Source organism: Cobetia sp. UIB-001 (assembly GCF_044789135.1).
In the GTDB taxonomy this organism is placed as follows: Bacteria; Pseudomonadota; Gammaproteobacteria; order Pseudomonadales; family Halomonadaceae; genus Cobetia; species Cobetia amphilecti.
On the sequence record NZ_CP058244.1, the window covers coordinates 1,552,583 to 1,667,925 of the forward strand.

Below are 115,343 nucleotides of genomic sequence, written 5' to 3' on the forward strand. Positions count from 1 at the left end.
GACCAGCGGTATGGTGACGGTGACGGAGGCGGCCATGATGGGGCCCCAGGGGAGCTCATGCTGGCTGCCGCCGGAGATCAGGGCGATGGCGACCGGCACGGTGCGTTCGCTGTCGGTCAGCGTGAAGGTCAAGGCGAACAGGAACTCGTTCCAGGCCGCGATGAAGGCGAGCAACCCGGTAGTGGCCATGGCCGGCCACATCAGGGGCAGGAAGACCTTGGTGATGGTCTCCCACGGCGTGGCGCCGTCCATGATCGCGGCCTCTTCCAGTTCCATGGGCAGCTGACGCATGAAGGTCGTCAGCACCCAGACAGTGAAGGGCAGCGTGAAGATGGTGTAACTGAGAATCAGGCCACCAGGGTTGTTGTAGAGATTCAGGCTGCGAATCACCTCGAACAGCCCTGACAGCACCGCGACCTGAGGGAACATCGAGACCCCGAGGATGATCAGCATCACGGTGGAGCGGCCGCGAAAGCGCACGCGTCCCAGTGCATAGGAGGCGGTGATACCCAGCAGCAGCGCGATCAACACGACGCTCAAGGCGATCAGGATCGAGTTGCCAATCGCCTGCAGGAAACTCTTCTGCGCAAAGATCTGGGCGTAGTTGCTGAAGTCCAGTGAGGTCAGCCAGTAGTTGACCTCGAACAGCTCACTGGACGGTTTCAGCGAGGTGATGACCGCGTAATAGAAGGGGAACACGGCGTAGACGATGATGATGGCGATCAAGGCCCATTTGCCGACCAGCTTGGCGAGTCGGGTCATCTGGTAGCGATTCATCGGAGGCTGATTCATTTATCCACTCCCAGTTGGCGGCGGCCAAGGTAGAGGTAGACCACGACGGCCAGCGCGATGATCAGGAACAGCATCGTGGAGGCGGCACTGCCGTAGCCCACGTCCTGAAACTCCACCAGTTGCTGGCGGGCGTAGATCGACATGGTCATGGTGCTGGACGAGTTGGAGGTCAGCACATAGATGACGTCGAAGACGCGCAGTGCATCGAGAAGGCGGAAGATCACGGCGACCAGCAGGGCCGGGGTGATCAATGGCAGGGTGACACGGAAGAACACCTTCACCGGGTGGATACCATCGACCTCGGCGGCTTCATAGCAATCCTTGGGCAGCATCTGCAGCGCGGCGAGTACCAGCAGTGCCACGAACGGGATGGTCTTCCACACATCGACCATGATCACGGCCCACATCGAAAGATCGGCATCCGCCGTCCAGGCCAGTGGCGCATCGATCAGCCCCAGCCCCATCAACAGGTGGTTGATGATCCCGAACTGGTCATTGAGCATCCAGGCCCACATCTTGGCGGAGACGATGGTCGGGATGGCCCAGGGGATGAGCACTGCGGCGCGGACCAGCATGCGCCCCTTGAATTCGGCGTTGAGCAGCAGGGCCACGATGATGCCGAAGACGACTTCCAGCGACACCGAGATGACGCTGAAATAGACGGTGTTCCAGACGGAATTCCACCACACCGGGTCAGCCAGCAGGCCGTACCAGACGCCGTCGTCCTTCACGAGATAGTTTTCAAAGCCGATGAAGGCGGCGCCGGTCGTGTCCGAGAGCGAGGCATCGGTCAGGCTGAGGTAGAAGGTTCTCAGCAGTGGCCAGCCGGCCACCAGGGCCAGCGCGACCAGCATCGGCGCGAGATAGGTCCAGGCCGCACGTACCCGCTGGCGTCTGACCTTGGTGCCGCGTTTGCGGGTCCGGGCCGAGGGCGTGTCCGTCGGCACTGACTCATTGAGCGTGGTTGTCATGCGAAACCTCCCGGGTTACCAGCGACGACGTTTGATGCGAGCCAGCTCGCCCTTCAGCTGAGCCACGGCCTGGGCGCCGCTCTGCTCGCCGCTCAGCACACTGTGGGTCGCATTGAAGAAGGCGTTGCTGACCTGGCCGTAGTTGTCACCGGTGACGGCAGACGGACGTGCCACGGCATTGGTGAAGGTGTCGTAGAGCGTGCCGAAGAAGGGCACGGCGGTGAGCACCTCTTCATCCTGATACAGCGCCGTGAGGGTCGGGTTGTAGGCGGCCTGGATGGCCCGGCGTTTCTGCTCGGACTCACCGGTGAGGAAAGCCACCAGCTGTGAGGCGAGCTCGGGGTTCTCGCTGTACTTCGAGACCGCCAGGTTCCAGCCGCCCAGCGCCGCTGCGCTTTCTCCCCCGGCGCCGTGAGGCAGCTTGACCACCCCGACCTTGCCAGCCACCTTGCTGTCATCGCTCTGGGTCAGCGACCAGGCGTAGGGCCAGTTGCGCATGAAGACGGCGTTGCCGGACTGGAAGATGCCGCGGGCTTCTTCCTCGGAATAATTGAGCGCCCCCTGCGGGGTGATCTCGCCGATCCAGCTGGCGGCCAGGTCGAGAGCGGAGGCCGTATTGGGGTTGTCGACGGTGATCTCGCCATCGGCATCGACAATGGCGCCACCGTCGTTGCTGGCGACCCATTCCAGCGCGTTGCAGGTCAGGCCCTCATAGGCACGCCCCTGGAAGACGTAACCCCACATCTTCTCGCTGCCGGCCTCGCGTTCCTTGGCCTGGATCTGCGTGGCAGTCTCTGTCAGCTCCTGCCATGTCTCGGGAGGTGCGAACCCGTACTTCTCCAGCAGGTCCTTGCGGTAGTAGAGCACCCCGGCATCCGTGAACCAGGGCATGGCCACCAGGCGGCCATCGACCGTGTTGTTGTCGATGATGGTCTTGAAGTGGCCCTGCGCTGCCTCTTCGCCGAGCGTCTGGTGCAGATCAAGCAGGTGATTGCCGAGCAGGCCCGGCCAGACCACATCGATCTGCAAGACGTCGATGTCACCGGACTGCGCTGACAGAATCTGCTGATAGAGCGAGAGGCGTTCCGTCGAGGAATTGGGCGTGGAGACGATATCGACCTCATGGCCGGTCTTGTCTTCCCAGGCAGCGACGCCCTGTTCACAGAGTTCCAGTTCGGCTCCGACCGCACCGCAGGAGATGGTCAGGTCCGCGCCCATGGCAGGGGCGGTGGTGGCTGCTCCCAGCAGGGCGAAGCTTGAGGCGATTAGCGTCTTGCGTTGCATGGTGGATCCTCGTCACTTGTTGTTGTTTGACCCGCATCGGACGTCTGGGTGGGGGAGAGTCACAACGTCGTTTGATGGTGGTTTCTTAATCGATTAAGGCGTAGTCACAGTCAAGCGATTGGCGTCGATATCCGCAACCTGAACTTTGGTCTTGCTGTCACCGATATGTCGCCAGAAATGGGAGTTTTACGCGGTTATCGCTCCCCTTTGGTCGAATTTCGACATAAGTCGTGTGTCTGGAGCGCCGGATTGCCACTAGGGTCTTAAACGATTAAGTGAATGTGGCCACCCCTCCAACGCCAACGCCAATGATTCGGGCGCCACTTCGCTGATCATCGCCAAGCGAGTGATTCGTCAACAACAACAAAGGCTCTCTTCAACATGACAACTCCCCCTCAGCACCCGCTCAAGACCCCACTCGTCATGGCCGTTGCCATAGCGGTCATGAGCACCAGCGGACTCGCCAATGCCGACGGGACAGGCGACATCGAGGCGCGGCTCGCAGAGCTGGAACAGCGTATCGATGACGCCGAACAACGGGCCAGAGCGGCTGAGCGTCGCGCCGCCGAGGCAGAGCGCGCGATGGCCGTTCAGCGCCAGTCGAATGAGGCTGATCAACCCGCGCGCGTGACCGCGCAGACCGAGGACCTCGAAGAGCGTCTGGCGGCCGTCGAGCGCCAGGCCAGTGGGGAAGAAGGTTTCTCCTTCAACGCCTATGCCCGATCCGGACTATTGATCGGCGAAGGAGGCAAGAGCATCGAAGGCGGCCCCTACCTCACGCCGGCGGGCTCGGTGGGCGGGGCGGTCGGGCGGCTGGGGAACGAGCCCGACACCTACGTCGAGTCGGTATTCAACTACAAGACCCGCTACGACAACGGGACGAAGGCGCTTTACCGCACCATGATTGCCGACGGAGTAGAGACCAGTAACGACTGGACCTCGGACGAGTCCAGTCTGAACGTACGACAGGTCTTCGTGGAGTTGAGCGATCTGCCGAGCTTTACCGGCGCCTTCGAGAATTCCTCCATCTGGGCGGGCAAGCGCTTCGATCGGGACAACTTCGATATCCACTGGCTAGACAGCGATTTCATCTTCCTCGCCGGGACTGGCGCAGGTATCTACGACGTCCAGCTTGCCGATGACTGGAAAGCCAACTTCTCGGTCTACGGGCGCAGTTACAGTGAATACCCGACAGAGGACTCCGATACTGGCGGTAATACCGACAACCTGACGTTCACCATGAACAACTATGTCGGCCACTGGCAGTGGATGGTCAGTGCCCTGTCGGCGGCAGACAATGAAGAGCGCGCCATGGACACGGGGGCCGAAGCGGCCGATTCCGGCTTCCACACCATGCTGGCCTACCATGGCGACAGCTTCTTTGGCCTTGCCGATGGCAGCTTCAAGGCCGCCGTGCTGCATGGCCGCGGGCTCGGTGCGGAGACCAAGGTCATCGGGGCTGACGGGAACCTGACGGATGATGCCACTTCTACTCGTCTGGGGCTTTACGGCACGACCTATCTCGCACCCAAGTGGCGCTTCGCGCCAGCCGTTCTGGCAGAGGTGAGCAAAGATCGCTACGACGACGGAGATGAATATGCCTGGGCGACCTTCAATGCGCGTCTGGCCAATGAGCTGACGACGAATTTCGAGATGCAGTACGAGCTGAGCTATCAATGGATGGACCTGGACCCCGGCTCGACAGGCACTGCCGTGGAAGGCGGGTATCGCAAGTTCACCATTGCACCGACCTTCAAGCCTGAGGTCGGTGGCTTCTGGAAGCGTCCGGAAATTCGCCTGTTCGCGTCCTGGAGTGACTGGGATGAGGAGCTCAATGATTACTCCGAAGATGATGCCCTCGGGAGTGCAGGCTTCACGGGAGGCGAATGGGCCTTCGGTGTCCAGAGCGAGGTATGGTTCTAGGAGCAGGATGCCAAGCTGATCATCGCCTGCCAGTGCTTCGATCTTGCCCGCGGTCAGCCGCGGGTTTTTTGTAACGCCATCGCTGGATGGTTGAGACGCTGACCGCAAACTGACGAGGAGATCTTTTTTCGTAATGCTGGGAGGAGCTGCTTAGGAAGTCGGCATGAATTTTCAGTATCGTTGTCTCTTGATTGTGCAGCTTGATAACTATGGTGCCTTTCCTGTAATAATTAATTGATGGGCATGCGAGAGGCTAATAAAGGATAGATTCGTTGTAAAAATTGATCATCCGTCACCTTATAGAGAGTTGTTGATGGGTTATGCTGAACATTTTGCCCTATACATTTAATGACAGTTGTCACATTGGTTGTTGAAGGCTGGGAAATGGTGGTATGCCACGGAAAGATGAAGGGAACTTTCTGTCGGTGATGTTGTATTGAGTCGGCTGGCTCGCGCTATATTTCATGTAAAGTCAGTGGTCGCGCCACCAATGAGATGAAGCGGTAGGGCTGTTGTTGAGCCCTAATATCTGTGCTAGCTTATATTCGTAGCCTGCCATGAGGCTCAATCACAGCATGTGACTGGTCATTGGTTAATTTTTATTTGTCGCATTATCTATTTGATTTAGGAGACTGCCATGAATAGTGATATCGCCGAAGGTAAGTGGAAGCAACTCAAAGGTAAGGTCCGCGAAGGTTGGGGAGAGCTTACAGATGAAGATGTCGACGAAATTGCGGGTCGCAAGGAGCACTTTGTCGGGAAGGTTCAAGAGCGTTATGGCATGAACAAAGAAGACGCTGAAAAGGAATGGAATAAACTGTCCGATTCGTGAAGCTTTTTTAATATATATTCCATGTTGCCGATGCTTGCGCTTTGCAGGCATCGGTTTTTTGTGTCTGAGCTCCAGCAACAAGAGCAGCACGCATGGCATACAGGGTTTTAGAATATTCTCTCGAGAATACTTGGGATGGCTATTCGATAGCTGCGCGCTGTCGGGAATGTTCATTCCGTTTCTCGACGCACCTTGCGTAGCTCAGTATTACTGACATTCTTGGAGGCTGCCCCTTGGAGAAGTACTGGCGTGTCAAGCCATTGATATTCTCCTTGGTCCCTAGCCAGGTGGGGCTATAGAGGGCATAGCAATACATTTACTGTCAAAGCCCTTTGCGACATCTTCGTGATTGGCGACCTCCGAGTCGTATCCAGGGGCATCGTCTGGGGGTACCGCGACGAGGCTCCAGCAACCGATGCATCGGCTGTTGCGTCAGTTCTACTGTGGTCCTGAGCCGTCGTGCTGCCAGAGATAGTCGCCAGGGTCGTGTTATCGAAAGGCGGCTATTGACTCCCTGGTGGCACACGTCAAAGCCAACGTGATATGGCTGTATTCTTCATCATGCGCCTGCTGCATGCTTGCGTGATCCGCGGTATGGTCGGCCAATGATTATCCAATGTGGGGTGGAATGCCTTGATGAGATGTTGAGCATTGAGCCCCGTTAGGGAGTGAGCATGAAGAAGTCCGAGGACATATCCTCATCCAAGCGTGTCACCATCACTGAAGTTGCCAAGGAGGCCAACGTCTCGATTGCGGCGGTCTCTCGGGCAATGAATCCTGAAGGCAGCAGCTCCCCCGAGATGCGTAGCCGGATCCTGGCGGTAGCCGAGCGAATGGGGTACAAGCCGAATCGTCTGGCACGAGGCATCAAGTCGCAATCCAGCCTGATCGGGATTCTCGTGACCAATTTCGAGAACCCTGTCTACCTGGCGATTCTCAGCGAATTTTCTGCTGCGATTCAGCGGCATAACTGCCACACCTTGTTGATCAACGTGAATACCGAGAAAAGCATCTCGGAGGCTGTCTCGTTGGTGATGGAATATCATGTCGATGCCTTGATCGTCACTTCTGCATCGGTGCCGCCGGAGTTGGTCGAGGCCTGTGCGAAGCAGAATACGCCTGTGGCCATATTCGGGCGTGATGGAGAAGATTCCGGCGCCTGTGTGGTGACCTGTGACGATGTCGAGATGGGGCGCATGGCAGCAGATCATCTCATTGATCTCGGTTATCGTCGGCTGGCTTATGTGGGGGCGTCGACCAAGGAGCAGGCCACGCTGGATAGAAAGCGTGGCTTCATCGAGCGGCTGGAGCAGCGTGGGCTGACCTTGCATGGCGTGGGGGAAGGGCATCGCCACAGCTACGATGCGGGTTATGAAGCCACCTGTGAGTTGTTCGCAGAGGCGGAGGTCATTCCTGATAGCATCTTCTACTTTGACGATATCATGGCATGTGGCGGCATGGACGCCATACGTCATGAGTTCTCGCACCGCATTCCACAGGATATCGGTATCGTCGGGGTGGATGACATTCGCTTTGCCTCAAGCAAATCCTATGATCTGACAACGATCTGCCAGCCATTCACGGAAATGGTCAACAAGACGGTGTCGTTGTTGTTCGCGCGCATCAAGCAAGGTGGCATGGCCCCCAGTCGGGTCATCATGCCGTGTCAGATCACGCAACGCGGGTCGACTCGTCACGTCAACTGACACGCGCGCTGCAGAACGCTTGACAGTTTTCTCGTGAAATCTTCTCTGGTGGCGGAGCAACACTCTCCTGGTAGTCCGCCTGGAATACTGGCGATTCGTTGGCACATCGGTGGATTTTCGTTCTTTCTCGTCCCTTGGTCTAAATGGCTTTGAAAACATTTTCAAAGCCGGTTTGGCTGCGCTAGGCTGCTTGATATGCAGCGTACCAAAGCCAAGGAAAAGCCCCTGTGGTACGCGATAGAACAATAACGCCATCCACGCCTGAAGCCGAGACGCCCAATGACTCAGCAGACACCGCCCTCATTCGATCACCGTTCAAGCTCACAGCAGACAGCGGAACACCAGTCGAGCACTTTGGCCCCCAAAGTGCTGCGCATGGGGATGATCGGGGGAGGCGTTCAGTCTTTCATCGGTCAGGTCCATCGTGCGGCAGCGCAGATGGATGGACGGTATCGTGTCGTCGCCGGTGCGCTGTCATCGAATCCCGAGCGTGCTCGCCAGCAGGCGGAACAACTCAACATCGCACGTGGTTATGGCGATGGTGAATCACTGCTACGCGAGGAAGCTGCCCGCGAAGATGGTGCTGAGGTGATCGCTATTCTCACGCCCAACGATAGTCACTTCGTCCTGGCCAAGCTGGCTCTGGAGCTGGGCTTTCATGTCGTCTGTGAAAAGCCGCTGGTCAATGATCCGGCTCAGGCACGCGAGCTTGAAGCGATTGCCGAGCGGGCAGGGCTGCGCTTCTGCATGGCCTATGGCTATACCGGTTATCCCATGGTGCGTCAGGCACGCGCCATGATCGAGAATGGCGAGCTCGGTGAAATCCGTCAGCTGCAGTGTGACTACGTTCAGGGGCACCTGGCCTGCCTGACAGATGTGGAAAAGGCAGGTCACGACTGGCATATGGACCCCGCCATCGCGGGGGAGTCGATGATACTCAATGATATCGCGACCCACGCCTTTCATATGCTCGAGTATGTTTCCGGGCTTGAGACCAGTGAATTGAGTGCCGATGTCACGGCCAGCGTGGCCGGACGCGAAGCGCACGATAATGCCAACGTAATGTTGCGCTATGACAATGGTGCCCGCGGCCTGATGTGGATTACCCAGGCGGCTGCCGGCGCCGAGCATGGCCTGAGCTTCCGGATCTTCGGCAGTCTCGGGGGGCTCGAATGGCATCAGGAAACCCCCAATCAGCTCCTGTTCCGCCGTCTTGATGGCGCTCCTGTGCTGCTCTCCAAAGGGGCAGCGGGACTTCATGAAGCCTCCACGCGCATCTCTCGTGTGGCCTTTGGACACCCCGAAGGTTATCGCGAAGCCTTTTCTTCCTTGTATAGCGACCTCCATGAGGACATCACTGCTTGCCAGCAGGGGACTGAACCGCACCCATTGGCCTGCTGGTATCCCGACCTGCGCAGTGGTGTGCGTGGTGTCGAGTTCGCCGCCACCGCGCTCGACTCCAGTCGGCGCAACGGCGATTGGGTGTCTCTGCCCTCTCGGCGGGACAGTCAATTGACGCGCTGATTCGGCTGTTCCATTGAGATAGCCAACACCACTTCATTCAGGAATGACGCAATGACGGGCCGCCCTCGAGGCAGCCGGTGCGGATTCTGCTACGCCATTGTTCGGTCAATTACGTTGTAAGGAGTACGGGATGAACAGGAAAGGGGTCGACGATCTGCGCAGTAATCGCTGGTTCAAGCAGGATGATCTGCGCTCTTTCGGGCATCGCTCTCGCGTCAAGCAGATGGGTTACTGGGGCGAGGAGTTCGTCGGCAAGCCGGTGATCGCCATCATCAATACCTGGAACGACCTCAATACCTGCCATTCTCACTTTCCTGAGCGGGTCAAGGATATCAAGCGTGGTATCACGGCAGCGGGGGGCTTTGCTGTCGAACTGCCTGCCATGTCACTGGGTGAGCAATTGATGAAACCCAGCGCCATGATGTATCGCAACATGCTGGCCATGGAAGTCGAGGAATTGCTTCGCAGCTACCCCGTGGATGGCGCCGTGGTCATGGGCGGGTGTGACAAGACCACGCCGGGCGTGCTCATGGGCGCGATCTCCATGAATCTGCCGACCATCTATGTCCCCGCTGGTGCCATGCTGCGCGGCAATTACCGTGGTCAGGTGTTGGGGAGCGGTACGGATGTCTGGAAGTACTGGGATGAGCGACGTATCGGCAACGTCAGTCAGAGTGACTGGAACGAGATCGAGAATGGGATTGCCCGCTCTCCGGGCACTTGCATGACCATGGGCACGGCGGCAACGCTGATGTCGATCGGTGAATCGCTGGGCATGAGCCTGCCGGGGGCCTCAAGCATCCCCGCGGTGGACGCCAATCACAACCGTATGTGCTACGCCAGCGGCAAGCGAGCGGTGGAAATGGTCTGGGAAGATCTCAAGCCGACCGATGTCATGAGCGAGGCCTCCTTTGATAACGCGATTGCCGTCGACATGGCGATCGGTGGCTCGACCAACGCCATCATTCACATCGTGGCCATGGCACGTCGTCTCGGAATCACGCTGCCGATGGAGCGCTTCAACGAGATATCGCGTCGTGTGCCGCTGGTGCTGAACCTCAAGCCTTCCGGCGAATATCTGATGGAAGATTTCTTCTATGCCGGAGGGCTTCCGGCACTGATGACGAACATCGGCAGTGAGCTGAAGCTCTCCGCCATGACCGTGACCGGCCGCACCCTGGGCGACAACATCGAGGGCGCCAAGGTCTGGCGCCCGGAAGTCATTCTCCCGCTGGACACGCCGGTCAATGCCTCGGGCGGGACTGCCGTACTGACCGGCAGCCTGGCGCCGAAGGGGGCCATCATCAAGCCGACCGCGGCGGACCCTCGTCTGCATGTCCATCAAGGGCCTGCCTATGTGTTCGAGAATATCGCCGACCTCAAGGCGCGTATCGATGATGAAGACCTCCCGGTCACGGCTGACAGCATCATCGTGCTCAAGAATGGCGGACCGGTGGGCGGCCCCGGCATGCCGGAGTGGGGCATGATGCCGATTCCGGCCAAGCTGCTGAAACAGGGCGTGCGCGACATGCTGCGTATCTCCGACTCGCGCATGAGTGGCACCAGCTACGGGAGCTGCATTCTGCATGTGGCGCCTGAAGCCGCCGTCGGCGGACCGTTGGCCATCGTCAAGACCGGCGACATCATCGCCGTGGATGTCCCCAATCGGCGGCTGGACCTGATGGTCGATGAGGAGGAGATCCAACGTCGACTGGCAGATTGGCAGCCGCCCAAGGACCGGCACCCTCATGGCTATGCCTCTCTCTACAAATCGCATGTCACCCAGGCAGATGAAGGCTGTGACTTCGACTTTGCCAATGGTGCACCTGGCAGTACCCCTGAGCCCGATATCTATTGAGCGCCGCTGCCTGAAGCAGGGAGATAAGGTCGAGGGTATCGGGGGCAGAGAGATAGAAGGTGTAAGCCCGCAGGGGTATCCACGCATGTGCCATAGCCATCGTCGACGGGAGTCCAGGAAATGGCGGAAATCGAACTGTTGATAGAGAGCCGGGCGGAATTGGGTGAATCCCCGGTCTGGGATGCCAGTCGCAACAGCCTGTTATGGGCGGACCTTTATGCCCCGGCGATCGAGCGCTACTGCCTGAGTGATGGCAAGCGAGAGCGTTGCGTGCTGCCAGAGACCTTGGGTGCTTTCGGGCGCTGTGCCGATGGGCGTTTGATCGTTGCCATGCGCTCGGGCATCCATCTGCTCGATTTCGAGTCGGGTGCACTGGAGTTCCTGGCCTGCCCGCCCGGTGAGCCGTTGGCTGGCACGCGCTTCAATGACGGCAAGGTCGCGCCGAATGGGCAATTCGTGATCGGCACCATGGATGAAGCGAGCCGCTCCCGGCCGTTGGGGCATTTCTACTCGGTCACGCCTGCGGGCGAGACGCATTGTCTGCAGTCAGGCCTCATTGTCGCCAATGGACTGGCCTGGAGTGCTGATGGACGGCGCATGCATTTTGCGGATACGCGGCGCGACACGATCCATGTCGCGGACTACTGCCCGGAAAATGGTGTCATGGGAACGCCTCGAGTGTTTGCCGAGACCCAGCCTGCACTGCACGGTCGCCCCGACGGTGGGGCGATGGATATGGCGGGAGGCTACTGGAGTGCAGGCGTCTTTGGCGGAGTCCTCAATTATTGGGATGCCCAGGGACGTCTGGCGCGCCAGGTCCGCCTGCCATGTCCCGGCCCGACCATGCCGTGCTTTGGCGGGGCCGATATGACAACGCTGTTCGTGACCACCTTGCGCAAGGGCATGAGCCCTGAGGCACTGGCCGCAGCCCCCTTGTCCGGCAGTGTCTTCGCGCTGGAGGTCGAGGTGCCGGGTGTCCCCATCGCCGCCTTTGCCTCTCGCTCTCCAGCATCACCCGACGTGCTGAATGGAGAACGCTCACCCTCCCTGGACACGACCCGTGAACCTCACGCGTGACTGTCCTTGTGACTGCTCTTGTGCCCCGTCCCTTGTGACCTCCACCGTTGATGAATTCCAGAGGGAGACCCCATGCGCCTCAATCGCCTCAAGCAACGCATTGCCCAAAAAGAGGGCGTCGTGAATGGCTGGCTCTCCATGCCGTGTGCCTTCTCGGCAGAGATCATGGCCCATCAGGGCTGGGACAGCCTGACCATCGACATGCAGCACGGGGTGATCGATTACAGCGATCTGCTGCCGATGCTGACGGCCATCTCCACCACTGACACCGTTCCGCTTGTCCGAGTGCCAAGCCTGGAGCCGGGGTTGATCATGAAGGTGCTGGATGCGGGGGCCTATGGCGTGATCGCGCCCCTGATCAATACAGCCGATGACGCCAGGGCACTGGTGGCCGCCTGTCGTTATCCCCCGCTGGGGATGCGCAGCTTCGGCCCTCATCGCGCCATGCTGTATGGCGGAGCGGATTATGCGAAGCACGCCAATGACGAGATGCTGGTGCTGGGCATGATCGAGACCCGCGAAGGCGTGGCGAACCTGGAAGAGATTCTGGCCGTCGAGGGGTTGGATGGCATCTATATCGGCCCTGCGGATCTGGCGTTGTCACATGGACACACACCGGGGTTTGATCACGGTGATGGCCCCATGGATACCTTGATCGGCGAGATTGTCGCACGGGCTCGGCAGTACGGCAGCGTCATCGGTATTCACAACGGCAGTGCCGCGCATGCGCGACGGATGTTGGCGCGTGGCTGTGATCTGGTCACGGTCGGCGCCGATACACGTCTGTTGATGACAGGGGCACAGGCAGTATTGAAGGACATGGAGCGCAGCGCGAATCATTGTGAAGGCTATTGAATGTACCTGGCCGTGGCAGTCGTTCGCTTGAGCCAGCGATACGCTATCAAAGGAGAGACGAAATGAATCAGTTCGCACGTTATCCCAGCCTGGAAGGCCGGCATGTCTTCATCAGTGGCGGTGCCAGCGGCATCGGCGCGACCTTGGTAGAGCATTTCTGTGAGCAGCAGGCGCGAGTGAGTTTCATCGATATCGATGATGCCTCTGGCGAGGCCCTGGCGGCGCGTTTGACCGATCAGGGAGGAGAGGTGCATTACCGACATTGCGATGTAACTGACATCCAGCAGCTGCGCACGGTCATCGAGGCTGCAGCAGATGAGTGGGGGCCGATAGGGGCCCTGGTCAACAATGCCGCGCGTGATACCCGGGTACCGCTCACGGAGCTGGATGTCGAGACATGGGATGACCTTCAGGCCACCAATCTTCGCCATGTGGTGTTTGCCTGTCAGGCAGTCTTTGCCGGGATGCAGGCGGCGGGCGGCGGGTCGATCATCAATTTCAGCTCGCCCAGCTTCCTGCGTCGCTCGCGGGACATCTCGGCCTATTCGAGCGCGAAGGCGGCCACCATCGGTCTGACGCGCACCTTGTCGCGTGACATGGGAGATGCGGGGATTCGCGTCAATACCGTGCTGCCGGGGTGGATCATTACCGAGCGTCAGAAGGCGCTGTGGTGGAATCCCGAGCTGGAGAAGCAGGTATTGGAAAATCAGAGCCTGCACCAGCGGGTACAGCCCGAGGATGTGGCTCGGATGGTGTTGTTCCTGGCGGCGGATGACAGTCGCATGATGACGGCCCAGACCTATATCGTGGATGGTGGCCTCGTCTAGCCATGCTGAAGTGGTCATGGCGTTTTCGCAGAGCGTTTTGGGAGGCTGCGTTTTGCATGCATCACTCCCCATGAAGCGCTTTTCGTGCCAGCGCCATTGGCAACGAGATGGCGGCTTTCGCCGGAGTGGTGTCGAGTGCTCCTTGGGATGATCAATAGGATAAGGGTGATCGAAGCGACAGTTTTATAGGCTGCTTCAATCATGCCAAGACATCCTTATTGAACTTTGATCCAAGGAAAGCACTTTTTTTGAAAATGAAGGTGAAAACGTTTTCAAGCGCTGCTAGTGTCTTTTCAAACGGCGAAGAATTCAGCGCTGACCATCATTTTCCTACGTCATCATCACTGAGCTTCAGGTGCGGATTTTTCGACTTGAATGCACACAATAAGACAACGCCATATGCTCGTCGGGAGAGAGGAATGAAAACGATAAAATTGACCGTCTCCGAAGCTATCGCCAGATACCTGGCGGCGCAGAAGATTGAACTCGATGGCAGTGTCGAGACCTTGTTCGGTTGCGGGTTCGCCATCTTTGGCCACGGTAACGTGACCTGTCTGGGGCAGCAGCTGCACAACATCCAGGACACGATCCCGATCTGGCGCGGCCAGAATGAGCAGTCCATGGCGGTTGCCGCAGTTGCCTACGCCAAGGCCAACAAGCGCCAGCGCATCGGGATCGCCAGCACCTCCATCGGGCCGGGTGCCACCAACATGATCACGGCTGCGGGTATTGCGCACACCAACCGTCTTCCGTTGCTGATGTTCGCCGGCGATGCCCATGTCTCGCGCCTGCCAGACCCGGTGCTGCAGCAGGTCGAGCATGCCCATCAACCAGGCCTGAGCGTCAATGATGCCTTCAAGCCCGTCACTCGCTATTGGGATCGCATCACTCATCCCGCACAGATCATGCAGTCCTTGCCGACAGCGATCGCGACGCTGACGGATCCCGCCAATTGCGGGCCGGTCATGATTTCATTGCCACAGGATATTCAGGGCGTTGCCTATGACTATCCAGAGGCACTCTTCGAAGAATGCATCCATCATATTCGTCGTCCGGAAGCCGATACGCGTGCTGTACAGGATGCCATTTCCCTGCTGGAAAAGGCGGAGAAGCCGCTGATCATCGCTGGCGGTGGCGTTCATTATTCCGAAGCCAATCAGTTGCTGGCCGACTTTGCACAACGTCGTAATATTCCGGTGGTCGAGACGATTGCGGGCCGTTCTTCGCTGCTGCAATCCCACCCCTGCAATATCGGCCCGATTGGTGTGACTGGCTCGAATTCCGCCAATGCCATGGCGGCACAATGTGATGTGCTGGTGGCCATTGGCACACGCCTGCAGGACTTCACCACTGGATCCTGGTCGGTGTTTCGTAATCCAGCGCTGAAGATCGTGTCAGTCAACGTGGCGCATATGGATGCCATCAAGCATCGCGCCATGGCGGTCATCGGCGATGCTCGCCACACGCTGGAGCGTCTTGATTCCGGGTTGGGTGAATGGCAAGCCGATCAGCGCTGGCTGGAAAAGGGCCAGGCTGAGGTCGCCGAGTGGAAATCCCTGTGCGCCAACCGTGGCGAGATCACGCCCGGCGAGATGGCGTCCTACGCCCAAGTCATTGCCAGCGTCAATGCGGTGCAGGAACCCGGCGATACCGTGCTGACTGCCGCCGGTGGCTTGCCGGCAGAGCTCAACATGAACTGGCAGAGCAAGCAGCTCGGCAAGTTCGATATCGAGTTCGGCTTCTCCTGCATGGGATATGAAGTGGCGGGCGGCTGGGGCGCCAAGATCGCCAATCCCGACAACGAGGTCGTGGTCCTGGTCGGCGATGGCTCCTACATGATGATGAATTCCGATATCTACAGCTCGGTGCTGACGGGCCACAAGATGATCGTGCTGGTGTGTGACAACGCCGGGTTTGCGGTCATCAACAAGCTGCAGAACAACAGTGGCAATCCGTCCTTCAACAACATGCTGGCCGATTGTCGCAGCCAGGCCGATGAGCTGGTACGCGTCGACTTCCTCAAGCATGCCCAGTCGCAAGGTGCCTATGGTGAGCACCTGAGTGACATCAGTGATTTCCGGGCCGCCTACCAGCGCGCCAAGGAGAGCCCGCGGACCTACGTCATCGTGGTGGATATCGATTCCAGCAAGTGGTCTTCCTGTGACTGCTGGTGGGATGTGGGGCTACCCGAAGTCGTCCGCGAGGACGTGGATGAAGCGCAGGTCACCGCCATGAATGCCGGCCGTGTCCATCAGCGTCGCGGGCTCTGATTCTGCGTGAGGCCTGGCGCACACCGCAACGGGCCTCATGAACACGCTTGGAATGACAACGCCAATTACCAGCACCCATGCATTTGCAGGAGAACCCTGATGTTCAATGAAGAACACAATATCGCACCGCTGCGCTGGGCCATGGTCGGTGGTGGCCGTGGCAGTGAAATCGGCCACGCCCATCGTGCTGCTGCCCATCGTGACAACTTGTTCCAGCTGGTCGCCGGTGCCTTCGATCTCGACGCTGAACGCGGGCGTGAATTCGGCACCAACCTGGGACTCGATCCAGAGCGTTGCTACCCGGATTACGCCAGCCTGTTCGAGGCCGAAGCTGCTCGCGAGGACGGCATTCAGGCGGTCAGCATCGCCACGCCCAACAGCACCCACCATGCCATCAGCCTGGCAGCGCTCAAGGCCGGTCTGCATGTGATCTGCGAAAAGCCGGTGACCTTCACGGTTGCCGAGGCCGAGGAGCTCAAGGCCGAAGCACAGGCGCGCGGTCTGGTCTTCGGTGTCATGTATGGCTATAGCGGCTATCAGATGCTGCACCAGGCACGTGCCATGGTGCAGTCGGGTGAGCTGGGGCAGATCCGCATGGTCAACATGCAATTCGCTCATGGCTTCCATAGCCAGCCGGTGGAGCAGGTCAGCAGCGGCGCCAAGTGGCGTACCAGTCCTGCCGTTTCCGGGCCGACTTATGTGCTGGGGGATCTCGGGACGCACATCTTCTATGCCGGCCAGTTCATCACCGGACTCAAGGTCGAACGCCTGATGTGCCACCGCCAGAGTTTCGTGGCCTCGCGTGCGCCGCTGGAAGACAACGCCCAGGTGTTGCTCCAGTACCAGAACGGCGCGGTGGGGTCGCTGTGGGCCAGCGCCGTGAACGCGGGTTCCATGCACCAACAGAAGATTCGCGTGGTGGGAGAGAAGGCCAGTATCGAGTGGTGGGATGAGTATCCCAACCAGTTGCGCCTGGAAGTGCAGGGCGAGCCGGCCCGCATTCTTGAGCGTGGCATGGGCTATCTCGCCGAAGGCGACAGCGCCGTGAACAGCAATCGCATCGGCGGCGGGCATGCCGAAGGCTTCTTCGAATCCTGGGCCAATGTCTATCACCGCTATGCACTCGCCATGCAGGGCGCCGAAGCGCGCCGTGATGGCAGAAGTACTCAGCATCTCGGTCTGTCAGAGCAGGAGTTGGAGTCGCTCTGGTTCCCCAATATCGACGCCGGTATCGAAGGTGTGCGGTTGCTGGAGTGCTGTGTGGAATCGTCTGACAACGAGAATCGCTGGGTCGCGTTCTGACCTGACTGCCGGCATCTGGAGCGCCTCTCTCTGACGCTATCACCGCCATGGATTGGCGGTTGCTGTGAGGTCGCTTCGCCAATGCGCTACTGATGATGGTTATTTCAAAAGACAACGACAACGCCAAAGAGAAGGACATCCTCATGCAAATCAAGCTTTCCAACGCGCCGTGTTCCTGGGGTATCGAGTTTGCCGACAATCCCGCCAACCCCAGCTGGCAGACCGTACTGGATGAGATCGCCGGCGCCGGCTTCAAGGCGACGGAGCTGGGTCCGCTCAACTATCTGCCGACCGAGCAGGCAGCACTGGCGTCCGCGTTGGACAGCCGAGGGCTCGAGCTGATCGCCGGTACCATCTTCAAGCATCTGCATGACGCGTCACGTCGTCAGGAAATCCTGGATTACACCCGCGCGACCTGTGAAGTGCTCAAGCCGCAGCAGGGCAACTATATGGTCATCATCGATCACGTCAGCTCGCCGCGCACCGATGAGGCTGGCCAGCAGGAAGCCGCGACACGTCTCAATGATGAGCAATGGAATGATATGATGGTCACTATCCGCCAAGTGGCTGAAATCTGTCAGGAATATGACGTGATGCCGGTGCTTCACCCGCATGCCGGCACCTATATCGAGTATCGTGATGAAGTCGATCGCGCCATGAAAGAGCTGGACTCTGACCTGGTCAAGCTGTGCATCGACACTGGCCATTGCACCTATGCCGGGATCGACCCCGCCGAGCTGATTCGCACCTACGGCGAGCGCGTCGCCTATATCCACTTCAAGGATATTCAGGCGCCGGTGCTGGAAAACGTGGTGAAGGATGGCATCGACTTCTACACCGCCATTGGTCAGGGCGTGTTCTGCCCGCTGGGCCAGGGCTGTGTCGACTTTGACGCGGTTCGCGAGAGTCTGGAATCCATCGGCTATCAAGGCTGGATCACCGTCGAGCAGGACGTGGACCCGACCAAGGACAACAGCGCGCTGGAAAATGCCCGCGAAAGCCGTGAATTCATTGAACGCAGCATTCTTGAAAAGGGCCTGGCGGAAGCCTGATCCGCATGAAGCCCTGTCGTCATCGCGCCAGAAGACGGCAGGGCACGGAAGATACCGCAATGACTTGTCTCGATAGCGTGGTGCGTCAGATGCCACGAGCACTCGAGCCACACCTGCCTCAGCAGTTCTCGTAATACTATAACAATCGATCACGAGAGGTCGTCATGCCCACTTCACACCCCGGTAGCGACACCGCTACCCCCTCAGCATCCACCGATTCCTCCTCACCCGACAATCAAGAAAAGCTGACGCCAGCGCAGCTTGTCTTCCTGATCAAGATCATTCTGGTGGCCGCCCTGGGTGGCCTGCTGTTCGGTTATGACACCGGCGTCATCTCCGGGGCCATCGGGCCCATCGCGCAGTATTTTGATCTGTCCGCCGCCGAGAAGGGCTGGGCAGTCTCATCTGTGGTCATCGGCTGTATTGGTGGCGCACTCATCGCCGGACGGCTGTCCATTGCCTATGGGCGCAAGGCCGTCTTCATGCTGTCAGCGTTGATGTTCACGGCGTCAGCACTGGGATCCGGCCTGGCGAGCACCTTTGATGCCTACATCTGGTGGCGCATTCTCGGCGGGATTGCCGTCGGCATGGCCAGTGTCATGGCACCGATGTATATCTCTGAGATGTCACCCGGTTATATGCGTGGGCGCACCGTCAGTCTGTTCCAGCAATCCGTGGTCTTTGGCCAGATGGTGGTGTTCTTCGTGAACTACTTCATTGCCAAGGGCATGGCGGAAACCTGGATCCTGAATCACGGCTGGCGCTGGATGCTGGGGTCTGAAGCGATCATTTCCATTCTGTTTGCGGTGCTGATTCCTTTCGTGCCGGAATCTCCACGTTGGTTGGTGCTGAAAGGGCGCCTGGACGATGCCCGCCGAGTCTTGGCGCGCTTCTATCATGGCGACGCCATTGAACGCACGCTGGGCGAGATCCAGAAATCCTTCCAGCACAATGAGAGCAAGCGTCACGCGTCGCTGCATACCAAGGGGATGCTGGGGCTGGTGGCCATCGGGATCTTCATCGCAGCTGCCCAGCAACTGACCGGCATCAATGTGGTGATGTACTACGCCCCGGATGTGTTGTCCGCCGTCACTTCCAGCAATGAAGATGCCCTGTTCCAGACCTCCATCATGGGGGTGACCTTCGTCGCCGGTAACCTGCTGGGCATGCTGCTGATCGACAAGGTTGGCCGTCGTCCGCTGCTGATTGCGGGGAGCCTGGGCAGCATCGTTGGCATGACTTTCCTGGGTGTCGTGATCGGCAATGGCGAACCGGGCATCAGCGCCTTGATCGCCCTGATCGTCTATGTCGTCTCGTTTGCCATCTCCTGGGGGTGTGTCTGCTGGACACTGGTCTCCGAGATATTCCCCAATGCCATCCGCGCACGAGCCATGTCACTGGCCGTCGCCGCGCAGTGGCTGCTGGGCTTCATCGTCACTCAGACCTTCCCGATGATGCGCCAGAGTGACTTCCTCAATGAACTCGTCGGTGGTGGATTCAGCTTCTGGCTCTACGCTGTCCTGACCTTCATCAGCTTGATGATCGTGCTGCGCTACGTGCCGGAAACCAAGGGCAAGACATTGGAGGAGCTCGAGAACATCACAGGCACTCGCTTGAGCAAGCGTCGCCGTCGTCTTGCTCGTCAGGGCTTGCCACTGACCGCTGAGTAAACCAGGAGCGCTCTGGACTGTTCATCAAGCCGTCGTTATCTACTCCCGCTGGCAATCTTCACGTGCTGGCGGGAGCATGTCTTGCACCGGGCACTATCGTTCTGCCCCGATACCGATGGCATGATCAAAGGACACCAAGCCACAGCCAGAGGACACATGGATGAAGCATAACGTCGCGCGGTATGGCCTGATATTGAATACAGAACGGTTCGAGGAGTGTGTCGCTTTCTATCAAGGTCTTTTCGAACTGCCGCTGATGTTCAGAAAGGAAGATGGCAGTTTCAGGCTGACCTGCCTGTCATATGGGGCGGGCTATCTGATGATCGAGCAGGGTGGAAAAGCCATTGAAGGCGGCAAGACCCCAGAACAAGGTAGCGCCAAGCTACGCTTCAATGTCAGGGATATTGATCAGGCATTGGCAGATGTCAAAGCCTGGGGAATCGACGCCGAAATTGAAGAGACACCATGGGGCAGGACCATACATCTGCATGATCCCGACGGTAACCGGGTGGGGATTCGGGATGAGGCGACATTTCTGACGCCCTGACGTTCTGCTTCCACGCCGTGAGACGCTCATCATGGAGGCCCCCCATCAGTAGATGAGCAGTCTGGCTTGTTGCCAATGGTCGTTGCCAGTTGAACAGGTTCTTGCTCCCACCGATTCAAAATTATCACCCTCAACGCCATGAAAGGATTCTGGATATGAAGATTGCTCTACTGGGTGCAGGTCGTATCGGCCGTGTGCATGCCCGCGCCATTACCGAGCATCCGACAGCGCAGCTTGCCTGCATCAGTGATGCCTACGCGCCGGCCGCCGAAGCCTTGGCCAGTGAATACTCGGTGCCGGTACTGTCTGCCGAGGAGGTCTTTGCCTCTGATGCGATTGAGGCAGTATTGATCGCGTCTTCGACACCGACTCACTCCGACTTTCTGGAGCGTGCCGTGCGTGCTGGCAAGGCAGTTCTCTGCGAGAAGCCGATCGACCTGGACCTCGCGCGCACCCGTGAGTGTCTTGCCGTGCTGGCAGAGCACCCAGTGACCTGCGCTCTCGGCTTCAATCGTCGTCATGACCCGCAATTCGCGGCGCTCAAGCAGGCGGTGACCGAGGGACGGGTCGGTGAGCTGGAAATGATCGCCATCACCAGTCGTGACCCTGAGCCACCGCCCGCTGAGTATATCGCGGCTTCCGGGGGCATCTTCCGCGACATGAGCATTCATGATCTCGACATGGCTGCCTGGTTGCTGGGAGAGCCGATCAGCGAGATATCGGTCACGGGGAGCTGCCTGATTGATCCGGCCATCGGGGAAGCGGGGGATCTGGACAGTGTTCTGATCAGCCTCAAGAGTGTCTCGGGCAAGCTTGCGAGCATCAGCAACTCGCGCCGTGCCTGTTACGGCTATGATCAGCGCATTGAGGTCTTCGGCAGCAAGGGCATGCTGGAAGCCCGCAACGAGACGGATACGCGACTGCGCTTCACGGGCGAGCAGGGGGTGATGGATGAACGACCCAAATGGTTCTTCCTCGAGCGCTATGCTCAGGCATTCGGGCGTGAGGTCGCCGATTTCGTCTCGGCCTGCCAAGACAAGCGAGCACCTCTGGCCGGGGCTCAGGACGGCCTGGCGGCACTTGAGCTGGCGGAAGCCGCGCTCATTTCCTGGCACGAGGGACGCCGCGTGCTGCTCAGCGAGATTCGGTGAGCTTTTGGCACCTTGATGACCGATCAGGTGAGGCCGTACCCACAGCATGCAAAAGCCCGCCTCTGGACATTCCAGAGGCGGGCTTTTGCGTTCATGGCGTCACATCACGCCAGGAGCTTCATACCAGCTCGCGCTTTTCTTCCCGTGCGATGCGGCGATCACGTGCGACCGCGCGGCAGATGACGATCAATACCGCCAGGGTGAGCACTGGCCATACCAGTACGTAGGTGGCAAATAGCAATGTCATGAGGTTGTCTCCCTGTTCTGTCTCGGACGTTATCCAGAGTCATGCGCCGGTGGAGGCGGCAGGCTGAGTCTGGATCGGTGTTGTCGTATCACGATCGCCTGAGTCGAGTGCTTCGTCATAGTTGCCGACACGTGCGGTGATGGTGTCGAAGTCGAAGCGTTCCTGGCGGCTGGCGAGGCTCATGACCACACACACTAGGGTGCTGGTGCCGTAAGCGGTCAGCGATGCGAGCAGGACGGTGTAGTCGCGCAGGAAGTCAGTCGCGAAGATCAGCATGGCGATCATGGCCGCGATTCCAGCAAGGATGCCGAGAATGCGCCCTAGGAAGCCGAATACCATCAGTCCGATGATCACGCCGCCGCCGATGCTGGCGAGCAGCTCGAAGAACAGGCCGCTCATGCCCGTCAGCGGCACCAGTTCAAAGCGTGCCAGGCAGAACATCACCATCGCGACGATGACCGACGTGGTGAAGGCGGTATTGGTCACCCGGTTCCAGAAGCAGCTGGCGATGACCGGGAAGACGATCGCGCCCCACAGAGCCCCGACGAAGACCAGCATCACCAGGATATCCAGTGAGAAGCTGGCGAAGACGATGCCCAGCACCGTGGCGATGATCATGGTCAAGCGGCCGATGAAGAGCATGCGCTTCGGGTCTGGCTTGCCGCGGGCGATATTCTTGCCATAGACATCGGCCATGATGATGGCGGACAGCGCGGAAAGGTCGGAATCCGCGGTGGAGGACAGCGAGCCGATCACCAGGATGAAGAACAGCGCGATGAAGAACGGCGGGAGATACTCGGACACCATCTGCGGGATGAGGTTGTTCATGTCGCCGTTGAGCGGCTCCACCCCGAGTGTCAGTGCCATCAGGCCAATCATGCCCAGGCCGATGACGATGGCGCCATAGCCCAGCGTCGCGGTGAGGAAGGTCGGCTTGATGTGGTCTTCGTTGACGGCGAACAGGCGCTGGGAAATGGTCTGGTTACCGATCGCATAGGCCAGTACCGCTACGAAGAAGGGCGCCCCCTGGTTCAGGATGGCATCCGTCGAGAAGAAGTCGGCCTGCTCGGGCGTCAGGTTATCCAGGCCTGCGACCAGCTCTGTCGGGCCACCCATCGCAAAGAACACCGCCGGAATGATCACGATGGCGATCGCCATCAGGGCAACCAGTTGCGCGAAGTCGGTCAGTACCGAGGCGCGGAAGCCCGACCACAGGGTATAGAACAGCACCCCCACGCCCGCCATGATCACGCCCGCCTGGAAGGACAGCGGCGAGAGCACGGAGACGAGCGCCCCGGCGGCGGTGAAGTTGACCATCAGGCTGATCACGCTACCCAGCAGGTTGGAGAGCGCCAGAATCAGCTGACTGGAGGAGCCGTGGCGCGCATGGATCAGCTCGCCCAGTGTATGCGCATTGGGCGCCAGCTTGCGGAAGCGGCGGCCGAAGGGGTAGATGAACAGAATCATCAGTGCGCCCCACAGGCCATAGTGGATCGGCCCTGAGACACCATAGGTATAGCCGGAGGTGGCGGCAGCATAGAAGGAGGCCGCCCAGATCCAGGTAGCCGTCATGCTCGCCGCGCCCATGCCGAAGCCAACGCGATGGTTGGAGACCATGAAGGCATCGGCATCTTCATTTTTCTTGCGGATCCCCAGCGTCATCAGATAGGTGCCGCCATAGAAGGCAAGCAGCAGCAGTACGACAGTCAGGGTAGAGAATTGATATAGCGATTCGTTGTTCAAGAACTGGCCCTCGGTAGGGAAACAGGGCGCTACGCAACGCAGTCGCCCGAGGGCAAACGGTTGTCGATAGCGACGAGTAAGGAGGGGAAGGTTCTTAGCCGTGGACGTAGTTCTGCGTCATTTGCTCAAGCAAATGGCATCCAGCGCAGCACATGAGCCGCGTCATCAATAATCGGCAATCTCGGTCAATGAAGACGGAGTTGGTGGCACTTCCCGGTCAGTCGGGAACTTGGGGGAGGGCGGCGTGGCATGCATCTGCCTTCATCGGAATAATGATATCGCATACGCGTCCTTGTGATCGGTTAAGCCTTGCAAGAGCGCTGATGCGAGTTGTTGGTCAGCCCCAAGCTTGGCGAAACGGTGTTTTTTATTTTCTCTCATTATCAAATTCGCTGGCAACGATAAATTATTCGCATGTCAATGTCCATACACTGGCGGGGGAAGCTTGCCTCTCATTCACGTCAACGATGGTTGAACGAGCGGGGGCGACGATGTTCAGTTGCGTGACACGTGTCAGAGCAGAATGGAAAACATGACTTGTTATATAAATAATATTACTCGGCATGACTTGTATTTAACGGCGTTGGCATCGCCATTCGAGGTGATGCCCTTGAACGATACTGACCCGGCGCCATTGCATGAGGCGAACCCCAGGCACGTGCAGCCGGAAGATGAGGTATTCAGTATCTTCTTCATCTTCAAGATCAAGGAAGAATATCGCGCTCGGTTGCTGCAACAATTCACCACGCATGTGACGAAGACGCGCAGTGAGGAGCCGGGCAATCTCGTGTTTGATCTGTATACCATCGACGGGCAGGACGACACGCTGGTGATATACGAGCACTGGCGCACGGAATCAGACCTGTGGGACATTCACTTCCAGCAGCCCTATGCCATCGAGACAGGCAAGCTGTTGGAGCAGGCCATGGTCGGGGATATGAAGCAGTACCTGAATATCGTCAGCGAGTTCTGAGTTCTCCCGCCGGTCATTCGTTTCCTGTTTGCCCATGCGATGCGCAGCCCTTAGAGGCTGCGCATTGTGCGTTCACCCCCCTTGAACATCCGCGTGCCATCCCACCGCCATCCACGCCTGTGAGCTCAACCAGGCAGCTGTCATCAAATCCTGCAGCGCCAGCGGCACATAAGCTGGCAGGCCAGTGCGAGTCACGCGAATGTGATAGTTTCTGGAGCACCCAGCCGTTTGGCGGCGCAGAGTCCCGGGCGTTTTCTTCGCCGGCAGGGCAAGCGGCGCCGTGCTATTACCCGGTAGTGGCAACCCTCTTCATCTTTTGTCAGGACTCCCCGTCATGAGTGATGCGTATTACCTCCACCTTACCGATCGCCTGCGCGAACAGCTGAAGGACCCTGATGCCTTTGAAGAGGGGCGATTGCCTTCTGAACGCGTGCTGGCCGAGCGCTTTGATACCACGCGCGTGACGTTGCGTCAGGCGTTGGGGCAGCTGGAGGGAGAAGGGCGCATTCATCGCAGCAATCGGCGTGGCTGGTTCGTGTCGCCGCCGCGGCTGGATTACGACCCCACGCGTGACTCCGGCTTCAATGACTATGTGACGGCGCAGGGGCGGCGGCCACGCACGGAAGTGCTGCTGACCGATGTTCAGGCCTACCCACCGGCTGCGCAAGCGCTGGGCCTGGCGGCCCAGACACCGCTCTATCATATTCGCCGCCGGCGTTTCGTGGATGAGCGCGCTGTGCTCAGCGAGTCGATGTGGGTGGTGCCCGAGCGCGCGCCGGGACTGCTCGAGGAGGGCCAGTTCGGGGTGTCACTGTGGGCGGAGCTGCGCGGGCGCTACGGCCTGACGCTGGCCCACCGTGAGCTGCGCTTCTACTCCGAGTCGCTGGGGGAGCAGGCCGCCCGGGAGCTGGGGGTCGCCATGGGCAGCCCCGGTCTGACCGTACGTCGCGCTACCTTCGATGAGCAGCATCGTCCCATCGGCTATGACGAAGAGCGCTGGCTGCACAATGCGCTGTGCATCACCGTCACGCTCAAGAACAAGCCCTGAACCCGCGCTGCAGGGACACTATATGAGGTAACACTGTTTCACTGGGCCTTCAACTGACTGTCATGGGGGTGTCATTCGGCACGCCCATACTCTTGGTATATACCAGATGGCGAGAGCCATTCATTCCAAGCGTTGGAGAGTCCCGATGTCCTTCTTGACCCGTTCCTTCCTCACCCGTTCCTTGCTGGCCAGTGCCGTTGGTCTGGTCGTTTCCCTCAATGCCCAGGCGGCCACCGAGCTCACCGTCTATACCGCGGTGGAGTCCGATGATCTGCAGAAATATGCCGAGCGCTTCCAGCAGGCGCATCCGGATATCGACATCAAATGGGTGCGCGACTCCACGGGCGTGATCACCGCACGATTGCTGGCCGAGAAGGACAACCCGCAGGCGGATGTGGTGTGGGGCCTGGCCGCGACCAGCCTGCTGGTGCTCGAGAAGGAAGGCATGCTGTCGCGTTATGCCCCCAAGGGAGTCGAGGCGCTGGATACCAAGTTCGTCGACCCCGCCTACCGTGATGGCCAGGACCCGTCCTGGGTCGGGATGGACGCCTGGGTCGCCTCGCTCTGCTACAACACCGTCGAAGGTGAGCGACTGGGAGTGCCCAAGCCGACGTCCTGGGAAGACCTCACGCGTCCAGAGTTCAAGGGCCACGTGATCATGCCCAACCCGAGTTCTTCCGGTACCGGCTATCTGGATGTCGCCAGCTGGTTGCAGCTGTGGGGTGACGACGGCGGCTGGGAGTACATGGACCGCCTGCACGACAATATTGCCCGCTACACCCACTCAGGCTCCGCGCCCTGCAACCTGGCCGGTTCCGGCGAGGCCGTGGTCGGTGTGTCCTTCGCCTTCCGAGGCGCGCGCCTCAAGGCACAGGGCGCACCGGTGGATCTGGTCTTCCCCGAGGAAGGGCTGGGCTGGGACATGGAAGCCGCGGCGATCATGAAGGGCACCGACAAGCGTGAGGCGGCGCAGACACTGATGGATTGGGCAGTGTCCAAACCGGCCAATGAACTCTACAACGAAGGCTATGCGGTCGTGGCCTATCCGGGGGTGGCCAAGACGATCGAGCATTATCCGGCCGATATCACCGAGATGATGATCGAGGCTGACTTTGCCAAGGCGGCCAACCAGCGGGATGCAGTGCTCGCCGAATGGCAGCGCCGTTACGACGGCAAGTCCGACAGTCAGTAAGTCACGCCCAGCCACCTTCGTCATTGCCCCGGCGCCTTGCGCCGGGGTCGGGAGTTTCTCGCATGTCTCTTGTGACCGCACCCCCGCGTCATCACGCCTCGCGTCAAGCGCCGCCAGCGACTGCCGGCGCCTCGCCTCGCGCGGTCTCCGCCCCTGCAGCCCGGGCGCCTGCGCGTAACGAAGCGCCTCAGGCACTCACCACGCGTTCTACGTCGTCAGACAGCATTCACCTCAAGATCAGCGGCCTCACCAAGCGCTATGGCCAGTTCACGGCCCTGAGCGAGATCGACCTCGCGATCCGCGAAGGCGAGTTCGTGTGCTTCCTCGGCCCCTCCGGCTGTGGCAAGACCACCTTGCTGCGCGCCATCGCCGGGCTTGCGCCGCAGAGCGAAGGCACCATCCACCAGCGCGGCCAGGACATCTCGCGTCTGCCGCCCCAGGCGCGCGACTTCGGCATCGTCTTCCAGTCCTATGCGCTGTTCCCCAATCTCACCGTGTTCGACAACGTGGCCTATGGGTTGCGCAATCGGCGCGATGCGCGTGACGCGATGCGCCGGCGCGTGACGGAGCTGCTCACCCTGGTGGACCTGGCCGGCAGTGAAGGCAAGTATCCGGCGGCCCTGTCCGGGGGCCAGCAGCAACGCGTGGCACTGGCGCGGGCGCTGGCGACCGAGCCGGGGCTGCTGTTGCTCGATGAGCCGCTTTCAGCGCTGGATGCGCGCGTGCGTCTGCATCTGCGCAGTCAGATCAAGGCGCTGCAGGCACGGCTGGGCGTCACCACCATCATGGTGACCCACGACCAGGAAGAGGCCCTGGCCATGGCGGACCGCATCGTGGTGATGAACCATGGTGTGATCGAGCAGATCGGCACCCCCGCCGAGATCTACCGTCAGCCGGCGAGCGCCTTCGTGGCCGAATTCATCGGCAGCATGAACTTCCTGCAATGCTGTCCCGAGAACGCCAATACCCTGCGTCTGGGCCAGCAGCGTCTGGAATGTGCGGCGCATGATCTTGAGGGTCTGGATCAGGCGCGTCTGGCCATTCGCCCGGAAGCCGTCTCATTGTGCGCAGTGGGTGAGGGGCTGTCGGCGCAGGTGGATCACGTCGAGTTTCTCGGCGCCTTCCTGCGTATCACTCTGACGCTTGAGGGCTGTGGGCAGACACTGTCGGCGGATGTGGCGCTCAAGGACAGTGAGTCACTGGGAGTGCGGGTCGGCGCCCGGGTGGGTGTGAGTCTGCCGTCCGAGGCGATCCGCCTGTATCCGTTGGTGGAGGCGCAGGCATGATGGCGCGCGCATTGCCCTTGTCGGGTCGGCTGTCAGGCGAGTCCGGCTTGCGTCTGTTGATGTTGCTGCTGGCCCTGGCGCTGCTGGTCATCGGGCTGCTGTTGCCGCTGGCCACCATGCTGATCAAGAGCGTGCAGGACCGCAGCGGTGACTTCGTCGGCCTGGCCAACTTCGCGCGCTATGTGCAGACGCCGGCGCTGGTCGGCTCGATCATCAATTCCGTCAGCATCGCGCTGATCAGTACCCTGACGGTGGTGAGTCTGGCGTTCCTGTGCGCGTACGGCATCACCCGCACCTGCATGCCGGGCAAGCGCGTCTTCCGCATGCTGTCCATCCTGCCGCTACTGGCTCCGTCACTGCTGCCAGCCATCAGTCTGGTGTATCTGTTCGGCAATCAGGGCTGGTTCAAGGATGTGCTGCTGGGGGAGAGCATCTACGGCCCCATCGGCATCGTGATGGGCATGACCTTCTGGATCTTCCCGCATGCGCTGATGATCATGATGACGGCGCTCAGCAACAGCGATGCCCGTCTCTATGAAGCCGCGGACGCACTGGGAACGCCCAAATGGCGCAGCTTTCTGACCATCACCTTGCCGGGCGCGCGCTACGGCATCATCTCCTGTGCCTTCGTGGCCTTCACGCTGGCGATCACCGATTTCGGCGTGCCGAAGATCATCGGCGGGCAGTTCAGTGTGCTGGCCACCGATGTCTATCGTCAGGTGGTGGGGCAGCAGAACTTCCAGATGGGCGCGGTGGTCAGCGTCATCCTGCTGTTGCCGGCCTTGCTGTCCTTCGCGGTGGACCGCTGGATCCAGCGCCGTCAGGTCGCGCAGCTCTCGGCGCGCGCCGTGCCCTGGCAGCCGACGCCAAGCCCGCTGCGTGACTGGGTCTTCGCGCTGCTCTGCTATGGCGTGGCCGCCGCGATTCTGGCCGTGATCGGCACCGCCATCTATGCCTCGCTCGTGCAGTTCTGGCCCTACAACCTGAGCCTGACCCTCGATCACTACGCCTTCAAGGCGCTGGCGGGTGGTGGCTGGGACGCGTGGCTCAACTCACTGACGCTGGCCTTCTGGGTCACCTTGATCGGCACGCTGGTCATCTTCTTCAATGCCTGGCTGACCGAGAAGAGTCAGGGCTATCGCCCGCTGCGCCAGGGGCTGCACTTCATGGCGATGATGCCGATGGCCGTGCCGGGCATGGTGCTGGGTCTGTCCTACATCTTCTACTTCAACCAGGCCGACAACCCGCTGAACTGGATCTACGGCACCTTCGCGATTCTGGTGCTCAACACCCTGGTGCATTTCTATACCGTCTGCCACCTGACCTCGGTGACCGCGCTCAAGCAGCTCGATGGAGAATTCGAGGCGGTCGGTGCCTCACTCAAGGTGCCGTTCTGGAAGACCTTCTGCCGCATCACCTTGCCGGTGTCCCTGCCGTCAGTGCTGGATATCTCGGCCTATCTGTTCATGAACGCGATGACGACCGTCTCGGCTGTGGTATTTCTCTACAACAGCGATACCCGACTGGCCTCCATCGCGGTGATGCATCTCGACGAAGCCGGGCACTTCGCCAGCGCGGCCGCCATGGCAGTACTGATCTTCTTCACCTGTCTGGGCGTCAAGCTGCTGCATGCGGTGGTCAGTCATCTGCTGTTGACCCGTGCCCAACGTTGGCGACAGGCGACCTGATACGCCGTTGGCCGCTTTTTTTTTGTGCAAATCAACTGGTATATACCAATGAGTATTCAACATCCGTACCTGCTGACTCCCGGTCCCTTGACCACCAGTGCGAGCGTCAAGGCCGCCATGATGAAGGACTGGGGCTCCTGGGATCAGGACTTCAACACCAAGACCGCCGAGATCTGCCAGCAGTTGCTCCGCTGTGCCAATGCCAGTGAGCACCATGAGTGCGTGCCGATGCAGGGCAGCGGTACCTTCGCGGTCGAGGCGGCGCTGGGCAGTCTGATCGAGCCGACGAGTACGACGCTGGTGCTGGTCAATGGCGCCTATGGCAAGCGGCTAGTCAGTCTGCTGACCCGCATGGGGCGCGACTGCGACGTGCTGGCGTGGGGCGATGCCGAGGCGCCGTGTGCCAAGGCCGTGGCCGACAGACTCGCGGCAAGGCCCGAGATCGGTCATGTCGCCATGATTCACTGCGAGACGAGCTCCGGGATGCTCAATCCAGTGGCGGACATCGCCGAGGTGGTGGCAGCACACGGTCGTGAGCTGATCCTCGATTCGATGAGTGGCTTCGGGGCGCTGGAGATCGATGCGCAACGTACTCCGTTTCTGGCGCTGATCTCCTCGGCCAACAAATGCTTCGAGGGGGTGCCGGGATTCGGCTTCGTGATCGCCCGGCGCGATGCGCTGCAGGCGGCACAGGGGCGTAGCCACTCATTGTCGCTGGACCTGCACGATCAATGGCAGTACCTCAAGCGCACTGGGCAATGGCGTTATACCCCGCCGACTCACGTGGTGGCGGCGTTTCACCAGGCGCTGAAGGAACACGCCGAGGAGGGCGGCGTCGCGGGCCGCCACGCTCGGTATCACGCCAACATGCAGCGACTGGTGGCAGGCATGCGTCAGCGCGGCTTCACGACTCTGCTCGACGATGCCTGGCTGTCGCCGATCATCACCACCTTCCTGAGCCCGGCACACTCCGACTTCGACTTTTCACGTTTCTACGCCGAGCTCAAGGCACGTGGCTTCATCATCTACCCGGGCAAGCTCACCGACGTGGAGAGCTTCCGCATCGGTAGCATCGGGCAGCTGGATGTCCGCGTGATGGATCAACTTCTGGCCGCCGTGGATGACGCGCTGGCCACCCTGGGTGTCGACGATGCCCGCCCGTGCGCTGACGCTGTCGCACTCAACTGACTGGAGAACTGTCATGCAATATCACACCCCGGATCGTCTGCAGGCTGCCATCTTCGATTGGGCCGGCACCCTGGTGGATTTCGGCTCCTTCGCGCCGACCCAGATCTTCGTCGAGGCCTTCGCGGAAATCGGCGTGGCCATCAGTCTGGAAGAGGCGCGCGGCCCGATGGGCATGGGCAAATGGGAACACATCCGCACCCTGTGTGATGACCCTGCGATCGCGGCCCGTTTCGAGGTGGCCTGTGGCCACGCCCCCAGTGATGCCGATGTCACGGCGCTTTATGAGCGCTTCATGCCGCTGCAGATCGACAAGATCGGGGCGCACTCCGCACTGATTCCCGGCGCGCTCGAGGTCATCAACGGGTTGCGCGACAAGGGCATCAAGATCGGCTCCTGCTCCGGCTACCCCCGCGAGGTGCTCGAGCAGGTGGTCGCACGGGGCAAGGGCAATGGGCTGGTGGTGGATCATGTCGTGGCCACCGATGAGGTGCCCAAGGGGCGACCCTCTCCGGCGCAGTCTCTGGCCAATGTCATCGCGCTGGGCATCACTGACGTGGCGGCCTGCGTGAAGGTGGATGACACGGCGCCGGGGCTGCTGGAAGGTCGCAGTGCCGGCATGTGGACGGTCGCGTTGACCTGCTCCGGCAACGCCATGGGGCTGGATCACGCAGCGTTCATGGCCCTGTCAGAGGCAGAGCTCAACGAAAGGCGCAGCGCCATCGAAGCCCAGTTCGCGCCGTCCGGTCCGCACTTCATGATCGACACCATCGCGCAGCTGCCCGAGGTGATCCGCGAGATCGAGGCGCGTCTGGCGCGCGGCGAGCGCCCCTGACAGCCTGGTGGCGGGACTGCGGCGCCATGTTTGACGCTGCACTGCCTGTCACCTCGCTCGCCCACTTTGGCTTACCCCTTCACCCCACCACTTCACTCCACCCCTTCAGGCGCCAGCCTCGGGTCCTTGCACAAGGCCTTGAGGCTGGCGTCTTCTCGCAAAAGGTAAGGACATATGCTCATTGGCGATTGCCGCCTGGTTGCCCTGAAAGCCCGTAATCTCCGCATGCCCGTCTCCATGCACGGGCAAGCTCACTCTCAAGCCCAATCTCATGTTCAAGCTCAAGCTCAAGCCCACGCGATTGCCGTGAGCGCCTCTTGAGCCCACTGGCGCTGGGACTCATCCTGATCTCGGTCTGTCTACATGCCGGCTGGAATCTGCTCGGCAAGGGGCGGGCGCCGTCACTGGCCTTCTTCATGCTGGCCATGGCCAGTGGTGCGCTGATCTTTGCGCCGCTGCTGGGGCTGGGGCCGTCGTTTGCCGTGCTGCCCGGTGAATTCTGGGGCTGGCTGGTGGCCACCGGACTCTGTCAGGTGCTCTACATGGGCGGACTTGCCTGGGCCTATGCGCGCGGCGAGGTCAGTGTGCTGTATCCCATCGCGCGGGCCTTGCCGGTGGTGCTGGTGCCGCTGGTGTCGCTGAGTCTGCTGGGCAGTCAGGCACTTACGGGGTTGGATCTGGTCGGCATGGGGCTGATCGTACTCGGCGCGTTGGTGCTGCCCTTGAGCAGTCCGCAGGGCCTGCGCCCCTCGACCTACCTGACGCCCGCGTTGGGGTTCGCGCTGCTGGCAGCAGTCGGCACCACCGGCTATTCGCTGATCGACAAGCAGGCACTGGATATCATGGTGAGTGTCGGTTACTCGCCCACCTCGGCGGGCGCTGTCTTTCTGGTGTTGCAGGCCATCATGACCGTCGCCTGGGGCGCGCTGCTGGTGATGTTGCTGCCGGCAGAGCGTCGCCGCCTGCCCGCGCTATGGCGGGGGGAGCGGGGCAGCATGGTGCTGACCGGCGTGATGGTGATGGCGACCTACGGGCTGGTGCTGGTTGCCATGACGCTGACGGCGGAGGTCAGCCTCGTCGTTGCGATGCGTCAGTTGTCGATTCCTCTGGGCGTGATGCTCGGTGTGCTCTGGTTGCGCGAGCGAGCGGCCATCGCCAAGTGGATCGGCATCGTCATCATGCTGGCGGGGTTGTGGACCGTTGCGCTGGTGTGAGGAAAGGCGTGGCATGAGGCACAAAAAAAGCGAGACAGGCGGCTGCCTGTCTCGCTTTTGTCTTTCTGCGGGCGCTGGCGGGGCATCACGTTGTCGTGAACCCCTTCACCGCCATGCTTACTTGGCGTCTGCCACTAGCATTTCCAGCGTGGCGCGCGCGCCGTTGTCGTGCAGGCTCTTCAGTGCTGCCAGGTAGGCGTCGCGGAAGCGCGGCTGATCGACCAGATCACCGAACAGTTCACGGTTGTCCAGGAAGGCAGTCGGCTCTTCGCGCTGACGGCTGGCACGCTCCATCAGCTCGTCCTTCAGCGGGTCGACCACGTCGATGGTCTCGCCTTGCTCATCCACGCCTTCTGCATAACGTGCCCAGCTGGCCACGACGGCTGCGGTACGACGCAGTTCGCCGTCGGTCTTGAGCTGTGCGTGTGCCACCGGGATCAGGAACTTCGGAATGCGGTCGGAGGTCTCGGCGCACAGACGCGCGAGGGTGTCCTTGACTTCCGGGTTGGCGAAACGCTCGATCAGCGTGCGGCAATGGGCGTCGAGATCGATACCCGGCAGCTGGGCCAGCGTCGGGCGTGCTTCCTCGTTCATGTAGCCGAGCAGGAAGTCGACGATCAGCGGGTCGTTGCAGGCTTCATGGGCGTAGCGATAGCCGGCCAGGTAGCCGAAGTAGCACAGCGCCTGGTGACCGGCGTTGAGCAGACGCAGCTTCATCAGCTCATAGGGCTCGACATCTTCCACCGGCTGCACGCCGGCATCTTCAAAGGCCGGGCGGCCATTGGCGAAGTGGTCTTCCAGCACCCACTGCGTGAAGGGCTCGCAGACCACCGGCCAGGCGTCTTCCACGCCGAAACGTGAGGACAGCTCTTCGATGTCAGCCGGCGTGGTCACCGGCGTGATGCGGTCGACCATGGAGTTGGGGAAGGGCACTTCGGCTTCGATCCATGCCGCCAGCTCTGCATCACGTGCACGCGCGTAGGCAGTGAACATCTTGTGAGCGACGTTGCCGTTGCCTTCGATGTTGTCACAGGACACCACGGTGAACGGGGCGACGCCGCGCTCGCGACGACGTGCCAGGGCTTCGGTGATCAGGCCGAAGCTGGTCTTGGCTTCCCCCGGGTTGGCCAGGTCGTGCTGGACGTCGGCGTTCTCGAGGTTGAATTCGCCGGTGACCGGGTGGAAGTTGTAGCCACCTTCGGTGACGGTCAGCGAGACGATGCGGATTGCCGGGTCAGCCATCAGCTCGATGACGGCATCCGGGGAGTCCGGGGCAAAGCGGTAATCGATGATGGAACCCACCACGCGCGGCTCATAGTTGCCGTCCGGGTGCTTGAGTACCACGGTGTAGAGGTGGTCCTGCGAGGCCAGGGCTTCCTGCATGCGGCGGTCGCCCGGCATAACGCCGACGCCGACGATGCCCCAGTCCAGCGCCTTGCCCTGATTCATCAGCTCGTCGAGGTACATGGCCTGGTGCGCACGATGGAAACCGCCCACGCCGAAGTGGACGATACCGGCGCTGACCGCAGTGCGGTCATAGTTCGGAGTGGCTACCTTGGCGTCCAGCTGAGTCAGACTGGCATTGGAGAGACGGGTCATGGGGAGGTCTCCTGCCGCGTGTCGCGGTCGAGTCGAGATGGGTAAAGAAAGGGTAGGTCGTAACGGCCAGCGGCGAAGGTTACCCGTGTGATTCAGGCTTCCTTCGCCGCTGGCGTGGCAGGGGGGCAAGCCCCTGCCGACTCAGCTAGCGGTGGCCGTTTGCTTGGGGGACTGCTTGTTGAACAGCGCCTTGCTGCGCTGCAGCTCCCAGTACGCGAAGATGAAGTAGATGATCGTCGACCAGATGGTCACGTCATAGAACAACTCACGATTCGCTTCGTAGCTGGCCAGGTCCGGGCTGCCGAACAGCACGCGCAGCGCGAGGACCATCGGCACCGCCAGGCCCAGCACCATCCAGACGGCCTTGATGGCCTTGGTCAGACCCGAAGTGTCCTTGACCGGTGCGTGGTTGGTGGTCTCGGCCTGCTTGGCGTGCAGGGCTTCGACACGCTCCTGGAATTCCCGCTCGGCCGCTTCGGCTTTCGGGTAGGAGTCGGCTGCACCGGCCGATCTGGCCATCAGGGTGTAGAGGATGATGGAGACGAACCAGGTCGGCAGGAACAGGTAGTAGAACGGAATCACGTCGACCATCTCGAGGCCAAAGCCGAAGATCAGTGACAGCGCCCAGGTCGCCAGTGCCGGCGTGTTGTGCTTCACGCCCTTGTAGCGCGCCCAGTAACGGCTGAAGCCGAGTTTCGGGAACAGGTGATGCTCAGCGAAGATGATCCCGCCGACCGGCACCAGCACCAGCCCCGCATAGGTCAGCAGCGGCAGCATGCTGCGATAGACGAACGGGAAGCAGCTGAGCACGGCAACGCAGATACCCACGGCCAGCGTCGCCTTGTTGCGCGACAGGTTCGGCATCGCCGACTGGGCGGCAAGGCCCGCGCGGTACAGGTTGGCGTTGGCGGTGGTCCAGCCTGCGACGACCACGATAACGAAGCCAGCGGCGCCAAGGGCGTGCAACGCCACTTCGCCCGGTTCCAGCACATCGATGCTGATACCGGCGACGGCTGCGGTGGCCGCGCCCATCAGGCCGGCGGAGATCCAGGCGACGTAGTGGCCGAACATCATGCCGGTGCTGGTCGCAAGGCCGGAGCGCATGCGCTTGGCATAGCGCAGCAGCGCCATGTCGATCAGACCGAAGTGGGAGAAGGTATTGGCCGCCCAGGAGAAGCCGATGACTTCCCAGATGCCGATGCCTGCTTCGCCCTGGGAGTTGATCCCGGTGAAGACGGTACTGCCGGCGACATCAATGAAACTCGAGAAACTGTTCAGGCTGGTTTCACCGGTGACGGACTCCGCCAGTTCCGGCAGCAGAACCATGCCACCGACGGTGAACATCAGCATCAGCCACGGGGCACAGATGCTGGCGAATTCGGTCAGGGCATTGAAGCCATAGACCGCGACCAGTACCACGATGGCTGCCACGGCCAGTGCCAGCAGGATGAATTCGAAGCTGGTGGGGTAGGCCTGGGTCTGGGCCGGAATGTCGAACAGCAGCCTGACCGCCGTGGCGGAAACAGTGATCATGGCCGCCGATATGGCGGTGAATATGACCACGTTGGCCCAGTTGTAGAGCCGTGACATCGAATCACCGGCAATACGGTGAAGATAGGTGAAGAGGCTCAGACGGGTCTCGATCGCGATTGGCGTCGTGATCAACCAGAAGCTGAGCACTGCGAGGCCATTACCGATCAGCAGGCCCAGCAGGATATCCCAGATACCGGCACCGAGCGCCACGAAGGTGGCACCGATGACGAACTCGGTCGCGGCAACGTGCTCGGCGGCATAGAGACCGGCAAAGTGCGGCCACCGGTGCAGTTTATGACGTGGCACCGGCAGTAGCTCATCGTCCATATGGGCGATCTGCCGATCCAAATCTGGCGCAGTACTGGCCATGATTGGCTCCTGTTTTTTTACGGCTTGTCTTGCTGCTCCTACCCGAGATGTCACGCAGCCGCCTTGGCGATCCTGTCGGCGATGACGAGGGTAGATCGTCTATTATCGATCAAATTACTCAGGTGTGGTGCAAATGATCGGTGAATGGTCATCAAAACGCAAAGCCCGCGTGCTTGAACTTTGGGCTATGACCTCGAGTGATCATGGCTATGGAAGTCAGGAAGGCGCTGAAGACCGCATGAAATCTAGGCTTGCACGAAGGTGTCTCGATTCAATGACACGATTCAGCAAAATGAATTTTTCCGTTCTCACACCCCGTTCGGCGCCTGAAGCATTGTGTCCTGGCTAAAACGGCCAACGATCCAGGGGCAGATATCTCACAACTCTGAGAGTGGTCTTGCACCGATGTGGTGCGATCGGCGTACCAGGCATCGTCGCTTTCTTGCCATGCCTCAGCAGTGTCTTGATCGAGGCCCGAGGCCCGGGAGTCGAAAGGGGAAATGGGGCAGCGGAAAGAGCAGCGGAAAGGGCAGCGGAAAGGGCAGCGGAAAGGGCAGCGGAAAGGGCAGCGAAAGTCGGGTCGCTGCGAGAGAGCACGATAGAGAGCGCTATAGAGGTGACGACATATAAAGGTGGGTGTTGGTCGGTGGCGACATCGGTTTCGGCACAATGCGACGGAAAGTGCATGAAATAACGACAAAGAACGAGAAAAATGAGACATCTTGCGGCTTTCCCCAGTTCTCGCTAAGGTTGCGCAACACTGTTTCCTAACCAGGAAGCCCCAACACGACTCCCGGCGCTTGATTGGCGACGGGGCAAGGCGAGGAGGCCAGGCATGCGAACGCGCACACTGACCATTCTGATGATGATATTCACGCTGCTGGGAGCCCCGCTGGCTCAGGCAGGACCGCACGATAGAGGCCACGGGCATCATGACCGTGGGCATGGCCACCACGACCGCGGCCATCATGGCAAACAGCACAAGAAGCACCACAAGCAGCAGCGTCATCATGAACGCCGCCGTCATGAGGCGCGACGCCATCACCAGTGGCGCCGTGGCGATCACCTGCCGCGTCATTACTACTCCGACAGCCGCTACTGGGTGAAGGACTGGCACCATCGTCACCTCTCCAAACCGCCGCGCGGGCATCGTTGGCTGAACATCGATGGGCGCTATGTGCTGGCGGCGGTGGCGGGTGGCGCGATCACGGCCATCATTCTCAATCGCTGATTCCAGCCGCGTGTTCATACGTCAGTAAGTCAGCAAGACCAAAGACAAGGGCCTCCAGTGAGGCCCTTTCTCGTGCTTGTCGTTCACGTTTTGACATGGCGAGGCTGCCAACGCACGTCAGGCCCGGGCAGCATTCTCAGGCGTAGGCGCTGCATACCCAGGTCATGGTCGCCGGGGTGTCACCGTTGTAGGTGATGGCGTGTCCGAGGGTGCTGTCGAAGGCCAGGCTGTCACCGACCTTGAGCTGGATGGGGTCGTAGAGTTCGGTCCAGACCGTCACCTCGCCGCTGGTCACGATGATCTGTTCCTGGCCGGAATGTTTTTGCAGGCCGCCGAACTCCTCGAGACTGCGATTGAGCACGGTGGTTTCCAATACCATGTATTCCTTGGATGCCACGTTGTTGCAAAGCGGTCGATAGCGGTAGTTGGGCGTCTCGATGACTTCTCCCTCCTGCGCTCGCGTCAAGGTGAGCCAACCCCGAAATGACGTGTCCTCCGTGTGATAGAACAGCTCGCTGACATCCACGTTCAGGCCCTTGGCGAGATTCACGATCGCCTCGAAGGTCGGTGAGATGCGTCCATTCTCGATTCTCGACACGCTGGCCGCCGAGATTCCCGACGCGCTGGCCACGGCCGCGATGGTCAGCCCCTTCTCCTTGCGTAGTGCCTTGAGATTGTCACCAATGGCGCCTGCCTTGCGTTCTCGGTGCTTCAGGGCGATCGGCGTTTCCTGGTGGGGTGTCATGTCAGCGTGCTCCATCGTGTTCGTCTGCTGGGGTGGCGTCTGTCGCTGCCTATGCCGGTGTAGCGCAAGGGCGTGAGCTTTCAGGTCATGCTGCGGCAGGGAGAGGCATGTACGCCATGATGGCGTCCATTTAGGGCTTCCATGAGCAAAATGTCGAGCCTGATATCCATATTTGACCCAATATTGCGTATATGCAATTGTGGAGGCGAATGCGCAATCGATAGTGGCCGCCCACTGGGCGTGTATCAGGCCGCAGCCTGTATCAGGCATTCGCCTGCAGGTACGCATAGCATTGCACTCTAATTAAAATAATCCTGGGAAAACAATAATGTACAACTTCAAGAAACAGCTCCTCGGCATGGGTATCGCTGCCAGCCTGTTGGCGACTGCCACGACTCAGGCGGCGGACATCGAGTGGAAGATGGCGACACCGTGGGGCGGTGGGCCCTGGCTTGAACGGGATGCCAAGACCTTCGCGGACTATGCAAACGAATTGACCAATGGTGACGTGAGCATCCAGGTGTTTCCCGGCGGCACCTTGGGTGGTGCGCTGCGTGTCACCAATACCGTGAAGTCCGGTGTCGCGCAGATCAGCCATAACTACATCAACTATGACTACGGAACTGACCCGACGGCAGCGCTGCTGGCCGGGCACTCCAGCGGCCTGACGCCGGAAGAATTCATGCTGTGGATGTACGAGGGCGGCGGCGTCGAGCTCTATGAAGCCTTCCGTCGCGAGGTGTTCGGCGTCGTGGCCTTCCCGTGCTCGACCCTGGGCACCGAGATATTCCTGCACTCGAGCAAGAAGGTGCAGACTCTTGAAGACTTCCAGGGACTGCGCCTGAGAACATCGGGTGCCTGGGCTGAAATCGCCTCACGCCTTGGGGCCTCCACCGTGGTGATGGCCGGCAGTGACATCTATACGGCGCTGGATCGCGGTGTTATTGATGCGGCGGAGTGGGGGAGTCCTGAGCTCAACAAGCCGACGGGTTTCCAGAATGTGGCGCAGTACGTCATCTTGCCCGGCATCCATCAGTCGGGCGGCATTCTTGAGTGTGAAGTGAATGTCGATGCGTGGGATGGCCTGAGCGAAGCCCAGCAGAGCCAGTTGCGTCTCGCGGGCAAGCTGAGCGTGTTCGAGTCCTGGCTGGATAGCTCCTTTGCCGATCTCAAGGCCTTCAAGGAGCTGGAGGAAGGCCCCAACGAAATCGTGCAGCTGGATCAATCCTTCATCGATGCCATCTACGAAGAGACCCGTGCCTGGGAAGATGAGAAGGCGGGCGAGAATGAGTGGTTCGCACGTGTGCTTGAGTCGCAACGTACCTTCAAACAGAGCATGACGACCTGGCAGGACTACCGTTTGCCGATCGGGGAAATGGGACGCTAAGTCCTCTTGAATGATGTCCCTGGCCCGGGCGATACCTGTATCGCCCGGGCTCTTTCCTTGTCGTCATCCTGGTGAGTTGCCATGAAAATCGTCGCTGTCATTGAGCGCCAGACCCGCTGGGCCGGGTATCTGGGGGCAGTCTTGATACTGCCGCTGGTGCTTGCGTTGGTCTATGAAGTCTTCAGTCGTTATGTGCTGGGAAAGCCCACTTTATGGGCGTTTGAAGTCAGCTACATGGTGATGGGCGCCATCTTCATGCTTGGCATGGCAAATGCCCTGCGTGTCGGCCAGCACGTCAGTGTGGATGTGTTGAGCCAGAATTTTGCACCGCGTCTCAGAGCTGGAGTTCATCTGGCCTGTTATGCGGTATTGCTGCCGGTATTGATGTGGCTTGTCTGGGAGCTGTCGCTCTATGCGCTCGAGGCGTTCTCCAGCAATGAGCGCTCCGGGCGTTCTGCCTGGAATCCGGTGATCTGGCCGGTCTTCGGCGTGTGGTGGCTGGGCTTCGTCTATCTGACGCTGCAGGTGATCGCGGAGATGTTGAAGCTCTGGAGCACACTGCTGGGCCATGATCATGGCGCGGAGGTGTCCTCATGAGCGACTTCATTGCCCTCATCATGTTCCCTGCGCTCATCGCTCTGATCGTGCTCGGTTTCCCGATCGCGTTCTCGATGATCGTTGTCGCTACCGTCTTTGGTGTTGCCCAGTTCGGGGATGCCGCGGCCTATCAACTGCTGACCAAGATCGAGGACACGGCGTCCAATTCCATTCTGGCTGCCGTGCCCTTGTTCATCTTCATGGGCGCGATGCTCGAGAATTCCGGCATTGCCGAGCGACTGTTCGGGGCCATCCATCTGTGGACACGTCGGATGCCCGGCGGGCTGGGCGTCGGTGCGGTCATCATGGGCACCATCTTCGCCGCCGCCAGTGGTGTCGTCGGGGCCACCGAGGCGGTGATCGGCATGCTGGCCGTGCCGGTCATGCTCAAGCATCACTACGACAAGTCGCTGATCTCCGGCACCATCTGTGCCAGTGGCTCATTGGGCACGGCGATTCCGCCTTCCATTACCGTGGTCATTCTCGGGCCTGTAGCCGGGGTCTCGGTCGGATCACTGTTCAGTGGTCTGCTGATCCCGGGCCTGTTGATGGCGCTGTTGTTCCTCCTCTATATCGTCGTGGTCTGTGCGCTGAAGCCAGCCCTTGCGCCGCGACTCAAGGAAGATGAGCAGCATCCGGGGTGGGGCAAGCTGCTCACCATTACCCTGAGTGCGCTGCTGCCGACCATGAGTCTGATCCTGGTGGTGCTGGGCACGATTCTGATGGGCATCGCCACGCCGACGGAAGCGGCGGCCTGTGGGGCGCTCGGCTCCGTATTGCTGGCGCTGGGGTATCGCAATCTCACGCTGTCCACCCTGTGGAACGCGGCGATACGCACACTCAACATCACCGCGATGATTCTGCTGATCGTGCTGGGCGGCAACATGTTCGCGGGCGTCTTCTTCGCCTCCGGCGGGATGGCCACCGTACAGTCGTTGCTGCTGGATACCGGCTTGAGCCCGTGGCTGATTCTCGGCGCCATCCTGCTGATCGCCTTCCTGGCCGGTTTCGTGCTCGACATGATCTCGGTGGTCCTGATCGTCATCCCCGTGGCGATGCCGGTCATCGGCCTGCTCGGGTTCGATGAGATCTGGTTCTGCGTGGCCTTCCTGATCGTGATGCAGACGAGTTATCTGACACCGCCGTTGGCGCCCTCCATCTTCTATCTGCGTGCCATCACACCTCCTGAAGTGACGCTGAAGCACATGTACAAGGGGGTGATGCCCTTCATCTTCCTGCAGCTGGTGGTGTTGGCGCTGATCCTGGCCTTCCCGGGACTGGCGCTGTGGTTGCCTGATGCCATCAGCGGACCGTCATGGAAATGATGGACACCTTATTGGAAAGGAATGAGTTCGTATGAGTGATGCAACACAGGAAGAGACAGGAATGGACGTCAATCTCGATCGGGCAGCGCTCAAGACGCTATGTCACGAGGTGCTGAGCCACCATGGGTTCAGTGAGCCACATGTCGATGCCATGAGTGACGCGCTGGTAGCGGCGGAAATGGACGGCTGTCGCTCCCATGGGCTCTATCGCCTGATGGGGTTCGTCGCGACACTGAACAATGGCGGTGTGGTGCCGGACGCCGTGCCGGTGGTCGAGGATACGGCGCCCTCCATCGTCAAGGTGGATGCCAAGGGGGGCTTCTCGTCGCTGGCCTTCCAGCAGGGTGTGCCTGAGCTGCTCGACAAGGCGCGAGCCAATGGCATTGCCATTCTGGCCATCAATCATTGCGTGCATGGCACGGCATTGTGGGTAGAGATCGAGCGACTGACGCGTGAAGGACTGGTCGCTATCGCCTGCAATCCGACTCAGTCGTACATGGCGCCGTATGGTGGCAGTCAGCCTCTGCTGGGGACCAATCCCCTCGCCTTTGGCTGGCCGCGCGAGGACGGTAACCCGTACGTATTCGATTTCGCCACCAGTGCCATCGCGCGCGGCGATATCGAGCTGCATCGTCGCCAGGGGGACAAGATTCCGCTCGGCTGGGGTGTCGATCGAGAGGGTGAGCCGTCGCAGGACCCGACGGAAGTGCTGGATCATGGCGCGATGCTGCCCTTCGGTGATCACAAGGGCTCTGCGCTGGCGATCATGATCGAGTTGATTGCAGGGCCGCTGATCGGCGACATGCTGAGTATCGAATCCAGCGAACATGATCAGGGCAAGGGGAGCCTGCCGTATCATGGGGAGTTGATCATCGCGATAGATCCCGCGCGCCTCACGGGTGGCAGCACCCAGCAGCACATGCTGCGCTCTGAAAGGCTGTTCGAACTCGTGAAGCAGCAGGGCGCAAGGCTCTCCTCCGAGCGTCGCTTCAAGGCTCGCCAGAAGCATCAAGAAGGGGGCGTCACGCTTTCGAGAGCCTTGTATGACGATATCCTCAAGCTGGCCTCCTGAACCTCCGTGTAGATCGAGCAGCAGAGTGATCGCTGAGAGCACACCGCGGAAAGTCACAACTGCATGAAGAAGAACGGCCGCCTCTTGGGCGGCCGTTCTTGTATGAGGGTCTCTATCGTCGGGCTTGTCATCGGCGTTGTCATCGGCGTTGTCTTCGGTGCTGCCAACCTCACGCCTGCCGATACTAAGCGCCCATCCAGTTCTGCCTGAATATGTGCACCACTGGTTGAGCCTGCTTTTCAGCAAATGCGCAGATGCTGATAGCGTAAGACGTATTGAGGGTGGCTGACGCCACCTGAAGGTCACGCAGGGGAGAGGCACATGACGCTTGAGATGACATCGCGGTTTCGTGGTTGCCTGTTGGGTGGTGCGGTGGGCGACGCCTTGGGGGCGGCGGTGGAATTCCTGTCGCACGAGGAGATCCAGGCGCGCTTCGGCAGTGATGGAATAGCCGACTATGCACCGGCCTATGGTGGGCTGGGGCGGATTACCGATGATACGCAGATGACGCTGTTTACTGCCGAGGGCCTGCTGCGCAGTCATGTGCGTGGCTGCTTGAGAGGCATCACGACGCAAAGTGGCCTGGTCAGCAGCGCCTACGAGCGCTGGCTTTACACCCAGGGCGAACGCTCGCGGAAGGAGGCCGAGCAGGAATGGTTGGACAGTGGCTGGCTGATCAAGCAGCGCGAGCTCCATTCGCGGCGTGCCCCGGGCATGACGTGTCTGTCCGCGCTCAAGCAGATGCGTGCCTACGGTGACAAGGCGCAGAACGACAGCAAGGGCTGTGGTGGGGTGATGCGTGTGGCACCTGTCGGCTTGTTCGCGCATGCGATGGGAGCCTCCCATGAGATGTGCTTCGAACTCGGAGAAGAGGTCTGTGCGCTGACCCATGGGCACGTCACCGGCCAGCTGACCGGCGGCGTGCTGGCGGTGATGATCCAGTGTCTGGTGGCGGGGGATTCGATGGCACAGGCACTCGCGCATGCTCTGCGTATACTCGCGCGCAAGCCGGGCTGTGGTGACACCTTGCAGGCCCTGGAGCAAGCCCGCGCGCTGGCCGAGTCCGAGACGTCGGCGCCGGCCGCAGTGGTATTGCTGGGGCTGGGGTGGATCGCGGAAGAGGCTTTGGCAATCGCTGTCTACTGCGCGCACACTGCCCGGGATTACCGCTCTGCGATTCAGCTCGCGGTCAATCACGACGGGGATTCGGATTCCACCGGGGCCATCACGGGCAATCTGCTCGGGGCGCAATGGGGCGAGGAGGCGATACCGAGTGACTGGCTGGCGCCCCTTGAACTGAGTGATGTGATCGGCGAGATCGCCAACGACCTGCACGACTGCCCCCGCTGGGAGCTCTACACCGAGGGTGGTGGCAAGGATGAAAAGTGGGCCTGGGAGAAATACCCGGGCTATTGAGTCGCGGTGCAGCAGCATGAAAAACGCGGAGCCATCTTCCAATGGCTCCGCGTTTTCGTGTCTGGACAACAATTTTTATCGCCCGTCGCGATGCAAGGGGAGCGCAGAGGCGCAGGGAGTGCTTGAAACAGGTGACTTGAGAGGGCGTCCACGGGCTTCGTAAGCGGTTGATAATACTATGCTTATTACCAAAGTCGTAGATCAGTGTCTGTCCAGCTGGTCAGGCGAGTGATGCATTGGTTCGTGATTGGAATCAATGCTGTTCCAGTGGAGGGATATCTCGCGTGGCGGGTTTCGTCCACAATGCGCTCATTCCACATTGCACGAAACGGCAGTCTGGATTCGGTCGATGGCTGGCACCTGTCAAGACGCCTTCCACTTTTTTGAAGATGGCATGCATCCAACCCGTTGGCGCAAGCGTAAGACTCTACAAGCACAACGGTGAGGGTTTCAGCAGGGTAGAAAGACATACTGCTGACGAATGCCTTCCTCATGATCGCGACCAAAGTTGAAGCGTCTGGCAGCGGTACCGGAGCAGACCTGAGTGACTGATCGATATTCGATCACTGGCGACATGCACCTTCATGGTTGTACAGAAGTGATGCAAAAAGCTTGCAAGGGTTTTGCATGGTGAGGGACTTCACCACTTACGGGTACCGAGGCAATGACAAGGCATCGCAATCTGGTTCTTTGATGGAAACAGTGAGCTGCCAGCGACACGGCTAGTGTGATAGCGAAATAATCATTAGTCTGTTAACAAGTTAGACGGGTGCAGCCGAGACTGCACACGACATCACAAGGGCAACATCGCCCAGGACAAGCAAAGGAAAATCATCATGAAAACTCTGAACCTCAAGACTCTGATCGCCGCCGCCGCTCTCGCTACCGTGAGCACTGCCTCCTTCGCAGCGGATGACAGCCCGGCCGCACAGCGTGTTCAGCAGTCCGTCAGCCAGGACGTCGTCGTCGGCACTGCCCAGCAGGCACCGACTGCCCAGGCCACCTTCGCCGATACCGGCATGAGCGTTGCCGCAGGTCGTGTCGAGACTGCCCTCAATCAGTCCGCCATCGAAGGCAAGGGTGTTGCCACCGTCAGCCGCGAGCAGGCCTTCGACAATGACGCCGGCAAGAGTGTCGCAGCGACTCGCGTTCAGCACGCTCTGAGCGACAGCAACGTCTGAGTCATTCAGCTTCTTGCCCGGGCACTCACGCCCACTGACCACTTTGTTCATCGAGGAGATTCATCATGAAAACCATCAAGACTCTGATCGCCGCCGCCGCTCTCGCTACCGTCAGCACCGCCACCTTCGCCGCGGATGACAGCCCGGCCGCCCAGCGTGTCCAGCAGTCCATCAGCCAGGACGTCGTCGTCGGCACCGCTCAGTCAGCCGCTACCCAGCAAGCCAGCTTCGCGGAAACCGGCATGAGCGTCGCGGCAGGTCGCATTCAGCAGTCCATCAGTGCTGATCGCATCCATGGTCAGTCGCACACCGTGGCCACTGCCAGCCAGGCATTCGATAACGATGCCGGCAAGAGTGTCGCAGCGACTCGCGTTCAGCACGCCCTGAACGACAGCAACGTCTGAACCATCGTCAAGCCTGACCTGGATTGCCGGGTCTGATCATCGCTTTGCTTTTTATCGAGGAGATACACCATGAACACTCTCAAGACTCTGATCGCTGCTGCCGCACTCGCCATCGTCAGCACTGCCTCCTTCGCCGCCGACGATAGCCCGGCTGCCAAGCGCGTCCAGCACAACGTCAGTGACAGCGTCATCCATGGCTCTGCCCAGCAAGCTCCGACCGCCCAGGCGACCTTCGCGGAAACCGGCATGAGCACCGCTGCTGGCCGTTTCCAGGTGGCATCCGGTGATGACGAGATCCGTGGCCATGATCGCTCCATCCATCTGCAGGAATTCGATGTCGCCAATGATTCCGGCGATAGCGTTGCCGGCACCCGTGTTCGTCACGCCGTGAGCGACGTCAACGTCTGAGACGCCCGACGTCTGCGTCAGGCGCTTGCAGGCCAGGTGTCTGCACTGACATGACCTTTTTCGACAGGATAACCCCCATGCAATCCCTCAAGTCTCTATTTGCCATTGCCGCATTGTCCGTTGCCGCCACTGGCGTGGCTTCTGCCAATGACAGCGAAGCCGATGCCCGCGTCCGTGCCACCCTCAGTGATCGCGTGATCATGGGCCAGGCACAGCCGGTGACTCAGCAAGCCGCGCTGCATCACGATGATGCCGTGGAAACCGGCATGAGTGTCGCTGCCAGCCGCGTCCAGAAGTCCATCAGCAACGCCGGCATCCAGGGCACCACCCGTGCACTGGCGAGCGATTCGGCTGATTACGTCAACGATGCTGGCAAGAGCGTCTCTGCTACACGCGTCGAGCATGCCTTGAACGAAAGCGCATGATCTCTCGTCGGCGGATGAACGTCCTCCGACTCTGCAAGACAGCCAAGGATGCCGATATGCCATCGACTTGCCCCTGTCAGTTGCTGAATGGACCCACTGACCATCGTGTCGCGTCATGATGGTCAGTGTCCCAGAGAAGAATACGTGAGAGAGAAGAACGCTTGAGCAAGTGTTTTGGCTGAGTGGAAGCCAGTGTGGAAGTGCGCACTCGTCGTCAACTGCAGAGTCCTTGCTCAAACGCTTTCCTGTCCTGAATGTCCTGTCCCGACATTCCCTGCCCGCCATTGGTGGGCTTTTTTCGTTGCATGAAGGTAATCAGCAGCGGCGATCCGAAGCTGGGACAGGCAGCCGAGACAGGCAGGCGGGACAGAAAGCCGGGTCATGCCGCGACCAGCTTGGCCTCCATCAGGGTTTGCACATAGGGCGGCAGGTCCCCTGTGGCGAGACTTGCGACATCTCCCAGATGCTCGGTGCGGCCATTGCGCAGCACCAGTACGCGGTCCGCGAAATGACTGACCAGCCCCAGGTCATGGGTGACGAAGACCAGGCTCAGGCCGCGCTCACGCTTGAGGCGTTGCAGCAGGCGAATGATGGCGGCCTGAACCGAGACATCCAGTGCTGAGGTGATCTCGTCACACAGCAGGATGTCGGGCTCGGCGGCCAGCGCGCGGGCGATGGCGACGCGCTGCTGCTCGCCCCCCGACAGCTGGCTGGGCAGACGGTCCAGATAGAGCGCGGGCAGGCGAACTTCTTCCAGCAGCGACTGGGCACGCTGGCGGGCGCCATCGCCCTTGAGATCGAACCAGCGAGACAGCACCGGTGCGAGAGATTCGAACACGGTCAGACGAGGATTCAGTGCCGTGCTGGCATGCTGGAAGATGTACTGGATCTTCTGACGCTGCACCGGACGCCGCTCGGCGACCAATCCCGCCAAGGACTCCTGACGCAGACTGAGCTGTCCGGAGACGGGGGAGAGCAGGCCGGCCAGCGCCTTGAGGATCGAGGTCTTGCCGCTGCCGGATTCGCCGATCAAGGCCAGCGTCTCGCCTTGCTGGAGCGAGAATGCCACATCGCTGACGGTGAGCGCCGGCGTTTCACCGCGCAGGCGCGCCAGCCAGCCGGGCGTGCGATAGCACAGGTTCAGCGACTCCACGGCCAGCAGCGGCGCGATGTCCAGTGACGTGGCTGGCTGCGAGTCGTTCTTTACGCGATCGGCCCGCTCATTGGTTGCTGCGTTACTTTTCGCACTTTCCGCACTTTCCGCACTTTTCGCACTTTCTCCGCTCTCCGCATGCGCTCTGCCCACTGATTCATGACCCTCCAGCGCACGATGGCAGGCGTATCGCCCTTGCCAGCTCGGCACGCTGTCACGGCACGTATCACTGGCGCGCGGACAGCGCGGTGCGAAGGCACAGCCCTTGATGGCGCTTCCCACCAGGGGCGGCGTGCCTTCCAGCGCGGCGTCAGGTCGATAGCACTGACTGCCCGGCGTCGCGGCCAGCAGCGCGTGACCATAGGGGTGGCGCGGGCCGTTGAGGAAGTCGCGAGTCGCGGCGACCTCCACCAGCTGACCGGCGTACATCACCGCGACGCGGTCACACAGGTGAGATACCGCGCCCAGATCATGACTGACGAAGACGATGCTCATGCCCAGCTCAGCGCGCAGCGAGGCCAACAGCGCCAGAATCTCATTCTGGGTGCTGGCATCCAGTCCGGTGGTCGGCTCATCCATCACCAGCACTCGTGGGCGTTGCGCCAGGGCCAGCGCCAGACTGGCGCGTTGCTGCTGTCCGCCGGAAAGCTGGTGCGGATAGCGCTGCATCAGCACTTCGGGGTGAGGGAGGTGGACGCGTCGCAGCCATGCCACGGCCTGCTGTTCGCGTTCCGCCTTGCCTTTCACGCCCTGTGACAACAGCGTCTCGCACAGCAGACTGCCGAGCGTGAGGTGGGGCGTCATGGCCTTTTCGGCATGCTGGGAGACCAGCCCGAGCCTGAGTTCGCCCAGCCAGCGCCCCGGGTGATGATGAAAGCTCAGCCGGCGGTGCTCGTCGTGAAGAGGGTCATGACTTGTAGAGATAGAAGTAGAGGCAGTGGCAGAAGTGGAGGCAGAGGCGGGCGCAGATGAGGCGACACTCACCTCGCCGGTGCGCACCAGGCTGCCCCGACGCAACAGGCCCAGCATGGCCGTGGCCAAGGTGCTCTTGCCGCTGCCGGACTCGCCCACCAGACCCAGAATCTCGCCCTGGCCCAGGCTCAGGTTGATACCGCGCAGCACGGGTCGCCAGGTCTGCTGGCGATCATGAAAGCCGATGTTGAGATCGCGAACGCGGATCACGGCGTTGTCCGTCATGGCGTCACCTTTGGAGTTCGGAATCATTCGGGGCGCCCCGCACGGTCGATGCCCAGTGTCTTGGCCAGGGTGTCGGCGACCAGATTGATGGCGATGATCAGGCTGGACAGCGCCACGATGGGCGGCAGCACGGCCCAGGGCGCAAACGACATGAAGCCGCGACCATCGGCGACCATCAGCCCCCAGTCCGGGGTCGGCGGGGAGACGCCGAAGCCGAGAAACGACAGCGAGCTGAAGGCCAGCAATGCCCAGGACCAGCGCATTGCCAGCTCGACGAGGATGGTGTCGAGCACGTTGGGTTTGATCTCGCGCCACAGCAGGCGCATCAGGCTGTCGCCGCGCAGTCGTGCGGCCTGTATATAGTCAAGGCACAGCACTTCGCGGCACGCCGTGACCATCACGCGCACCACCGCCACGCCATAGAAGATGCCCAGAGTCAGGATGAAGACCAGCGGGCCGGGGCCCATCACGCCGATGACCAGCAAGAGGAACAGTAGCCAGGGAATCGACAGCAGGGCGTCCACCAGACGCATGGCGATGTTCTCGACCCGCCCACCGATGATGGCCAGCAGCATGCCGCAGGCGCTGCCCCATACCACGGCCAGCACGGCGGCTGGAAGAGAGGTGTAGATGGCCTCGCGGCCCCCGGTCAGGGTGCGGCTGAGGACATCGCGGCCGAGCTGGTCGGTGCCCAGCCAATGTTCGGCACTGGGGGGCAGCAGCGAGGCGAGACTGTCACCCGCAGAGATGTCATGGGGCGCCAGCCAGCGGCCAGCGACGGCCAGCAGAAGATGCAGGCCGATCAGCACCAGGCCCAGGCGGCCCTGGCGATTGGCCCACAGCAGCGCCAGGGTGTGTTGACCCGGCAGGCTGGCCAGGGCCAGCCGCGGGCCGCGTGCGGTCGTCGAGGAAGAAGCGTTCATGAGTGACTCAGGCTGTCTTGAGTTTGGGATTGAGCACGATGACCAGCATGTCGGCGACCAGATTGCACAGCACATAGGTGACGGAGAGCACCAGTGCGCAGGCCTGCACCACCGGCATGTCGCGGTCATTGATGGCCGAGATCATCAGGCGCCCCAGCCCCGGATAGTTGAAGACCTGTTCGACGATCACCACGCCGCCCAGCAGCCAGGCGATGGTCATGGCGGCCAGACTGATGGTCGGCAGCAGGGCGGCCGGCGCCAGATGGCGGATCACCAGACGCCAGCGCGGCAGCTGGCGGATACGCGCCATGTTCATGAAGTCGCTGTCCATCACGCTGATGGTGTTGGAGCGGGTCATGCGCATCATGTGTGCCATGGCCACCAGCGCCAGCGTGATGGCGGGCAGCCAGACACCGGGTAGCAGGTTCCACAGGCTCTCATTGGCACCGGCCACGGTGATGGCAGGGAACCACGGCAGCCAGATGGCGAAGGCCAGGGTCAGCAGGGTGGCGCTGATGAATTCCGGCACCGTCATGGCGATCAGCACCAGGCTGGAGAGGCTGGAGTCGATCCAGCTGTCGCGCTTGAGCGCCGCGATCAGCCCCAGCAGGATGGCCAGCGGAATGGCCATCACGGTCGCGATGCCGCCCAGCAGCAAGGTGTTGGCCAGACGCGGCATCAAGGTAGCGCTGACCGGTGCACGACTGGTCAGTGAGGTGCCGAAATCACCACTCAGCAACTGCCCCCACCAGCTGACGAAGCGTGTCGTCACCGGCGTGTCCAAGCCAAGCTCGGCGCGACACTGGGCGAGATTGATCGGTGTCATGCTGCGTCCCAGATAGTTGACGCAGAAGTCGCCGGGCAGCATCTCGATCACCCAGAACACCACGCAGGCCACGAAGACCAGCGTGAAGCCGCCATACAGGCAGCGCTGCAACAGCATTGCCCACATCTCAGTTCACCTCTTGAAGATCGCGTGCCCGCTGTGGCGTCGAAGCCTCACCGAGGGGCGGCAGGCCCAGCACCTGACGCAGGCGCGGGTGGAGGGCCAGTGACTCGAGTTCAAGGCGCTCGCCCGCAGTGATTGACGGGCCGTGCAGAATGGCGAAGCGCTGGTCCGACGTGGCGCCGGGGCCGAAACCGTGCGTGGAGACATAGCCGGGCGCCGCCACCAGCTCTGCGTGATGGGCATGCTTGCAGGCGGGTTCGAAGCTCATGCCCGGCGGTGCCTGATAGAGCTGGATATGCTTCACATCCGGGGGCAGGAAGTCGGATGCCGCGAGCGGCGTGACGCCGAACTCGGCCAGGCGCGCGGCCTGTTCGCGTTGGCGTTCGTCATCGTCACAGGCCACCAGCAACAGGCCACCATCACATTGCAGCGCGACATCCGGTAGAAGGCGGTCTGCCACCAGCGCCCGCTGGACCGGGGCATGACCATGATCACTGAAGACACACAGGTGATAGGCCTCGCGCTTGCCGATGGCTTCAAGGCCGGCCAGCAGGCTGCCGAGCTGGGCATCGACCATCATCAGGGCCCCATCGACCAGGGCATCATCATTGCCATGCACATGCAGGCAGTAATCGGGAGTGTTGAGTTCGAGCAGCACCAGCTCTGGCGTTTCGCGCTCGATCAGCGACAGCGCCTCGTTGAGCAGTTGCTGGTCATTGCTCATCGCGCGCATCAGGGCGTCATTGCGGGCATCCCAGTGATTCAGACGCGGCGCGGTCATGCCCTTGGCGCGCAGGTCGCCGTCCTCCCACCAGGGCGACAGATACCAGTCGCAGCTCTCGGGGCGGGCCAGCCCGAAGCCGAGGCTGGCCACCCGCAGTCCTGCCACGCGCGCGGCCTCGAGCAGGGTCTCGCCACGCAGGTCCTCGACCGCTGCTGGTCGAAAATGCCCTGCAGCGGCGTTGGCGTCTGAGGCGTGACAGTCGCTATCCGTCTCAGTCCCTGTAACAGATGCAGACTCCGTCTCCGTCTCCGTCTCAGCACCGAGGCAATGGATGCCGTTGGAATAGATGCCGTGCACCTGAGCCGATTGCCCGGTCAGGACGCCCGCTCGCGCGGGCATCGAATTGGCATTGGTATCGGCACCCAGGCGCTCGATCAGCAAGCCGTCTCTGGCCAGGGCATCGAGATGCGGCAGGCGCGCCCGCGTCTCGGCGAAGCGCTGACTGCTGATGCCGTCCATCAGGATCAGGATCAGGCCAGGGCGGGACATCAGCTCTCTCCCTGCTTGTCGACCTGGTGCCAGCGAATGGCGAAGTGTTCGACTGCCGGGATATGCACCTCACGCTTCATGACGCGGTTGTTGTTGAGGTGGAAGGGAATCAGTGTCGCGCCGGTCTCGGTCAGCAGCGCCTGGGCCTGGTGATAGAGCTCGGTGCGTGCTTCGTCATCCAGGGTGGCGCGTGCCTTGGCGAGCAGGGCATCGAATTCAGGGTTCTTGTAGGCCGACTCGTTCCAGTTGGCCTCGCTCTGGAAGATCTCGTTGAGCACCTGATCGGTGGGGCGCTGGCCCCAGGCCGCGGTGAAGGCCGGCTTCTTCATCCAGGCGGTGTTCCAGTAATCCGCCGCGGGCACGTTGTGCACGTTGACGGTGATGCCGGCCTCGGCTGCCTGACGTTGGTAGAGCTCCGTCATCGGGCGGAAATAGTTGTCGACGCCGCTGGTGTAGACGTCGATCTCCAGCCCATCGGCATACCCCGCGTCGCTCAGCAGGCTGCGAGCGGTGTCGAGGTCCTGCGGGCATTGCTGCGCCAGCTTGTACTGATCGCCATTCCAGACCGGGTTGTCACAGGTAATGGTGGCACCGCCCTTGCCGAACAGCAGGTTGACCATCTCTTCACGGTCGGCCACCAGACGCAGCGCACGGCGCACGCGCACATCCTGGAAGACCTCGTCGTCGGCGCGGAACACCATGCCACGCCAGTCGCCGGTGGCGATGGAGTCGTAGTGGTAGGCCGGGTTGCTGGAGAACAGGCGCAGCTGCTGGGCGTTGACGCCATTCCAGCCCGACCAGTCAATCTGGCCGGCCAGCAATGCCTGGGTGCGGGCGTTGTCATCGGGAATGCCGATCAGGTCCATGCCATCCAGCTTCGGTGCGCCTTCCCAGTAGTCAGCGAAGGCTTCGAAGGTAGTGGTGCCCTGCGGATCGAATTCGACCAGCTTGAAGGGGCCGGTGCCGATGCCCTGCAGTGAGGTGTCGTCATCAAAGCCGACCGGCACGATCTTGGCGCGGTAATCCATCAGCAGAATCGGCAGGTCAGCATGGGACTGGCTGAGGCGGAACACGATCTGGCCGGTCTCATTGACGCTGACGTCCTCGATGACTGACAGCGCGGCACGTGCCGGAGCATCGCGCTCGGGGTCGAGCAGACGCGTGAAGCTGTAGATGACGTCATCCGCGCTCAGCGCCTTGCCGTTGTGGAAGCTGACCCCGTCACGCAGCGTGAAGGTCCACTCATCGGCAGCGGGATTGGCCTGCCACTCGGAGGCCAGGTCCGACACCGGCTCGCCCTTGCTGCCCTGACGGACCAGGCGGCTGTAGATCAGCTGGTTGGCCGAGTAGAAGCGCGTCGGGGAGATGGGGTCCAGCGACTCCTTGCCACTGAACTCGACCCAATGCGGGGTGCGCAGTGTCTCGGCATGGGCCAGCTGGGGGACGGCCAGTTGGGCGAAGGCGGCAAGGCCGATGGCGGCGATCAAGGGCTTCTTCATGTCAGGCTCCAGGCAAGGGCAACGGTCAGGGACGGTAGTCAGGGACAGTGGTCAGGGGCGGTCGTCAGGTACGGTCATCAGTGACAGCAAGCAGGTTCCGCAAAACCGGGTCAGGCCGACAGGCAGGCCGTTGGTTGGCTCGTGGCGCAGCCCGCCGGGACGGTCGGACTGCGTCAACGCTGTCGTCTTGAGGCGTCATCTTTGGCGCAGATGATGACGTTTCCGTGACAGATGCCAGCCGTTGGCCGCAACAAAAACTGCGACTGTGCCTTAGAAATTCTGAGGCTCGCGTCTTCCTGCCCGTGCTAGCGGGGCTGGGAGGGCATCTCGCTGGTGACAGGATTGGCCTGAGAGGTGTGCATGGTGCTGCGCAACCAGGCACAGAAATCGTTGACCGCCGGGGCATGGCGGCGTTCTGGAGACACCAGCAGGTACTGGCTGCTGGTACTGGGCATGCGCAAGGCGTGGGCCAGTTGCAGGCGTCCGTTCTTGATCAGGTCCATCACGAAGGACTGGCGGACGAGCAGGAAGCCGTGCCCCTCGAGCGCCGCGGCAATCGCCAGACTGGCATTGCCGAACTTGAGACCGGCCGGCGGGATGTGGCCACGAAACTTCTGCAGCCGGAACCAGTCCAGCCAGCTTTCGCGGTAGCCGATGCACTCGATTCGTGGCGCGCGGGCCAGCTCGTCGAGTGGGCTCGCGGGCGAGGCATTGGGGGCGAGGGAGTGGTGCAGGAAGGTGGGGCTTGCCACGACGACCCACTGCTCATCGGCCAGTTTCTCGTACTCGCGCCCACACCAGCCGCCGTAGCCATTGATGATCTCGATATCGACGTCGGGCTGCTCGTCCGGGAGTACCTGGTTGTGCGGCAGCACCGTGACCTGGATGTTCGGATGCAGGCGCTGGAAGTCCTTGAGCCTGGGGATCAGCCAGTATTCGACGAAGCTGTGATTGGAGCGCAGTGTCAGGCTCTGTTGCTCATCGTGCTGGAAGAGGGTGGCGGTGCCGCGCTTGAGGGTCTCGAACACGCCACTGACCAGCGGCAGATAGGCATGCGCCTCATCGGTCAGCTCGATGCGATTGCCGCGGCGTACGAACAGGCTGACCGCGAGGAAGTCTTCCAGCTGCTTGACGCGCTGACTGACGGCGCCCTGGGTAATGCACAGTTCGGCGGCGGCGCGGGTCAGGCTGCCGAGGCGTGCGGTGGCCTCGAAGGCGGTCAGGGCATTGAAGGGAGGTAGGCGCTGAGCGAGGCGCTGGGAAGGGTGATAGGCAGGACGCGACATGCAGAACTCCAGCTTGACTGAGCCAGTCGCCGCATCGGCGGCTGGTGCTGAAGCCATGACTGCAGATCCTGCCGCGGCACGCGGCCGGGCGCTCATTCTTGCAGCCGTGCATGACGATGACGTGACAGTCTGCGCGCATAAAAACTAAGGCTCGCCGCCAGAAAGTCTCGCTATGGTCACGGGTCTGCGTTCACTAGCATGGCGGGCATTCACTGGCGGATCGCTCGTTTGACATGAGCGATTGCCACACCCGTTCGTCATGCCGTGCCTTGCGGCTTGTGATCGCACTCGACAGACAGGAAGACTCTGCATGCCTCGCCTCGCGTTTGACGCCGAACAGCTTCACCTGACTCTGGATGATGGCCAGACCCTTGCCCAGCATGTGCTGTGGCTGCAAGACCATGACCCCGCCCGTCGCCATGCCAATGGCCAGCGTCTGGACAGTGTGCTCGACCTCGACTGGGACGCCGCCATCAGCGAGGCGGCGCTTGAGGAGGGCGATGTCCTGCGAGTGACACTGAGCAATGCACGCGAGATTCGCTACGGCGTCGATGAGCTGGCCGCCTTGAGCACCGGCTTCCCCGATGAGCGCAGCAGTGCGCACAAGACGCTGTGGCAGGGCGGCGAGTTCTCGGTCGCCCGGGTCGAGTGGGCCGATGTCATCGCCGGGGAAGAGGCACGTCGCAAGGCGCTGGCCTGGGTCCGTGACACCGGGGTGGTGTGCCTGCGTGGCGTGCCTGTCGAGCCGGGCAAGGTGCTCGAGGTGATCGAGCAGTTCGGGTATGTGCGCGAAACCAATTACGGTAAGCTGTTCGATGTTCGCACCGAGGTCTCGCCGAGTAATCTCGCCTTCAGCAATCTCGGACTCGGGGCGCATACCGACAATCCCTATCGTGATCCGGCGCCGAGCATCCAGCTGCTGCATTGCCTGAGCAACGAGGTGGAAGGCGGCCAGACCCTGCTGGTGGATGGCTTCGCCGCCGCCGAGCGCCTGCGCGAACTGGCGCCGGAGAGTTTCGCGCTGCTGACGCGCACGCGGGTGCCGTTCCGCTTCCATGACGCGGACCATGCCGATCTCAGAAGCTGGGTGCCGTTCATCGAGACCGACCACAAGGGCAACATCCGCCAGGTGCGTTACAACAACCGCTCCATCGCCTCGCTGCCGCTGCCGCTTGAGGCGCAACGCGCCTTCTATCGTGCCTATCACGACTGGGCGCGCGTGATCGGTCAGCCGGAGCAGGCCACGCGCCTGCGCCTTGCCCCGGGGGACTGCCTGCTGTTCGACAACAGTCGCGTGATGCATGCCCGTACCGCCTTCGTGGCCGGTGGCAATCGTCATCTGCAGGGCGCCTACGCCGATCTCGACAGCCTGTATTCCACTCTCAACCTGCTGGAGAACGCCCGATGATCACTCAGCCTGCCAACGCCGAGGGCATCGTCGGCCTGATCGAGGACATCTTCGCCCTGCACGGTGCGGACTCCTATCTGGGCGAGGAGGTGACCATGGCCGAGCACATGTTGCAGGCGGCGCATCTGGCCGAGCAGCAGGGGGAATCCGAGTCGGTGATTCTGGCCGCCTTGCTGCATGACGTGGGGCATTACGCCAATGCGCTGCCGCCGGAGGTCTTGATGAACGGCCAGGACAACCGTCACCAGGTCAGCGGTGCCGACTGGCTGGCGCGCTTCTTCCCGGCCGAGATCGTCGAGCCGGTACGCCAGCACGTGGCGGCCAAGCGTTATCTGGTCGCGGTGGAGCCGAGCTATCGCGCCTGTCTGTCACAGGCCTCGCTGGATAGCCTGGCCCTGCAGGGCGGGGCGATGGAGCCGCAGGAGGCCGCGGCCTTTGCCCAGCTGCCCCAGCTTGCGGCCATCCTCAAGGTGCGGCGCCTGGATGATGCCGCCAAGGTGGCCGGCATGCAGACGCCGGACTTCGCTCACTACAAGCCGATGCTTCAGCGCTGGGTGCTGGCGGCGGGATGACGGGCTTTCCGGCGTCTCAGCCCTGTTGGACATCCCAATAGGGCGGGCTGCCGAAGTATTCGGAGAAGTAGTCCAGGAAGGCGCGCACCTTGGGGGCCAGCTGGCGGTTGCTGGGATAGACCGCCCAGATGCCGGTCTCGCTGATCAAGGGCGTCTCGGGCAGCACCTCTACCAGGCTGCCTTCGGCCAGGTGGCGGTAAATGCTCCATGTCGAGGACAGGGTGATGCCCAGGCCAGCAGCGCAGGCGTCACGAACGGCTTCGCCATTGTCGGTGCGGATACGCCCCTTGACGCGAATCGGCTCGACGCCGTTCTCGCACTGAAAGCACCACTGGTCCATGCCGATCAGGGTCAGGCATTCGTGTTCGTGCAGCATCGAGGGATGCGTCGGCGTGCCATGGCGCGCGAGATAGTCCGGCGAGGCGCACAGAATGCGCTTGTCCGGTGCCAGGCGCCGTGCGATCAGGCTGGAATCCTTGAGGGCGGAGTTGCGGATGGCGATATCAAAGCCGCCCTCGACCAGATCGACGATGGTGTCGGTCAGGCGCAGGTCCAGCTCCAGATCAGGGCAGCGCTCGAGAAAACCGGCCAGGCCCGGTACCAGGTGCATGCGCCCGAAGGAGGCAGAAGCGGTGATGCGCAAGGTGCCGCTGGGGGAGGTCGTGCCGATGCCGACGGCAGCCCGCGCGGCCTCGGCGCTGATCAGTACCTCCTCTGCATGGGGGAGAAAGGCACGGCCTTCTTCGCTCAGCGCCACATGACGCGTGGTGCGATGCAACAGGCGCACCCCCAGACTGTCCTCGAGTTTGCGCAGGTGAGAGCTGGCGACGGCGGGCGACAGCCCCAGGTCCTCGCCGGCCTGACTGATGCTGTTCACGGCGGCCAGACGGACGAACAGCTTCAGGTGCTCAAGATTCATGCGGGTGTCCTCATTTGCGTCGACGTGCGTGGCTCCCGATGGCGAGAGGCACACCAGCAACGGCTTGGCGCAATGTGCGTGACGTTCACTACGCCCAATACGTCCAACACATCCATTACTTTCAATAAAACCAATAAACTGATTGTAGTTTATCGCCGTTTATCATTCAGGCCCATGACAATTATGCTGGCTCCACATCCACGCAGGAGACAGACTCATGAAAGCGATGCTCGTCAAATCATTCGGTGGTCCCGAGGTGTTCGAAGCGGCGGAAATCGCCAAGCCCCAAGCGGCGGCAGGTCAGGTACTGGTGCGCATCGCCGCCACCAGCATCAACACCGTCGACACCATGATTCGCGAGATGGGCCCTGAGCTGCCGCTGTCTCCGGCACTGCCGGCGCTGCTGGGCATGGACTTCGCCGGTACCGTCGAAGCCGTGGGCGAGGGCGTCGAAGGCTACGCCATCGGGGATGAAGTCTATGGTTGTGCTGGTGGCCTAGCCGACCTTCCGGGCACGCTGGCCGAGTACATCGCCGCCGATGTCCGCCTGATCGCCCACAAGCCGAAGTCCCTGAGCATGGTGGAAGCCGCGGCGCTGCCGCTGGTCGGCATCACGGCCTATGAAGGTCTCAAGCGCGCCAACATCGAGGCCGGTCAGAAGGTGCTGGTTCACGGTGGTGCGGGTGGTGTGGGTCATATCGCCATCCAGCTGGCTCGTCACTTCGGTGCCGACGTCGCCTCTACCGTCGGTCGTGATGAGCACGAGACGCTGGTCGAAGGGCTGGGTGCCAGTGCCATCAATTACCGCAATGAGCAGGTCGCCGACTATGTGGCCAAGCACACCGACGGCAAGGGCTTCGACATCGTGTTCGACTCCGTCGGCGGTGCCAACCTGCCGACCTCCTTCGAGGCTGCCGCGCTCAATGGCCATGTCTCGACGACCGTGTCCTTCATGGAAATCGACCTGACCACCGCGCACTTCAAGGGCCTGTCACTGCACGTCGTCTTCATGCTGATCCCGATGCTGCATGACTTCCGTCGTCAGCAGCACCACGAGATTCTGGCCGACATGGCGCGCATCGCCGATGCCGGCGCGCTCAAGCCGATCATCGATGATCAGGTCTTCCCGCTTGAGGAAGTGGGCCAGGCCCACGCCCGTCTGGGCAGCGGCAAGGCAACCGGCAAGGTCATCGTCGAGGTCTGATGCCAAGACCTGCTGCTGAGGCCTGATGCCGAGGTCTGATAGCGAGACCTGATAGAGAGGCCTGATAGCGAGACTCGCCAGCCATCCAGGCGGCAGCATTTTGACACTGCGCTGGCACAGATGAACGACAGGGTGTGGCCATACGGCACGCCCTGTCGTTCGCGTCTCAAGCGTCGTGTGACATTTCAAGGAGAGAGCGCATGAAAACCATCCTTATCACCGGTTCTACCGATGGCATCGGCCTGGTCACGGCCAAGTCCCTGCTGGAGCGCGGCCATCGCGTGCTGATCCACGGGCGTAGCGAGCAGAAGGTCAATGGCGTCGTCGCCGAACTTGCGGCGCTGGCGGGGGCTGAGCGTGTCGCCGGTTTCGTGGCCGACCTGTCCGATCTGGCCGCCATCGATTCACTGGCAAGCGAAGTGCTGGCGGCCAACGCCAGTCTGGATGTCCTGATCAACAATGCCGGTGTCTTCCAGGCCCCCAGCGTCGTGACGGCTGAGGGTCTCGACCTGCGCTTCGTGGTCAATACCCTTGCCCCCTATCTGCTCACCCATAAACTGGCTTCGGCACTGCGTCCGGCCGGGCGGGTCGTCAACCTGTCCTCGGCGGCTCAATCCTCCGTGGACCTGAAGGCGCTGACCGGAGAGGTCGCGTTCAACGACCACTACGCGGCCTATGCCCAGAGCAAGCTCGCGATCACCATGTGGACCCGCACGCTTGCCCAGGACTGGGAAGGCCAGGGGCCGATCCTGATCGCGGTCAACCCGGGCTCTCTGCTGGCCAGCAAGATGGTCAAGGAAGGCTTCGGCGTGCCGGGCAAGGACTTGGGCATCGGTGCCGATATCCTGGTACGTGCGGCACTGGATGAGGAGTTCGCCGGCGCCAATGGTCAGTACTTCGACAACGACGCCCAGCGATTCGCACCCCCGCACGCCGACGCACTCGATGATGCGCTGTGCCGTGAAGTGGTCGCGACGATGGAGAAGACGCTCGGCTCTGTGGCTGGCTGAAGTGCGCCGGGAACCGCTGTCACGCTGCAATATGACGCCCCGCTCATGCTGATGATCTCTCAGCGTGGGCGGGGCGTCTTCGTATGCAAGGGCATGCAACGGCTGGCGGATGGATGGCGCCGGCTAGCCTCAGAGGCGATCGATCGCGGCGCTGACCTGCCGGGCACCGGCCAGGATCTCGGCGATGACCGCCTGGGTCTGATCGACGCTTTGTGTCATGCCAAGCTCGTAAGAAAACCGGCGTCGCCGATAGGCAATTGACGACAGTCGTTTGCTGGGAACTTCTCTTGGCTAGGGCTTGGGATAGACAAATCCAGGAAGCATCTCTTCAAGCAACATGGCAGCATGCATCACTTTCATGTCCTGGAACTTTCCTCCCACCAGATGCAGTCCGACAGGCAGTCCATTGTCATCCAATCCGCAGGGGAGTGATGCCGCGGGTTGTTGGGTCAGGTTGAAGGGGTAGCTGAACGGCGTCCAGTCCATCCAGTCAGCGTATTTCTTGCCGGGTGGGACGTTGTGCCCAGCGGCAAAGGGTGAAATGGGCAGGGTAGGGGTGACAAGCAAATCCCATTGCTCGTGGAAGGATTGCATGTGTGCGCAAAGTGCAGTCCGCTCTCGTCTTGCCGCCAGATATTGCGACAAGGAAATGTTGTTTCCTCGCTCTGCAATGTCCAGCAAGCCCGGGTCCATGTGCTCTCGCTGGCTGTCGGTCATCTTTTCGACCACCTGGGTGGCACCCGCGAACCACAAGGTATTGAAGGTATCGAGGGGACAGGCAAACCCGGGGTCTATCTCGATGACGTCAGCGCCCAGTCTCGAGAGTAGAGCGACCGCTTCGTCCACTCGCAGGCGTATGTCCTGTGCAACGTCGACATACCCAAGCGTCGGGCTGTAAGCGATTTTCCATCCTTCAAGAGACAATGGGAGTGGCGCATTCCAATCAATGCCATGTGGATTGCCGAGCAATCCGTCTCGGGCATCCGGTCTTGCCATGCTGGCAAGCATCAGGGCGCTATCGGACGCCGTCCGCGTCATCGGTCCCAGGTGTGAGAGTGTCGACATGGCACTGGTCGGCCATTGAGGTATCCAGCCAAACGTGGGTTTCAGGCCGAAAGTGCCGGTAAAGCTGCAGGGAATGCGGATCGAACCGCCCGCGTCACTTCCTTGATGGAGCATGCCCAGGTTGAGTGCGGCCGCTGCCCCAGCCCCGCCTGAGGATCCACCCGACGTCAGCGTGGTATTCCAGGGATTGCGCGTCACGCCGTGCAGCGGGTTGTCCGTCACTCCCTTCCAGCCGTACTCCGGTGAGGTTGTCTTGCCGAGAAAGACGGCGCCTGCCTTGCGCAGGCTCGCGGTGACGGGGGAATCGACGTCACTCCCCCCGTCGGGTGATGTGGTGGCGGAGCCGTACCGGGTCGGCATGTCCCGGGACAACGTCAGGTCCTTGAGTGTTGTCGGCACACCGTCCAGCGGGCCGCAGGGCGAGCCGTTCATCCAGCGGGCTTCGGCGTCTCTCGCCGCCTTCATTGCCCCATCATGGTCGATATGCACGAAGGCATTGATCTTGGGGTTGAGCGTGTCGATACGTTCCAGACAATCCCGGGTCAGCTCGACAGGGGATAGCTCGCCCTGGCGGAATAGCGTCAGGGCGTCAGTGGCGGTCAATTCAGATAATTGCGTGGGAATAGAGGCTGGAGTCATGTCAGATCCTGTCCATTGGCTATCAAGTGCCGGCTATCAGGTACTGCGATCAAGTACTCGCACGTAGGACGTTCTCGGCACGTGAGACGTGCTCGGCAATGAAAAGGGCCTGCGCAATGCAGGCCCTTGTCGCTGGTCAGCGGGCTTCGATCACCTGAGGTGAGGGAGCCACATCATCTTCCAGCTGCTCTGGGTGATATTCCGCGGTGTAATCCCGACGCGCCTGCGCGAAGCGTTCCACCACATCGGCATCCTTGCGCTGCAAGGCGAGGCTGATGATGACGAAGGCTGACGCATTGAGGATCAGGCCCCAGATGCCGGCATGCAGGCCAAGCGGGTTGCTGACGCTGGCGCCGTAGGACAGCCAGAGGACGGTCACGATACCTAGGATCAGGCCCCAGAAGGCCGCTTGCGGGTGCGCCTTGCGCCAGGTGATGGCGCCCAGTGTCGGCACGATCAGCTGAGCGGTGCCCGCCAGTGCCGCGATCCCGATGGTGACGAGCAGCCCCGGAACGGTCAGTGCCAGGATGTAGGCCGCCAGAGAGAAGCCGACCAGAGACAGGCGCCCGATGTGGACGATGCGCTTCTGATCCGCTTGCGGGTTCACGTAGCGCTTGTAGATATCCATGGTGACGACGGTCGATACCGCATGGATCTGGGAGTTGGCGGTAGACATCGCCGCTGCCGCGCCAGCCGCCATGATCAGCGATGCCAGCAGATAGGGCGCATAGTTCATCAGCATGACGGGCAGGATCTGGTCAGCATTTTCCAGGCCGGGCTCCAGCAGCACCCCGGTGTACCCCGTGAGTACCGAGCCGAAGTAGGCGAAGGCGGCGAGCCCCAGCAGGAAGGGCATCAAGCCGAACAGCTTGCCGCTTTTCACCGAATACATGCGCAGCCAGATCTGGGGACCCATGAAGGCGCCGATGGCCACGATCACGAACAGCGAGAACCACATGGAGTAGCCCATGTTGCCATTCGGCCCCGGCAGCGTCAGATGCGCGGGCGAGTCGCTGGCGAGCTGAGCGAACATGCTGGTCGGACCACCTGCCTGGCCGGCGATGTAGTAGCCCGCATACATCATGCCGAAGAACAGCAGCGCCCCGTAGATCACATCTGTCCAGGCGATGGCGCGAATTCCGCCGACCCACACATAGACGATGATGATGAAGTAGAACAGCAGTGCGGCCAGCCAGAAGGGCACGACGCCACCGGAGGCGACCTCGATCAGGTAGGCGCCGCCTGTCAGCTGGATCTGCAGATATGGCACGGTAAAGATCAGCGTGATGACGGCAACGAGGACTCTGAGTGCTTCACTGTTGTAGAAATCGCCCATCAGGTCTGACGGCGTCAGGTAGTCAAAGCGCTTGCCGAGATACCAGACGCGCTTGCCCACCCAGTAGTACATGAAGCCGAAGAGCAGGTTCCACGCAAGCGCGGTGAGATAGATCGGGCCACTGGTGTAGAAGGTGGCATTCGATCCCAGGAAGGCAAAGGCGCTCCACCAGGTGGCCGCCACCGTGAAGAATACGGCAATGCTGCCCATGGCCCGCCCCTGAACGAAGAAGTCTTCGCTCGTCGTCTGGGACTTGCGGGCCGAGACGAGCCCGACGATCAAGGGAATGATCATGAAGGCCGCGATGATCAAGATGCTTCCAGTCATGGTGAGCTCCTCAGCGCTTGCCGCCGGTGGAAGGGGCTCTGGCGCTACCCCAGTTGGTCAGGTAGGCATACAGGAACACGGCGGTGAGGAAGCCCCACCACACCAGGTTCCAGACGAGGAAGAACGGAACTCCCATCACCATGGGCTCGATCTTGTTGGCCATCAGCATCAATGGACTCTCGAGCATCAAGAATCCCAGCAGCATGCTGCCGTAGATGGCGACCTTGCGGGTCGTGAAGCGCTTTCTCATTGCATTCCCCTTTATTGTGGTTGGTGGGGCGGGTTGTGACCTGTCGTGTCGATGGCAGGGAACCAGGCATGGCAAAGCATCAATTATTGTATTTATGCGTATAAATTAACCAATAGGTGACAATCCCCCTACCGTCAAGGAAGTCACGGCGTTTTCGCTTTTCGCCTCACCCGCGACGCAGGCCCCCAAAATCTGGATAATGGCGGCCATCGCGTAGCCGTCAGACTGGCGTGCTGGCGCCCACACTCTTCACAGCGGTGCATCGTTCATGGAAATCAAGGTCAACTTTCTCGACAACCTGAGGCTCGAGGCGAAATTCGACGACTTCACGGTCATCACCGATCAGCCCATCCGCTACAAGGGTGATGGGTCGGCGCCGAGCCCGTTCGACTACTTCCTGGCGTCGTCGGCGCTGTGCGCGGCGTACTTCGTGAAGGTGTACTGCGTGGCGCGGGACATCCCGACCGAGAACATCCGCCTGTCGCAGAACAACATCGTCGACCCGGAGAATCGCTACAACCAGATCTTCAAGATCCAGGTGGAGCTGCCGGAAGACCTCTCCGACAAGGACCGCCAGGGCATCCTGCGTTCCATCGAGCGTTGCACGGTGAAGAAGGTCGTCCAGACCGGCCCGGGCTTCGAGATCGAGACGGTCGACAACCTCGACGAGGACGCCCAGGCATTGCTGATGGCGGAGCCGCCAGAAGGGCAGAGCACCTGGATTGAAGGCAAGGACCTGCCGCTGGAGCAGACCATTGCCAACATGACGGGCCTGCTGAATGATCTCGGCATGAAGATCGAGATCGCCTCCTGGCGCAATATCGTGCCGCACGTCTGGTCGCTGCACATTCGTGATGCCGCCTCACCGATGTGCTTCACCAACGGCAAGGGTTCGACCAAGGAGAGCGCGCTGTGCTCGGCACTGGGCGAGTTCATCGAGCGCCTGAGCTGCAACTTCTTCTACAACGACCAGTTCTTCGGCGAAGCCATCGCTGACAGCGAGTTCGTGCACTACCCGAACGAGAAGTGGTTCCAGCCGGGCCCGAATGACGACATCCCGGAAGGCGTGCTGGATGACTACTGTCTGGAGATCTTCAATCCGGACGGCGAGCTGGGTGGCTCCAATCTGATCGACACCAATTCCGGGCGTGCGGATCGTGGCATCGTGTCCCTGCCGTTCACTCGCCGTTCGGACGGTGAGACGATCTACTTCCCGTCCAACCTGATCGAGAACCTGTATCTCAGCAACGGCATGAGCGCCGGCAATACTCTTCCGGAAGCCCAGGTGCAGTGTCTGTCCGAGATCTTCGAGCGTGCCGTGAAGCGCGAGATTCTCGAGCAGGAACTGACCCTGCCGGACGTGCCGCAGGAGGTGCTGGCCAAGTACCCGGAAATCGTCGAAGGCATCGAGGCGCTGGAAGCCCAGGGCTTCCCGATTCTGGTCAAGGACGCCTCGCTGGGCGGTCAGTTCCCGGTGGCCTGCGTCACGCTGATGAACCCGAAGACCGGCGGTGTCTTCGCCTCCTTCGGCGCGCACCCGAGCTTTGAAGTCGCCATCGAGCGCAGCCTGACCGAACTGATGCAGGGCCGCAGCTTCGAGGGGCTCAACGACTTCATGCCGCCGACCTTCAACTCGCTGGCCGTGTCCGAGCCGAACAACTTCGTCGAGCACTTCATCGACTCCTCGGGTCTCGTCTCCTGGCGTTTCTTCAGCTCCAAGACCGACATCGAGTTCGTCGAGTGGGACTTCTCTGGCAGCAATGAAGAAGAAGTCGCCAACCTGTTCGGCATCCTCGATGAGATCGGCAAGGAGGCTTACATGGCGGTGCACGAGGATCTTGGCGCGCCGGTGTGCCGTATCCTGGTGCCGGGCTATTCCGAGGTCTATCCGGTCGAGGACCTGGTGTGGGACAACACCAACATGGCGCTGGATTACCGCGAGGACATCCTCAATCTGCATCGTCTCGATGACGATCAGCTGGCGGACCTGGGCGAGCGTCTCGAAGAGAGCCAGCTTGATGAGCACATGGACATCAAGACGCTGATCGGTATCGAGTTCGACGAGAACACCATCTGGGGCCAGCTGACGATTCTCGAGCTGAAACTGATGATCAATCTCGCGCTGGGCCAGCACGAGGACGCGCTGGATCGCGTCGAGATGTTCCTGCAGTACAACGACAACACCGTCGTGCGCGGCCTCTATTATCAGGCCATGAAGGCGGTGCTGGAGATCACGCTGGATGACGAGCTGGAACTCGAGGACTACCTCTACAACTTCCGCCGCATGTTCGGTGAAGACACCATGGCTGCCGTGGTGGGCTCCGTGCAGGGCGAGGTGCGCTTCCATGGTCTGGAGCCGACCAACATGCAGCTGGAAGGGCTCGATCGCCACCTGCGTCTGATCGAAAGCTACCAGAAACTGCACGCCCATCGTGCTGCCCTGGCTGCCAAGCAGGGCTGATGCTCGCCTGCTGAATCCCGTGGCATGTCAAGAACGGCCCCTCACTGGATGGTGAGGGGCCGTTTTCGTAGCCGGGCGCTTATTTTCTGTGCTCTGTGCTCTGTGCTCTGTGCTCTGTGCTCAGGGCTCAGGACTTAGGACTTAGGACTCAGGACTCAGGACTCAGGACTCAGGACTCAGGACTTAGCGCAGCACCTGCTGTCCCTCCGCCAGACGTTGACAGCATTCAATGATCTGCTCGCGGATCCAGCGATGCGCGGGGTCCTTCTGATAGCGGCGATGCCAGCTCAAGTGGAAGGGGAAGGAGGCGAAGGCGACCGGCGGTGCCACACGGGTGACGGCGAACTGGCGGCAGAAGTGCTGGCATAACCCGGTGGGCAGGCTCGCGATCAGTGGCGAGCGCTCCAGCAGGGAGGGCACGGCCATGAAGTAGGTGACCGCCAGGGCCACCTCACGCTTGAGCCCCTGGCCCTCGAGCTGCTTGAAGATGCCGCTTTTCAGGCGGGTATGGGGCTGTACCAGCACATGGGCGTGGTGCTCGAAATCCGCCTTTGTCATGCGGCCTTCATCATCCAGACGCTCCAATAGCGGATGCCCGTTGCCGACCAGACAGTCGATGCCTTCCGTGATCACTTCCCTGACCACCAGATTCTCGGGCGGATCGACCTGACGCCCGAAGGCGAGGTCCGTCGTGCCGCTCATCACGCCGGCTTCGCTCATGTCCTGCGAGAGACGGCGTACCTGGAGGGTGATGCCCGGTGCCTGTTCACGCAGGATCGTCGCCAGTTGCGGCAGGATCAGCACCTCGAAGTAATCGTTGGCGGCGATCTCGAAATGACGGCTTTCGGTGGTGTGGTCGAAGTGCCGCTCGCTGTTGATCAGGCCATCGAGGTCGGTCAGCGCCGCCTCGATGGTCGGAAACAGGTGGTCGGCCTTCTCGGTAGGGCGCATGCGCTGGCGGTCGCGGATGAACAGCGGGTCATTGAACAGCTCGCGCAGCCTGGAGAGCGCCGCGCTCACCGAGGGCTGACTCAGGTGCAGACGCTCGCCGGCGCGCGTGACGTTCTGCTCGAGATACAGCGCATGGAAGGTGCGCAGGAGGTTGAGGTCGTAGTTGAGCTTCATGATGACTACCAGAGCAGGCGGAGTGTCGCGGTTGCACTCGGGCGAGTGAGCACTATTTGTCTGGATGATAGCAGCTATCTGTACTATCGATTATCACGATGGCAAGTTCAGGCGGTAGGGTAATGATCAGAACACGACGAGTGATCCAAGCGACCCACAGGAGTGAGCCATGAGTGATGTGAAGCGGACGCAAGCCGAAGAGGAAAAGATCGTGCTGATCACCGGCGCCTCCAGCGGTATCGGTGAGGCCACCGCGCGCGCACTGGTGAAGGCCGGGCACAAGGTCGTCGCGACCGCCCGTCGCAAGGAGCGCCTCGATGCGCTGGTCGATGAACTGGGCAGCGACAAGGTGCTGGCGATTGCCGCCGATGCCACGGACTACGATCAGCTTGCCAAGGTCGTCGAGCAGGCCGTCGCCCAGCATGGCCGTCTGGATGCGGCGTTCGCCAATGCCGGTACCGGCGTCAGCCAGGCAGGCACCGAGAACGGTGATCCCGAGGAGTGGAAGCGAGTCATCGACATCAACATCAATGCGCTGCTGTGGACCGCCCACGCGACCCTGCCGCACCTGAGAGAGAGCAAGGGCCACTTCCTCCTCACCAGTTCCGTGGCCGGCCGCGCCAATCATGCGGGCTCCATCTACAGCTCCAGCAAGTGGTTTGCCTACGGCTTCGGCCAGAACCTGGCGATGGAAATGGCCGAGTGGCAGGGCCGCTGCACCACCATTACCCCGGGCATGGTCAATACCGCCTTCTTCGATCAGCCCAAGCCGGACAAGCTGGACCCGCAGGATGTAGCGGATGCCGTGCTCTACGCCATCAGTGCTTCGCCGCGTGCCAATATCCGTGAAGTGCATCTGATGCCGACCTATTGAGCCGGTTGCCGGCATGCGAGTTGGCAAGTGTGTGGGTCGATGAGCACGCTGGCCCAAGACAACTATTTGTGTGTGCGATAGTGGCTATCCGGACTATCGATTATGACGATGGTGGCGTGAGCAGTAAGCTTCATTCAACACAGGACGAGCACCACTTGGTGCCCCATTACGTGGTGACCATCACGTCGCCGACATCTTTCGTGAAGTGACCGTTGCGGGCTATCCCGCACGTTGAGGAGAGCATCATGAGCAAGGTTCTGGTAGTAGTGACATCCCACGATACGCTGGGTGACACGGGCAAGAAGACAGGCTTCTGGCTGGAAGAGCTGGCGGCTCCCTACTACGTCATGAAGGACGCCGGCATCGAGGTGACGCTGGCCTCTCCCAAGGGCGGTCAGCCGCCGCTGGATCCGGCAAGCCAAGGCGAGGATTTCCAGACGGATGCCACGCGTCGTTTCGACAAGGACGCCGCTGCTCAGCAGGACCTCGCCACCACCGCCGTGCTGGCAGACATGAAGGTCGAAGACTTCGACGCCATCTTCTACCCGGGTGGCCACGGCCCGCTGTGGGATCTGACCAACGACGCGGATTCCATCCGTCTGATCGAGCAGTTCCATGCGGCTGGCAAGCTGGTCAGCTCCGTCTGCCACGCCCCGGCAGTGCTGCTGAACGCCCGCAAGCCTGATGGCACTCCCTTCGTGGACGGCGTGCGTGTCACCGGCTTCACCAATGGCGAAGAAGAAGGCGTCGGCCTCACCAATGTCGTGCCGTTCCTGGTCGAAGATGCCCTGCAGCAGAAAGGCGGCATCTATGAGAAGAAGGCCGATTTCACCTCCTTCGCGATTCAGGATGGCCTGATCATCACCGGTCAGAACCCGATGTCTTCCGAAGGTGTCGCTGAGCTGCTGATCGACAGCCTCAAGAAGTAAATCGGGCTAGTTCAGGCAGCATGAAAAACCCCGCGACCGGATTACCGGTTGCGGGGTTTTCGTCTTTCAGGTGGCGGGTCTCAGCTGCGCCCGCCTGGTTCAGTTGTTCTGAGCCAGTCGCCTGGTTCAGTAGAATGAGTCAGTCGCCTGTTTCAGTAGAACAAGCCAGTCGCCATCAGCCATTCGAGGCTTTCGCTGCCCGCGCAAGCTGGGTCACGTAGGCATCGAGCACTTCCGGCATCGAGAGCGGTGTCGGGTTGGCCGCCGTGCCCATCGGGTCATTCTCAAGCAGGATGACCCTGTCGTTGCTGAAGGTGGGCAGGTCATTGTCCGCGAGGTGCTGGTTGAGGCGCTCAATCAGCGCCTGGCCACCATAGGTCAGGATGATATCGACGTCGGCCAGCTCCGCCAGTTGTTGCGGGGGCACTCGCCCGCCAATCTTGCCGTCGCTGGCACTCGCCGTCACGAAGGACGGGGAGGTCAGCCCCAGCTCGGCAAGGAAGCGCCCCCGGGCATCGTTGTCGTTGTAGAAGGCGATCCGGGTCGGGTCTTCAGGGTCGATATAGCGCAGGGTGATGGCCGACTTGCCCTTGATCTCCGGGTGGGCGGCGATGTTCTCGGCGACCTGGGCCTCGAGACGCTCGATCAGCGCTTCCCCTTCGGCGGCCATGCCCATGCCGGCACTGTCGAGGCGAATCATGTCGCGCCAGCTGGAAGACCAGCGCGGGCCCGGGCGCGCCACGACCGGCGCGATCTTGCTGAGCTTCGCGTAATCGTCTTCGCTCAATCCTGAATAGGCGGCGAGGATGACGTCCGGCTGGCTGGCGGCCACGGCATCGAAATCGAGGGTCTTGCCCTGATCGAACAGATTGGCCGAGTCGGCCCCCAGTGCTTCCAGGCGCGCCTTGACCCACGGCATCATGCCGTCGCCGTCATCATCCCCGAAGTCCTGACGGGGGAAGCCCACCGGCACCACGCCCAGTGCCAACGGCACTTCATGATTGGCCCAGGCGACGGTGGCGATACGTTGCGGCTTGTTCTCGATGACGGTAGTACCGAAGGCATGTTCGATCGTGAGCGGATACTGCGCCGTTGCCTCGGTGGAGGCGGCAGATGTTCTGGCAGACGACATGTGTGCAGTCGCTGACTCGTGTGCCTGTACGGCAGGTGTGAGGCAGGCAGCCATGACGGTGGTCAGGCCGATGGCGCAGGAAAGTCGCGTGAGTCGCAAGGGAGACTCCTTGTGTGATTGGCAGGCGGCAGACGCCGCTGGCCAGAGACGAGATGACAGCCCCTGGCGGGGAGGGGCTGTCAGTGGGTAGGCAAGCGTTACGTGTGGAGACGAGTGCCCTGTCGGCAGGGCGGGCCCATGCTTAGAAGTCGTAGGTCATGCTCAGCAGCGCACTGCGTGGCGCGCCGTACAGGTACTGGCTGTAGAAGCCCTGCTGCGTGTAGTACTCCTCATCGAAGAGGTTGGACACGTTGAGCTGGGTGCTGAAGTTGTCATTGAAGCGATAGCGCGCCATGGCGTTGGCGAGGAAGACATCGCCCTGGCCGACCTTCTCGGTACCGGTGGGCGTGTCGGTATCCTTGTAGGTATCACCCTGCCAGGTGCCACCAGCGCCCAGCGTCAGACGCGACCAGTCGCCGGGCAGCTGCCAGGTGGCGTAGACCTTGGCCTGCTGGCGCGGATAGCTGGTATTGAGCTGGGTGCCATCGGAGTCCTCGGCGTCCACCAGTGCGTAGCTGGCGGAGAGATTGATGCCCGGCGCGACTTCACCGGCCACTTCCAGTTCGAAGCCTTCGACCACGGCGCCGTCTGACTCGGTGTAGGCCTGATCGGTGGTGCCGGCGACATAGACGCCGGGGATCTCGACGGCCAGATTGTCCTGCTCGCTGCGGAAGACGGCGAAGGACACGTCAGCGCGGTCCTCGAACAACGCCGCCTTCAGGCCCGCCTCATAGCTGGTGCCCTCGAGCGGGTCGAGCAGGGCGCCATCGGGGGCACGTTCGCTCTGGGTGTTGAAGATCTGCGTGTAGCTGGTATAGGCGGTGAGGTTGTCGGTAATGTCGACGATCAGACCGGCATAGGGCGTGAACTCGTCGTTGTATTCATAGCTGCGCTCGCCACGGTAGTCCTGGTCGATCTCCCAGTCGGTCAGGCGGGCGCCGATGATCAGGTGCACGGGGTCGGCCAGCGAGAAGCGCGTCACGGCGTAGAAACCGCTCTGCTCGGTTTCGGTGTCGTCGGTCAGGCCCCATTCGCCCCATTCCGGCTCGGCCAGCGCCGGGTCATCGCGATCGGTGAAGCTGCCCAGTGCCGGCACGGCGCCCGCCGGGGTGCGGCTCCAGATCTCGTACTCTTCCTTGAGCTGCATGTAGCCAAAGCCCAGCTGGTGCTCACGACCGAGCAGCTCGAAGGGGCCCTCAGCGCTCAAGTTCAGGTTCTTCTGGGTGCGATCACCGCGATAGTCGACCAGATAGGAGGTCGTCGGATACTCGCGATTGCTGTCGTAGTAGAGGATGCCGTTGTCACGATCCACATAGCCGCCACGGTAGTTGTAGGTCAGCCCGTAGTTGGCATCGCCATGACTGTAGGCGGCGGTCGCCTTCCAGCCGTTGGCGAAGTAGTGGGTCAGGTCGGCGAAGCCGCGCGTGTTCTCGGTGAAGAAGTGCGCCCATTCGGTATTGTTGGCGACCGACTGGTCGAAGTCGGTGCGCGTGCCGTCGGTGTAGTAGAGCGGCACGCCCAGATAGGCGCCATCCTGGTCATAGCGCTGATACTCGACCCCGACATTCAGCTCGGTGTCAGGCGTCAATTCCGCGGCGATCACCCCGTAGAGGGTCTCGCGGTCATTCTCGACATCATCCATGAAGCTGTCGGAGCGGTCCTTGGCGGCCACGAAGCGTACGCCGACCTTGCCGGCATCATCCAGCGGCGTGCTGACATCCACCACGCCACGTCGGCGGTCCCAGCTGCCGACAGCGCCAGTCACGCTGGCCGCGGCTTCGTCCAGCGGCTTCTTGCGCACGAAGTTGACGGTGGCGGACGGGTCGCCGACGCCTGTCATCAGGCCAGTAGCCCCGCGGACCACCTCGACGCGATCATAGATGGCGGTGTCCCACTCGGCGTCGCCGAACGGCCAGAAGCTGCTGGTGTTGCTCTGTTGGCCATCGAACTGGAAATTGCGGATGGTATAGCCGCGCGACTGGAAGCTGGCGCGGGTACCGTCCAGGCGATTGGAGGACACGCCCGGCAGGCGGTTGATCGCCTCCGTGGTGCTGGTCAGCGCCTCATCATCCATCTGCTGGCGGGTCAGGAAGCTGACAGACTGCGGTGTCTCGCGCGGCGTCAGGGTCAAGCCATTGGCGCTGGTGCTGGAGTCGACCGTATACGCCTGAGTCTCTTCCGTGGTGCCGCCTTGCGCCTCGCCGACGATGGTCATCGCCTCAAGCGTGCGTGTCTCATCCGCGATAGCGGTGGCACTGAGCAGTGACGAGGTCGCGAGCGCAATGGAGAGGGCGAGTGGCGAGCGAGTGAAACCTGGACGGCGGAGTGAGTGAGCCAAGACTGCGTTCCCTAGTTGTTTATAATAATCATTATTATTTACCCGCTGGCGGCACTTTTGTTTTGCGAAATGCCAGACACGCTTTGCGGGATGCCAAGAATGAAAATTTCGGGGAACTTCATGAGCCCGGCATGGTGCTATCGGGCGATGGGTCTGGTCATGCGGCACACCGGAGGAGATGCACTATGTCGCCGCCGTGCTGCGCGAAATGAAGGCCAAGGACGTCGTCTAACCGTGACGACCTCCCTTGTAGAAAGACGAAACGCCCGCCATTTGGCGGGCGTTTGCGTTTCAAGGCGGGATTGTCAGATCAGCTGTTGCGCGTCAGGCGGGTGGCCAGCCACCAGCCCAGCAGCATCGTCACCAGAAAGCCCGCCAATGGCAGAGTCATGGCGCTGCTGGAGACGATGGCAGGCCCGGGGCAGTAGCCGCTCAGCCCCCAACCGATACCGAACAGGGCCGCGCCGAGCAGCAGGCGGCCATCGATATCGCGACGCGTGGGCAGCTGGAAGCGCTCGCCCAGCAGGGGAGTGCCACGCCGCCAGACGAGACGATAACCGAGGAAGGTGGTGATGACGGCACCACCCAGCACGAAGATCAGCGTGGGGTCCCAGTCTCCGGCCACGTCGAGAAAGCCGACCACACGCGCGGGGTCGGTCATGCCGCTGAGTGTCAGCCCGAGGCTGAAGACCAGCCCGGTGAGAAAGCCGATGACCGTTTTCATGAAGACTCCCCCAGCAGATGTTGGCTCACGAACACCGTCAGCATGGCCACCGTCACGAACACCACCGTGGCCACCAGCGAGCGGGGGGAGAGACGCGCGATACCGCAGACCCCATGACCACTGGTACAGCCGCCGCCGATGCCTGTTCCGATACCCACCAGCAGACCGGCGAACATCATGCTCAGCACCCCGCTGGCGGGATTGCCGATCAGCGCATCCGTGCTTGCGGCCACATTGCCCCAGTCGAGATTGAGCAGCAAAAGCAGCAGTGGGCCGCTGATCAATCCGAGCACGAAGGCGAGACGCCAGCGGCGGTCCGGGCCTGATTCCAGCAGCGCGCCGCGCGTGATGCCACTGATACCGGCGATACGTCCCAGAAAGGCCATCAGCATCACTGCCGAGAGACCGATCAAAACGCCACCGGCGAGTCCTTTCATGCTGCTCATCATGTCCATGTCGTTCATCCTCGTATCGCGATCATCCTGCGGTGCGTCGATGATATGCTCGTGGCTGGCGAGCGCCAACCGGCTGTCTGGCCGCTTGGCTGTACGAGAAGGACGCCGACCTTTCGACTGAGGGCACCGCAGGAGCACCATGAACGAACTGACCCAACGCCTGCGCACCTTTCTCAAGGTGGCGGAGCATCAGAGCTTCAATGTGGCGGCGCGAGAGCTGGATATCGCCAGTTCCACGGCGACGCGTCACGTCAATCATCTGGAGCGCCAGCTGGGCGAGCCGCTGCTGGTGCGCACCACGCGCCATGTACGGCTGTCGCCGGCCGGCGAGCGCGCCCTGATCCGCTTTCGCGCCATTCTGGCCGAGGTGGATCAACTGGAGGATGAGCTGGAAACGCTGAGTGAGCGGGTCGCGGGGCCGCTGCGCATCTCGGTGCCGTGGCGCTATTCACGCCTCTATCTGGCGCCGCTGGTGAGCGAGTTCATGCAGTGCTATCCCGAGGTAGCGCTGGATATCGTCAGCAGCGACCAGCGGGTGGACCTGGTCGAGGACCACTTCGACGTGGCCCTGCGCATCGGCCATCTGGAAGATTCGAGCCTGATCGCGCGCCATATCAGTGATCAGCGCTTCGTGCTGGCTGCCGCGCCGTCCTACCTCGCCGCCCAGCCGCCTATCCATCAGCCACAGGACCTGGAGCAGCACCGTCTGCTGACCTTCAGCTATACCACCGCCAATCATCACTGGCGGCTGGTGCAGGGCGATCGGGAGCATCGCATCTCGGTGCGCGCCCGCGCGCTGCGCACCAACAATGCTGACATTCTCACCCAGGCGGCGCTGGGGGGCGCCGGCGTGGTGGTGCAGCCGCTCTGGGCGATTCGGGAAGAGCTGGCAAGTGGCCGCCTGCTGCCGGTGCTGGAGGACTTTCAGGTCACCTCATCGGATTTCGACACCGGTATCCACGTCGTCTTCGCGCGCGAGAATCAGCATAACCCGCGCGTACGTGCCTGGGTCGACTTCCTGCTCGCCCGCCGCGAGCGGCTGTCCTGCTGACAAGCCCTGTGAACGACACGCAGGAAAACACGAAGGGCCCGGTCTCGAGAGATCGGGCCCTTCGTGTTTTCAGGCTGCGCGCTGGTACTTACCAAGCGGCATCTACCAAACGGTACCTGCCAAGCGGCGCCTGGCCACTGCTGCTCAGGCAGCCATCAGTAGAGGATATCGCTGCGGATGATGTACTTGGCACCGTCGCGGATCGGCTCGCCGGCATGCACGCAGTGCTGCGGGTGCGAGCCATGCGGGAAGCACAGTACGCCACCCTTGGGCGTGGAGACCGAGACCTTCTGGATATCATCCTGCGACTGGGCCGGCTTGCCGGGGTCGCGACGGCTGACCAGAAACTCGGTGCGCCCGCCGGTATAACCATCGCTCAGGAAGATGAGGAAGGTGTACTGGCTCATCAGGCCCGGATAGGCGTCCTGGACGATCTCGCCATTGATGACACGACTGCCCGGCCAGGCACCATCGGTGTGCGGCTTGAAGAAGTCGCCGGCCTCGTAGCGATAGACGCGAAAGCGCGCATTGATGCCCTTGGCGCCTTCGCCCTGGATCTGCTCGGTCACCAGCTGCGCCGAGCGCTGCCAGATGACCTGATCGACCGCTTCACTGACGACCCAGTTGACGTTGTGGTTGTGGCGTACCGAGCGCGGCAGGGAGACGGGCGCATCTTCCTCGAAGCCCATTTCCTCCAGGGCGGCGACGAAGTTGTCGGCCTCGGCGGGTGTCAGCACATTGAGCAGCTGGAAGGCACCCGGGACACCCTCGACTTCCTGACGTACCACCTCTGGCGCCGCGTCGGCCTCGAAGAGATCAGACACGTCGCCGTTGTCGGTCCAGATGGGCAGGGGCGTGGGAGAGAAGCCGCGTTCGTGGCGGACGACATGGAAAGACAAGCTCATGGCAAAGCTCCTGAATGACGAAGAATGTGTGACGAGAATCTGGTGGCCGCCAGGCGGTGGCCGCCAAGCGGTGGCCGCCAGGCCTGCAAGGAGGGAGGCCTGGGCGACGGTCATCTGGCGGCGAGTGCCGATAAGCTCGCGAGAGGGGCGAGAGAGGGGCAGCTACCCGGATGGGCCAGGTGTCTGCCATCTCGACCGCGGCGCTCAGCCGCCACCAACCAGTCATTTTCAACCAGCCGCCACCGACCAGCCGTTTTCAACCAGCGGCCGTGACACCTCAGTCGGGATAGCGGACCAATACCCGCGTCTCGAGACTGGTGCGTGTCGGCGCATCGTCGGGCGTATCGAGCAGCTCGGCCGCGGTATGCGCGACCGGCGGCTTGCCGGCGCTGTCGAAGGCATTGAAGACGATGGCTTCGTCGGGGCGCATCTGTGAGGCGAAGTACCAGCGGTGAGCAGGATTGTGCACGAGGCCCTGGATCTGGCCGCAGCGGTCCGGATAGAGGATGTCGATGTTGACCCAGTCCTCGTGTTGCACGCTCTGGGTATCGGCGAAGGCCAGCGGGTCACGTGCGACGGCCTGCTCGACCGGCTGCCAGACATTGACGATGCCGTAGTGGCCGCTCAGCCACTGCTCCGCCTGCTCGGGCGGGAGCAGATCGCACACGCGCTGCGGGCCAGAGCGCGGCGAGTAGTCGACATGCACATGCTGCGCCGGCACGCGCTCACCCTCGAAGCCGCGCAGGGTGTGGTCGAACACCTGCACTTCACTGACGCCGAGCTGCTGCTTGAGCAATGCCTCGATGGCCGGCGTGTGCAGGCGATCGCGCACCCCGGCATCGCGCACATCGACGGCAAGCTCGGGTGTGTCGAGAAACAGCAATCCCTGGCAGGCGAAGCTGGGCGGTGTGGCGCGCAGGTCCTGCAGCCTGACACCGCGGCGGTCATGCTCCGGCTCGATGCGGCGACCGGTCTCGCCGTTCGGGTCCACCTTGATCTGCAGGCCTTCCGGGCAGTCGAGCTGATAATTGACGAACGCCATGCGGGTAGGGACGGGCGCTGACATGAACGAGACCTCCTTCACGATGGGTTGTCAGAGGATGCCGCAGGGACAGGCACTCAGGCGGGTGCCTGCGGTGCCGAGTCCGGGAGGCTGGTTCACGAGGCTAGTGCACTGGCGCGGGCAGAAAAAGACGCCGGTCGGCAATTGGTTATTGCACAAATGGCAATAATCATCCGCCGACCGACCCTCAATGCCCGCCGGACAGGTGCAGACCGGCGATGGACAGCACGATGACGCCGATGCAGGCCATGCGGCGAAACGAGAAGTGCTCGCGCCAGAACAGCACGCCGATGATGGCGCTGACCACGGTCCCGATGCCGGAGAACACGGCGTAGGCGATGCCCAGACTGATGGTGTCCATGGCCAGATACAGCAGGCTCAAGGAGGAGCTGAAGCCCAGCGCGACCAGCAACACGCCCATGCGGCGGTGCTGATTGGCGTACTGGTTGAAACCGGTGACGCCGACGACTTCACAGCAGCCGGCGGCGATCAGATAGACCCAATCCATGGCGTCACTCCTGGTCATTCACTGAGGGTGGTCTGCGGTGTGGCACTCGCGCGGGGCTGCTTGTCGGCAGGTGCGCTGGGGGCCGTCTTGAGCACGATGATGCCGATCAGCATCAGCACCACGAAGCCCAGCGTGGACCACTGGAATTCGAGATCGAAGAACAGCAGGTCAGCCACCACTGTCCCCACCGTGCCCAGGCCGACGAAGATGGCGTAGGTGGTGCTGGCAGGCAGTGTCTTGGCGATCTGGGTGACCAGACTCAGGCTGATGATGACCAGCAGCACCGTCAGTGCCCATTCAAGCGGACTGTCGGCGACCTTCAGGCCCGTGGCCCAGCCGATTTCGCACAGGGTCGAGATCAGGAAGTAGAGCGTGATGCGCATGGTGATCGGATGTCCTTGTGGGGGGCTGGAAATGCGGTGTTTCATCACCTGTGAGAGACCTGCGTGCCATCAATATCCAACATCAGTCTATATGAGTTTTTGTTGATGTTTTGATGCAGGAAAAGGCGGAGGGAAGCCCTCCGCCTGGTGTCCCTCCACCTGCTGCCTGGCAAGTCGTTCGTGCAGCCTTGTTTGGCCAGAGCCCCTGTCAACACGAACCCCTGAGACCAGAAGCCCCTTTGAACACGAGCCCAGGTGACCAGAAGCGTCAGGAGGCCAGCGGCGTGGTCGTCGCCTGAATGTCTGATTCCGCATCGGGTGGCGTCGCGGCCCCGGCAGGCTGGGCCAGATAGGCTTCCAGCGAGTCATCCATCGCCTCCAGCCACGGCGTGTGATGCTTGGGCGCCAGGGTGCCGGTCATCAAGGAGCGATAGCCGTGATCGCGGAAGGTCATGATGTTCTCGTGCTTGTGATGCTCCCATTCCAGGAAGGTGCGATTCACGCCATCGATATCGAAGCTCGGGTAGTCGGTCTCCTCGATCAGCGATTTCACGTAATCGCCCTGGAAAAGAATCATGTCCTCATCACTTTCCAGGGTTTCCTCGCGGGCCCGCCACGCCAGACTGTCTGCACGCATCGCGTCCAGTGACGGCAGGGTCTGGGTACCGAGAATCGCATCGCGCACCCACCAGGCCTGGGCATCGAACATGTTGAAGGTGTACCACTGATCCTGCATGCCGAGATAGAACAGGCGCGGATTCTCTTCCCACGCCACCCCCTTGTAGAGCCCCAGCGGCCACATGCGGTTCTGGGTCTTGAGCCGCAGCGACTCCTCGAGGAACGGGAAGTGGTGCAGATAGCCGGTGCACAGGATGATGGCATCGACGCGCTTGTGGCTGCCGTCACTGAAGTAGGCGGTATCGCGATCGACCTTCACCAGCAGCGGTTTCTCTTCCCAGTTCTCCGGCCATTTGAAGCCCATCGGGGCGGTGCGATAGCTGGTGGTGATGCTGCGCGCACCATACTTGTAGCACTGCGAGCCGATGTCCTCGGCGGAATAGCTGCTGCCGAGCAGCAGCAGGTCCTTGCCCTTGAATTCCAGTGCATCACGGAAGTCATGGGCATGCAGAATGCGGCCATTGAAGCTCGAGAAGCCGGGGAATTCCGGCACATTGGGCGTCGAGAAATGCCCGGAGGCCACGATGACGTGATCGAATCTTTCGCTGGTCACCAGATCGAGTGCCTGGTCATGCACGCTGACCGTGAATTGCTGGCTGGCATCATCGAAGGTGACCTGGCGCACCGGGCAACCGAAGCGGATGTACTTGCGAACGCCGGCCTTCTCGACGCGTCCCTTGATGTAGTCGAATAGCACCGCACGCGGCGGATAGGAGGCGATAGGGCGCCCGAAATGTTCTTCAAAGGAGTAGTCGGCGAATTCGAGGCACTCTTTCGGGCCATTCGACCACAGGTAGCGATACATGCTGCCGTGGACCGGCTCGCCGTGGGCATCCAGTCCGGTACGCCAGCTGTAATTCCACAGACCGCCCCAGTCATCCTGCTTTTCGTAACAGACAATCTCGGGAATCTCGATGCCCTTGTCGGCGGCGGATTGAAAGGCACGCAACTGAGCCAGGCCACTGGGTCCTGCACCGATGATCGCGATACGTTGGGTCATGGATACCTTCCTGTTCTTGTTGTGTCTTCATGCGTTATCCGAGGCTTCAGGACGTGGTGACGTCGTGAAACACTGACAACGAAACAGGCTAGCGAGATGTGGTCCGGCTGCACATTGCTCGGAAAGGGTAGCCATAAAGGGGTACATCAGTTCATGTCTCATTTAATGGTTCAGTCGATGGCGGTACGCCTGGAATATCCGAGGTGTCGACGGCGAAGATGATGCCCTCCACCGCCAAGGGCGTGCCATCCGGTGAATAGATGCCATGGCCCTTTTCCTGCACCCGGATGACCTCGCCGTCGCGATGGCGAATGCGGTAGGCGAGAGTGAAGGGGGTGCGGGCCTCAAGGGCTGCCTGCACCTGATCCCACACGCGGTCGGCATCTTCGGGATGGATCATCTCGCCGTAGGTGAGGGAGGGATGATCGAGCAGTTGCTGGGGGCTGAGGCCGGTGATGGCCAGGCAGCCGTCACTGATGTATTCCATCGACCAGTGGCGGTTGTTGCGCGCGCGATAGACCATCGCGGGCAGCCCCTTGATCAGCCGCGTCAGGCTGCGCAGGTTGGCGGCGTCGATCTGCTCCTGCTGCACGCGCTCGCTGATGTCATGCAGGGTGAGCGTGGCGGGCCAGGGCGAGGCCAGCGATAGCGACTGGCTGCGCACTTCACACCAGCGATAGTGGTGGTCCGCCCCCATGATGCGCAATCGCCAGCAGTCAGGGCGTTCGCGGCGCGAAACGTGGCGGGCGAGCATGTCCCAGCGCGATTGATCCGCGGGGTGCAGGGCATCGCGCAGGCGCTGCGCTGGCGTGCCGGGCCTGCCCGCCCGAGTGGCGTTTGGTGTGTCTTCCCGTGGGTCGCCCGATTCGCGTCCGCTCAGGGCCTGCCAGCCGCGCGAGGCATACAGCAGGGTACTGTCGGCATCCACCACCAGCACGGCATCACTCAGCCCATCGAGAATCGCCTGTGCGCTGAAGGGCGAGGCAGTCGATGCGGGCGAGGCAATCGAGGCGGAGGCGAACTGTTCGAGAAAGCGCATCATCGCAGGCTCTCCTTTTCGGCCCGGGGCGTATCCGTTTCGGCGCCTGTCGCGTCCTCGGCGGGCGCTCGGCTGGCATCGCTCGCTGGCGTCAGCGGGTGAGCGTAGACCCAGGCGGCCAGCTCCAGTCGCGAATGCAGGTTCAGCTTGCGCAGCAGATTCTTGACGTAGACCTTCACCGTGCTGTCACTGATGCCCAGCTCGCGGGCAATCAGCTTGTTGCTGAGGCCGCGCCCGATCCATTTGAGAGTGTCGCGTTCACGCTCGGTCAGGCCTTCGTACCATTCAGGTGCCGTGGGCCAGTCAGGTGCCTTGGGCCAGTCAGCTGCCGTGGGTCGGTCAGGTGTCGTGGGTCGGTCGAGAGCTGCGGCCCCGTCGAGCGTGGAGCCAGCAGGGGGATTCGCCACGGTTGGCGGCGCCTCAGTCTGCTCCTGCTCCTGTTTATGCTGCTGTTTATGCGTCTGTGCTTGCGAGTGTTGTTCGCGCTGGCGGTGGTCCTGCTGCAGACGCCGGGCGAGCAGCAGCAAGGTCTCTTCTTCCAGCCCCAGCTTGCCGTCGACCACGGCCTGCAGGCGCTCGAGAATGCGTTCGGGGTCGGTGTCCTTCATCAGGTAGCCATCCGCCCCTTGCTGGATGGCATCCAACAGGTGGCGGCTGTCATCGGAGGCGGTCAGCAGCACTACCTTGAGAGTGGCATCACGCTGCTTGAGATGGCGCATCAGGGTCAGGCCATCGAGTTGCGGCATCTGCCAGTCGACGATCACCAGCTCCGGGGCGAGGGTGGGCAGGGCGTCAAGCAGGTCGGTGCCGTCATCGAAGTCGGCCACGACCTCGAACAGGCCACCTTCACCCAACAGCTCGGCAAGCCCGCGCCGAAACAGCGGATGGTCGTCGACGAGCACGACTCGTGTCGAGGGTGTCTGGTGTGTCGAGGGCATCTGGCGAGTCACGGTCATGTGTCGTGGCGCTCCCAGCTCAGTGTCACGCGGGTACCGCCCTGGCGGGGTTGGGTGATGGCGAAGTCGGCCCCGAGCTGGCGTGCGCGATCCTGCATGATGCCCAGCCCGAAATGGGCAGGGGCGACGTCGGCAGGGTCAAAGCCACAGCCGTTGTCCTCGATGGTCAGCAACACCCGCTCCGCTGGCTGAGGCCCTGAAGATTGATGAGGCCCTGAAGACTGATAGAGCAATTGCAGGCGCAGGTGGGTGGCCCGGGCATGGCGCACGCTGTTGGTCATCGCTTCGCGCACGATGAACATCACCTGCAGGGCCTGGGCATCGGGGAGGTGCAGCGACTGGATGCGGTTGTCGAGCTCGAACACCAGCCCCGAGCGTGTCTCGAATTCCTCGATCAAGTTGTCCAGCACACAGGCCAGCGGCGCGTCTCCCCAGGTGGCGTGCGCGCCGTTGATCAACTCCCGGGTCTGGCGCAAGGCGCGCCGGGCTTGGGTATGCACGTCCTCGGCCAGTGCCTGCACTTCCTGTGGCGCATGACGAGCGGCGCGAGTCAGGCGTGCGCTCTGCATCTGCAGATAACTCAATTCCTGGGCGAGGGTGTCGTGCAGCTCCGCCGCCAGATGTCGGCGTTCGTTCTTCAGCGCCTGTGCCACCGCTGCCTTGCTGTCTTCGGCGTGACGCGCCTGTTGCTGCTGATGCAGTGCCAGGCCAAGACTCAGGGCATCGATGGCGGCGCTCGCGTGCCCCGATTCCAAGGCTGCGGCGGCCGGCTCTCCAAGCCACAACCAGTCATCGCCTGTCGTCTGGCTGTCAGTGGTGTGCGTGAGGGCGATCAATACCCCGTGGGGCCTGCCCGAGACAGTTAACGGCTGGCGGCTGGCGTGCGCGTCGTGGGCGATCTGGCTGACGATCTCCTGCAGGGGCTGACGCGTCTTTGCGGGCAGGGCGAGGCCAGTCGGCGCGATCACTTCATGGCGGTGCTGATCGACCCCGCGATGCAGCACGCAGCTCTCGACAGGTCGTGAGCAAGCCTGAGTGCCGGCAATCTGCTTGTTCAGCGGGCTCATCCACTCTCCCTGAAGTTCTCCCCAAAGCTCTCGCAGCAGCTCTCCCAGCAATGATGGCAACGTCTCTGTGAGGTCAGCGCAGGTGGCGATGCGCAGGGTGATGGCGTCGAGCTTGGGAGTCTCGCGCCTCGCATCGCCGGGGGAGGAGTGCAGTGGCTCGTCGGTGCGGCGTACGTCGGCGCGGCGTAAATCAACCAGGGCGGCCGCCGTTCGTGCAGCAGGCACCTTGCCTTCCTTCCCTGCGCCGAGAATGACTTGCATGCGAGCTCCTCTCTCTACTTCCTGCTTCGGGGTTCTTTCTTCGGGCTTGCGATGTCGCGTCAGCAAGCTTGATGAGCAAGCTTCATGCCAGTGAACGGCTTACCCCTTCATGGGTACCTCTCTTGATGGATTGTCGCGATCTCCACTGTGAGTAAATTTAATTAACCATGAAGAACGTGGTGCGTCGCAGAAGGGGATATTCACCATCCAGGCACATCGGGGAGCAGCTTCACCCCAACACGCGTGCAACGCCGAACCCACTTGCCAAGACCACAAGAGGTATCACCACGATGGAGCTTGCAGTCGAGATACCCGCTGCCACGCCGTGCCAGCCGTATCGTTATCGAATACCCGGGCTGGATGCGCTGGCGCTTGAGCTGTCGCCGGGGGACAGCGTGCAGGTGTCATCCGTCGATGGTGCCCAGGCCTGCGAGTGGCTGCTATTGCCGCCAGGGGGCCGGGAGGGAGAGCACAGGGTGGCAGAAGCTGGAGGGGCACAAGCTGGAGGGGCACAAGCTGGAGGGGCAGAAGTTGCAGAGGCAGAAGTTGGAGAGCTTGCAGACGCAGTCGATGGACTGACACTCGCGCGCTACGCCAGCATCACCTGTCTGGAAGAACATGCCTTTGCCAGCCAGCCACAAGGGGCAGAAGAGGGTAAGGCCGAGCAGGCACGAAGCCCGTTCACCCAGCAGCGTCTGGCAGCGCTGGGAGTCGCGCAGGTGCCCCTGTCGCAGTGGCAGCGCTTGTCAGTGGCCGGGTTGCCGGCCGAGATTCGCTGGCCGCGTGAAGCGCCTGCCGCGCGCCTGATTCTGCTGGCCCCCGGTGATGACATGCAGCTCGATGGCAAGCATCTGGCCACCGAGCTTGAGGTCTCGCACTTCTGCGGGGGGCTGGTGGGGCAGGAGCAGCTGCCAGCGCCATTGGCGCCGATCAAGCAGGAGACGAGAGTCTCGGCGGGCACGGTCGAGGTCTATGAGGTCAAGCAGGGCGAGTGGATCCAGATCATCGATGTGGCGGGTCGCCAGTGCTCCGATTTCGTGGCCTTCGATGCCAATGCCTGGGCGCAGGGTGAAGAGCTGGGGCTGGATGGCGGCGCCACGCGCAGCCTGTCCGGCCACTGCATGCCTAATCCTGGGCTCTATTCGGTGTTCTTCGATCAGCATCTGCATCCGATGCTGGAAGTGGTGCAGGACACGGTGGGGCGCCATGACAGCTTTATGCTCGCCTGTTCGCCGCAGTATTACGAACATCACGGCTACCTCGGCCACGATAGCTGCACGATCAATTTCAACAACGCCTTGTCGGCGTCGCATGGCATTCAACAGCGTGCCAGCTGGCCGGCGATCAACTTCTTCTTCAATGCCTATGTAGAGCCCTGCGGCACCCTGGCGGTGGATGAGCCCTGGTCGCGCCCCGGCGACTATGTGCTGCTGCGCGCCGACCGTGACCTCATCTGCGCCTCATCGGCCTGTCCGGATGACATCGACGCCGCCAATGGCTGGGTGCCGACCGATATCCAGGTGCGCATCTACGCCGCTGAACATGATTTCCCCCGTGGGATCGCCTATCGCAATCGGCCCGAGGAATTGCCGCGCATGACACTGCCCACCGCCTTTCATCCCTGCACTTCCGCCTTGACCAAGCAGTTCATCGACTACCACGGCTACTGGCTGGCCACGCATTACGAAGGGTGGGGCGCGCGGGCTGAATATCTGGCCTGCCGCGAGCGGGTCGCGATGATGGATCTCTCGGCGCTGCGCAAGTTCGAGGTCGCCGGTCCCGATGCCGAACGCCTGCTGCAATACGCATTGACCCGCAATGTACGGCGGCTCTCCATCGGCGAGGTGGTGTACTCGGCCATGTGTCAGGAAACCGGCGGCATGCTCGATGACGGCACCTTGTTCCGCATGGGCGAGCAGACCTTCCGCTGGATCTGCGGTGACCCGGCCAGCGGCCAGTGGCTCAGGGAGCTTGCCCAGCGCCAGGGCTATCGCGTCACGGTGCGTGACTCCACTCATCAGCTGCACAACATCGCGCTGCAGGGCCCGAAGAGCCGCGAGGTGTTGGCGCCGCTGATCTGGAATGCGCGTACCCAGCCAGATGTTCAGGGGCTGGGCTGGTTCCGCTTCATGATCGGTCGTCTGTCGGGGCCGGATGGCATTCCGCTGATGGTGTCGCGTACCGGCTATACCGGCGAGCTCGGTTATGAAGTCTGGTGTCATCCCAAGGACGCCCCGGCCGTGTGGGAGGCGATCTGGGCGGCGGGTGAGTCCCATGGCATCGCGCCGCTGGGATTGGATGCCCTCGACATGCTGAGAATCGAGGCGGGGCTGATCTTCGCCGGTCATGAATTCTGCCCGCAGACCTCCCCCTATGAGGCGGGCATCGGCTTCACCGTGCCGATGAAGAGCAAGGAAGATGACTTCGTCGGGAGGGCAGCGCTGCAACGCGAGGCGCCGGAATCACGGCATCGCGTGATGGGCCTGAAGATGCACAGCAGCGAGTTGGTCAGCCATGGCGATCTCGTCTACCACGGCCGCTATCCGGTGGGCGTGGTCACCAGTGCCACCCAGTCGCCGCTGCTCGATCGCTCCATCGCGATGTGCCGCCTGGCACCGGACTTCGCAAGCCCGGGAACCCAGCTTGAGATCGGCCAGCTGGATGGCCATCAGAAGCGCCTCGCCGCCGAGGTGGTGACATTGCCCTTCCATGACCCGGAGCGCCTCAAGGTGCGTAGCTGATCTTACTGCAAGGCGGGGGGCATGAGAGGTGAGTCGCGCGCAATGACCTGCGTATATGCAGCGCCCTGCAAGTCATCTCACGGTGCATGCCGTGGCCGGCATGCCTCAATAACGCCCATCCTCATCGCAGGGAAGGCTTAATGGGCTTCATATCTGAAGAGGAGTCCTCAGTTTCAAGAATGATTCAGTAAAAACAACGAATTGCTGAGGGTGGCCAATGAGGGTCATCTGGCATGTCGCTTGCTTTATCCAGCAGGTCCCCTTGAAAAACAACAACAACCCCCGGACGGGCAGTGCCGCTTGCACAGTGAAGCGCGCTGATCCACAGGCTCCGGTAAAGGAGAAAAGACGATGGATGAAAAGACGTTGCAAAGCATATTGGATATGCATCAGGCGATGAACATCGAGGTGTTCTACTGGTGGTGTACCGCCATCATGTTCCTGATCCATGCAGGCTTCCTGGCCTATGAGATCGGTGCCTCACGTTCCAAGAATGCGTTGGCATCCGGCATGAAGAACGTGCTGACGCTGGCCTCGATCATCCCCGCCTTCTACTTCGTGGGCTGGTGGATCTACAACGCTTTCCCCAACGGGCTGATCCCCATCGAGGCGTCTGCCGCTCTGCCGTGGAGCGCGAGCATGCGTCCGGACGCCGATGACATGGGCACCGGCATCTTCTTCGCCGCCTTTGCCCTGTTCGGCGCGACCACCGGTTCCATCCTCTCTGGGGCGGTGATCGAACGCATCCGCCTGGGGGCCTTCCTGATTCTGGCGGTGATTCTCGGTGCCGGTGTCTGGATCATGGCGGGCGCCTGGGGCTGGCATCCGGATGGCTGGATGCTGCACAAGCTGGGCTACCACGATGTCGGCGCCGCCGGTGTGGTGCACGCCGTGGCCGGCTTCTTCGCGCTGGGCGTGCTGCTCAATCTGGGCGCGCGCATCGGCAAGTACAGTGACGATGGCAAGCCGCAGGTGATCGCGCCGCACAACATGCCGATGACCCTGATCGGCCTGATGCTGATCATCGTCGGTTTCTTCGGCTTCCTCGGCGGCTGCATCATCTTCAACACCGGTGACATCGGCTGGACCACCATCTACGGCAATCGCACCAACCTTTCTGCCTTCGCCTTCAATACCCTGATGGGCTTCGGTGGCGGCGTGATCGGTGCCTATCTGTCCTCGCGTGACCCCTTCTGGACCATGTCCGGTGCGCTGGGCGGCATCATCACCGTCGCGGCGGGGCTGGATCTCTACAACCCGGGCCTGGCCTTCGTGCTGGCGGTCACCGGTGGCGCCCTGATGCCGAAGATCGGCGCATTGCTCGAGAAGCGTGGCCTGGATGACTCCGTCGGCGCCTTCGCGGTGCATGGCTTCTGCGGCTTCTACGGCGTGGTACTGGTGGGCATCTTCGCGGCCGGCTTCCCGAATGTCGGCGAAGGCGTGCCGGACGTCTCCTTCACCGGCCAGCTGACCGGCGCGGTGGTGATGGCACTGACGGGCTTCATTCCGGGCTGGGGCGTGGCCTATCTGCTCAAGAAGTTCAACCTGCTGCGCGTACCGCCGCATGTCGAGGTACTGGGGCTGGACCTGTTCGAAGTCCCGGCCAAGGCCTACCCGGAAAGCCTGTCCTCCGAGACGAGCTCCAGCGTGCCGGCACGTTCTGGTGGGGTGGTCGCGGCGCCGATGGACAAGCGCCCTGACATCAGCTGAGCCCTGGCGCACATCCTGAAGGGGCCGGTCTGTCAAGATGATGTCGAGATAAGCGCTGACTGGCCCCGTTATTGCAGTACTGGTAGACCCAACCGATATCCGCTTTCGCAAGGAGTCTTGCAATGGAAACTGTCGATACTGTGGTACACGCTGGCAACTACGCCTTCTTCTTCAGCAACTCTGGCGCCGTGGCGGTGTGCCTGCTGGTCGCCGCTGGCGTCTGCATTGCGCTGAGCGCCAACATCCTGCGCCACGAGAAAGCGTCCTTCGAGAGCAAGAAGACGCCGTGACCTTGAGGTGAGTACGCGGTGCTCGCCAACGGTGCTTACCAACGACATATCAAACGCCGCAGCGCTCAGCGCTGCGGCGTTTTTCGTCGTACAGCACCGTTGTCATGCATGACGTTTCAGCGGCCGTTGCCCAGGCTCTGGCCGCCTTGCAGCGTGCAGGAGAAGCGTTGCTGAATATCGCGACTTTCGCCTTCGATCATGCCGAGCACGATATCCACGGCAGCCTTGCCCATGGCATCGAAGGGTTGCTCGATGGAGCACAGCGTGGGGGAGAGTATCTGCGCGATATCATGGCCATTGAAGGTGGCAAGCGATATCTCGGCGGGTACCTGGATTCCATGGCGGTGAAGAAGTCCAAGCACATGAAAGGCGAGGGAGTTGTGTGTCGTCAGCAGTACGCTGGGACGCTGCGGTGTCTTCAGAAGCTCTGTGACCAGGGCCTCGCTGCCATTGAGGGACAGGGGGAGCTCCTTGACGTCGATGTGTTGCGCCAACCCCGCCGCCGTCATGGCTTCACGGTAGCCTTGTGCGCGCAAGGCATAGCGCTGGGCGTCCTTGAAGTCGCCAGCCAGAAGCGTGATGCGCTGATGTCCAAGAGCAATCACATGCTCGACGAGCTGTTGCATCGCAAGACGGTTTTCTGCTGCCACGAAAGGGTGCTGGCTGTGTTCCTCTTCATTGAATAGCAGCACGAAGGGCACTTCCAGTCTCTCGAGCAGAGCCAGATGCTCCTCAAGGTGTGAAGAACCGAGATTGACGACCAGCCCGTCCACACCACGTGCGATCAGTGTCTCGAGGGCGAGCCTTTCATCGGCTGGCTCATAGGCCGTCGTCATCACTAGTGCGGCATAGCCGCGCGCACGACAGGCACGCTGCAGGCTCTCGACCGCCCAGGAGTAGCTCTGCGGAATGATGCTGGGGATGACCACGCCGATGGTGCGTGAGCGATTTTCCTTGAGCGACTTGCCGACGAAGCTCGGGATATAGCTCAGCTTCTCGATGGCAGCACGGATCCGCTCAGCGGTATCGTCGTTGACCAGTGCGGTCTGATTGAGATGTCGGGAGACTGTCGCAGTGGAGACACCAGCCTCCTTGGCGACTTGAGCAATGGTCGCACGTCGTTTCATGTCATGTTTTTCCTGAGTGTTATCTCACCGTCACATGGCTGTCACTTTACGCGTCAATAATGACAACCATGTTATGTAATCGATTACATGTGCGCAATTCCTCTTTTTATTGCGGAGATGATGGCAATGGCCTCCATTGAATTGAAAGCGCTCGAGAAGCACTACGGGGAGCAGCGAATCCTCAAGGGCATCGACCTGAGCGTGCGTGACGGTGAATTCATCAGCCTGGTAGGCGCGTCCGGCTGCGGAAAGTCTACCTTGCTGCGCACCATCGCGGGCCTCGAGCGACATAGTGCTGGCGAGATGACCATTGATGGCGAGCCAGCGTTGCACCTCAAGCCTGCCGAACGCGACCTGGCAATGGTATTCCAGTCCTACGCGCTCTACCCGCACTTGAGCGTCTTCGACAATATCGCCATGCCGCTGCGTATGCGATGTAATCGATTACATCGATTGCCGCTAGTCGGGCGTCATCTGCCGGGGGGCTCAAGGCGTGAAGGCGAGATTCGTGCTCAGGTCCTGCAAGTTGCGGAGAATCTCCAGATCACATCGTTGCTATCGCGCAAGCCCGGCCAGCTTTCAGGGGGTCAGCGCCAGCGCGTCGCATTGGGTCGCGCGATGGTACGCAAGCCACGCGCCTTCCTGATGGATGAGCCGCTATCGAACCTGGATGCCAGCCTGCGGGTACGCATGCGTCAGGAGCTGGTGCAGATGCATCGCGCGCTGGGCAGCACCTTCATCTATGTCACCCACGACCAGGTCGAGGCCATGACGATGTCAGACCGCGTTGCGGTGCTGATGGAGGGAGCGTTGGTGCAGGTCGCGAGTCCGGATGAGCTGTACCGGCGTCCGGCCGATATTCGCGTCGCGCGCTTCATCGGCACACCAGCGATCAATGAACTGCAAGCCACCGTCGCGCTTGATGGACGGCTGTGTCTGAGTGACATCACGCAAAGTGCGCCGCTGGGCTGCTGGTTACCGGTGGCCAAAGGCACTCGCGTGACACTGGCCGTGCGGCCGGAAGGACTGAGCTGCGTGCCTGCTGGCAAGGGACATGTACAGGGGCAGGTGAGTTACATGGAAAACCTGGGAGCCGAGGTTCTGGTGCAGCTGAGCTGCGAGAACGGCCAGGTGCTCAGCGTTCGGGCGACGCCACAGGAGGGCCGCGAGCTGACAATCGGGCAGCCACTGGGTGTCAGGATCGCGGCGGATGCACTGCATATATTCGACCACCTGGGGCTGCGTATCGATCAACCGCAAGCGGATGACAGTTCCGCGCAAGCCTCCAGCGCCATGAGTCTCAGTACCTTGATGGGTGGGGAGGTGAAGCATGGCTTTGCCTGACGCACTGCAGCGCTATCTGAGTCGTCACTGGGGGGATAGGGCAGAAGCGCTCTGGGGACTGGCGCTGAGCGGGCCGGCCATGCTGCTGATGCTGGTGTTATTGATCGGGCCGCTGCTGGCTATCACGCTGCTTTCGTTCAGCGACTGGCAGTTGGGCATGCCGACGATGGGCTGGGTCGGTGTCGACAATTATCGCCAGCTGGCAGCCGATGACGTCTTCTGGCAAGCGGTGCGCAATACTGCCGTCTATGTGCTGGTGGTGATGGTCGGGGCGGTGGGGCTGGGTCTTCTGCTGGCGCTGTTGATTGAAGGCTGTACACGAGGCAAGGCGGTCTATCGCACCCTGTTCTTCCTGCCAGTGATGGCCTCGTTGGTGGCGATGACCATCGTGTGGGAATTCCTGCTGCATCCCGAATTCGGGTTGATCAATCAGCTCTTGATGATGGTGGGTGGCGAACCACGTAGCTGGTTGCGCGATGAAGACTGGGCGCTGGTGGCGCTGTGCGTGATCGGCATCTGGCATCAGGCGGGTTTCAACATGGTGCTGTTCATGGCCGGCCTGACGGCGGTGCCGCGCACGCTCTATGAGGCTGCCGATATCGATGGAATACCCCGCGGCTTCTCGCGCTTCAGACTGATCACCTGGCCATTGCTGGGGCCGGTCACGCTGTTCGTGGTGGTGATGACGGCAATCAATGCATTTCAGGTGTTCGATACGGTGCAGATTCTGACTCAGGGCGGGCCGAGTCATACCACCGAGGTGTTGCTGCTGACACTTTATCGCGAAGGCTTCGAGTTCTTCCGCACCGGCTATGCCGCAGCCATGACGGTTGTCTTCCTCGGGGCAGTGATGCTGATCACATTGCTCAAGACACGCTTCCTGGAAAAGCGAGTGCACTACTCGTGAAGATGGTGACCCCCATGCAAATGACCTCCCGGATTTCTCGCTCGACGGCACATCAGCACGTTGCCAGTGCGGCGACTCAGCCTGCTCGCGTCGCTGTCGATTGGCCGCTGATATTGGGCACGTTGCTGCGCCATACGCTGCTGATCAGTCTGGCGCTGGTGATGCTGTTGCCTTTCGTATGGATGCTGCTGACCTCCTTCAAACCTGCTGATGAGATATTCACCAACCAGTTGCGTTGGCTGCCCGAAAACTGGGCATTGGTCGACAACTACACCAAGGCGCTGACGGAATCATCCCTGCTGGGTTACATGGGCACCGGCGCGATGGTGGTGGTCGCGATCTTCGTCATTCAGGTGGTGGTCTCGGTGCCGGCAGCCTACGCGCTGGCAAAACTCGACTTCCCCGGTCGCAAGAGCTTTTTTGCCTCCGTGCTGCTGTGCCTGATGGTGCCCACCCAGGCTGTGGCGATCCCCTGGTATCTGGAATTGCACTATCTGGGGCTGCTCGACAGCTTCTGGTCACTGGTGTTGCCGTTCTCGCTGTCAGTGTTCGGCATCTTCCTGCTGCGTCAGTTCTTCGTCGGCATCCCGGATGAGCTGATCGATGCCGCTCGCATGGATGGCATGAGCGAATGGCGCATCGTCTGGTGCGTGGTCTTTCCCAATGCGATTCCTGCGGTGGTGTCCTTTGGCATCTTCTCGGTGGTCGCTCACTGGAATGATTATTTCTGGCCGCTGATCGTGCTCAACAGTCAGGAGTTCTATACCCCGACCCTCGGCGTGGTCGACTTCCGCAATGCGGAGTCAGGCACTGATTACGGCGCTCTGATGGCAGCGGCAACGCTGGTAGTCGTGCCATTGATGGCGGCTTTTCTGCTTGCCCAGCGGCGCTTCATCGAAGGTATCTCGATGAGCGGAATGAAATAGCGCGCACCACGCGACGTTGAATGAACCTGCTTTGCACACGTTGTTCTTCTACCTGTCTCTGAACCGCATCACACTTTGGAGTTTTAGATGAAAAGTTCCACGTTGAGTCTCACGAAGTCTGCCCTGAAGACGGCTTCAGCATTGTCCCTGCGAACCGGTCTGGCGTTGAGTAGCGTGGCGTTGCTCAGTTCGGCATTCATTGCTCCGGCACAGGCTGGCGACGAATCGGTCGAGCTGGTTGTGCAGTATGCCTATGGTTCGACGTTCAACCCGGCCATGGAGCGCCTCAAAACTGAGTTCGAGCAGGCCAATCCCGACATCAGCATCCGCTATCGTGCGCCGTATGAAAGCTATGAAGAGGGCAGTCAGAAGGTGATGCGCGAGTCGATCATCAAGCGTATGCCTGATATCTCGTTACAGGGGCTGAATCAGGTGCGTTCGCTGGCGAGTCGAGAGATTGCCGTTGATCTCACGGCCTTCATCGAAAGTGAGACTGATTTCGCAGCGGCAGGTTATCGCGGGCCGATGTTGGATCTGGGCCGTTTCAATGGTGGCGTCTACAGTCTGCCGTATGCCGTGTCACTGCCGATTGCCTACTACAACACGGAGCTTATGGAGAAGGCCGGCTGGCAGGGCGATGCATTGCCCGGTGACTGGGATGAGGTGCTGAAGGTCGCCAGCGACATTCGCGCGTTACCTGAGGCCAGCAACGGCCTGTACTACGAATGGGATATCACGGGTAACTGGCTGTTCCAGGCGCCGGTCTTTGCGCGCGGCGGTCAGATGACCCGCAATGGCGAGCAGGAGGTTGCCTTCAATGATGACTCCGGTCGCTTCGCGCTCAAGACATTGTCGCGGATGGTCACCGACGCCGGCATGAGCAACATGGGGTGGCAGTCTGCGTATGCCTCCTTCGCGGCTGGCAATACGGGCATCCTGATTACCTCTGTCGGCAGTCTGCAGAGCCTGAGTGACCAGATCGGTGACAAGTTCACCCTCAAGACCGGGCCTTTCCCGGGGGTTCAGCCGCAGGGCGGCCTGCCGGCCGGTGGCACGGCGATGGTGATGTTGGCGCGTGATGCTGACAAGCAGCAGGCCGCCTGGCGCTTCATGAAATTTGCGACTCAGGGGGACGGTGCGATCATCGTCGCTGAAGAGACCGGCTATGCGCCGCCGAACCAGAAGGTCAATGAAGAGCAGTTGAGCGACTTCTATACGCGTCACCCCAACCGTGCGGTGATGGTCCAGCAGCTGCCGATGATGCGACCCTGGTATGCCTTCCCGGGGGCCAATGGTCTCAAGATTACGGACATCATCAAGAATCACATGGAAAGCATCGTGACCGGCAAGCGCGCCGGGGAAAGTGATGCGGTGCTGGCAGAGATGGCAGAAGAGGTGCAGGCACTGTTGCCGCATTGAGTGGCTCACTGAATTGCCTGCCTGTTGAGTGGAATGCCAGGGTATCGATCAGCATGATGCCCTGGCCCCTTGCTGAACCACGTCTCTGGAGTCATGTGACATGAAACTGATCCATCTGACCGACACCCATCTGGTCGCTCCTGACAAGCGACTTTACGGGCTGGACCCACGTGCACGGCTGGCGGCTGCCGTTGCCGATATCAATCTGCACCACGGCGATGCTCAGGGCGTGATCATCAGCGGTGACCTGACCGATCGCGGTGAACCGGCCGCCTTCCAGGCACTGCGTGAGGTACTGGAAGAGCTGTCGATGCCGTATTTCCTCGGCATGGGCAATCATGATGCGCGTGAGACTCTGCAGGCCGCCTTCCCGGAGTTGCCCTGTGATGACGGAGGCTTCGTGCAGTATGCGCATGCCTTCGGCCCCGGCGCCGATGATTGCGTGCTGGTGATGCTCGATTCGGCGGTCGCGGGGGAGCATGGCGGTCTGCTGTGTGAGTCCCGCCTGGCGTGGCTGGATGCCTGCCTGGCTGCGCATCATGATCGCCGTATCCTGCTGGCGCTGCATCATCCGCCCATGGCCCTCGGCATCCGTTATATGGACGACATCCGCTTGCAGAATTCACAGGCGCTGCATGACGTGATCCAGCGGCATGGCAATGTCGAGCACTTGCTGTTCGGGCATGTGCATCGTCCGGCCAGCGGTGTCTGGCGAGGGCTCTCGTTCTCGACCCTGCCGGGCGTCAATCATCAGGTCGGGCTGGATCTGGTCTCCGCAGCGGATTGTCTCGCCGGCAGTCATGAGCCGCCGGCCTATGGCGTGCTGATGATAGGCGAGGAGCAGATCGTCAATCACCTGCACCTCTACATGGATGACAGTCGCCGCTATTTCTTCCACGACACGCTCGAGGCCGCCCAGTCGCTGGAGGCGCTCGATGAATTGATCGCTCTGCAGCGCGATGAGCGGATTCCGACTCGCGAGCGCGAGCCGTTGAGCAACACCTTGCAGGCAGCTGAGGCAGCAAAAGAATGAACAAAGCGTTATATGTCTTTGATTTTGATGGTGTGATTGCCGACAGCCTGACATTGTGTGTCAAGGCCTGCGCGCATGCGGCGCGTCTGGAAGGGCGGACGATCGTGCTGGAACGCGATAGCTGGGAGTCGCTGGACAACGTGACCTTCGAGGAGATGGCGCGTGTGCAGGGCTTCACGGGCGAGGCCGTCGCGCGCTTTGCCGCGCATGTCTTTGCCTATACCCGCCAGGCGACGCCGCCGGCGGTCTTCACCGGCATGCGCGAGGCCTTGTCGGCACTCGCCGAACAGGGCGACGTCATGGTGCTGTCGGCCAATCACAGCGAGATGATTCGTGCCACGCTGGCCGCCGCCGGCCTGTCGGATTGCGTGTCACAGGTGCTGGGCGGTGAGATCGCGGGTAGCAAGGGGGCCAAGCTGGCGCGTCTGTTGGCAGCGCCGCAAGTGGCGGTGGAGCGCAGCTGGATGGTGGGCGACGCCGTCAGCGACATTCGCGCCGCGCACGAGGCAGGATGTCGTGCCGCTGCCGTCAGCTGGGGATGGCAGAGCCCCGAGCGCCTGGCCAGCATGGCACCGGAGCGGGTCATCGCGCAGCCGCAGGCGCTGATATCACTTTGCGATGTGCCAAGCAGCGACAGTCGCGAAGCGGTATAGAGCCTGAGCAGGGCCTGCCGCAAGTTTCAGGCCTTTTCGCACGCTTGCTCTGATTCACTCATGCTCTGGTTCACTCATGCACCAGTGAGCTGTTGCACGTGTGAATTGATAGAACGAAGCCGCCGAGTCGTGTCATGACTCGGCGGCTTCGTTGCCTGGCGGATCACGCAGCTCGTCGTCTCAGGCGGCTTGCTCGCTCAGACGGCTGCTGACTGAGACGGCCTGATCAGGCGTCGTCAGTCGCGAGCTGCGCGGCGGTGGCTGTCTCGCCGCCTGCTTGTCCAGCGCTCTTGTCGGGTTGCGCCAGGAAGGCTTCCAGCGAATCATCCATCGCGTCGAGCCAGGGCGTGTGATGGCGCGGGGCCATGGTGCCGGTCATCAGCGAGCGGTAGGAGTAGTCACGGAAGGTCATGATGTTCTCGTGCTTGTGGTGCTCCCACTCGAGGAAGGTGCGATTGACGCCGTCGATATCAAAGCTCGGATAATCCGTCTCCGAGATCAGTGACTTCACGTAATCGCCCTGGAAGAGGATCATTGATTCATCGCTGTCCAGTGTCTCTTCTCTGTCACGCCATGCCTGACTATCCGCCTGCATCGCCTCGCGGCTGGGCAGCGCGATCTCACCGAGAATCACGTCACGCACCCACCATGCCTGGGCATCGAACATGTTGAAGGTGTACCACTGGTCCTGCATGCCGAGGTAGAACATGCGCGGATTCTCTTCCCAGGCAGCGCCTTTGTAGAGACCGAGCGGCCACATGCGATTGCCCGTCTTGAGGCGCAGTGGCTCATCCAGGAAGGGGAAGTGGTGGAGGTAGCCGGTACACAGGATGATGGCATCGATCTTCTTGCTGCTGCCATCGCGGAAATAGGCCGTGTCGCGGTCCACTTTCAGCAACAGCGGCTTCTCTTCCCAGTTGTCCGGCCAGGCAAAGCCCATCGGGGCGGTGCGATAGCTGGTGGTGATGCTGCGAGCGCCATACTTGTAGCACTGTGAACCGATATCTTCGGCAGAGTAGCTGCTGCCGATCAATAGCAGGTCCTTGCCCTTGAATTCCAGCGCGTCGCGGAAGTCATGAGCGTGCAGAATACGGCCATTGAACTGCGAGAACCCCGGGAATTCCGGCACGTTGGGGGTCGAGAAGTGACCCGATGCCACGATGACGTGATCAAACTGCTCCTGAACGACCGCATCGGCCTGCAGGTCATGGACACTGACGGTGAACTGCTCGCGGATGTCGTCAAAGCTGACGTGGCGCACCGGGCAGTTGAAGCGGATGTACTTGCGCACGCCTGCCTTCTCGACCCGACCCTTGATGTAGTCGAAGACCACCGCACGTGGCGGGTACGAGGCGATGGGATGGCCGAAGTGCTCCTCGAAGGAATAATCCGCGAACTCCAGACATTCCTTGGGACCGTTGGACCACAGGTAGCGGTACATGCTGCCGTGGACGGGCTCACCATTCTGATCGAGACCGGTGCGCCAGCTGTAATTCCACAGGCCACCCCAGTCACTCTGTTTTTCAAAACAGACTATTTCGGGAATATCGATACCCTTGTCAGCGGCAGATTGAAAGGCGCGCAGCTGTGCCAGGCCACTCGGCCCTGCGCCAATGATCGCAATGCGTTTTGTCATGGGTATTTCCTGTTGAGACTGTAATGAGACGTCATGTTCCGTGAACCCCGAGTTGCGGGATCTCGTGTTGACCAGGTGCTTTTTCCTATGTAGTGGGCGCGATAATAATGAGCGTTATCCAGCGCTTGGGTGGCCTGGAAAGGTAAGGGATCCAGTTGACTGGCCACCTGACATTTCGCTGAACCTGAACACGGAAGCCGTATTTTTCTTGCCTTGAGAGCAACCTACGGCCCACGGAACGTGAGGCATCCTCGCAGAAATGATGCGCCATCTCAAATGTGAGGTATTGATTCTTAGTGTATGAAGTGTACACGATCACGAGGGTGTTTAGACTTTAGTGGTAAGATTATTTCGGGTTGTGTCTCTTTGGAAAGGCCAGGCGCAAGGGTGCGATTTATCAGCTCATGGCTTGGGTGGTTATCTTTTAAGCTATTGATTCGTATGTATGTTTTTGAAGTTGTGGCGGTGGTTTGCCATGGCGTTATCTGGCTTGTTTTCCATGTGGAAAGAAAAGAAGATTGCCGTGTTGCAATGTCGATTCGAAGGTGGATGATTTTCTGCCTATTCAAGGCATGCTGAGTCAAGCAGGTGGTGGGCTGAAATGATCTATTGGTCAAGTAGGTAGGTGCTCGTAATTTTGAGATTTTGCGTAAATAAGGGTGTGAGGAGGATGGAAAAGGGGGGGTCAGAGTAGTGAGTGGTGTGTGAATGGAGAAAGAGACGGGATCAGGAGGGAAAAGGGCGCCAGATTATCGAATGATCCTCGCTGGAGGATTTGCTGGAGGTTCTTCTAGAGGAACTGCTGGGCTATTCGCAACTATACGCAGAACTATACGCAGAACTATACGCAGAACTATACGCAGAACTATTCGCGGGGCTATTCACTCACCAGGCCAGCGACGAGGGGGAAGCGGAGGTTGATCACTCTGCATGCCGAAAGGGCGTATACTGGGCCGGTGACAGAAAGTCCACAGGAGAAGACACCATGACTCACAAGCGCAAGGTGCAGGACAACGCGCTCAAGGCGGTGCTGCGTACCCCGATGTTCAAGCAACGCGTGGTAAAGGCGCGCAAGGGCAAGGGCAGCTATCAGCGCCAGGGCAAGTCGCAGGGAAACAGAGGCGGCAGTGAAGCGCCTTCAGTCAGTGTGCACAACGCTGCCTGAAGACGCTTCATTGGTGCGATTTCCCACGACCTGACATGCATCACTGCAAGGGAATGAAACATGAACGCCGCAGCGTCAGCGCTGCGGCGTTTTGCGTCTGTCCTACTGAAAGCGACTCAGTTCGAGAAGTGCGCATTCCAGGTCTCGGCGCGTGCGGCGTCGCGGGCTTCATAGTCGGCCAGAACCGTCTCCAGTTCGCCCAGTGATTCATGCTCACGATCCTCGCCCAGCTGGGTCAGGCGCAGGGTATACCAGGCTGTCACCCCGCCTTCAGGCGGCGCGCTGAAACGCGGGAATTCTGGCGCGGGGCATTCTCCGGCCTGCCAGAGGGCGGGCAGTGACGGGTGCAGCGCCAGTGGTCGGGCCAGGCCGACGAGGTCGACGGCGCCCTGTGCCACGGCGTCTTCGGCCTGGGCGAGTGTCTTGAAGCCGCCGGTTGCCATCAGGGGCAAGGTCGTAACCTCGCGTGCACGCTTGGCGAATTCGACGAAGTAGGGGCCGCTGGCACTGGCATCCGACGCCGAGCTCGCGCCGGGGAAGTAAGTACCGCCACTGATATCGATCAGATCGATGGGCAGCTCATCGAGCGCTGCTATCACCTGCAGCGCTTCGGCTTCCTCGAAACCGCCTTGCAGTTGGTCGCTGGAGTTGAGCTTCACCAGTACCGGGTAGTCGTGGCCAACGGCCTCACGCACGGCAATGATCACCTCACGCATCAGCCGCATGCGGTTGTCGAGGCTGCCGCCGTAGTCATCCGTGCGCTGGTTGAAGAGGGGGGACAGAAACTGGCTGAGCAGGAAACCGTGTGCCGCATGTACCTGTACCCCGCCAAACCCGGCTTCACGCGCCAGGCGAGCCGTCGTTGCCATGGCAGCAGGCAATGCCTTGATGGCCTCCAGACTCATGGCCTCGCAACGTAGCCCGGGAATATCCAGGGCACTGGGGCCGTGCGCCGTGCTGGTCGGTGGGTAGGCCATCGCACCGGCGTGGCCGAGCTGCAGCCAGAGGTCTGCACCGTGCTGTTGACCGCGCTGGGCCAGTTGCGTGAAGGCCGCGAGATCGGACTGCGCGTTGAGCACCAGGTTGCCCGGTTTCTCGGCATGGTGGTGGTCAGGCTGTACCTCACCGACCAGCGACGCCGCCACGCCACCCTCTGCCCAGCGCTCGTAAAGGCGCAGCTGTGCCTCACTGGGATGCCCCGTGCCATCGCCGAGAGAATCCGACATCGCAGCCTTGACGATTCGGTTGGCGAGCACCCGGCCGCTTGGCAACGTGAAAGGGGTAAACAGGGCGGAGGCTGTCGGCTGGTCTGTCATGGTGGCGATGTCTCTTTTGGTGCGCGTTAAGTAAAAGATGTGGCAAGGGATATGCCGAGCAATGTGGCACTGAATCTGTCATTTCAGGAACTGATGACAGGGTGACATACCTTGCGGACGGTGATAATCCGTTGTGCGCGCACAGTATCCGTGAGCAAATGGAACATATGAAAACGCATACGGACCTCGACATCTTTCACGCCGTCGTCGACGCCGGCACCTTCACCGGGGCGGCGCGCCAGCTTGGCATTACCCACTCCGCGATCAGCAAGCGCATCGCGCAGCTGGAACAGCGCCTTGGTGCCCAGCTGTTGATTCGCTCCACTCGGCAGATGCGCTTGAGTGAAGCAGGGCAGCTCTATGCCCTGGAGACGCGGGAGTTGCAGGAGCGCCTGCGCAATGTCGAACAGGAGATTGCCGAAGGCAGCGGCGCGCTCAAGGGGCGCATTCGCCTCTCGTGTTCCAATGCATTGGGCAAGCTGCAGGTGATGCCCCTGCTGTTGCGCTTCATGGAGCGCTATCCCGAGGTGATCGTGGACCTGACGCTGTCGGACGCGGTGGTCGACCTGGTCCATGAAGGGATGGATCTGGCGATACGCAGCACCGCACAGCCCGAGCTCGGCCTGATCGCCAGGCGGTTGGCCACCAATCATCGCGTCATCTGTGCATCACCGGACTATCTGGCAAGCCACGGCACGCCGCGCTCAGTGCTGGATCTGGCGGAGCATGTCAGCCTGATCCTGAATCTTCCCGGCGGCTTCAATGCCTGGGGGCTCAAGTCACTGCCCGACATGCGTTGCGGCTTCCTCTCCAATTCTCTGGAAACCCTGCACGCCGCCTGTCTGGGCAGTCGCGGCATTGCCTGTCTGCCGTACTACCTGATCGCCGATGATCTGGCTTCTGGACGCTTGATCCCGCTGCTGGAAGACATACGAGGGGACGGCGCAGATACCAGCATCTACATCGTCCGCCCGGAGACGCAGATTCTTCCTCGGCGAGTGAGGGTTTTGATGGATGCCTTGATAGAGGGATTTGAAACCGGCTAGGAGGCGTTTGCAAGGGCCATGACTTATCTGGTGATCATCATGGTCATTACATGACATATTATCCCAAGGAGAGATAACAGGATTTCAGTGACGTACATCATGGAGCGATACATGTCACAGATAGGACGCAATAGATTGGCGGTACTTATTGATGCTGACAATGCGCAGGCTGCTATCTGCGAAGCGCTGCTGGCAGAGATTTCAAAACTGGGTGTCAGCACCATCAAGCGGGCTTACGGAGACTGGACGACGCCGAATCTTGCGCCATGGAAAGAGCATCTTCTGCGTCATGCCATTCATCCGGTTCAGCAGTTCAGCTATACCCAGGGCAAGAATGCAACTGACTCTGCGTTGATCATCGATGCCATGGACTTGCTGTACTCGGGGAACGTGGAGGGGTTCTGCCTCATCTCCTCGGACAGCGACTTTACGCGCCTGGCGGCTCGTTTGAGAGAGAGCGGCATGCTGGTGTATGGCTTCGGTGAAGACAAGACACCGCAGCCATTCCTGTCTGCCTGCGACAAGTTCATCTACAGCGAAGGACTGCGCAAGGTGGCTGAGAAGCCTGTCCCGGCCATGTCAGTCAACAAGCCAGCTGCTGAGCCGGTAGCCCTCGTCAAGCCGACCAAGGCACAGAGGCAGTTGAGATCACATATTCTGAATGCGGTGAATGAGCTGCCACAAACGGATGGTTGGACTTCTCTGGCAGCATTGGGCGCATACTTGAGAAAGAAGATGCCTGACTTCACACCGGCCGATTATGGGGCCAGCAAGCTTGGAGTCTTGATTCAGACGCTTGACTATCTTGATAGATGGCATCGGCCTGTAAAAGGCGGTGGCCAACATTTATATATCCGGAAAAAGGTTAGCCGGCCTGCAAAGGCCAGCTGATCAGGCAATCTCTTGAGAGAGGTAGTCAGTCACACAAGCCGATGGATAATAATCGGCCGCTATTTCCAGGTAATGAGTAGTCGTCGCTTTACTCAGCCGCCATCATACGCTCGTACAGACCATCCTTGAGCAGGCTGCGCTGGTGCTTGAGCTGGTGCATGGAGTCATCGCCGATCGGCGATTCATCGACTTCCAGGGCGTGAATCTCGATATCGATACGGGTATAGGCTTCCGCGATGCGGGCAAACTCTTCATTGCCATTGATCAGGCGCAGAATGAGTTCACGTTGCTGAGGGAAGTCGTTGCACAGGGAGTGGTCATCGATATGCATGGTGTGGCTCCGAAATAGGGTGGGAGAATCCAAAAAGAGGGAGTGTTGCCACTCCCCTAAAGGGCATCCTTGCTTACGTTGCAGGACGTATTCTCAAACGATGGACTGGACGTCGATCACGATCTGGTCCCAGTTGCGCTGGGCGGTCATGTCGTTTTCGACATCGCTGTCATAGGCATTCTGGAAGCGCTTGATGGCGGCGGTCTGGCTGGTGGCCTGATAGAGCCAATAGGCCTCTTCCTTCAAGGCGTCTTCGATGGGCTTGTCGATGGAGGCGTAGACGGCCTGTTTGCAGGCGTTGATGGCGGCTGATGGCCACAAGGAGATTCGCTCGGCCAGCGAGTCGACGAAGGGACCGATCTCCTGCGGGTCCAGCGCACGATTGATGGTGCCGTATTCGGCGGCCTGATCGGCATCGAAGTCCTTGGCGCTGAGGATGATTTCCAGCGCTCGGCCAAGGCCTGCCTGACGTGCCATGCGTGAGGCACCACCCCCGCAGGGCAGAATGCCCATCGCGACTTCCATCTGCATGAAACGGGCCTTGCCACGTGCGGCGAAGCGCATGTCACAGGCCAGGGCAAATTCGTGACCACCGCCGCGGGCAAAACCTTCGATCTTGGCGATGGTCGCCTGGGGCAGGCGGCTTACGCGCTCGAGGACCACCTGCAGGTCCTGCAGCTTGACCTCACCCTGGTGGACCGCATGAGTCGACATGTCCTTGAGGAAGTCCACGTCGGCATGGGCGACAAAGATTTCCGGATGGGCTGACTGGAAGACCACCACCTTGGTGTCGCTGTCACGCTCGAGCTTCTGCGACAGCATGCTCAGGTCGGCCAGCATGGGAATGTCCTGAATATTGACCGGCGGATAATCGAAGGTCACATACAGAATGGCGCCTTTCTGTTCAGTGCGGAACGTCGTAAATTTCTTGTATATCATTATGTTATCTCGGTTCGTTCGCTGCCCGTCGTGTGTGATTAACGTTAGCACCGAGTCCGGGGATTGATTACCGAGAGATTGGAAGAAAGAAATTATTCGATTGATTGAGAGTAGGGGTTCGCAAGAGGAATCAATGGGTTATCAGGCGGTATCAACAGCCGCCAATAAAAAAAGTCCCGCGATAGTCGTATCTGGCAACGACTTTCACGGGACTTTTGCCTTCGAGCGGGTCACACGCGTGGAGGGACGAGCCTAGCCCTTGCTGTCATCGGCGCTCTTGGCAGGCCCTTTGGCAGAGTTATTGGCTGAGCCCGCATCTTTCTCGGTGTGCTCGTAGACGGGTAAAGCACCTTCACCAGAGCCAGCTTCATCGTCCGAGACAGCACCTTCACCAGCCGCCGTTGCAGCGGAAGGCTGGGTGCTTGAGGTGTTGGCACCGATACGCTTGGTCCAGCGCTGGCGGGCAAAGCGGCGCAGATTGGCCACGTTGTCCGTCTCGTCGATGATGTCCTCGCCCAGAATCGTCTCCATCACGTCTTCCAGCGTGATGACCCCCAGCCAGTTGCCGAGGTTGTCGTAGACCACGCACAGATGCTGGCGTTCGCGCTGCATGAGCCCAAAGGCATGTTCGACGTTGTCTTCGGCGTGCAGCTCGCTGATCGGGCGCATCAGGTCCTTGAGCGGCGTGGTGGGCTCTGCCTGATGGGCATCGGCCCGATGGATCATGCCCAGCGTTCGCTCATCGTCGGTCATCACCGGGTAGCGGCTGAAGGGCCAGATCGTCAACTGGTCATTGAACTCGGCCACGCTCATCTCGGGACTGACCGTCTGGCAGACAGGGCGCGGCGTCAGCACGTCACGCACCTTCATCTCGTGCAGATTGAGGATGTTGGTGATGACGCGCTGTTCATCATTTTCCAGGGCTTTCTTGTCGAGCCCCATCTGGGCCAACGCCTTGATCTCGCCACGCACATCGATGTCATGGGCATCCTTGCCGATGCGCGAGGTGATCAACTCCGACAGCCAGATCAGCGGCTTGAGCGCGATGACCATGGCATTGAGCACGCCGGGCAGCATCGGCGACAGCTGACGCCAGTAGGTGGCACCGATGGTCTTGGGGATGATTTCCGAGGCCACCAGGATCAGCAGCGTCATCACCGCCGAGGCCACGCCGACCCAGGCTTCCCCGAAGACGACCGATACCTGCGCGCCCACCCCCGTGGCACCGACGGTATGCGCGATGGTGTTGAGCGTCAGGATGGCGGCCAGCGGCTTGTCGATATTGTCCTTGAGCTTGGCCAGTGCGGCGTGGCGCTTGGGGTGCTGGTCTCTCAGGCTTGCCACATAGCTGGGAGAGAGCGACAGCAGCGCCGCCTCGAGCACGGAGCAGATGAATGAGATGCCAATCGCGATGGCAGCAAACAGGATCAACAGAAACATGAGGCGTGCTCCTTGGGGAAAGGCATCCATTAGTGACATAAGGCGCAGCACTGTCAAACCCGTGAATTCTCGCAGAGTTTTCAGCCTGCTGGCCAAGCTTGCCAGCCTGTGCCGCAAAGTGCCGTTGACTCGAGGGATGCAAGAGGGCTGCAAGAGAGAACAGAGCTTTACATGAGACAAGATGCAATACTTATATGATAATGAGATTGTTTTGCTTTCGATAATCATTGTATTTTGTGGTCGCCAGCCGTATTCGCAAGCCGCGGCCTGGCATGGCCGCTGAGTGGCACCGTGCGACCCTTCAGCCGTCAGTGCGACCCGCAGCAGGCGGTAGGCCTTTACCAGGATTCACATTGCAGGGATTTGCAGCGTCATGTCACAGCCGCTTGGAGACATAGCCGACAGTCGGGCCACTCGCCGCGTCATGGCCTCACCTCAACAGCGCCCTTCATCGCTCAACGAGCGGCGAGGCTGGCGAGCGGCGAAATATCCGCATTGCGAGGGACAGGTGCATGACCTGCATCCCTGGCGGGATGCGCATCTGACGCTGTGTGATCTAGAGGTGTCACGCGCCTATCACGGCCAGCATCAGTTTCATGAGGGCCTCTATCTCTGCCTGGTGCTGGAAGGGCGACTGACGCTATCAGGTGTGGACGGCGCGGGGATCGACTTGTCCGCGGGGCAAGGGGGGATCTTTCGCCCGGCGAGAACGCAGTCTGCGCCGCCGACGCTTAAGAGCTATCACCCTCAAGGCCGCCTGCGCTGTATCAGCTTGCATCTGGAGGGCGAGGCCAGCCAGTCCCTGCAGGTACGGCGGGGGCTGGCGAACTGGGATGCATTGCCGTGCGCGCGTCATTCCAGCCCGCTGGGCTGGACGCCGGGGCGCTGGCTTCATCAGCAACTGGATGAGCGTGTCAGAGCCCCTGATGGTGAGGGCGTACGAGGAGAGTGTGAGACGCTAGCGACCCCCGCCTGCGAGGGCGATATGCTGGAGTGGCAGGGGATAGCGCTGCAGTTGCTGGGGGCGGCACTCAAGCGCCGCGCTGGTGAGGCACCGGACGTGTCGGCGTTCTCCGCAGCTCCTGTACCCCCTGCATCGCCATTAGCGCCCCCATCGCGACCCCACGGCGCCTGTCGACATCTGGAGGCGGTACGCCAGCGTCTTGCCGCCGTGCCGCACGGCGCACACTCGCTGGAGGAACTGGCGCGGCTGGCCTGCATGAGCCCCTCCGGCTTGCGCCACAAGTTTCGCCAGGCCTTCGGGCAGTCACTGGGCAGTTATCAGCGTGAATGTCGCATGCGGTGTGCCGAGCAGGCCTTGCGGCGTGGGGTGAGCATTCAGCAGGTGGCACATCAGGTGGGGTATGCCCACGCCTGCAACTTCGCCACGGCCTACCGGCGTCATTTCGGGGTGTCGCCACAGGCCGCTCGAGCCAGGTTTCATCGCGTCGATTGAGTCGTGATGGCGGCGAGCACCTGACAATGGGCTTGGGGTTGTCACAATACGCAAGCGGGCACCCAATGGGTGCCCGCTTGCGTATGTCGTACTCGAGAGTCGAGTGCTGGTGATGCCCGCGGGCCTTACAGGAAGGGAATCATCGGCAGCACCACGTCATCCAGCAGGCCTGTCGGGTAGTGCAGATTCATCGCCGCCTGCATGCCGAGCAGGAAGACTGCCACGCCCAGCGCGAAGAGCCCTGCGAACAGCGGCGACTTGCGTGCGATGGTGAGCTGGAAGCCCAGGCAGAACAGCACGGCGGTGGAGACGAAGCCCAGCAGCGCACTGACGCCGATCAGCACGAAGAAGCCAAGTACCACACCCACTGCCTTGAAAGCCGGTTGCTTGACGCGAATCATGCCGCGACGCCAGCCGTTGAAGACCACGGCGATCACCGAGAGCAGCGTGATGAAGGCGGCCAGCGTCGGGAAGGCCTTGCCCAGCGGCATCAGGTCCTTGACGTCGTAGAGCGCCCACAGGGCGGCTGCGCCCATCATCAACAGCAGCAGGAAGTCGACGCCACCGAAGCCACGCGATTCCAGCACATCCTCTTCCGGCGACGGCGCAGTCTCGACCACTTCATGGGTCTGGCGACGACGCATGATCGCCTTGCGGATCACCGGCAGGAAGAAGGCCAGCAGGATCAGACCGAGGATGATCAGCACGCCCGGACGCAGGAAGGCTTCGGCGCCGTGGAACTGCATGCTCTGGTAGAAGTAGTTCTCGGCACCCGGTGCCAGCACGAAGCCGATCAGGAAGGCCGGACGCGACCAGCCAGCACTCTTGAACAGCACACCGATCATGCCGATCATGCCCAGCGCGGCCCAGTCACCCAGCGAGCGGCTGGCCTGGTAGGCAGCGAACAGGATCAGCACGGTGATGGCAGGGGCCAGAATGGCGAAGGGCACACGCGTCAGCTGCGCAACCGGACGCGCCAGCATCAGACACAGGCCCGCGCCCAGGATATTGGCCAGCGCCAGTGACCAGATGATGGTGTAGGTCATGTCCAGATTGGTGGTGATCATCGACACGCCGGGTTCCAGACCCAGCAGCAACAGCCCGCCCAGGAAGACCGCCGCCGTGCCGGAGCCTGGCACCCCGAACAGCAGTGTCGGCACCATGGCACCACAGGCGCAGGCATTGTTGGCGGATTCCGGCGCGATGACGCCGCGGATGTCGCCCTTGCCGAACTGGCTCGGGTCCTTGGCGGTCTTGACCGCGAAGCCGTAGGTGATCCAGTCGACCACGGAACCCGCCAGACCCGGAATGGTCCCGATCAGGCTGCCGATACCGGCACAGCGCGCGACCAGCCACTTGTTCTTGACCACATCCTTGATGCCGGCAGACCAGCCCTTGCCCAGGTCGGTGTTGCCGTTCTTGGCGATACTGCCACGTCCCAGCAGCAGCTCGACGATTTCCGGCAGGGCGAAGATGCCCAGGCCCAGCACGATCAGCGGCACGCCGTCGTACAGGTAGTCGATGTCCAGGTTCATGCGGTACTCGCCGGTCGCCGGTGCGGCGCCGATGGCACCGACCAGCAGGCCGAGGCCGCATGCAGCGGTGCCCTTGAACAGGTTCTTGCCGGACAGCACCGCCACCATCGTCAGGCCCAGCAAGGTCAACACGAACAATTCAGCTGACGAAAAGGCCAGTACGAGGGGGCGTGCGACGAGGATGAAGCCGGTCAGGATGATGGCACCGATCACGCCACCACACAGGGAAGACAGGAAGGCACTGGTCAGCGCGCGGGCTGCCTGGCCCTTCTTGGCCAGCGGGAAGCCATCCAGCACCGTGGCTTGCGACGCGCTGGAACCGGGAATGCCCATCAGGACAGAGGCGAAGGTATCGCCGGTAGGAATGACCGCGACCATGCCCATCAGCATGCCCAGGGCGTAGCCCGGGTCCAGTCCATAGAGGAAGGGCAGCAGCAGGGCCATGCCGGCGATGCCGCCCAGGCCGGGAATGATACCGACCAGCAGGCCGACGAAGATGCCGATCATCATGAACAGCAGATGCGTCAGCGTGAAGACGTGTCCAATGCTGGACAGGAGAGTGTCGATCATGGCGTTACTCAACCTCTTGTTCTTCTCTAGATGCTTCTCTAACACTCAGAGGCGGTGCCGGGGAGAGCATGGTGAGGCAGGGAGTGAAAGGCTCACGGGGCTGCTGGTCGGCAGCCCCGTGAGTGAGTCCCCATCACACCCGGGGGTTCAGACCGTTACGGGTGTGATTGCGCGCCTCAACGAGATTGCAGGCGGATATTGTGGCGTTCCATCAGCCAGTTCTTGACCCATTCGTGCTCGGCTTCGCTCAGCTGCATGGCTTCCTGAAGCTGGGTCGCGGCGGCCTTGCCGACCATCAGGCCATAGGGCCCGACCTTCTCGGCGGCATCCTTGAGGAACTCGGGGTCCTTGGCCAGATCACGCGCGGCCTGGCGATAAAGCTCCAGCAGTTCCAGGTCCACGTCCTTCGGCACCAGCAGCATCTTCTGCATGGCGTAACCGGAGGCGAAGAACTTGTGGAAGATCTGGTAGGCCTCGTCGTCACGTGAATGGCCTTCCTGGGCCAGATACAGTTCGGAGAAGGTCGGCAGGTCCGGGAAGGACGGATCGCGCTCGATATGGCCTTCGTCATCCATCACGCCAAGGCTGAACAGCGGTACGGCCTGGCCGGCGTCGACCAGCGGCGTGACGTTGCTCTTGTAGGCGGAGGTGGTCTGGAAATCGAGGGCGACTTCGCCACGTTCGAAGGCCAGACGGCCTTCACCACGGCTCTTCATGCCGAAGACCGGGTCGACCTGGAAATCGAGCAGATCGAAGGCCATCAGCACCGGCATCTCGAGCCCGGTCGGGTTCTGGCCGGCGAACTTCACTTCCTGGGAGGCGAGGGCCTCGAGCGCACTGGCGCTGTCCTTGCCCAGCGAGCTTGAGGCGTAGACGACACCCCCTGTCGGTGCGGCGAAGATCGGCTCCCAGTCGGCATAGTCATAGCGCACGCGACGGTCGCGCAGCATGGCCGGATACTGGGTAGAGGCCGAGGTGACGACCATCTCGTCGCCGTCATCGCCGGCACGCTTGCTGAACAGGTTGACGCCGGTGATGGAACCACCGCCCGGGACGTTGTCGATGACGACAGCCGGGTTGCCCGGCAGGTCCTTGGTCACCCAGTTGGACATGAAGCGTGCCCAGACGTCCGTGCCGCCCCCGACACCGAACGGGACGGTCCAGGTCAGGGTGTCAGGGACTTCCGCCGCGGCGTGAACGGCTGAGGACAGTGGCATCAGGCCCATGACGGGCAGCATGAAGGCCAATGCGGTGGTGCGGGCATGACGCTTGAGGGTCTGGCGCTTGGGGGTAGACACGATGATGGACATGGTCTGACTCCTGATTATTGTTGGAATGCGTTGTCGATCAGTGATGCGCTATCTGCATGGCGGCGCAGTCAGGCTATTTCGTTTAGCGAAAATTCATTGTAAATCAATATACTGCAGTACCAGCTCGTTGCCTGTCGACGATGTCTCCGCGTCTGGCGCTTGCCAGCGCGGTCGTCTGGCGTGTCATGCACGCCCAGGCATTTCCACCGAGTCGGGGAGGTTCAAGAACACCTCGCCACTCATGATCTTGCGTGCCGTGCGCAGCAGAGACACGCGGCTGGGGGTCATCGGGTCGGCATTGGCATGCTCGACCTCGACATCCAGAAATCCGGCGGGATGTTCCAGATGAACGTTTGCCGCCAGGCTATCCGGTGCCAGAGTGCCGGCCGCGAGTGCCACACGATTGGCCAGGGTGCCCGGGATGCTGGTCGCAACGGCCAGCGTGATGGCACCCGTGACGGCCAGGGCGCCATGGCAGCGATGCGGCACGAAGTAACGGGCGCATAGAGTGCCGTCCTGGGTGCGCGGGGCGGAGAGAATCACCGGCTTGGGCAGCACCGAGCCACTGACGTCGCCCATGCCCATCAATTCCCCCGCCTTGAGGCGAATCTGCTCGAGACGTGCCATCGCCTCGCAGTTGGCGTCCATCTCGGCCGGCGCTTCGTTGCCTGCCCAGCCCAGACTTGCCGCTTCGATCAGCACCACCGGCGTGGCGGAGTCGAGACAGGTCACCTCGACGCCATCAATCACGTCGATGACCTGGCCGCTGGGCAGCATCTTGCCGGTCTTGGCGCCCACCGCGCCGAGGAAGCCCAGCTTGATGGCGCTGCCGGCGCCAGGCACACCACTGATGCGCGTGTCACCCTGGTAGGCCACCGCGCCGCCGGGCGTCGGCACCTGGCTGTCGATCAGCGTGCGGGTGTTGAGGTTGTGAATCCGCAGACGCGTCAGGTCGCCCTGCGGCGCAATCATGCCGGTCTCGATGGCGTAGGGGCCGACGGCGGCCAGCATGTTGCCGCAGTTGGGCGAGAAGTCGACCTTGTCGCCTTCTACGTCGACCTGAGCGAACAGGTAATCGACATCAGCCTCAGGGTGACTGGGCGGGCCGACGAGGGCGACCTTGCTGGTCAACGAATTGCCGCCGCCCAGACCATCGATCTGCAGTACGTGGCCGGTCCCCATGACCTGACGCAGAACTTCGCGTCGGCCTTCGTCATCGGCGGGGAGGTGATCCAGACGCAGGAAGGGACCCCGAGAGGTGCCGCCACGTAGGATCATGCAAGGAAGTGAATGCATCATGTTGGAACGCGCTCCTGTCTGTTTGCGCCTTCATGAAGCATCACAGCCGATGATCTATGCATCAAATGCAAATAAAACCTATACTGTCATCATTGTGCGCATTAATCCGAAAACTGAAACAATAAGGTAGTTGCATGCATAGATTGGAGTTTCTGGATCTGTCGGCGTTTGTCGAGGTCGCCGAGAATCATTCCTTCAATGAGGCGGCAGAACGGCTGCATATTTCGCAACCGGCATTGTCGCGCCGCATCCAGAAACTGGAGGAAATTCTGGGCGCCAAGGTGCTCGAGCGCACCACGCGAAGAAGTCGTTTGACGCCCGTTGGGCGTGATTTCCTGCCCAAAGCCCGCAAGTTGCTCGAAGATTATGAGTCGTCTCTGGTCGGCGTCCGCGAGCTTGCCACCCACCGCAAGGGGGTGCTGACCATCGCCTGCCTGCCCACGGCAGCCTTCTACTTCCTGCCCAGCGTGGTGCGCGAATTCAATACCGCCTATCCCGGTATCCGGATTCGCATCCTGGATGTCAGTGCCAATGAAGGGGTCGAAAGGGTGGTTTCGGGGGAGGCAGACTTTGGTATCAATATGGTCAGTGCCCACCATCCGGCGGTGGATTTCACCTCCATCTATCGTGATCCCTTCGTGCTGGCCCTGCGTCGAGACCATCCTCTTGCACAGAAACAGCGCGTGGAATGGAGCGACCTGGACGATGTGCGCCTGATCACGGTCTCGCGTGACAGCGGCAATCGCATTCTGCTCGACAACACCCTGCTGTCCGCCGGCCTGCATCTGGATGGCTTCTACGAAGTGCAGCACCTTTCGACGTCACTGGGTCTGGTCGAGAGCGGGCTGGGCGTCGCCATCCTGCCGTCGATGGCCATGCCGGGGCCGGAACACGAGGTGCTGTGTCAGCGTGAACTGCCCGAACCGCGCATTGACCGCACCATTGGCCTGCTGCGGCGGCGCGGTGAGTCGTTGTCGCCGATCGCGGAACTGTTCATCGAGATTCTGCTCAAGCGCTGGAACTGAGTCGCTCGTCTGGGGCGAGGGGGCCAAGGCCATAATGGAGAGCAGAGTGGCAGGCACCTCTCGCCAGGGTTGGCGTGGCGTGGTCTAGTACATAAGATGGTTGTGTATAAGACATTCATGTTTCACGGCAAGGCCGATGAAACCGTCTTGATGTCGCGTGGTCAGCTGCCGCCGGACGCCGGTGAGGGTCTCCTCCTCATCCATTGTCTCTGCGGCCATTGACGACGTGGCGTCTTGCCTAACACAAGGATGTACATGCCCATGAGTACCCGCACAGCCACTCACGCTACCTCTCGTCAGACGGCCCTCGCGCTGGGTCTGGCACTCGGGCTCGGCAGCGCGCTACCTGTCAGCGCAGACGAGCCGATGGCGGCCGATGACACGGGCAAGCGCGCACCGCAGGGTGAACATACCCTCAAGCGTGCCCAGCTGGTCAGCTTGATCGAACAGGGCCGGCAGGAGCTGGCGCCGGACTTCAATGGCTTTCTGGCACAGGTTGCCGAACGCAATTCCCAGGACACGGCGGTCAGGGCCGCCATCGAGCAGTATCAGGCCGGTGAGACGCTTGAGGGCGATGCCTTCGTCAACATCTATCGTCTGCTGGGGGTCTACAACCGTCTGCAGTACGGCGATGACGTCCAGGCGCTGCTCAAGGAAATGGTCGCGATCCCGACCGCCAAGGTGGGGGAGAAGCCGCAATTCGAGAACCCGGAAATCGCGCGCTTCGGTGAGTTGATCAAGGCGCGCGCCGAGGCGTTTGGCCTGACATTCCGTAACGTCGACAATCGCGTCTTCGAGGTTGAGCTCGAGGGAACTGGCGATGACGTGTTCGGCATTCTGACCCACGGCGATGTGGTGCCGGCAGGCGAGGAGGGCTGGACACTCGACGACGGCACCCATCTTGACCCGTTCGCGATGACCGAGATCGACGGCAAGCTCTACGGGCGCGGCACCGAAGATGACAAGGCCTCTATCGCCGCGGCGCTGTATGCCATGAAGTCGCTAAAGGAGAATGAGGTGCCGCTCAAGCGCACCATTCGCCTGATGATCGAGACCACGGAAGAGACCGGCGGTGATGGCTTCGAGTACTACAAGGCCAGAAATGACCTGCCGGAATACAACATCGTGCTCGATAGCGGTTATCCGGCGATCACGGCCGAGAATGGTTTCGGCACCATCGATGCGCGCTTCCCCTTGACGCCCAAGGCGGGCGAGGCCTCATCTGATCAGGCAGTCGACACTCTGCCGACGATCACCGACTTCAAGGGTGGCCTGGCGACCAACCAGATTCCGGAGCGCTCTACCGCCACGCTACACGCGGCTGACGCAGCGGGCGCCAAGGCGCTCAGCCACAAGCTTGAAACGCTCGGCAGCCGCTACGTCAAGGAGCATGGCCAGAACTTCAGCGTCGCCAGTGAGGTGGAAGGTGAAGAGGTCAGCGTGACGGTGACTGGCAAGTCGGCCCACTCCTCGGCGCCGGCCAACGGCATCAATCCTGTCACACGGCTGGCGGGCCTGCTCGCCACCTCCGGCATCGATTTCCATGACAATGCCTATGAAGATGCCATCCATTACCTGAACGACAACTACGGGCTGGACTATCACGGCAAGCAGCTGGGCATCGCGTATTCCCATGATTTCATGGGGCCGCTCAAGGTGACGCCGACCTTCTTCGCCAAGGAGGACGATGCGCTGCGGGTCGCGGTCAATGTGCGTGCACCCGCCGGCGAGAAATCACCTGAGGAATTGAGCCAGACGATTAAGGACAAGCTGAACGCCTATGCCAGCGAGCAGGGCATGGACATGACGCTGAACGTCGAGATTCGCGACTGGATGCTGCGTGACCCCAGCGGTGCCTGGCTGCAGACGCTGCTCAATATCTTCGGGGATACCACCGGCATGGAGGCCGAGCCGCGCTCCTCCGCGGGCAGCACGACCGCCAAGCTGTTACCCAATGCGATCAACTTCGGCCCGTCCATGCCGGGCGAGACCTATACCGGGCATACCTCCGAGGAGTTCAAGCGGGTCGATAACCTGCTGCTCGACATCCAGATGTTCACCGAGATGATGGCGCGTATCGGCAATCAGGATTCGCTCAAGTAACCGAGGCGGCTCACGGGGCCGCGTTAATGTGAATCGCCTTTTGCAGGGCGTATTGAAATAGCCCTGTGAAATAGCCTCTTGCCTGGACGACAGGCATCACGGCCAACGCCCGCCACCGCCCTGATGAAGGGGTAGTGGCGGGCGTTGTCGCATGTGAAGGCCGGTCGGTCAGACAGTGCGGCCGCGATCTCACCTCGGGCGGTAGGGCTCGGCGGGATGCGCGGTAGGGTAGGCATCCATATAGGCAGCGGCTGCCCGCAGCAGTCGCACATCATCGTGCTTGCCGCCTGCCAGCTGAAAGCCGACGGGCAGCCCCTGAGACGTGAAGCCACAGGGCACTGACGCCGCAGGTTGGCCGCTCAGGTTGAAGGGGTACGAGAACGGCGCCCATTCCTCCCAGTCATGCATCTGGCTATCCGGGGGTACCTGATGATTCAGGGCGAAGGGGGTGACGGCGACGCTGGGTGTCAGCAACAGGTGGTAATCCTGATTGAATTGCTCCAGCGCCTGGGTGATCCGGTAGCGCTCCTCGAGTGCCTTGAAGAGATCCAGCGACGACCATTCGCGTGCACACATGGCATTCTCGACCAGCCCGGGGTCGAGCTGTTCGCGCTGCTGGGCATCGCAGTCATCCCAGAGCCCCAGCGAGGCGGTGAACCAGATCTTGCGAAACGTCTCGAGGCTTGTCGCGACCGGGGGATCGACTGTCACGATGTCCGCGCCAAGGTTCGCCAGACGCTGTGCGGCGCGCTCCACCAGGCTTGCGATCTCGGGGTCGACCTCGACAGACCCGAAACATGGCGAGTAGGCGATGCGCAGTCCTGCCAGCGACTTGCCGATATCCGCGCCCCAATCCTCGGGTTGGCCGCGATTGGCGTAGGGGTCCTGGGCATCGTGACGGCCGATGACATTGAGCATGGCGGCGGCGTCACGGGGGCTGCGGGTCATGGGCCCGATGCTGGACAGGAAGGCAGCCTTGGAGGGTGGCCACTGCGGTGTCCAGCCGAAGGTGGGCTTGAAGCCGAAGATGCCACTGAAGGCGGCAGGAATACGGATCGACCCACCGGAATCACCGCCTTGATGCAGCACGCCCAGATTGAGGGCGGCGGCGGTAGCCGCGCCACCGGAAGAGCCACCGGGTGTCAGTTCGGTATTCCAGGCATTGCTGGTGGTGCCATGCACGAGGTTGTCGGTGACGGCCTTCCAGCCGAACTCGGGGGTGTTGGTCTTGCCCAGTAGAATCGCGCCTGCCTCACGCAAGCGCCTGACCGGCGGCGCATCCTGCTGGCATGGCGTGGCCGGTGTGATCAGGGAGCCTGCTCTCGCCGGCATGCCGGCAACATCCGTCAGGCCTTTCAGTGAGGTCGGGATGCCATCGAGCGGACTCAATGGCTTGCCGGCCTGCCAGCGCTGCGTGGATTCACGCGCCTCCTTCAGCGCCGTGTCATGCGCGACATGCACATAGGCATTGACCAGCGGGTTGAGTCGCTCGATACGATCGAGCACCGCTCGGGTCACCTGTAGCGGGTCGAACTCACCGCGTTGATACCCGCGTGCCAGTTGCTCGGCGTCCAGCGCCGTCAGGTCATCCTCGGCAGTATGGGGTGAAAGATGTTGAGGAAATTCGACGTCACGCATGGTGGCTCTCCTGCTGCTGGATGGCGATATTCTTGTTGAGGACAGTCATCTGCCTCTCCTGCATGGCCTTGGGTCAGAGAGGGGAAACTCAAGGCATGGCGAGGCTTGAAAAGGCCGAAGGCGGGCCGCATGGCTCATGGAGAGTGACAGCAAAGCGGCATGGTCGAGCTCATGGCAGCCGACCATGGTTCACGATAATCGCCCAGAGGGAGGACAATCATGCCAGCCAAGTCCAAGGCACAGCAGATGGCAGCCGGGGCAGCACTGTCAGCACGTCGTGGTGAGCAGAAGGTCAGCGAACTGGATGGGGCCGCTCGCTCGATGTATGACTCCATGAGTGAAGAGGAGCTCGAGAAGATGGCCTCGACATCACGTGAAGACAAGCCGCGACACGACAATCAGAGCTGAGCCCTGCGGGATGCCCATTGCGGCTTCCTGACGCGATAGCTGAAACGACAAGGCGCCTGGCAAATGATTGCCAGGCGCCTTGTCGTAGGTGCATGTCCTGGGCGCATGTCGTGGCTTGTGTCGCTGATGCGCCGATGGCCTCAGCGGCTGTCGTTCAGGCTCTCATGCGGCGGCTGGTGGGACTCGCTGTCGGGCGGGGTCGGGCCACCGTTGGCCTTGGGGCTGACATCAGGCAGCGGAATCTCGGCGCGCTTCCGGCGGCGCTCCTCGGTGCTGATGCCCA

General features: G+C 61.3%; 98 protein-coding genes (2 of these 98 running past the window's edge). 56 read left to right on the plus strand and 42 right to left on the minus strand.

All coding sequences use genetic code 11. The annotated features are described in order from the left end of the window. The 3 genes in view from HA399_RS06560 to HA399_RS06570 are tightly spaced (at most 15 nt apart) and all read right to left on the minus strand, a layout consistent with a single transcriptional unit that may run on beyond the window. Positions 1-792: the 5' portion of a carbohydrate ABC transporter permease gene (locus tag HA399_RS06560; RefSeq protein WP_373456552.1), read on the minus strand. 66 nt of this gene lie to the left of the window's left edge; the window shows 792 of its 858 coding nt (coding positions 1-792); the start codon lies at positions 790-792; its stop codon lies beyond the left edge, outside the window. Next, positions 789-1,763: a carbohydrate ABC transporter permease gene (locus tag HA399_RS06565; protein WP_043334056.1), complete on the minus strand. Its 975-nt coding sequence runs from the start codon at positions 1,761-1,763 to the stop codon at positions 789-791. The genes HA399_RS06560 and HA399_RS06565 overlap by 4 nt, the downstream gene beginning before the upstream one ends. Before the next feature lie 15 nt (positions 1,764-1,778). Then, the gene (locus tag HA399_RS06570; protein ID WP_404326521.1) at positions 1,779-3,047 is read right to left on the minus strand and encodes an ABC transporter substrate-binding protein; all 1,269 of its coding nucleotides are present in this window, start codon (positions 3,045-3,047) and stop codon (positions 1,779-1,781) included. 381 nt (positions 3,048-3,428) lie between these two features. On the opposite strand from HA399_RS06570, the gene HA399_RS06575 reads away from it, so the two are divergent. The 14 genes from HA399_RS06575 (at position 3,429) to iolG (ending at position 21,641) form a co-directional block, all read left to right on the plus strand. Beyond that, positions 3,429-4,970: a carbohydrate porin gene (locus HA399_RS06575; protein ID WP_404326522.1), complete on the plus strand. Its 1,542-nt coding sequence runs from the start codon at positions 3,429-3,431 to the stop codon at positions 4,968-4,970. Between the two features lie 637 nt (positions 4,971-5,607). After that, positions 5,608-5,802, plus strand: coding sequence for a CsbD family protein (locus HA399_RS06580; protein WP_043334054.1), 195 nt, complete (start codon positions 5,608-5,610; stop codon positions 5,800-5,802). 674 nt (positions 5,803-6,476) lie between these two features. Then, positions 6,477-7,508, plus strand: a complete 1,032-nt coding sequence (locus HA399_RS06585) for a LacI family DNA-binding transcriptional regulator (protein WP_054555839.1) — start codon at positions 6,477-6,479, stop codon at positions 7,506-7,508. Positions 7,509-7,889: 381 nt separating this feature from the next. After that, complete coding sequence (locus HA399_RS06590) at positions 7,890-9,032, plus strand: Gfo/Idh/MocA family protein (protein WP_404326920.1); 1,143 nt, start codon at positions 7,890-7,892, stop codon at positions 9,030-9,032. Positions 9,033-9,162: 130 nt separating this feature from the next. Beyond that, the gene (gene araD, locus HA399_RS06595) at positions 9,163-10,890 is read left to right on the plus strand and encodes an L-arabinonate dehydratase (RefSeq protein ID WP_107335098.1); all 1,728 of its coding nucleotides are present in this window, start codon (positions 9,163-9,165) and stop codon (positions 10,888-10,890) included. Between the two features lie 120 nt (positions 10,891-11,010). Continuing rightward, positions 11,011-11,967, plus strand: a complete 957-nt coding sequence (locus tag HA399_RS06600) for an SMP-30/gluconolactonase/LRE family protein (protein WP_404326524.1) — start codon at positions 11,011-11,013, stop codon at positions 11,965-11,967. Between the two features lie 72 nt (positions 11,968-12,039). Beyond that, positions 12,040-12,822 carry an HpcH/HpaI aldolase/citrate lyase family protein gene (locus HA399_RS06605; protein WP_404326525.1) on the plus strand — a complete coding sequence of 261 codons (783 nt, stop codon included), beginning with the start codon at positions 12,040-12,042 and terminating at the stop codon, positions 12,820-12,822. 62 nt (positions 12,823-12,884) lie between these two features. After that, the gene (locus HA399_RS06610; protein ID WP_192837993.1) at positions 12,885-13,649 is read left to right on the plus strand and encodes an SDR family NAD(P)-dependent oxidoreductase; all 765 of its coding nucleotides are present in this window, start codon (positions 12,885-12,887) and stop codon (positions 13,647-13,649) included. Positions 13,650-14,068: 419 nt separating this feature from the next. Then, a complete protein-coding gene (gene iolD / locus HA399_RS06615) occupies positions 14,069-15,919 on the plus strand; it encodes a 3D-(3,5/4)-trihydroxycyclohexane-1,2-dione acylhydrolase (decyclizing) (RefSeq protein ID WP_131431787.1) in 1,851 nt (616 codons plus the stop codon). Positions 15,920-16,018: 99 nt separating this feature from the next. After that, entirely contained in the window at positions 16,019-17,221 is a 1,203-nt protein-coding gene (locus HA399_RS06620; protein ID WP_054555846.1) for a Gfo/Idh/MocA family protein, read from the plus strand. A 143-nt stretch (positions 17,222-17,364) separates the two neighbouring features. Beyond that, on the plus strand, positions 17,365-18,273 hold the full coding sequence (locus HA399_RS06625) for a TIM barrel protein (protein ID WP_404326527.1): 909 nt from the start codon (positions 17,365-17,367) through the stop codon (positions 18,271-18,273). 164 nt (positions 18,274-18,437) lie between these two features. Then, positions 18,438-19,943, plus strand: a complete 1,506-nt coding sequence (locus HA399_RS06630; RefSeq protein WP_404326529.1) for a sugar porter family MFS transporter — start codon at positions 18,438-18,440, stop codon at positions 19,941-19,943. A 160-nt stretch (positions 19,944-20,103) separates the two neighbouring features. Continuing rightward, positions 20,104-20,490 carry a VOC family protein gene (locus HA399_RS06635; RefSeq protein ID WP_404326530.1) on the plus strand — a complete coding sequence of 129 codons (387 nt, stop codon included), beginning with the start codon at positions 20,104-20,106 and terminating at the stop codon, positions 20,488-20,490. A gap of 155 nt (positions 20,491-20,645) precedes the next feature. Further along, positions 20,646-21,641 (plus strand): inositol 2-dehydrogenase, encoded by a 996-nt coding sequence (gene iolG, locus HA399_RS06640; protein ID WP_404326531.1) that lies wholly within the window; start codon positions 20,646-20,648, stop codon positions 21,639-21,641. 118 nt (positions 21,642-21,759) lie between these two features. Here iolG and HA399_RS06645 read toward each other — a convergent pair whose 3' ends face one another. Further along, positions 21,760-21,888, minus strand: a complete 129-nt coding sequence (locus HA399_RS06645; RefSeq protein ID WP_215824257.1) for a putative transporter small subunit — start codon at positions 21,886-21,888, stop codon at positions 21,760-21,762. A gap of 39 nt (positions 21,889-21,927) precedes the next feature. Beyond that, positions 21,928-23,631 (minus strand): sodium:solute symporter family protein, encoded by a 1,704-nt coding sequence (locus HA399_RS06650; RefSeq protein WP_404326532.1) that lies wholly within the window; start codon positions 23,629-23,631, stop codon positions 21,928-21,930. 610 nt (positions 23,632-24,241) lie between these two features. On the opposite strand from HA399_RS06650, the gene HA399_RS06655 reads away from it, so the two are divergent. From HA399_RS06655 to HA399_RS06690, 8 genes are all read left to right on the plus strand, one after another. Continuing rightward, complete coding sequence (locus HA399_RS06655) at positions 24,242-24,604, plus strand: putative quinol monooxygenase (RefSeq protein ID WP_404326533.1); 363 nt, start codon at positions 24,242-24,244, stop codon at positions 24,602-24,604. A gap of 334 nt (positions 24,605-24,938) precedes the next feature. After that, positions 24,939-25,652 (plus strand): UTRA domain-containing protein, encoded by a 714-nt coding sequence (locus tag HA399_RS06660; protein ID WP_054555867.1) that lies wholly within the window; start codon positions 24,939-24,941, stop codon positions 25,650-25,652. A 145-nt stretch (positions 25,653-25,797) separates the two neighbouring features. Then, positions 25,798-26,844, plus strand: coding sequence for a putative 2-aminoethylphosphonate ABC transporter substrate-binding protein (locus HA399_RS06665; protein ID WP_404326534.1), 1,047 nt, complete (start codon positions 25,798-25,800; stop codon positions 26,842-26,844). Between the two features lie 62 nt (positions 26,845-26,906). Beyond that, positions 26,907-28,130 (plus strand): putative 2-aminoethylphosphonate ABC transporter ATP-binding protein, encoded by a 1,224-nt coding sequence (locus tag HA399_RS06670; protein ID WP_404326535.1) that lies wholly within the window; start codon positions 26,907-26,909, stop codon positions 28,128-28,130. Then, complete coding sequence (locus tag HA399_RS06675; RefSeq protein WP_404326922.1) at positions 28,130-29,818, plus strand: putative 2-aminoethylphosphonate ABC transporter permease subunit; 1,689 nt, start codon at positions 28,130-28,132, stop codon at positions 29,816-29,818. The genes HA399_RS06670 and HA399_RS06675 overlap by 1 nt, the downstream gene beginning before the upstream one ends. Before the next feature lie 48 nt (positions 29,819-29,866). Further along, positions 29,867-31,006 carry a 2-aminoethylphosphonate--pyruvate transaminase gene (locus HA399_RS06680; protein ID WP_404326537.1) on the plus strand — a complete coding sequence of 380 codons (1,140 nt, stop codon included), beginning with the start codon at positions 29,867-29,869 and terminating at the stop codon, positions 31,004-31,006. A 13-nt stretch (positions 31,007-31,019) separates the two neighbouring features. Beyond that, positions 31,020-31,838: a phosphonoacetaldehyde hydrolase gene (gene phnX / locus HA399_RS06685; protein ID WP_404326538.1), complete on the plus strand. Its 819-nt coding sequence runs from the start codon at positions 31,020-31,022 to the stop codon at positions 31,836-31,838. 317 nt (positions 31,839-32,155) lie between these two features. Further along, the gene (locus HA399_RS06690; protein WP_404326540.1) at positions 32,156-33,052 is read left to right on the plus strand and encodes a drug/metabolite transporter; all 897 of its coding nucleotides are present in this window, start codon (positions 32,156-32,158) and stop codon (positions 33,050-33,052) included. Between the two features lie 117 nt (positions 33,053-33,169). On the opposite strand, the gene HA399_RS06695 is transcribed toward HA399_RS06690, so the two are convergent. Continuing rightward, positions 33,170-34,651, minus strand: a complete 1,482-nt coding sequence (locus HA399_RS06695; RefSeq protein ID WP_404326541.1) for a mannitol dehydrogenase family protein — start codon at positions 34,649-34,651, stop codon at positions 33,170-33,172. Positions 34,652-34,792: 141 nt separating this feature from the next. Continuing rightward, positions 34,793-36,553 carry a purine-cytosine permease family protein gene (locus HA399_RS06700; RefSeq protein WP_404326542.1) on the minus strand — a complete coding sequence of 587 codons (1,761 nt, stop codon included), beginning with the start codon at positions 36,551-36,553 and terminating at the stop codon, positions 34,793-34,795. Between the two features lie 835 nt (positions 36,554-37,388). Here HA399_RS06700 and HA399_RS06705 point away from each other — a divergent pair. Then, positions 37,389-37,784: an RcnB family protein gene (locus HA399_RS06705; RefSeq protein WP_043334027.1), complete on the plus strand. Its 396-nt coding sequence runs from the start codon at positions 37,389-37,391 to the stop codon at positions 37,782-37,784. A gap of 136 nt (positions 37,785-37,920) precedes the next feature. Here the strand turns inward: HA399_RS06705 and HA399_RS06710 are convergent, their stop codons facing one another. Further along, positions 37,921-38,529, minus strand: coding sequence for an XRE family transcriptional regulator (locus HA399_RS06710; protein ID WP_348473112.1), 609 nt, complete (start codon positions 38,527-38,529; stop codon positions 37,921-37,923). Positions 38,530-38,857: 328 nt separating this feature from the next. Between HA399_RS06710 and HA399_RS06715 the strand changes: the two genes are divergently transcribed. The 9 genes from HA399_RS06715 to HA399_RS06755 all read left to right on the plus strand — a co-directional run bounded on the left by HA399_RS06715 (position 38,858) and on the right by HA399_RS06755 (position 46,744). Further along, positions 38,858-39,916 (plus strand): C4-dicarboxylate ABC transporter substrate-binding protein, encoded by a 1,059-nt coding sequence (locus HA399_RS06715; RefSeq protein WP_107335045.1) that lies wholly within the window; start codon positions 38,858-38,860, stop codon positions 39,914-39,916. Between the two features lie 81 nt (positions 39,917-39,997). After that, positions 39,998-40,513 (plus strand): TRAP transporter small permease subunit, encoded by a 516-nt coding sequence (locus tag HA399_RS06720; protein WP_043334025.1) that lies wholly within the window; start codon positions 39,998-40,000, stop codon positions 40,511-40,513. Continuing rightward, on the plus strand, positions 40,510-41,838 hold the full coding sequence (locus HA399_RS06725) for a TRAP transporter large permease subunit (RefSeq protein ID WP_279836679.1): 1,329 nt from the start codon (positions 40,510-40,512) through the stop codon (positions 41,836-41,838). Before HA399_RS06720 ends, HA399_RS06725 begins: the two co-directional genes overlap by 4 nt. A gap of 31 nt (positions 41,839-41,869) precedes the next feature. After that, the gene (locus HA399_RS06730) at positions 41,870-42,910 is read left to right on the plus strand and encodes an Ldh family oxidoreductase (RefSeq protein WP_404326543.1); all 1,041 of its coding nucleotides are present in this window, start codon (positions 41,870-41,872) and stop codon (positions 42,908-42,910) included. A gap of 321 nt (positions 42,911-43,231) precedes the next feature. Beyond that, positions 43,232-44,326 carry an ADP-ribosylglycohydrolase family protein gene (locus HA399_RS06735; RefSeq protein ID WP_404326545.1) on the plus strand — a complete coding sequence of 365 codons (1,095 nt, stop codon included), beginning with the start codon at positions 43,232-43,234 and terminating at the stop codon, positions 44,324-44,326. Between the two features lie 836 nt (positions 44,327-45,162). Then, entirely contained in the window at positions 45,163-45,507 is a 345-nt protein-coding gene (locus tag HA399_RS06740) for a hypothetical protein (RefSeq protein ID WP_043334022.1), read from the plus strand. 65 nt (positions 45,508-45,572) lie between these two features. Continuing rightward, complete coding sequence (locus HA399_RS06745) at positions 45,573-45,911, plus strand: hypothetical protein (RefSeq protein WP_054555881.1); 339 nt, start codon at positions 45,573-45,575, stop codon at positions 45,909-45,911. A 69-nt stretch (positions 45,912-45,980) separates the two neighbouring features. Further along, positions 45,981-46,319: a hypothetical protein gene (locus HA399_RS06750; protein ID WP_404326546.1), complete on the plus strand. Its 339-nt coding sequence runs from the start codon at positions 45,981-45,983 to the stop codon at positions 46,317-46,319. 77 nt (positions 46,320-46,396) lie between these two features. Then, the gene (locus HA399_RS06755) at positions 46,397-46,744 is read left to right on the plus strand and encodes a hypothetical protein (protein WP_043332305.1); all 348 of its coding nucleotides are present in this window, start codon (positions 46,397-46,399) and stop codon (positions 46,742-46,744) included. Between the two features lie 379 nt (positions 46,745-47,123). Here the strand turns inward: HA399_RS06755 and HA399_RS06760 are convergent, their stop codons facing one another. The 6 genes from HA399_RS06760 to HA399_RS06785 form a co-directional block, all read right to left on the minus strand. Beyond that, complete coding sequence (locus HA399_RS06760; protein ID WP_404326548.1) at positions 47,124-49,094, minus strand: ABC transporter ATP-binding protein; 1,971 nt, start codon at positions 49,092-49,094, stop codon at positions 47,124-47,126. 23 nt (positions 49,095-49,117) lie between these two features. After that, on the minus strand, positions 49,118-50,017 hold the full coding sequence (locus HA399_RS06765) for an ABC transporter permease (protein WP_404326549.1): 900 nt from the start codon (positions 50,015-50,017) through the stop codon (positions 49,118-49,120). A 7-nt stretch (positions 50,018-50,024) separates the two neighbouring features. Beyond that, positions 50,025-50,969 (minus strand): ABC transporter permease, encoded by a 945-nt coding sequence (locus HA399_RS06770; RefSeq protein ID WP_404326551.1) that lies wholly within the window; start codon positions 50,967-50,969, stop codon positions 50,025-50,027. A 1-nt stretch (position 50,970) separates the two neighbouring features. Next, a complete protein-coding gene (locus HA399_RS06775; RefSeq protein ID WP_404326552.1) occupies positions 50,971-52,239 on the minus strand; it encodes an alkaline phosphatase family protein in 1,269 nt (422 codons plus the stop codon). Further along, entirely contained in the window at positions 52,239-53,738 is a 1,500-nt protein-coding gene (locus HA399_RS06780) for an ABC transporter substrate-binding protein (protein WP_279836669.1), read from the minus strand. The genes HA399_RS06775 and HA399_RS06780 overlap by 1 nt, the downstream gene beginning before the upstream one ends. 305 nt (positions 53,739-54,043) lie before the next feature. Beyond that, positions 54,044-55,081: a LysR substrate-binding domain-containing protein gene (locus HA399_RS06785; RefSeq protein WP_052384372.1), complete on the minus strand. Its 1,038-nt coding sequence runs from the start codon at positions 55,079-55,081 to the stop codon at positions 54,044-54,046. Between the two features lie 253 nt (positions 55,082-55,334). On the opposite strand from HA399_RS06785, the gene HA399_RS06790 reads away from it, so the two are divergent. Next, positions 55,335-56,432: a TauD/TfdA family dioxygenase gene (locus HA399_RS06790; RefSeq protein WP_404326553.1), complete on the plus strand. Its 1,098-nt coding sequence runs from the start codon at positions 55,335-55,337 to the stop codon at positions 56,430-56,432. Next, a complete protein-coding gene (locus HA399_RS06795) occupies positions 56,429-57,004 on the plus strand; it encodes an HD domain-containing protein (RefSeq protein WP_404326555.1) in 576 nt (191 codons plus the stop codon). Before HA399_RS06790 ends, HA399_RS06795 begins: the two co-directional genes overlap by 4 nt. A 16-nt stretch (positions 57,005-57,020) precedes the next feature. Here HA399_RS06795 and HA399_RS06800 read toward each other — a convergent pair whose 3' ends face one another. Further along, a complete protein-coding gene (locus HA399_RS06800; RefSeq protein ID WP_043332286.1) occupies positions 57,021-57,923 on the minus strand; it encodes a LysR family transcriptional regulator in 903 nt (300 codons plus the stop codon). 217 nt (positions 57,924-58,140) lie between these two features. Between HA399_RS06800 and HA399_RS06805 the strand changes: the two genes are divergently transcribed. Both HA399_RS06805 and HA399_RS06810 read left to right on the plus strand, forming a co-directional pair. Continuing rightward, entirely contained in the window at positions 58,141-59,127 is a 987-nt protein-coding gene (locus tag HA399_RS06805) for a zinc-dependent alcohol dehydrogenase family protein (protein WP_107335034.1), read from the plus strand. Between the two features lie 200 nt (positions 59,128-59,327). Beyond that, a complete protein-coding gene (locus tag HA399_RS06810) occupies positions 59,328-60,137 on the plus strand; it encodes an SDR family NAD(P)-dependent oxidoreductase (RefSeq protein ID WP_404326556.1) in 810 nt (269 codons plus the stop codon). Between the two features lie 291 nt (positions 60,138-60,428). Here HA399_RS06810 and HA399_RS06815 read toward each other — a convergent pair whose 3' ends face one another. The 3 genes from HA399_RS06815 to HA399_RS06825 all read right to left on the minus strand — a co-directional run bounded on the left by HA399_RS06815 (position 60,429) and on the right by HA399_RS06825 (position 63,754). Beyond that, entirely contained in the window at positions 60,429-61,841 is a 1,413-nt protein-coding gene (locus HA399_RS06815; RefSeq protein WP_404326557.1) for an amidase, read from the minus strand. A 136-nt stretch (positions 61,842-61,977) separates the two neighbouring features. Further along, a complete protein-coding gene (locus HA399_RS06820; RefSeq protein ID WP_248378983.1) occupies positions 61,978-63,504 on the minus strand; it encodes a sodium:solute symporter family protein in 1,527 nt (508 codons plus the stop codon). Positions 63,505-63,514: 10 nt separating this feature from the next. Then, positions 63,515-63,754: a hypothetical protein gene (locus HA399_RS06825; protein ID WP_107335026.1), complete on the minus strand. Its 240-nt coding sequence runs from the start codon at positions 63,752-63,754 to the stop codon at positions 63,515-63,517. Positions 63,755-64,022: 268 nt separating this feature from the next. Between HA399_RS06825 and HA399_RS06830 the strand changes: the two genes are divergently transcribed. Beyond that, a complete protein-coding gene (locus HA399_RS06830; RefSeq protein ID WP_279836658.1) occupies positions 64,023-66,215 on the plus strand; it encodes an OsmC domain/YcaO domain-containing protein in 2,193 nt (730 codons plus the stop codon). A gap of 183 nt (positions 66,216-66,398) precedes the next feature. On the opposite strand, the gene HA399_RS06835 is transcribed toward HA399_RS06830, so the two are convergent. Then, positions 66,399-67,340, minus strand: a complete 942-nt coding sequence (locus HA399_RS06835) for a LysR substrate-binding domain-containing protein (RefSeq protein WP_107335025.1) — start codon at positions 67,338-67,340, stop codon at positions 66,399-66,401. Between the two features lie 169 nt (positions 67,341-67,509). On the opposite strand from HA399_RS06835, the gene HA399_RS06840 reads away from it, so the two are divergent. Continuing rightward, positions 67,510-68,214 (plus strand): SDR family oxidoreductase, encoded by a 705-nt coding sequence (locus tag HA399_RS06840; RefSeq protein ID WP_404326558.1) that lies wholly within the window; start codon positions 67,510-67,512, stop codon positions 68,212-68,214. A gap of 245 nt (positions 68,215-68,459) precedes the next feature. Next, positions 68,460-69,143: a type 1 glutamine amidotransferase domain-containing protein gene (locus HA399_RS06845; protein ID WP_215824280.1), complete on the plus strand. Its 684-nt coding sequence runs from the start codon at positions 68,460-68,462 to the stop codon at positions 69,141-69,143. A gap of 175 nt (positions 69,144-69,318) precedes the next feature. Here HA399_RS06845 and HA399_RS06850 read toward each other — a convergent pair whose 3' ends face one another. The 4 genes from HA399_RS06850 to HA399_RS06865 form a co-directional block, all read right to left on the minus strand. Beyond that, a complete protein-coding gene (locus HA399_RS06850) occupies positions 69,319-70,374 on the minus strand; it encodes an ABC transporter substrate-binding protein (protein ID WP_404326560.1) in 1,056 nt (351 codons plus the stop codon). Between the two features lie 142 nt (positions 70,375-70,516). Beyond that, complete coding sequence (locus tag HA399_RS06855; protein WP_404326561.1) at positions 70,517-72,712, minus strand: TonB-dependent siderophore receptor; 2,196 nt, start codon at positions 72,710-72,712, stop codon at positions 70,517-70,519. A 310-nt stretch (positions 72,713-73,022) separates the two neighbouring features. Next, a complete protein-coding gene (locus HA399_RS06860) occupies positions 73,023-73,436 on the minus strand; it encodes a DUF6691 family protein (RefSeq protein WP_404326562.1) in 414 nt (137 codons plus the stop codon). Further along, positions 73,433-73,900 carry a YeeE/YedE family protein gene (locus tag HA399_RS06865; protein WP_404326564.1) on the minus strand — a complete coding sequence of 156 codons (468 nt, stop codon included), beginning with the start codon at positions 73,898-73,900 and terminating at the stop codon, positions 73,433-73,435. The genes HA399_RS06860 and HA399_RS06865 overlap by 4 nt, the downstream gene beginning before the upstream one ends. A gap of 130 nt (positions 73,901-74,030) precedes the next feature. On the opposite strand from HA399_RS06865, the gene HA399_RS06870 reads away from it, so the two are divergent. Further along, positions 74,031-74,942: a LysR family transcriptional regulator gene (locus tag HA399_RS06870; RefSeq protein ID WP_165873919.1), complete on the plus strand. Its 912-nt coding sequence runs from the start codon at positions 74,031-74,033 to the stop codon at positions 74,940-74,942. A 155-nt stretch (positions 74,943-75,097) separates the two neighbouring features. On the opposite strand, the gene HA399_RS06875 is transcribed toward HA399_RS06870, so the two are convergent. The 8 genes from HA399_RS06875 to HA399_RS06910 form a co-directional block, all read right to left on the minus strand. After that, a complete protein-coding gene (locus tag HA399_RS06875; protein WP_404326565.1) occupies positions 75,098-75,847 on the minus strand; it encodes an oxidoreductase in 750 nt (249 codons plus the stop codon). 277 nt (positions 75,848-76,124) lie between these two features. Then, positions 76,125-76,913, minus strand: a complete 789-nt coding sequence (locus HA399_RS06880; protein ID WP_404326567.1) for a CmcJ/NvfI family oxidoreductase — start codon at positions 76,911-76,913, stop codon at positions 76,125-76,127. Between the two features lie 184 nt (positions 76,914-77,097). Next, a complete protein-coding gene (locus tag HA399_RS06885) occupies positions 77,098-77,418 on the minus strand; it encodes a multidrug efflux SMR transporter (protein WP_043332225.1) in 321 nt (106 codons plus the stop codon). 14 nt (positions 77,419-77,432) lie between these two features. Next, a complete protein-coding gene (locus HA399_RS06890) occupies positions 77,433-77,801 on the minus strand; it encodes a multidrug efflux SMR transporter (protein ID WP_052384368.1) in 369 nt (122 codons plus the stop codon). A 268-nt stretch (positions 77,802-78,069) separates the two neighbouring features. Beyond that, positions 78,070-79,479 carry an NAD(P)-binding domain-containing protein gene (locus HA399_RS06895; protein ID WP_404326568.1) on the minus strand — a complete coding sequence of 470 codons (1,410 nt, stop codon included), beginning with the start codon at positions 79,477-79,479 and terminating at the stop codon, positions 78,070-78,072. A 151-nt stretch (positions 79,480-79,630) separates the two neighbouring features. Continuing rightward, positions 79,631-80,521, minus strand: coding sequence for a PAS domain-containing protein (locus HA399_RS06900; RefSeq protein WP_404326569.1), 891 nt, complete (start codon positions 80,519-80,521; stop codon positions 79,631-79,633). Continuing rightward, positions 80,518-81,474, minus strand: a complete 957-nt coding sequence (locus HA399_RS06905) for a response regulator (protein ID WP_404326570.1) — start codon at positions 81,472-81,474, stop codon at positions 80,518-80,520. Before HA399_RS06905 ends, HA399_RS06900 begins: the two co-directional genes overlap by 4 nt. Then, on the minus strand, positions 81,471-82,802 hold the full coding sequence (locus HA399_RS06910; protein WP_404326571.1) for a sensor histidine kinase: 1,332 nt from the start codon (positions 82,800-82,802) through the stop codon (positions 81,471-81,473). Before HA399_RS06910 ends, HA399_RS06905 begins: the two co-directional genes overlap by 4 nt. Positions 82,803-83,092: 290 nt before the next feature. Here HA399_RS06910 and HA399_RS06915 point away from each other — a divergent pair, with 290 nt between their 5' ends. From HA399_RS06915 to HA399_RS06925, 3 genes are all read left to right on the plus strand, one after another. Beyond that, the gene (locus tag HA399_RS06915; protein ID WP_404326573.1) at positions 83,093-85,543 is read left to right on the plus strand and encodes a DUF1989 domain-containing protein; all 2,451 of its coding nucleotides are present in this window, start codon (positions 83,093-83,095) and stop codon (positions 85,541-85,543) included. 351 nt (positions 85,544-85,894) lie between these two features. Further along, positions 85,895-87,253 carry an ammonium transporter gene (locus HA399_RS06920; RefSeq protein ID WP_107335007.1) on the plus strand — a complete coding sequence of 453 codons (1,359 nt, stop codon included), beginning with the start codon at positions 85,895-85,897 and terminating at the stop codon, positions 87,251-87,253. Between the two features lie 122 nt (positions 87,254-87,375). Further along, a complete protein-coding gene (locus HA399_RS06925) occupies positions 87,376-87,543 on the plus strand; it encodes a hypothetical protein (RefSeq protein WP_153635554.1) in 168 nt (55 codons plus the stop codon). A gap of 116 nt (positions 87,544-87,659) precedes the next feature. Here HA399_RS06925 and HA399_RS06930 read toward each other — a convergent pair whose 3' ends face one another. Then, entirely contained in the window at positions 87,660-88,670 is a 1,011-nt protein-coding gene (locus tag HA399_RS06930) for a LacI family DNA-binding transcriptional regulator (RefSeq protein ID WP_054555921.1), read from the minus strand. 87 nt (positions 88,671-88,757) lie between these two features. Between HA399_RS06930 and HA399_RS06935 the strand changes: the two genes are divergently transcribed. From HA399_RS06935 to HA399_RS06960, 6 genes are all read left to right on the plus strand, one after another. Then, a complete protein-coding gene (locus HA399_RS06935) occupies positions 88,758-90,014 on the plus strand; it encodes an ABC transporter ATP-binding protein (RefSeq protein WP_404326574.1) in 1,257 nt (418 codons plus the stop codon). Then, a complete protein-coding gene (locus HA399_RS06940; protein ID WP_404326575.1) occupies positions 90,001-90,921 on the plus strand; it encodes a carbohydrate ABC transporter permease in 921 nt (306 codons plus the stop codon). Before HA399_RS06935 ends, HA399_RS06940 begins: the two co-directional genes overlap by 14 nt. Positions 90,922-90,935: 14 nt before the next feature. Next, on the plus strand, positions 90,936-91,847 hold the full coding sequence (locus HA399_RS06945) for a carbohydrate ABC transporter permease (protein WP_404326576.1): 912 nt from the start codon (positions 90,936-90,938) through the stop codon (positions 91,845-91,847). A gap of 276 nt (positions 91,848-92,123) precedes the next feature. Then, the gene (locus HA399_RS06950; protein ID WP_404326577.1) at positions 92,124-93,266 is read left to right on the plus strand and encodes an extracellular solute-binding protein; all 1,143 of its coding nucleotides are present in this window, start codon (positions 92,124-92,126) and stop codon (positions 93,264-93,266) included. A 100-nt stretch (positions 93,267-93,366) separates the two neighbouring features. Further along, positions 93,367-94,299: a phosphodiesterase gene (locus HA399_RS06955; RefSeq protein WP_404326579.1), complete on the plus strand. Its 933-nt coding sequence runs from the start codon at positions 93,367-93,369 to the stop codon at positions 94,297-94,299. Continuing rightward, positions 94,296-94,952, plus strand: coding sequence for an HAD family hydrolase (locus HA399_RS06960; protein WP_404326580.1), 657 nt, complete (start codon positions 94,296-94,298; stop codon positions 94,950-94,952). Before HA399_RS06955 ends, HA399_RS06960 begins: the two co-directional genes overlap by 4 nt. 226 nt (positions 94,953-95,178) lie before the next feature. On the opposite strand, the gene HA399_RS06965 is transcribed toward HA399_RS06960, so the two are convergent. After that, positions 95,179-96,588 (minus strand): NAD(P)-binding domain-containing protein, encoded by a 1,410-nt coding sequence (locus HA399_RS06965; RefSeq protein WP_404326581.1) that lies wholly within the window; start codon positions 96,586-96,588, stop codon positions 95,179-95,181. Between the two features lie 985 nt (positions 96,589-97,573). Here HA399_RS06965 and arfA point away from each other — a divergent pair. Beyond that, entirely contained in the window at positions 97,574-97,753 is a 180-nt protein-coding gene (gene arfA, locus HA399_RS06970; RefSeq protein ID WP_107335003.1) for an alternative ribosome rescue factor ArfA, read from the plus strand. Positions 97,754-97,869: 116 nt separating this feature from the next. On the opposite strand, the gene HA399_RS06975 is transcribed toward arfA, so the two are convergent. Further along, positions 97,870-99,069, minus strand: a complete 1,200-nt coding sequence (locus HA399_RS06975) for an oxidoreductase (RefSeq protein ID WP_192838090.1) — start codon at positions 99,067-99,069, stop codon at positions 97,870-97,872. Positions 99,070-99,236: 167 nt separating this feature from the next. Here HA399_RS06975 and HA399_RS06980 point away from each other — a divergent pair, with 167 nt between their 5' ends. After that, on the plus strand, positions 99,237-100,115 hold the full coding sequence (locus HA399_RS06980) for a LysR family transcriptional regulator (RefSeq protein ID WP_404326583.1): 879 nt from the start codon (positions 99,237-99,239) through the stop codon (positions 100,113-100,115). Positions 100,116-100,226: 111 nt separating this feature from the next. Beyond that, positions 100,227-101,006: an NYN domain-containing protein gene (locus tag HA399_RS06985; RefSeq protein WP_404326584.1), complete on the plus strand. Its 780-nt coding sequence runs from the start codon at positions 100,227-100,229 to the stop codon at positions 101,004-101,006. An 88-nt stretch (positions 101,007-101,094) separates the two neighbouring features. On the opposite strand, the gene HA399_RS06990 is transcribed toward HA399_RS06985, so the two are convergent. From HA399_RS06990 to HA399_RS07000, 3 genes are all read right to left on the minus strand, one after another. Then, positions 101,095-101,337, minus strand: coding sequence for a YdcH family protein (locus tag HA399_RS06990; RefSeq protein WP_054555932.1), 243 nt, complete (start codon positions 101,335-101,337; stop codon positions 101,095-101,097). Positions 101,338-101,430: 93 nt separating this feature from the next. Beyond that, positions 101,431-102,276, minus strand: coding sequence for an enoyl-CoA hydratase/isomerase family protein (locus HA399_RS06995; RefSeq protein ID WP_404326585.1), 846 nt, complete (start codon positions 102,274-102,276; stop codon positions 101,431-101,433). A 252-nt stretch (positions 102,277-102,528) separates the two neighbouring features. Next, positions 102,529-103,716: a CNNM domain-containing protein gene (locus tag HA399_RS07000; RefSeq protein ID WP_404326586.1), complete on the minus strand. Its 1,188-nt coding sequence runs from the start codon at positions 103,714-103,716 to the stop codon at positions 102,529-102,531. A 424-nt stretch (positions 103,717-104,140) separates the two neighbouring features. On the opposite strand from HA399_RS07000, the gene HA399_RS07005 reads away from it, so the two are divergent. Beyond that, on the plus strand, positions 104,141-105,172 hold the full coding sequence (locus HA399_RS07005; protein ID WP_404326587.1) for a helix-turn-helix transcriptional regulator: 1,032 nt from the start codon (positions 104,141-104,143) through the stop codon (positions 105,170-105,172). Between the two features lie 125 nt (positions 105,173-105,297). Here the strand turns inward: HA399_RS07005 and HA399_RS07010 are convergent, their stop codons facing one another. The 3 genes from HA399_RS07010 to HA399_RS07020 form a co-directional block, all read right to left on the minus strand. Continuing rightward, positions 105,298-107,277, minus strand: a complete 1,980-nt coding sequence (locus HA399_RS07010) for a tripartite tricarboxylate transporter permease (RefSeq protein WP_213115147.1) — start codon at positions 107,275-107,277, stop codon at positions 105,298-105,300. A 176-nt stretch (positions 107,278-107,453) separates the two neighbouring features. After that, positions 107,454-108,587, minus strand: coding sequence for a tricarboxylate transporter (locus HA399_RS07015; RefSeq protein WP_404326589.1), 1,134 nt, complete (start codon positions 108,585-108,587; stop codon positions 107,454-107,456). A gap of 183 nt (positions 108,588-108,770) precedes the next feature. After that, positions 108,771-109,886, minus strand: a complete 1,116-nt coding sequence (locus tag HA399_RS07020) for a 4-oxalomesaconate tautomerase (RefSeq protein ID WP_404326591.1) — start codon at positions 109,884-109,886, stop codon at positions 108,771-108,773. Positions 109,887-110,020: 134 nt separating this feature from the next. On the opposite strand from HA399_RS07020, the gene HA399_RS07025 reads away from it, so the two are divergent. Together HA399_RS07025 and HA399_RS07030 are read left to right on the plus strand one after the other, a co-directional pair. Beyond that, on the plus strand, positions 110,021-110,911 hold the full coding sequence (locus HA399_RS07025) for a LysR family transcriptional regulator (RefSeq protein WP_043332186.1): 891 nt from the start codon (positions 110,021-110,023) through the stop codon (positions 110,909-110,911). Between the two features lie 261 nt (positions 110,912-111,172). Continuing rightward, positions 111,173-113,014: a dipeptidase gene (locus tag HA399_RS07030; protein ID WP_404326592.1), complete on the plus strand. Its 1,842-nt coding sequence runs from the start codon at positions 111,173-111,175 to the stop codon at positions 113,012-113,014. A gap of 189 nt (positions 113,015-113,203) precedes the next feature. On the opposite strand, the gene HA399_RS07035 is transcribed toward HA399_RS07030, so the two are convergent. Next, a complete protein-coding gene (locus HA399_RS07035) occupies positions 113,204-114,652 on the minus strand; it encodes an amidase (protein ID WP_404326593.1) in 1,449 nt (482 codons plus the stop codon). 219 nt (positions 114,653-114,871) lie between these two features. Between HA399_RS07035 and HA399_RS07040 the strand changes: the two genes are divergently transcribed. Continuing rightward, positions 114,872-115,060, plus strand: a complete 189-nt coding sequence (locus tag HA399_RS07040; protein ID WP_043332182.1) for a DUF3008 family protein — start codon at positions 114,872-114,874, stop codon at positions 115,058-115,060. 140 nt (positions 115,061-115,200) lie between these two features. Here HA399_RS07040 and HA399_RS07045 read toward each other — a convergent pair whose 3' ends face one another. Continuing rightward, on the minus strand, positions 115,201-115,343 hold the 3' end of the coding sequence (locus HA399_RS07045) for an OBAP family protein (protein ID WP_404326594.1). Its footprint extends 646 nt past the window's final position; the window shows 143 of its 789 coding nt (coding positions 647-789); its start codon lies beyond the right edge, outside the window; it ends in the stop codon at positions 115,201-115,203.

What these genes read in the sequence shown, in the direction of transcription:
- HA399_RS06565 (WP_043334056.1), bottom strand. Translation starts at nt 1,763, where the DNA reads ATGACAACCACGCTCAATGAGTCAGTGCCGACGGACACGCCCTCGGCC.
- HA399_RS06570 (WP_404326521.1), bottom strand. Translation starts at nt 3,047, where the DNA reads ATGCAACGCAAGACGCTAATCGCCTCAAGCTTCGCCCTGCTGGGAGCA.
- HA399_RS06575 (WP_404326522.1), top strand. Translation starts at nt 3,429, where the DNA reads ATGACAACTCCCCCTCAGCACCCGCTCAAGACCCCACTCGTCATGGCC.
- HA399_RS06580 (WP_043334054.1), top strand. Translation starts at nt 5,608, where the DNA reads ATGAATAGTGATATCGCCGAAGGTAAGTGGAAGCAACTCAAAGGTAAG.
- HA399_RS06585 (WP_054555839.1), top strand. Translation starts at nt 6,477, where the DNA reads ATGAAGAAGTCCGAGGACATATCCTCATCCAAGCGTGTCACCATCACT.
- HA399_RS06590 (WP_404326920.1), top strand. Translation starts at nt 7,890, where the DNA reads ATGATCGGGGGAGGCGTTCAGTCTTTCATCGGTCAGGTCCATCGTGCG.
- araD (WP_107335098.1), top strand. Translation starts at nt 9,163, where the DNA reads ATGAACAGGAAAGGGGTCGACGATCTGCGCAGTAATCGCTGGTTCAAG.
- HA399_RS06600 (WP_404326524.1), top strand. Translation starts at nt 11,011, where the DNA reads ATGGCGGAAATCGAACTGTTGATAGAGAGCCGGGCGGAATTGGGTGAA.
- HA399_RS06605 (WP_404326525.1), top strand. Translation starts at nt 12,040, where the DNA reads ATGCGCCTCAATCGCCTCAAGCAACGCATTGCCCAAAAAGAGGGCGTC.
- HA399_RS06610 (WP_192837993.1), top strand. Translation starts at nt 12,885, where the DNA reads ATGAATCAGTTCGCACGTTATCCCAGCCTGGAAGGCCGGCATGTCTTC.
- iolD (WP_131431787.1), top strand. Translation starts at nt 14,069, where the DNA reads ATGAAAACGATAAAATTGACCGTCTCCGAAGCTATCGCCAGATACCTG.
- HA399_RS06620 (WP_054555846.1), top strand. Translation starts at nt 16,019, where the DNA reads ATGTTCAATGAAGAACACAATATCGCACCGCTGCGCTGGGCCATGGTC.
- HA399_RS06625 (WP_404326527.1), top strand. Translation starts at nt 17,365, where the DNA reads ATGCAAATCAAGCTTTCCAACGCGCCGTGTTCCTGGGGTATCGAGTTT.
- HA399_RS06630 (WP_404326529.1), top strand. Translation starts at nt 18,438, where the DNA reads ATGCCCACTTCACACCCCGGTAGCGACACCGCTACCCCCTCAGCATCC.
- HA399_RS06635 (WP_404326530.1), top strand. Translation starts at nt 20,104, where the DNA reads ATGAAGCATAACGTCGCGCGGTATGGCCTGATATTGAATACAGAACGG.
- iolG (WP_404326531.1), top strand. Translation starts at nt 20,646, where the DNA reads ATGAAGATTGCTCTACTGGGTGCAGGTCGTATCGGCCGTGTGCATGCC.
- HA399_RS06645 (WP_215824257.1), bottom strand. Translation starts at nt 21,888, where the DNA reads ATGACATTGCTATTTGCCACCTACGTACTGGTATGGCCAGTGCTCACC.
- HA399_RS06660 (WP_054555867.1), top strand. Translation starts at nt 24,939, where the DNA reads ATGAGTGATGCGTATTACCTCCACCTTACCGATCGCCTGCGCGAACAG.
- HA399_RS06665 (WP_404326534.1), top strand. Translation starts at nt 25,798, where the DNA reads ATGTCCTTCTTGACCCGTTCCTTCCTCACCCGTTCCTTGCTGGCCAGT.
- HA399_RS06670 (WP_404326535.1), top strand. Translation starts at nt 26,907, where the DNA reads ATGTCTCTTGTGACCGCACCCCCGCGTCATCACGCCTCGCGTCAAGCG.
- HA399_RS06675 (WP_404326922.1), top strand. Translation starts at nt 28,130, where the DNA reads ATGGCGCGCGCATTGCCCTTGTCGGGTCGGCTGTCAGGCGAGTCCGGC.
- HA399_RS06680 (WP_404326537.1), top strand. Translation starts at nt 29,867, where the DNA reads ATGAGTATTCAACATCCGTACCTGCTGACTCCCGGTCCCTTGACCACC.
- phnX (WP_404326538.1), top strand. Translation starts at nt 31,020, where the DNA reads ATGCAATATCACACCCCGGATCGTCTGCAGGCTGCCATCTTCGATTGG.
- HA399_RS06695 (WP_404326541.1), bottom strand. Translation starts at nt 34,651, where the DNA reads ATGACCCGTCTCTCCAATGCCAGTCTGACTCAGCTGGACGCCAAGGTA.
- HA399_RS06700 (WP_404326542.1), bottom strand. Translation starts at nt 36,553, where the DNA reads ATGGCCAGTACTGCGCCAGATTTGGATCGGCAGATCGCCCATATGGAC.
- HA399_RS06705 (WP_043334027.1), top strand. Translation starts at nt 37,389, where the DNA reads ATGCGAACGCGCACACTGACCATTCTGATGATGATATTCACGCTGCTG.
- HA399_RS06710 (WP_348473112.1), bottom strand. Translation starts at nt 38,529, where the DNA reads ATGACACCCCACCAGGAAACGCCGATCGCCCTGAAGCACCGAGAACGC.
- HA399_RS06715 (WP_107335045.1), top strand. Translation starts at nt 38,858, where the DNA reads ATGTACAACTTCAAGAAACAGCTCCTCGGCATGGGTATCGCTGCCAGC.
- HA399_RS06720 (WP_043334025.1), top strand. Translation starts at nt 39,998, where the DNA reads ATGAAAATCGTCGCTGTCATTGAGCGCCAGACCCGCTGGGCCGGGTAT.
- HA399_RS06725 (WP_279836679.1), top strand. Translation starts at nt 40,510, where the DNA reads ATGAGCGACTTCATTGCCCTCATCATGTTCCCTGCGCTCATCGCTCTG.
- HA399_RS06730 (WP_404326543.1), top strand. Translation starts at nt 41,870, where the DNA reads ATGAGTGATGCAACACAGGAAGAGACAGGAATGGACGTCAATCTCGAT.
- HA399_RS06735 (WP_404326545.1), top strand. Translation starts at nt 43,232, where the DNA reads ATGACGCTTGAGATGACATCGCGGTTTCGTGGTTGCCTGTTGGGTGGT.
- HA399_RS06740 (WP_043334022.1), top strand. Translation starts at nt 45,163, where the DNA reads ATGAAAACTCTGAACCTCAAGACTCTGATCGCCGCCGCCGCTCTCGCT.
- HA399_RS06745 (WP_054555881.1), top strand. Translation starts at nt 45,573, where the DNA reads ATGAAAACCATCAAGACTCTGATCGCCGCCGCCGCTCTCGCTACCGTC.
- HA399_RS06750 (WP_404326546.1), top strand. Translation starts at nt 45,981, where the DNA reads ATGAACACTCTCAAGACTCTGATCGCTGCTGCCGCACTCGCCATCGTC.
- HA399_RS06755 (WP_043332305.1), top strand. Translation starts at nt 46,397, where the DNA reads ATGCAATCCCTCAAGTCTCTATTTGCCATTGCCGCATTGTCCGTTGCC.
- HA399_RS06760 (WP_404326548.1), bottom strand. Translation starts at nt 49,094, where the DNA reads ATGACGGACAACGCCGTGATCCGCGTTCGCGATCTCAACATCGGCTTT.
- HA399_RS06765 (WP_404326549.1), bottom strand. Translation starts at nt 50,017, where the DNA reads ATGAACGCTTCTTCCTCGACGACCGCACGCGGCCCGCGGCTGGCCCTG.
- HA399_RS06770 (WP_404326551.1), bottom strand. Translation starts at nt 50,969, where the DNA reads ATGTGGGCAATGCTGTTGCAGCGCTGCCTGTATGGCGGCTTCACGCTG.
- HA399_RS06775 (WP_404326552.1), bottom strand. Translation starts at nt 52,239, where the DNA reads ATGTCCCGCCCTGGCCTGATCCTGATCCTGATGGACGGCATCAGCAGT.
- HA399_RS06780 (WP_279836669.1), bottom strand. Translation starts at nt 53,738, where the DNA reads ATGAAGAAGCCCTTGATCGCCGCCATCGGCCTTGCCGCCTTCGCCCAA.
- HA399_RS06785 (WP_052384372.1), bottom strand. Translation starts at nt 55,081, where the DNA reads ATGGCTTCAGCACCAGCCGCCGATGCGGCGACTGGCTCAGTCAAGCTG.
- HA399_RS06790 (WP_404326553.1), top strand. Translation starts at nt 55,335, where the DNA reads ATGCCTCGCCTCGCGTTTGACGCCGAACAGCTTCACCTGACTCTGGAT.
- HA399_RS06795 (WP_404326555.1), top strand. Translation starts at nt 56,429, where the DNA reads ATGATCACTCAGCCTGCCAACGCCGAGGGCATCGTCGGCCTGATCGAG.
- HA399_RS06800 (WP_043332286.1), bottom strand. Translation starts at nt 57,923, where the DNA reads ATGAATCTTGAGCACCTGAAGCTGTTCGTCCGTCTGGCCGCCGTGAAC.
- HA399_RS06805 (WP_107335034.1), top strand. Translation starts at nt 58,141, where the DNA reads ATGAAAGCGATGCTCGTCAAATCATTCGGTGGTCCCGAGGTGTTCGAA.
- HA399_RS06810 (WP_404326556.1), top strand. Translation starts at nt 59,328, where the DNA reads ATGAAAACCATCCTTATCACCGGTTCTACCGATGGCATCGGCCTGGTC.
- HA399_RS06815 (WP_404326557.1), bottom strand. Translation starts at nt 61,841, where the DNA reads ATGACTCCAGCCTCTATTCCCACGCAATTATCTGAATTGACCGCCACT.
- HA399_RS06820 (WP_248378983.1), bottom strand. Translation starts at nt 63,504, where the DNA reads ATGACTGGAAGCATCTTGATCATCGCGGCCTTCATGATCATTCCCTTG.
- HA399_RS06825 (WP_107335026.1), bottom strand. Translation starts at nt 63,754, where the DNA reads ATGAGAAAGCGCTTCACGACCCGCAAGGTCGCCATCTACGGCAGCATG.
- HA399_RS06830 (WP_279836658.1), top strand. Translation starts at nt 64,023, where the DNA reads ATGGAAATCAAGGTCAACTTTCTCGACAACCTGAGGCTCGAGGCGAAA.
- HA399_RS06835 (WP_107335025.1), bottom strand. Translation starts at nt 67,340, where the DNA reads ATGAAGCTCAACTACGACCTCAACCTCCTGCGCACCTTCCATGCGCTG.
- HA399_RS06840 (WP_404326558.1), top strand. Translation starts at nt 67,510, where the DNA reads ATGAGTGATGTGAAGCGGACGCAAGCCGAAGAGGAAAAGATCGTGCTG.
- HA399_RS06845 (WP_215824280.1), top strand. Translation starts at nt 68,460, where the DNA reads ATGAGCAAGGTTCTGGTAGTAGTGACATCCCACGATACGCTGGGTGAC.
- HA399_RS06860 (WP_404326562.1), bottom strand. Translation starts at nt 73,436, where the DNA reads ATGAAAACGGTCATCGGCTTTCTCACCGGGCTGGTCTTCAGCCTCGGG.
- HA399_RS06865 (WP_404326564.1), bottom strand. Translation starts at nt 73,900, where the DNA reads ATGAACGACATGGACATGATGAGCAGCATGAAAGGACTCGCCGGTGGC.
- HA399_RS06870 (WP_165873919.1), top strand. Translation starts at nt 74,031, where the DNA reads ATGAACGAACTGACCCAACGCCTGCGCACCTTTCTCAAGGTGGCGGAG.
- HA399_RS06875 (WP_404326565.1), bottom strand. Translation starts at nt 75,847, where the DNA reads ATGAGCTTGTCTTTCCATGTCGTCCGCCACGAACGCGGCTTCTCTCCC.
- HA399_RS06880 (WP_404326567.1), bottom strand. Translation starts at nt 76,913, where the DNA reads ATGTCAGCGCCCGTCCCTACCCGCATGGCGTTCGTCAATTATCAGCTC.
- HA399_RS06885 (WP_043332225.1), bottom strand. Translation starts at nt 77,418, where the DNA reads ATGGATTGGGTCTATCTGATCGCCGCCGGCTGCTGTGAAGTCGTCGGC.
- HA399_RS06890 (WP_052384368.1), bottom strand. Translation starts at nt 77,801, where the DNA reads ATGCGCATCACGCTCTACTTCCTGATCTCGACCCTGTGCGAAATCGGC.
- HA399_RS06895 (WP_404326568.1), bottom strand. Translation starts at nt 79,479, where the DNA reads ATGACCCAACGTATCGCGATCATCGGTGCAGGACCCAGTGGCCTGGCT.
- HA399_RS06900 (WP_404326569.1), bottom strand. Translation starts at nt 80,521, where the DNA reads ATGATGCGCTTTCTCGAACAGTTCGCCTCCGCCTCGATTGCCTCGCCC.
- HA399_RS06905 (WP_404326570.1), bottom strand. Translation starts at nt 81,474, where the DNA reads ATGACCGTGACTCGCCAGATGCCCTCGACACACCAGACACCCTCGACA.
- HA399_RS06910 (WP_404326571.1), bottom strand. Translation starts at nt 82,802, where the DNA reads ATGCAAGTCATTCTCGGCGCAGGGAAGGAAGGCAAGGTGCCTGCTGCA.
- HA399_RS06915 (WP_404326573.1), top strand. Translation starts at nt 83,093, where the DNA reads ATGGAGCTTGCAGTCGAGATACCCGCTGCCACGCCGTGCCAGCCGTAT.
- HA399_RS06920 (WP_107335007.1), top strand. Translation starts at nt 85,895, where the DNA reads ATGGATGAAAAGACGTTGCAAAGCATATTGGATATGCATCAGGCGATG.
- HA399_RS06925 (WP_153635554.1), top strand. Translation starts at nt 87,376, where the DNA reads ATGGAAACTGTCGATACTGTGGTACACGCTGGCAACTACGCCTTCTTC.
- HA399_RS06930 (WP_054555921.1), bottom strand. Translation starts at nt 88,670, where the DNA reads ATGAAACGACGTGCGACCATTGCTCAAGTCGCCAAGGAGGCTGGTGTC.
- HA399_RS06935 (WP_404326574.1), top strand. Translation starts at nt 88,758, where the DNA reads ATGTGCGCAATTCCTCTTTTTATTGCGGAGATGATGGCAATGGCCTCC.
- HA399_RS06940 (WP_404326575.1), top strand. Translation starts at nt 90,001, where the DNA reads ATGGCTTTGCCTGACGCACTGCAGCGCTATCTGAGTCGTCACTGGGGG.
- HA399_RS06945 (WP_404326576.1), top strand. Translation starts at nt 90,936, where the DNA reads ATGCAAATGACCTCCCGGATTTCTCGCTCGACGGCACATCAGCACGTT.
- HA399_RS06950 (WP_404326577.1), top strand. Translation starts at nt 92,124, where the DNA reads ATGGAGCGCCTCAAAACTGAGTTCGAGCAGGCCAATCCCGACATCAGC.
- HA399_RS06955 (WP_404326579.1), top strand. Translation starts at nt 93,367, where the DNA reads ATGAAACTGATCCATCTGACCGACACCCATCTGGTCGCTCCTGACAAG.
- HA399_RS06960 (WP_404326580.1), top strand. Translation starts at nt 94,296, where the DNA reads ATGAACAAAGCGTTATATGTCTTTGATTTTGATGGTGTGATTGCCGAC.
- HA399_RS06965 (WP_404326581.1), bottom strand. Translation starts at nt 96,588, where the DNA reads ATGACAAAACGCATTGCGATCATTGGCGCAGGGCCGAGTGGCCTGGCA.
- arfA (WP_107335003.1), top strand. Translation starts at nt 97,574, where the DNA reads ATGACTCACAAGCGCAAGGTGCAGGACAACGCGCTCAAGGCGGTGCTG.
- HA399_RS06975 (WP_192838090.1), bottom strand. Translation starts at nt 99,069, where the DNA reads ATGACAGACCAGCCGACAGCCTCCGCCCTGTTTACCCCTTTCACGTTG.
- HA399_RS06980 (WP_404326583.1), top strand. Translation starts at nt 99,237, where the DNA reads ATGAAAACGCATACGGACCTCGACATCTTTCACGCCGTCGTCGACGCC.
- HA399_RS06985 (WP_404326584.1), top strand. Translation starts at nt 100,227, where the DNA reads ATGTCACAGATAGGACGCAATAGATTGGCGGTACTTATTGATGCTGAC.
- HA399_RS06990 (WP_054555932.1), bottom strand. Translation starts at nt 101,337, where the DNA reads ATGCATATCGATGACCACTCCCTGTGCAACGACTTCCCTCAGCAACGT.
- HA399_RS06995 (WP_404326585.1), bottom strand. Translation starts at nt 102,276, where the DNA reads ATGATATACAAGAAATTTACGACGTTCCGCACTGAACAGAAAGGCGCC.
- HA399_RS07000 (WP_404326586.1), bottom strand. Translation starts at nt 103,716, where the DNA reads ATGTTTCTGTTGATCCTGTTTGCTGCCATCGCGATTGGCATCTCATTC.
- HA399_RS07005 (WP_404326587.1), top strand. Translation starts at nt 104,141, where the DNA reads ATGGCCTCACCTCAACAGCGCCCTTCATCGCTCAACGAGCGGCGAGGC.
- HA399_RS07010 (WP_213115147.1), bottom strand. Translation starts at nt 107,277, where the DNA reads ATGATCGACACTCTCCTGTCCAGCATTGGACACGTCTTCACGCTGACG.
- HA399_RS07015 (WP_404326589.1), bottom strand. Translation starts at nt 108,587, where the DNA reads ATGTCCATCATCGTGTCTACCCCCAAGCGCCAGACCCTCAAGCGTCAT.
- HA399_RS07020 (WP_404326591.1), bottom strand. Translation starts at nt 109,886, where the DNA reads ATGATGCATTCACTTCCTTGCATGATCCTACGTGGCGGCACCTCTCGG.
- HA399_RS07025 (WP_043332186.1), top strand. Translation starts at nt 110,021, where the DNA reads ATGCATAGATTGGAGTTTCTGGATCTGTCGGCGTTTGTCGAGGTCGCC.
- HA399_RS07030 (WP_404326592.1), top strand. Translation starts at nt 111,173, where the DNA reads ATGAGTACCCGCACAGCCACTCACGCTACCTCTCGTCAGACGGCCCTC.
- HA399_RS07035 (WP_404326593.1), bottom strand. Translation starts at nt 114,652, where the DNA reads ATGCGTGACGTCGAATTTCCTCAACATCTTTCACCCCATACTGCCGAG.
- HA399_RS07040 (WP_043332182.1), top strand. Translation starts at nt 114,872, where the DNA reads ATGCCAGCCAAGTCCAAGGCACAGCAGATGGCAGCCGGGGCAGCACTG.